Raw genomic sequence first — 115,343 nt, 5'->3', positions numbered from 1 at the left:
CAGCACCGGCGCGGCACGCTCGATCAGAGAGTTTGTGCGCAGGTAATCGAAAGACCGGTCCAGCACAGCCTTGCCCGGCAACAACCCGGCATTGTTGGGCGCGTGCTCAAGATAGCCAAGCGCCAGAAGAGTCTGCGCCACCCGTTGCGTCGCGCTTTTGTCTATGCCGGCGGCCTGTGCCAACTCGCGCAGGGACAACGGGCGGGGTTGGTCGCCGAAGACTTCAAGCACCTTAAACGCACGCGCAACCGAGCGCAAAAAAAGGCGACTATCGACCTCATTAGTAGCATCTGTGTTCACGGACATCTCCTTATTTCGCAATCTCCCCGGCGACAATTGACGGGTGAGAAATTTAACTCTAACGTATATATCAACACGACCGTATTGCAATGCAATACGGTTATAGCTTAGAAATGTGGAATTTTTCGTGATACAGTCTCGGCTTTTCAAAGGCGCGGATTCACCATTGGTGGCTTGGTCGTGAGCAGGCTGCTTCTTTCAATCGTGCTGCGCCTAGCCAAGGCTGTAGCGGTGATCTTGGCCATCGTGCTGCTGAACTTCATCCTTATCCGGCTGGCGCCAGGCGATCCGGCCAGTGTCATGGCCGGGCAAGCTGGCGCCGCGGACGAAAAGTTCATGCTGCAATTACGGTCACAGTTCGGGCTGGACCAGCCGCTGCCGGTGCAGGCGTGGGACTATATTGCGGGCATCTTTCAAGGAGACCTGGGCTATTCCTATCGCCAGGGCACGGCAGTGTCCGAACTGATCCTCGATCGGTTGCCGGCGACGTTACTGCTGACTGGAACCGCCTTTGCCATCGCCTTGCTTGGCGGGATCGCGATGGGCAGCCTCGCGGGGCTGAACGCCGGACGACCGATTGATTTCGTGATCTCAGTGGTCTCGCTAATCTTTTACGCTACGCCGCTGTTCTGGGTTGGGCTGATGTCAATCCTACTGTTCTCGGTTTATCTGGACTGGTTGCCAGCTTTCGGCATGACGCAGGTAGGGAGCCGCCTGACCAGCTGGGCCTATTTTCTTGACGTGGCCCGCCACCTGGTTCTGCCAGCAACTACGCTGGGTCTATTCTACATGGCGGTCTATGCCCGCATGACCCGCGCCTCGATTCTTGAGGTGCGCGATCAGGACTTCGTGCGCACCGCACGGGCGATGGGCTTGCCCCGCCGGCGCATAGTGCGCAGCCACATCCTGCGCAATGCGCTCTTGCCGATTATCACGCTCGCGGGGATTCAAGCCGGGCAGTTGGTGGGTGGGGCGATATTGACCGAAACTGTGTTCGGCTGGCCCGGCATTGGGCGGCTGGCCTTTGACGCGCTTTTGCAGCGCGACTACCAGGTTCTGCTTGGGGTGTTCTTCGTCACCTCGATCATGGTCGTCGCCTTCAACATTATCACCGATCTTCTCTACCGCGTCATCGATCCCCGGATTGGAGCCGAAGTATGACCCTGACCCTGCGCCGCTTGGCAACCGACCCCAAGGCTCTGATCGGCTTTACCATTCTGTTAATGGCAACGCTGGCAGCCATCTTCGCGCCGGTGCTGTTTCCGCGCGACCCTTGGATGATGGTCACACGTCCCTTCGTTCCACCGTTCGAGAACCCGCAGGTTTGGCTGGGTACAGATATGCTGGGACGTGACATCCTCGCGGGGCTTGCCTATGGCGCGCGGATGTCGCTGATCGTGGGGTTGTTCTCGACCGTAGCGGCGGTCAGCATCGGCGTCGTAATCGGCGCGATTTCGGGTTATTTCGCAGGCTGGGTGGATGACGTGCTGATGCGGATCACCGAGTTCTTCCAGACCATCCCGACCTTCGTCTTTGCGCTGCTGATGGTCGCGATTCTCGAGCCGTCGGTTACCTCGATCATTATAGCTATTTGCGTCGTTAGCTGGCCGCCCGTGGCCCGCTTGGTCCGTTCTGAATTTGCCAGCCTGCGCAGCCGCGACTTCGTGCGGGCGGCAACTGTACTGGGTGAAAGCCACACGCGCATCATCGTGTCGCAAATCCTGCCCAACACCCTCTCCCCGGTGATCGCGATGGCATCACTGATGGTGGCCACAGCGATCCTGACCGAGGCGGCAATCAGCTTCCTTGGTCTGGGCGCCCCCAACCGGATGAGTTGGGGCTATATGATTGGGGCTTCGCGGACAGTGATCCGCCAGGCTTGGTGGATGAGCTTCTTTCCCGGCGTCGTGATCCTGCTAGTGGTGCTGGCCCTCAATCTCGTGGGAGAGGCGCTGAACGATGCGTTCAACCCGCGTCTGGCCCGGAAGGGACGCCAATGACCGCCCCGCTGCTGAGCGTCGAGAAGCTGACCGTCGCGTTGCCGCAAGGGGGCGAGCGGGCCTTTGCTGTGCAGGATGTCAACCTGACCCTCGAACGGGGGGAAGTGCTGTGCATCGTGGGCGAGAGCGGGTCGGGCAAGTCGATCACCGCCTCAGCGATGATGAACCTGCTGCCCTCAGACTTGCTGACCATCCGGTCGGGGCGCATAGATTTCCAGGGCACCGACCTGTTGTCCCTGTCCGAGCGGCGGATGCGCGACATTCGCGGCAACCGGATATCGATGATCTTCCAAGAGCCCATGACCTCGCTGAACCCGGTGGCCCGGATCGGCGATCAGCTTGCGCAGGTGCTCGAGGCCCATGGCGTGGCCGCGCGCGACCGCCCCACTCGGGTGATGGAACTGGTGCGCGCGGTGGGCCTACCCGACCCCGAGGGTATCGTGAAACGATATCCGTTCCGCCTGTCGGGCGGTCAACGGCAGCGGGTGATGATCGCGATGGCGCTGGCGATGGAGCCCGACATCCTGATCGCGGACGAACCCACCACCGCGCTCGACGTGACCACTCAAGCGCAGATCCTGCGGCTGATCCGCGCGTTGCAACGTGATCGGGGCATGGGTGTGCTGTTTATCACCCATGATTTCGGAGTGGTGGCCGACATTGCCGACCGAGTGGCGGTGATGCAGAACGGCGAAGTGGTCGAACAAGGTCCGATCGACCGGGTTCTGAATGCCCCTGCGCATCCCTATACCCGCAAGCTGATCGCCGCCGTGCCGCGCTTTCGTGAAACCGCCGCCGCCGCGCGTGGCGAGACGCCGCTATTGTCGGTGCGAGATCTGACCAAGATCTACCGTTCGGGCGGTCCGATCCGCGGTGTCAAGGAAGTGCGCGCCGTCGATGGCGTCAGCTTCGACATCCGCCGTGGCGAAACGCTGGGGCTGGTGGGCGAAAGCGGTTCGGGAAAATCGACCATCGGCCAGTGCCTGATGCGCATCGCCTCGGTCGAGGGCGGGGAGATCCGCTTCGACGGGCGCGACATCTCGCATGTGCGCGGCGCCGATCTTCTGGCCTATCGCGCGCGGGCGCAGATGGTGTTCCAGGATCCGTTCGCCTCGCTCAACCCGCGGCATCGGATTGGCCGGTCGATCTTGTCGGGCCCGCTAGCCCACGGGGTTCCCCACTGCAAGGCCCAGGCTCGCATGGCCCGGCTCTTGGAACGCGTCGGACTGAACGCCGCCGCGGCCGAGCGCTACCCGCATGAATTCTCGGGCGGCCAGCGCCAGCGCATCGGCATTGCCCGGGCGCTGGCGGTCGAGCCCGACCTGCTGATCGCCGACGAGGCGGTGTCGGCATTGGACGTGAGCGTGCAGGCCCAGGTTCTCGACCTGCTGCGCGAGATCCGCGACGAGTTCGATCTGGCGATGCTGTTCATCACTCATGACCTGCGCGTCGCTTCGAATATCTGCGATCGGGTGGTTGTATTGCATCGCGGCCGCATCGTCGAACAGGGCCCCGTGACCCAGGTATTTTCGTCCCCGGGGGATGATTACACCAAGGAACTTCTGGGCGCTGTGCCGGGCCGGTCCTGGCACGGCGACCCGCAGCAAGGGGCCGCGGAGATCGGCCCTACTCATACCAGCAAGGAGTAACACCATGACCAGACTGACCAGACGAGGCCTGCTGCAAAGCAGTACCGCCGCAGTTGCTCTCGCCGGGCTCGTGCCCGGCGCTTTACGTGCCCAGAGCCAGAGCGGAAAGAGCATGAACATCATCGCCTTTCCCGAACCCCCGACCCTGTTTATCGGGCTGGATCAAAACGGCTCGACCCAGACTGTGGCGGGCAAGATCTATGAAAGCCTGCTGACCTTTGATTTCGACTTCAACCCGCAGCCCGGTCTGGCCGAAAGCTGGGAAATCAGCGACGACGGCCTGATCTATACGTTCAATCTGGTCGAAAACGCCACCTGGCACGATGGCAAGCCCTTCACCGCCCGAGACGTGGTCTTCACCTGCGGCGATTTTCTAATGGAGGTGCATCCGCGGGCCCGCGCGATCTTCGAGAATTGTGAGAGCATCAAAGCACTGGACGATCATCGCGTGCAGTTCACACTGAAACAGCCCTTTGGACCGTTTCTGATGGGCTTCGAGATGTCAACTGCGCCGATGATTCCGGCGCATCTCTATGAGGGCACCGATTACCGAACCAACCCCAATAACGAGTCCCCGATCGGCACCGGCCCCTTCAAGCTCGCCGAATGGCGGCGCGGCCAGTATATCCGGCTCGAGCGCAACCCCGACTACCACGGCGTGGGCCAGCCGCATCTGGACGAGTTGATTTTTCCGATTCTGCCCGATGCCGGCGCGCGCGCGGTAGCGCTGGAACAGGGGCAAGTGCAGCAATCGCAATTCTTCGACATTGAGCTGTTTGACGTGCCCCGTCTTTCGCAGATGTCGCACCTCGACCTGATTTCGCGCGGGTATGAATTCTATGCGCCGGTCGCACGGATTGAGTTCAATACCCGTGTGGCCCCGTTTAACGACGTGCGGTTCCGTAAGGCAATCAACCACGCGCTCGACCGGTCGTTGTTCTCGGACGCTATTTTTTTCGGGCTGGGCAAACCGGCCACCGGGCCGATCAGCAACCGAACCCGGTATTATACCGATGACGTCACCGTCTATGACCTGAACCTAGATCGCGCCCGCGCGCTGCTGGACGAGATGGGCCTGACGCCGGACGACGACGGCATCCGCACTACGGTTAAGTTTCTGCGCCTGCCCTGGGGCGAGACTTGGGCCCGCTTTGCCGAGATGGTCCAGCAGCAGTTGGCCGCGATCGGCGTCCGCGTCGAAATCGAGCCCTCGGACCCGGCTTCTTGGACACAACGCTATGCCAACTGGGAGTTCCAGATGACCTCGAACTATCCCTACCAGTTTGGCGATCCGGCACTGGGGGTGGCACGTTTTTTCGTGTCCTCGAACATCCGCAAAGGCGTCGCCTATTCCAACTGCACGGGATATTCCAACCCCGAGGTAGACGAACTCTTCGCTGAAGGCGCGCGGGGTGTCACCGACGAAGAGCGCCAAGCGGCCTATACCAAAGTGCAGCAGATCCTCACCGACGAGGTGCCGATGGCTTGGCTGGTCGAGGTTGATTTTCCGACCCTACTAGATACCCGTTATGAAGATACGGTGGTCTCGGCCATCGGCGTGAACGAGACTTATCGTAAAGCAAAGCTGGCCGACTGATCGGCCCCGCCCTCCCTCCGAGCTAGGCACGGAGGGGGGCAGATTGCACATACAACACAGGAGATATCACATGATATGGCCGAACGGGGCAAAAAGCGCCACCATGCTCACCTTCGATTTCGACGCCGAAACGCTGTGGCTCTCACGCGATCCGGCCAATGCGAAAAAACCTGGCGTGCTGTCCCAGGGCATCTATGGAGCGCAGCGCGGCGTGCCCGAAATCCTCAAGGTGCTCAAGGATCACGATCTTCCTGCGACCTTCTACACCCCCGGCTGGACCGCCGAGAAGTATCCCGACCGCATGCACGCCATTCTCGAGGCTGGACACGAAGTTGGGCATCACGGCTATTTGCACGAATGGATTGACCCGTCAAAACCAGAAGACGAGCGCGCGGCCTTCGAAAAGGGGTTAGAGGCGCTGAACCGGGTGGCCGGCATCACCCCCACCGGTTACCGATCGCCGGCCGGAGAGACCTCGCCCAATCTGATCTCGCTGATCGAGGAATTTGGACTGCTTTACGACAGTTCGCTGATGACCGATGTCACGCCTTATCGGCATACCCTGGAGGACGGTCGCCCCGGCCCGGTCGAGCTGCCATGGCATTGGTCGTCTGACGACGCGCCCTACATGATCTTCGCGATCCAGACCCCGCGCCCGATCCGGAGCAACGACGAGGTGTTCCAGATTTGGCGCGACGAGTTCGACGCAATTCACGAAATGGGAGGGTTGTTTAACCTGGTAATGCACCCGCAATTCACCGGACGCCCGTCTCGGCTGCGGCTGCTGCACCGAATGATCGAACATATTACCTCGCAAAGCGACGTGTGGATCGCTACCGGACACCAGGTCGCCAGCGCCTGGGACCAGGCAAACCCAAAATGACCAGCATGGCGGGGCGGCGGATCGCCATCACCGGTGCTGCCGGAGCGTTGGGGCGTGCCGCCGCCCATCGTCTTGCGGCGGCAGGGGCGGTGCCGGTACTGTTTGATCTCGACGGGGTAGCGGCGCGAGCGCTGGCGCAGGAAACCGGCGGCGCGGCGCAAGCGCTTGACATCACCGATAGCCAAGCCGTTGCTGCGGCTTTTGCCCGGATCGGCCCGCTGCACGGGCTGGTCAACAGTGCGGGCATCGAAGGTCCCACCGGATCGCTGGACGAGGTGGACCCCGCCTCTTTAGACCAGGTGATGGCGATCAACGTGCGCGGCTCACTCGCCTGCGCCCAGGCGGCGGTGCGCGCCATGCGTGCCACGTCCCGTGGCCATGGCGCTATCGTTAATATCGCCTCGACCGCCGGGCTGTTGGGCTCGGCGCATCTGGGAATTTATGCCATGTCTAAGACGGCGGTGATCTCGATGACCCGCTCGCTGTCGATAGCCCTCGCGGCCGAGGGCATCCGAGTGAACGCTGTCTGTCCCGGTTCGATCGACAGCAAGATGTTTGAGCGCAGTACCGCTGGGCCTGATGCCGCGGGTCGACGAGATCGTCTGATCGGGATGCACCCCATGTCCCGGCTCGGCCGCCCCGACGAGGTGGCCGAGGCCGTGCTCTGGCTGCTCTCAGACGCCGCGAGCTTCACCACGGGGGCTGTGCTGCCCGTTGATGGCGGACGACTGGCATGACCCGTCCTGTCGCCATCGTCACCGGTGCGGCCATCGGAATCGGTCAGGCCGTGGCTGCGCGCCTTCTGGCAGACGGCTTCTCGCTCGTGGCCTGCGATCTCCAAGATTTCGCGGACAGCGCCGAGCATCGCCACGACGTTGTGGCCGATGTCGCGGCCGCCGAGACCCCCGAGCGTCTTTGCCGCATCGCGGACGGTCTTGGCCCGCTGGCGGTGCTGGTAAACAACGCCGGGATCGGGGGAGCCCAATCGGTAAGCGAGACTGAGGACGACCGCTGGGCCCAGATCCTTGACGTCAATCTAGGTGCCGCCATGCGGTTGAGCCGCGCTGCCTTGCCCGCGATGATCTCCGAAGGTGAGGGCAGCATCGTGCACATGGCCTCGGTCTATGGCCAATTGGGCTTTCGCACCACTGCCGCCTATGCTGCTTCCAAGGCTGGGCTCGAAGGGCTGACTCGGCAGATGGCTGGAGATTACGGCCCGCATGGTATCCGCGTGAACGCTGTGGCGCCGGGGCTGATCAATACCGACCTGACCCGGGGTCTGCTCAAAGATCCTATCTATCGTCAATTGATGATCCACGGCACCCCACTGCCTGGTCCGGGCTTGCCCGAGGATGTGGCAGGCGCGGTGTCCTTCCTGTGCTCATCAGATGCCCGGTTCGTCAGCGGCATCACCCTGAACGTCGATGGCGGTTGGGCCACCACGCGCACCAACCACAGCCATCCCACCAGCAGAGGTTTTCCTAGATGACCGCCACCTTGTTTTCGCCCTATCGCCTCGCCGAGACCGAGCTTGCCAATCGTATCGTCGTGGCGCCGATGTGCCAGTATAGCGCCGCTGAAGGCGTGGCGGGGGATTGGCACTCGCTGCACTGGGGGCAGATGGCGCTGTCCCGCGCCGGGCTTCTGATGGTCGAGGCTACGGGCGTTTCACCCGAGGCGCGAATCACGCTGGGCTGCTTGGGCCTTTGGAACGACGCGCAGGAGGCCGCCATTGCCGAAAGGCTGTCCAGGACGCGGGCGGTGTCGGACTTAGTGATCGGCATCCAGCTCGGTCATGCTGGGCGCAAGGGCTCGACCTTGAAGCCGTGGGAGGGCGCGGGTCATGTCGGCGCCGAACAGGGCGGCTGGGAGGTTCCGGCACCATCGGCACTTCCATTTGCCGATGGTTGGCCGACACCACGCGCAATGATCGAGGCCGAGATCGCCGATGTGGTCGATGATTTCGCCGCCTCTGCCCGCCGCGCTGTACGCTTAGGGTTCCAAGTAATCGAAATCCATGCCGCGCATGGCTACCTACTGTCCTCGTTTCTGTCACCGTTAGCCAACCGGCGCGAGGATGGTTGGGGGGGAACCCTTGAGAACCGGATGCGGCTTCCTTTGACGGTGTTCGAAGCGGTGCGCGCGGTCGTCCCTGAAGCTATTCCCGTAGGCGTGCGCTTCAACAGTACCGACTGGACGCAAGATGGGATCACCCCGGACGAGGCGGTAGGTTTTGCACGCGCGTTGCGTGCGCGGGGCTGCGACTTCGTGGACATCTCCAGTGGGGGCAACACGATAACGAAGATTCCGGTTGGGCCGGGTTACCAGATAGCGACGGCCGATCGTATCCGCCGCGAGATCGGAATTTCGACGATGGCGGTGGGCATGATCCGTGCACCGCTGCACGCCGAGGCGATCATCGCCACGAAACAGGCCGACCTCGTGGCGATCGGGCGCGGCTTTCTCAACAATCCGCGCTGGCCTTGGCATGCCGCCGAGGAGCTGGGAGTCGACCTCGTCGTGGCGCCGCAATATCAATATGGCGCGACGACGGTCTATCGTCCCACCCGCGGACGCTGACATCTGCAGTGAGGACCGCCGACCCGATGGCGAGGCACGAGTGGATATCCCCACCGGGCCGAGGGGGCCCGTGCCAACCGTAGATGCACCCTGACCCCATAGAGCTATGGGGGCCAATATCTGGTAGGCCGCACTCCAAACGTGCAGAATATTCTACCGCTGGTGCATCATGCCGATGTTCTTCTCGTCGGCGTGACTGGCCTCATCCGCCACAAGTTGAATAATTACCGGTCGCCTTCTTGCGTGCAGTGTCCATGTACTAGGCCAGACGCTCATTGGCAGCCTGTACGCCCTTGTGAGTGAGTTCTTCGGCACCAGACGCATCGACGGAAGCAACCATTTTCAGACAGATCTTCGCGGAAGTCTTTCTTGACCTGAGACAACGCCATGAATGTAGCCAGCAAATCAGTCTGTCCTGTCTGCACCTGACAGCAACCGTTTCGACCAGAGAAAAATGCCCACTTATTGTTGTCTTGCGCCACGTCCAGAGCACCGTATCGAGGACAGAGCTGCTTTTATAGCCACTAAGACAGCCGCAAAATCCGCGACCTAAGGAGCAATAACTGTGTTGGGTTGTCGTTCCAAGGTTCGGGCGGGGTGATGGGGCTTGTCGGTAAACCGGGCGCGATGGTCCACGTGCAGGGCCATGCGAGCTTGATCGACGTTCGCGCAACCTTTGAAGAGCACTGGGTGCCGGAACTCGAGTATTGGTCTAAAGAAGGGATAGACACCCCGGGGATGATCATGATCCACGTCCATGCCGACCGGAGCCATTATTGGGACGGGATGGAGGCAGGAGAGGTCAGGCCGTAAGGCGCCAGCCGCCGCATTTCTTAGCCTGCATGGAGGCGTAGGGCGTGGCCTTCAAAATGGCCATTACAGGTGCTGGCAGCAGGCCCGCGCGCGAAAGATTGATGTCTCTTTGCAAAATACAGGACGCGCTAAGGGTCCCCAAGTTCATTCTTTAGCCGTACAAAAGGCTGGCATCGGGGGGCGATCTCGCTGTTGCGGAGGGGCGCGGGGTCTGACTTGCCACGCACGGCCACTTTGATGAACCCTCCTTCACCGGCAGTTTTGCGAAGACAAGAAGCACCGTCGCTCCCCCGCCTACGCCTCTGCAATGGTTGAGAAAGAAACTAATCTGAACGGGTTCTCCACAAACCGCGCGTCTCGAAGAGTTGGCAGTTATAACACCTTGGACTTTGCCCTCAAAATGATATGGTGGCGCAAAGGATTTGCTTGATGTCTGATGTTATTCGGTTTCCACGGTCTATTAGGTCGAGTGCTCTGGCCGTCTCTGGTCTGACTGAGGCCGAGGATGCGCCCGGCAGCTTCAAGATGTCAGACCTCTACGGCAGAGTACGAGAAGATGAGGCTATCGATGATGGCCACTCTGACGCTGACACCAACGTTTCCTTTCTCCAACAGCCCAGCAGCCTGCCTGCACCGGTCACAGGGTGGTCCAACCAGGAGTTGGCGGATCTTTACCGCACGCAACGGATCCTGGCCCTGGCCGGTGTGACGACCCAAGTGGATCGCGGGGTCACCGATGAAGGAGACCCGTGGTTTATCTTCATAGACAGCCAAGACGAGGTGCTGGTGCACTTCAGCCGTTTTGACGGGGCCTATATGGTCTCCAGTCAGATGCAGGACGCCCCCATCAAAGGCGACAGCTTGCAAGATCTGGTTGCTGAATTCTCACGCCGTGTGAAACCGGTGACGCAAGCCGGACAACCGGGGCAAAACGTTGTCTCGATCGCAAAGCGCAACCGCGATGTGGTCTTCATACACCCCGCAGCAGCTTTGGCAGCATTGGTGTGGTCGATCTATCTGATGTCAGATGAGCTCATTGCAGCCACCCCTATGATTGCTGCAGGAGAGGCTGAAGGCACAGGACCCACTTCCGTGGAAAAAAACGCAGTCGGCGACATCGACCCTGCGACAGATCACGCAGATGAGCTGCCGTACGTTGCTCAAAAAACGCCCCCGCTTCCCGCGGACCAGGACCTGACAAAACAGGGGGCAATCGCGTCCTCCAGCCGTGAAGGTTTGGCTCTTGGCTTCTCTGGACACGGCGCTAAAGTCGTAGGAGCCAGCTTGAGCCTTGTTGCTCTTGCCGCAGGCCTGCCCCTGCCTGCGAGCAATGCACTTGAAGTTGTAGATGAGAATGGCGCCTTGCAAAAGCTAAGCTTGGCAAGCCTGTCCGCAGCACTCACCCAAGTTAAAGAAAAAGAAGCTGCCCTTTTGATGGCCTCGGAGATCACCAAACTGCAGCAGCGACAGATCGATACGACGGCACCCTCTGATGAAGAAGGGCCAGCCGAGACGCCCACTATGGAGACGACCGCAGAGACGCCTGCGGCTTTTGAGATCGTACAACCAACGCATAGCGCTGAAATTGCAATTCTTTCCACTCATGTACCGGAGGCATCCCCGAGTTCTATGGCGCGCGATGACGTTTCAGAGAGCGCCAAGAAAGTAAAAGAGGCCCCACCGGCATCTTCTGCAGATGCCGCCTCTGAGACCGCTAAAGAAATCAGTTTTTTGCAGAGCTTTGACGCAGCATTCGGGAGCTTCGAAATCACCAGCCTCGACAAAATTGCTGAAACTGAACTCACTCAATTGTGGAACCTCGAAGACGCAAAGGATGTGCCAAATCCGCTAAGCCCGATCCAAGGCGTCCAGGGCCTTGAGACTTTTGATCAAGATGCGCGGGTTTTCCTGGATTTCTTGCTACACACCTATAGCAATATCAAAGTCGTCAACTTGGCCACAGAGATCATATTTATCCATATGGATGCCTTTGATGGAAACGACAGCGCGCATGAAATCTACGCCAAAAGCTGGTCGTTTGATGATGGCGGCACAATTTCCACCATCGGTTTCAAAAGTGACATGGCCCAATTTGATCTTATCGCCTGAGGGTCGCAGGTCCGCGGTTCCTGCCGAGTAAAGAGCAGGAAAGGGGCGCTGTCCCACGTTTCCGTTTCTTCTGGGCGGGCTCCGCCCACCTTGTTTACACGCCACCGCCCGCATCCCCTATGAGAGTGAGCAGGCGCGATGCAATCCTCTTCGGTTTAGAAATACATCGGGAAACTTAGCTCAAGGCTGCCGACACTCCGTTGTGCTGCGTGAATGCGGCTGACAGGTTCTCATCACAGTAAGTGCTTGATGTCGCCATAAAAAGGCTTCTTTTCCAGGGTCTTTTATTCATGAGATTCGATGAGTAAGGCAAAAAATGTACAGTCGCGACATATCGCCAATCCAGCTGAGAGCTTGCTCGCCGAACTATATCGAGACCGTCACACACAGCAGTTTCTTTGTACAATTGTAACCTCCGCAGAAGAGGAAACCCCATGGGGCGCAGTGCTATAAAAACATTGTTGGTCAAGAAACTAGATCAGTTCCGGAAGGAGGAGGACGGCGGCATGCTGGTCCTCATGATCATGCTTTTCCTAGTGATGACCGTGGGTGGCGGTCTTGCTGTCGATCTGGCCAATCACGAGCGCACACGGACCACGTTCCAGACCCATCTCGATAATGCTGTGCTTGCGGCTGCGAGCCTTTCACAGGAGTTAAACCCCGAAGATGTGGTGTACAGCTACCTGTCTGCTGCCGGTCTTGATACCTCGCGTGTCAGCGTAGACGCCCGCGAAGACAAGATCGGTGGCATCTTGGTTGGCCGAACGGTGGAAGCCTCAATCCTTGGCGGACTCAACACTTACTTCTTTCGGTTTTTCGACATCGAAAGGTTTAACATGGTGATCTCCTCTCAGGCGACCGAGCGGGTGGAAGATATCGAGATCTCGCTCGTGCTTGATGTATCAGGGTCTATGGCTTGGTCCGCACGGGGAGGCGGTGGCGCCAAAATTGACCTGCTTAAAGGTGCTGCAAGTGATTTCGTCGAGACGATCTTAAACGATTCCGAGGAAGATCGGGTTTCAATCTCGATCATCCCCTATTCGACAAAAGTGAATGCGGGAGAAGACTTGCTTGAGCAGTATACCGTGACCCAGGAGCATGACTACTCGCATTGTGTCGATTTTAATGCCGATGATTATACGGACTTGGCAATCAGCCCCAGGACCGAGCTCCAGCGCACAGGCCATTTCCAGTTTCAGCAGATGTCCACCAGCGATCCCCGCAGCGGGCAGTGGGTCTGTCGACATGATGGGGGTTTTTCGATCACACCTCTCTCCAAATCGGTTAGTGATCTTAAGAGACAGATCGCGGCGCTTACACCTGAAGGTTCAACGTCGATTGATATGGGGGCAAAATGGGGCTTGGCTCTGCTGGACCCTTCTGCCCGAGGCCCTGTCTCGGCGCTGATTGCATCAGGTCAGGTTGATGCTTCGTTCCGTGAGCGCCCTCACCCACATGACGCCGAGAACAGCATGAAGGTCTTGGTGCTGATGACGGATGGCAAAAACGACAATGAGTATCGCCTTCAGCCTGAGTATGCGTCGGGGGATGCAAAGGTCATTCGAACGACGTCTACCGCTTCACACCTCTTCTATACCGTTGATGCACCGGAAACGAACGGTACAAATGACGGGAGTTGGCCCAACAACGAGCGCTATTTCTACGCCACGCATCCTTTTGAAGAGGAGCGCATGTGGGATGAGCATACATTGCGCGACAACCCGAGACTGGAGCGCTATGCAAATCAACTAGAGGAAAAGCATCTGTCTTGGCCTGAAGTCTGGGCCGAAATGTCCCCAGAATATTATGGCTACAACCTGTATGGGCGGCAGGGCAACTCGTGGTGGTCATGGAATTCCCGTTTGCAGAGCTTCTGGCAGAACATGCATAGTACGATTGGCACAGACGAGAAGGATCGGCGCCTCCGTAACATCTGTGCTGCAGCGCAGAGAGCTGGTATTGTGATCTACGCGATCGGGATGGATGTCGACAGCCAGAACTCCCTCGACCTTCTGAAAGAATGTGCCTCTACCGAAGCTCATTACTTCGATGTCGATGGGCTGGAAATCCAAACTGCCTTTGACATGATCGCCGCGTCCATTTCCATGCTCAGGCTAACGAAATGACCTCATTGTTCAAAAGAAGCTCCTTCCGAGCGTCTGAAGAAGGCGGTGTAACCATTGAGTTCGTCCTATTGGTGCCGCTGGTACTCTACTTCTTCTTTTTGGCGCTCGAAACGGGCCTTTGGAGCGCCCGCGAAATCATGTTGCGCCGCGCAACCAATCTGGCCGTGAGGGATGTGCGTCTGTCCACGGCCAATCCCCCAGGCTATGAAGAGATGAAATCCCTGATCTGCGAGCGGTCTTCCTTTACTGCCGGGTGCCTGGACGGCATTCGGATTGAGATGCGTGCGCTGCCGGTGGCCGAATGGGATAACGTTTCCGGCCCGGCGCTCTGTGTTGATCGATCCGAGGATTATGACCCGGCAAACAACTTCACCGCCGGCCAGCAGAATAATATAATGCTGATGCGCGTTTGCCGTCTTTTTGAGCCTCTTCTTCCGGGCACCGGCCTGGGGCGTGAACTGCCGGCGGGCTCTGACGGCGCCTATGGCGTGCACATTACCACTGCTTTTGTAACGGAACCTCGCGGATGAAACGTGCGAACAAAACCATGTTCTCCTTTTTCAAGGACGAGAGCGGGAGCCAGACAATTGTCTTTGTCATTCTGTTGCCCCTCCTAGTTTGGTCAATTCTTGCGATGCTGGCCTTCACGGACATGTTTCGAGTCCGGGCGATCGCCACAGACGCAACTGCCGTCATTGCCGATAGCCTGTCGCGACAAACCATGCCCATTGATGCAGATCACCTCGAAGGCCTGCAGTCGATTGCAGGGCATCTGACGCGATATGGCGATGGTGTCTCGTTGCGAGTCACCCAGTTGCGCTGTGCGAGGAATTGCGAAAATCTCGCCCGCCGCGTGTTACGGGTTGATTTCTCGCAAGGCGTTGGAATGGCAGGTCTGCGCAACCGCGACTTTTCTGAGGGCGAGCAGCGCGCCCGTGTACCCTTGATGACTGGCGGCGACCGGGTGGTGCTGGTGGAGACGTCCTTCACCCACGAACCAATTGCAAACGTTGGGCTGAACCCCTCCGAGATCAATATGTCTCACGCCACCCGCATGCGCTTTGCACCGCAACTTTGTTGGGAAGAATGCACAATCGACAACGCCAGCTGATCCTTTCGGAGGAAGCCCTGCAGCTTCGCGCAAACTGGCCTGCCTTTATGAACTCAGGATGTTAAGCCAACTGCGACCCCTCGGCAGCGCCATAGGGCGCGACACAAAACGATGCTGCCTTAAATAGAGGGCGGGCCAAAGAACAGGGGCCAGGCGGGCCGGGCCTTCGAGGGAAAAGAAAAGCAGGACGGCGCTTACGGTTATACCGTGCACGCCCAGGCGGAACATTACAGCGTTGATATCGCTTTTCCGTTTCGGGTGCGCAGCGCATGATGTCCCTCTAAGGAGGGGCCCGCTTTTCTGAGGGCAGAGGGCATTTCGCAAGGAGAGTACCCCGTTTGCCGGGCGCCAAAGCCGCAGAAGCCGCTAGGGATGCAAGTGACGACTTATCTGAAACGCGGCGGTCGCCTCCACAATACTGCCCTTGAGCGTGCCCAAGATCAGCCTCACATTCCCATTAACGATCATAGCGATGAAGTGCATAGACAGTGGGTTTCCATAGGAGGGGGTCACGGTTTATCAGTTTCTCTCAAAGAGATGTAGAAAAGGCGCGCCCTCGCATGTCCAAGACTAAAATTGCCGTGGCCGGGATTGGCTATGTAGGACTGTCCAACGCCGTTTTGCTGGCCCAGCACAATGATGTAACGGCAGTGGATCTGAACCCGGATCGCGTAGCAGAAGTGAATGCGGGCCGTTCACCGATCGTGGATCCCGAGATTGAACGCTATCTGGCAGAAATACCCTTAAGCCTGCGCGCCACGACTGTTGCTGCAGAGGCTTACAGTGAGGCAGAGTTCGTCATCATCGCCACGCCTACGAACTACGATCCGCAGACGAACGTCTTTGATACGTCCAGTGTCGAAGCGGTGGTGCGCGAAGTCATGGTTCTCAACACGAAGGCAACCATTGTCATCAAATCCACCGTGCCGGTGGGCTATACTGCAGCCCTTTGCGCAAAGCTTCAGACCGACCAGCTGATCTTCAGCCCCGAGTTTCTGCGCGAGGGCCGTGCTCTATATGACAACCTGCACCCGTCGCGTATCGTGGTGGGCGAAGACAGTGTTCGAGCGCGCCGTTTTGCAGCGCTTCTGGCCGAAGCAGCGCGCACTTGCGATATCCCTATACTCTTCACCGGCGCGGCCGAAGCTGAGGCAGTAAAGCTTTTCGCCAATACTTTCCTCGCCATGCGCGTCGCCTATTTTAACGAGATGGACAGCTATGCGCTGTCCAATGGGCTCGATACACGCCAGATCATCGACGGCGCTTGTCTCGATCCGCGCATTGGCCAGCAATACAATAACCCTTCTTTTGGGTATGGGGGCTATTGCCTGCCCAAAGATACAAAGCAGTTGTTGGCCAATTATTCGGATATTCCGCAAAATCTGATCCACGCGATCGTGGAGGCCAATCGCACCCGCAAAGACTTCGTTGCCGAACGGATCCTTGCGTTAAGCCCGCGCAAAGTCGGCATCTACCGGCTGGTGATGAAAACCGGATCTGATAATTTCCGTCAAAGTTCGGTGCAAGGGATCATGAAGCGACTGAAAGCCAAGGGCCTCGAGGTTATCGTCTATGAACCAGCGCTGCAGGAAGACAGCTTCTTTGGGTCCGCCGTGATCGAAGATCTCGATGCATTCAAGATGCAGGCGGATGTGATCGTGGCAAACCGCCGTCATACCGATCTTGAAGATGTCAGCGAGAAGGTTTTTACCCGAGATCTGTTTGGTGCCGACTGATGTGCGAGGGCAGGGCGCCTTCGGATCAAATCGCCCGCTTTAGCCATTTTTCGCAGTCTTGTAGCGTAGTAGGGTAAGGCGCGTGCTTAATTTCGACCTAAGCGACCACCAAGATCAGTGGTCGTACGCCTGCAAACCTTTTCGATCAGTCTCACCCATTGTGTTTTGCTGAGCCCCGAGCGCTGACCCTCGGGAAGTTAGACAAAGTACGTTTCAACAAATTATATCAGTGCTGCATGAACGTGTGCTTTTTAACGACCCCAAAAAAGCTGCAGGTAGGGCCATTAAACTTGGAGCAATTCTGTTGAGGCATGATCTTTATCAGCCCCTGAGTTGAATCGCGTAGCACAAGCGCGCAGTGATTACCGTCTAGGTTTTGACTGAAGGTAAGTTGTCCGTCCGATAAGGGCCTCAATTCCCCTGCAACTTCGCCAGAGCACTCCTTCCCTTTAATACGCAGCACCGCCTGGCCCTGGAAAACCTTCAGCGTCCCTGTGCCGCCGTCCTGATCGGTTTCATAGCTGCCGTCGGAAAGTTCAAACGCCTGAAGGTCTTGGGGCGCGCTCAAAAATACGCAGGCTGCAGCCAGCAGCCCAATGTAGGAAGCTTTAATCTTCATGGTTCACCTTTGTTTATGTCCATTGAAGGGGTGAACCCCTTCAATGAATATCCTGCTGCTCTTTTATTAGGTGAGCGGCCTGCTAGGTCGTATCGGCCGCTTCACGGTTGGCCCCCATGTGGGTTTCAGGATGGTGGACAGGCCCGCGCTCTGACAAGCCCTACATAAACAAAATTTCCAAATGATCCGTTGAGCGAAGCGCCGAGGACACAGTTTTATCTTTCAAATTTTCAAGTTTTTCGCCCAGCATACGATCAAAAAATTCTTAGATTGGACCGAGATTTCGCATCTAAATTCAATGCGCTGTCGAGATGCCAGCGCTCAACCTGCCATCTCGACTAATTGGCTTTAGACGAAAACACCGTCAGAATAGGTGGTTCCGACCAACCCTGCGAACTCATCCGACTGCATCATATAGGCAAGGGCCTCATCGACCGTATCGGCAACCCCGTTTACATCGAGGTATTCTTTCCAGAATGTCAGACCTGCTGCATCCGCTTCTCGATCAAATAGGTTATTGTAGATAGATTGAACCAAGGCCTCAGCATTATTCAGCACTGCGCCATATTGTTGAGCAAAAGCATCTGTTTGCGTGAATGCATTTGTCAGAGCAAAGGTGTCGATTGCGCCTCCCTCATAGAGATTGAGCCAAAAGTCGAAACCAGCAGCATCCGGTTGGCTGTTGCCAAGCAGAGCATCATAGGCAGCTTTAACCAAGCCTGCGCCATCCTCGATATCCAAGAACAACGTGCCATCGGTAAACTCAAGGCGCTCCAAGCCTACAAGTTTCTGAGGCGCTTCACCCGGTAAGGTGATTGTGACACCGTCATCCTCAACCGATATTTGTGTCCCACTAAAGGGCAGTTTGAACGTTTGGATGTCATTTCCATTTTGATCTTGCGTGACTCCGACGCCATCGCCAGGTTCTGCCGTTCCAAACCCTTCGACGTCACTCAGCAAAGTTTCGTCCGGCAAGTTCTCAATTGCGCTCCGAAGTTCTTCAACTCCTGCCGAAACGAGAACCGGGTTGGCCTCAATCAAAGTCAGGGACTCATCAAGCTCTGGGGTAATTGTCACTCCAAGACTAATAAGAATTTCCCGCAGTTGAGAAGCAATGCCTTCAGAGTCGTCTAATAGGGGGCTGTTCGCCGCGAGCGTAAGTAGGGGGCGGATGTCCCCAACCGTAAGTTGGTCCATGTTGAAACTCCTAAATAGAATAACCTTATCAGGCAATTCTCGTGCAACCCACGCGGGAGAATCGCCACGTAATCAAAAGGATATGCCGGTAAAACAAAACTGGCTATAAAAATGACAACAATATGGCAACTCAGGGTTGGATCGCCCACTGGAATGCGGGGTCTGTAGCTTTCGGATCAACAAAGCAGCGTATGAAGCAGTTGTCGCCTAAAAGTGCGAGTGCCTTTGTCACTTCTCGCCAAAGAGCCTTAGCCCTATCCAGAAAGGTTGCTGACATCCGGTACGTTCATTTCGGGTCTGGAAACTGATATCGATTTATATGTTCCCGATCGGTACCATTTGCTCGCAAACCCAAGCGAGAACACTCCTAAGTAACCGATCGGGACCATCTCCTTTAAGGGCCGCCGATCATGCGGAGTTGCAGTGAGCAGCCGGCCCCCCAACGTCAAAACTTTTGGTCCCGGAGCTTATGGGGGTCGAGGAGGCCCGCCTTTATGGCGAAATGGTTCGTAGCCAACGCAAGGCGCTAGGTTTACGTTAGGAAGGTGTGGTTAACAGCACCGGAGTTTGTCGACGCTATGTCATCGAGACGGAAGGCGGCAAGCCCACCCTTCGGATCGGACCCGCGCTGAGGATTGCGCGCTTTCTGGGTATCGAACCTGTTATTGTGCAGGCGCAAAGCATAACGCCGAAAGAAGAACTCCCTGAAATAAATCCCGACGACCTTCCACCGTTGGAGGATTGAAGTGATGATCTTCTACGAGAGCCGGGAAGTGGCCGAAATCAAGCCAGATGAGACTGGAGCGACCCTGACCTATGCTAACGACTGGCAAAACCTCCGGGGCTTGCGGCGGGATGGGACGGGGATCATGTCAAAGGCCGGCATTGGCAGCGCGAAGCTGCGCTTGTCGGGCTAAATCCTAGCTTGATCCTCCGGCGGGTAGTGAAGCTTTGCCGAACGGCTCTCGCTCTGCTGCCTCAAGCCGCTGAAGAAATCATGGCGATGGATGACGGTGCGAAGCATTACATCCAAGACATGGAAAAATATATCGCAGAGCGCGCCAACTTTTTACTCAACGGCCTTGCCGAACAAGATCCAGATGCGATCAAGTGGGCGCGGGTGCGTGTCGACGCCGTCCCTTGAACAAGCTTTTGTCTACTTGTTCAGGAAACAGGGTCCAAGCCTGAAAATATGGCTAGTAAAGGGATGAAGACCCTCGCAGTCGCGAGGGCCAAAGCTTCATTAGTCTGCAATGCGCATTGTCTCAGGCGCGGTTCCTGCGGTAATCTGATCGCGGTACCAGTTGGGCTGCCGTCCTTTTCCAGTCCAAGTTTGCGTCTTATCGGCAGGATTGGAAAAGACGGGTTTCGACGGCTTTTTAGCAGCTTTTGCTTTGCGCTTTGTCTTCGCGGGCACCGGGCTTGCGAGTTCTGCAATTTCACCTAGCGAAAAGCCAAACTCAGCAGCTGCTTTGGAAGCAGCCTTCTTTGCCTCACGATGATCCTTCGCTATTGCAGATGCTAACGCTTTTTGGACATCATTCAAAAGCTTTTCGAGCTCTTTGCGAGACATTGTCTTCAGTTCACTTTTATCGATCATATATGGTTTCCATTTTTCTTTCGAGCTGAGCCTCTAATGGAGTTTAATATGCATGCGATATCATCTGTTCAAGTTATGTTAGTAGATTTAATGCTTTAGGTATCGCGTTTGTGATTTTCACAAGTACTGAAAGGGCAGGGCTTATGCTCGTTTTCAGTTCGCTAAGCACGCATCATATGCAAGATTGTTCGGGCAAAAAGCCTGAGGGATAAATATTGACATGAGACCATAAATCCGCTGAGCATAGCATTTACGGTTCCTTCTGTGGAAAGGGTTCTCCCATGTTTGGTCGAAGATCTTGGCTTGCTTGTTGTCTCATCGCGGCTCTTCCGGTCGGCGCGATGGCCGATCCTTTGCCTTACAAGGCACAGACCCCCGCACCCAGCCAAGTCATTGCAGCTTATATTGGCAAAACCGAACAATGGGACGCAGACTGTGACGGCGGCATTTATTTTGGTCCGAACAATCAAGCTCGGGCCTGGTGCGCGCAGAGCAGCGACAGCCTGGGCGCGGGCACATGGACCGTCGATAGCTACGGGCGCATGTGTCACAACCTTACATGGTACTGGCCCAATAACGGTCGCGCCGGCAGCTCTCCGGGAGAAAAAAGCTGCATCCAGCATGTGGTTGACCGTTTTGACCGCGTCTGGCGCAGCTATCCAGGACAGTCAGAATGGTGGCCCGTTAAGGGGGACGCAAGCTTAACCCGCGGCTACATATACCAAGATGAAGTCGCCGGGCTCAAAAAGAAGCTTGGAATATAAGGCCTCGGTGAGCGGTAGTCTTCTACTGTCGTCTTCGCGGGAAAAACTCGGGCACGGCTGGTGCAAGCGGGTTTGAAGTAATCCACATCGAGACCTAAAAAATTCAAGGCAGATCATTGTGGGCCCTGAAAAAGAGCGCCTACCTGAAAGAAATAAAAAAACGGCTACAACCGAAGTTGCAGCCGTTACTGGGCAACCGTGTGCTGTAGGGAACACGATTGATCCTATGTTGTTTCAAGAGGGTATTGTCGTCAAGGATTCTTAAATCTTGTGGCCAAAAATGAGCGGTCATCTGCCATAGGGAGGTGCGAATCGCCTGACTGCTAAACTTTTGGCTGGCCTACTTTTTAGTCTTCAAATGACCAATCCGGCTTTCTTTGCGTCAGCGTTCAATAAAGAGAAACAATAGATCAACCCAAGATTGCAAAATGGGCATAAATTGGGCAATGAGATGACATACTTCTGCCTTCATTTATAATCGACGCAGTATAGGCTTTGCAGCCACATAAAGTATTTGGATTTCGAACGGGTTCGTGCGCGCCGATGATATATAGGTGAGCGCAAGTTAATCAGGATAGCGCCTAACTCGGTTGTGCTTCTTTAACTTTTACACTCTGACCCGCCCGCTCCTGCTTTAGCGCCGGACTTCAGTGCTACGCCGCAAACGCTCCTATACGACAGGTTGTAGATGCGAAGGCGTAAATGCGTAATATTGGGCGGCCAAAGAAAAGCGCTGACAAAACAGCGGGGGGTGAGCGGGGGTACCATGCGCCTCGCACCAGCCGTGGGCTGTCAGATCGCGTCTTTCTGGACCCTAGCCGCCGAAGGAAAACGCGTGTTCTTTTATCTGTCGGGACTGTCGCCCTTGGCGCTATTGTTTGGCTGATGCTTTTTGCCATGACGGTGGGCTCGGATGGCGGCTTGGAAGCGGCACTGCCTGAACCTATCAGCGTGTTAAAAGAGCAAAGCATGCGGTCTAATCCGCGACGTCTCCCCATGCAGGAGGGCAATGAACTGCCAAACCTTGCAGCGATAGAGCTTTATGCGCGGCAAGAAGGTCTGAGATACCAATGTTTGACAGGTGATGCCCCGGCGCAAAGGCAAAAGGTTTATGCGGTTGTCCCTGCCAAGCTCCCTTGGGCGGCAAAATCTCTCCGACAAAGCTGTGATACCCTTCATGTGGTCTTGCCCACCTGGTTTCATATCACGGTGGCCGAGGGGGAGGCACAAGTTGTTGGCGTAAGCTCAGGCACCCGTGATCCGCTGCTGGAGTATGTTGAAAAGAGCCCCAGAGTGGGCATCATGCCTCTGCTTCAGCTGGACGCCACCGCAACAAGGTTTTTGACGGCCCCGAACGGGTCCACGCAAGTGGCAACGGTTCTGTCAGATTTCTTTGACCGCCCCTCTCAAGATGATGCCGTGACGGGGTATTGCCTAGACGCAAGCCCTTTGGTCCCTTTGACTATCGAAACCTTCAGCACCTTAGGTCGACAAGTAGCGACTGCATTAAGCACGCAGGGCCTTACATCTTGCGTGAAGCTTCCAAGCAGCACCCCGAACAGTCTTTTGGTCCTAGCGAACCGGTTCTTTGATACGGTCATCGTCAATGGCTACCAGGAGTATTGGATCGGCTCCGCACCTCAGCCACTGGCAGATAAGAAGTGGTTTGAAGCGCATGTGACGTCCCTCCAAGAGCATGTAGCACCTGAGAAGCTGGTCATTGAGTTGGGGACCCACACCGTCGATTGGGTCTCAGGCCAACCTCGGCCGGAAATCCAGTCCTTTGCGCAAACCATGTCTGCGCTCGCGGAAGAGGGAGGGAATACAGAGTTTACCCCTCAGGCCGGAAACACCCGGGCAAGCTATATAGATGCCAAGGGAATGCAGCACCGGGTTTGGATGCTTGACGCCGCTTCAACGCAAAATCAAATTCTCACGTTGCAAAATAAAGGTATTGCCGCAATCGGTCTCAGTGGGCTCGGGTATGAAGACCCAGGAATTTGGGCGGTTCTCGACCAGACCACGCGCGACACGGCACTCTCCGGCGAAAGCCTCAAAAACATCGTTCTATCAGACTACGTTGAGCTTTTCGGGGAAGGCCCCTTTGTCGCGCCGATTTCCATGCCACGTGTAGGCAAACGTACCGTGCTGATTGACCCCACCACCCATGAAGTCACTTCTGTAAGTTATAGCGAGTTGCCGCGGGCAGGGGCCGTGCGGCTTTACGGCGCTGGCGCGCTTAATAAGGTGGTTCTGACCTTTGATGATGGCCCCCATCCTCAGCACACCCCTGCCGCTTTGGATATTTTGCGCGAAACCCAAACGCCCGGCGCATTTTTTGTTTTGGGCAACAGCGCGATCGCCGCCCCGGATTTAATAAAACGCATTCTTGCGGAAGGCCATGAGCTGGGCTCGCATACCTATTCACACCCAAATATGGGAGAGGTCTCCGCCTCCCGGGCCCGGGTTGAAGTCAACTCTACGCAGTTGTTAATCAACGGCATAACTGGCAAAAACATGCGGCTCTATCGCGAACCCTATATGCGCAGCGGCGGCCCTATCACATCCAAGGAAGTCGCATCTCTTCTTCCCCTTGAGGATGCGGGATACATCATTGCCGGGATGGACGTCGTGCCGCGCGACTGGATCACTCAAACCGCCGATGAGCTGGCAGATGAGATCATCAGGCAGGTAGAGCTCAATGCCGGGGGCGTCGTGCTGCTCCATGATGGGGGCGGGGATCAGAGCCAGACCGTTGCGGCTCTCCCGCGGGTGATCTCTGAATTGCGGCTCAAAGGCTACACCTTTACCACCCTTGCTGACCTTCTAGGGGTTTCACCAGACATGCTGATGCCAGATGGAGATCGCGTGACATCCACCTTCGGCAGCATGTCCTTTCTGGCCGTGGGCAACAGCTGGTCTCTTCTCCAGATTGCTTTCTGGACCGTGTTCGCAATCGGCATTTGCCGCTCAATCAGTCTTCTTTTCTGGGCGGCAAGGCGCCGGCGCCATGCACCGCCCCTTTCAAAGCACGAGCCCTCGGTCACAATCGTGATCCCTGCCTACAATGAGGCGCGCGTGATTGAAAAATGCATCCGCAAAGCCCTCTACTCTGAGTATGGAGATTTTGATATCATCGTGGTGGACGACGGATCGACCGATGACACCTACGAGAAAGCGATCAGCTTTGCGTATCACCCGCTGGTGACCGTCCTCAGACAGCCCAACCGCGGCAAGGCTGCGGCGCTCAATGCCGCACTTGATGAAGCACAAAGTGAAATCTTGATCTGCATTGATGCAGATTCCCAAATTGCTCCTGACGCCGTGAGCCTGCTGGCCGCGCACTTCAAAGACCCCAAAGTAGGGGCCGTGGCCGGTCGGGTGGTTGTGGGCAATCGAGACAACCTTCTCACCCGCCTCCAAGCGCTTGAATATATCACGGCCCAAGCTGTTGAGCGCCGGGCCAAAGAATATCTTAATGCCATCACCGTTGTACCCGGAGCGATTGGGGCGTGGCGCACGACAGCTCTAATGGAAGCGGGCATTTTCTCCACTGAAACGCTTACAGAAGACGCCGACATGACGATGGCGATGATACGGTCAGACTATCAGGTAATCTATGAAGATCGCGCGGTTGCAACAACCGAAACGCCAAGGTCTCTCAGTGCATTGATGACGCAGCGGCTGCGCTGGTCGCTCGGTATGATGCAAGCTGGCTGGAAACATCTCGGTGCGACGGTTGAGCGTCGCAACTTAGGTCTCGTAGCCTTACCGGATTTGGTGGTTTTTGGGTATTTGATGCCGCTTATCGCGCCCTTGGCAGACCTGTTTCTGGTGCTCCTGGTGATAGAGTTTTTTACAAACATTGGCGCGACGGATCAGGATTTCGCAAGCGTCATAACCAATCCTTTAATCATCGCCTATCTGGCCCTGCCGGCATTGGAAATCGCGAGTGCCGTCATCGCCTTTCGATTGGACCCTACAGAGGATCGGCGCTTGTTGCTTTTGCTTCCGGTGCAGCGGATCTTCTACCGTCAGGTCTTGTATGTTTCAGTCATCCGGGCGCTCTGGCGGGCAGTAACGGGATCTTTGACCAATTGGGGGCGGATGACGCGCGTGGGCTTTCACTTTGATCAAGCAAAGCTGACATGATCGAGCGCCGAACTTTTTTAAGGTGGGGCACCGCAGCACCGCTTTTGCTTGCGCATCCGTCCCTAGGTCGTGGCGCGGCCGCCACCCCTCAAAACACCCTCGTCATAATCGACAATGTGGATACCACCACCGATCCTGAGCGCATCGCGATTGTTCTGGATGCCTTTGCCCGCAAAGGGTTGCCTGTGAGTTGTCTGGTTGACCTAGCCCCCCTCAACGCAGGGCCCTTGGAGCCAGGCAGTGCGCTTTCGCAAGCTCTAAGAACACGGCTGCAAAGAACACCCGGTTTGCTTCAGATCGTGCCCATGGTGAAAAACCTTGCGGGCATGACCCCCTATTTCCAAGCGCGTGCGGTTCACGACACGCGCCGCGCTTTGCACGCCGCTGTGTGGGGCACCACGGAACACCCCCCCTATGCAGACGAAAGCCAAACCATCGCCTGCGATATGATGCCCACAACTGTGGCTCCCTCGGGCGTTCGGGCTTCTGGCATTCGTAATGTCTTGATGCGCCCTCAGGTGAGCCGTGAAGTCAGGCCTGAGGCTTGGGATGACGGTGTTGTCAGACTGGTCGGTGGTCAGCGCGTACAACTGCAGCCTGCGCGGAAAGCCTATAGTTTCCCCCAGCCCCGGGCGGTGGAACGCGTCCTCTACCTTTCTGCGCAAGACTTCTTGACCATCCCCCTAGCAGGGCTTGGGTCCGCAGCCTCTGCATTTGCTGCCCACGTTTTGGCCCAGACGGGCGACCACTGGGTCAGCCCCATCCTTGCTTCCGATCTCCAGTTTCGGGACGCCTATGCCTATAAAAGACATGTAGCGCTGCATTTTGTCGTGGGGCGGAATGCGACAGCAGAAGACCAAGCCGCCTTAGCTAATTTCCAGCGCGAACTGGAGGCTGAAGGACTGCCCTCAAGCTCTGGGCCCGACGCAGCCTCAGACGCCGCTTTGGGGTACTGGATTTCTTTGAAGGAGGGAAAACCTTCCTCTGGATCCTTGGATGCTGTCGCGCTCTTCGACAAAGGGCAGCATTTGTCCTCTCAGGCTCCCGCCGATGACGGCTATGGAATCGCAGCTGAACTTACCGAGAAAACCAAGGCAGGGCTAAACTCAAAGAACATCTTGGGCCTGCCGACAGTGCGCCTTCAAGATGTCGGATCAGCAAAGGAAACCTTGGAAAGGTCCCTTGGAACGACGGACTGTGTCCTCGCTGTTTCCACGGAGCTTTTGCAGAATCAATCCTACAGGCGTGTTTTCAAAAACGCTCTATACGCGATCGAGAATGACGGCATTTCCCGGATCGTATCACTGCCAGACTATGTAAAGCGCCTCGTTCCCACGGGTCCCTACATCACGCATTTTCGCAGAGCGCAGACCTATCAGGCGCAACTATCAAAAACGCCCGTTGATCCAAGTGCCGAAAACCGCACCCAATTGCTGGCGGATGCCAAGGTTGCCTGGTCGTATTTCGACCGATGGACCAATCCGAAAACAGGCCTTTGCCCCGCCACCGTGAACTTTGCTGCTGGCCACCAAAGGTTGCATGAAACCGTGACAATGTGGGATGTGGGCAGCCATATCTTTGCACTCATAGCGGCGGTAGACCTTGAACTCATCTCGCCCCAGAAGTTCCAAAGGGCGATCGGGCGTATTTTGCCCAACATTGCTGGCCGACGCTCCCAAGGGCGGCTGTTGCCCCAAGGATGGATTGCAACTGACAAGTTCAAATGGGGCAACCGAAACTTTGATGGCTGTGATGCCGGACGGCTGCTGGCGGCTTTGTACAACCTCGATCTGCACCCTTTGGTAAAAGATCGCGCGGCGCCCACCGTGGCAAGTTGGGACCTGAAAGACATCGTTCAGAATGGAGTCGTCTACTCCGTAGAGGACGGCATACTCGAAACGACCTTTAGGTCACATTGCGCACATTATGCCGCCTGGGCCTTTCGGACCTGGGGGATTGAAGTGAAATCACCCTACGAAGTGTTCCAAGGCAAAAGCAGCCCTGATGGTCAGATGGCCTTGCTGGAAGTCTGCGGGCGCATTGGGCCTCTTGGGGCGGAACCTCTGCTGATGGAAGCGCTAGAGTTCGGCATGTCTCCTGAATCAGCGTATCTCGCTGATGTCTTGTTGGCCGCTCAAATCGAAGAGCATGAGGAAACCGGAAGGCTCATCTGCGTCTCAGAAGGGCCTATCAACAACGCACCCTGGTTCTTGTACCAAGGGTTGCAATTTGATGCGCAGGGGCGCGCTTGGGCCACTGACACAGTGGCAGGCTTAGACGCTCATCGCACGAAGGCCTTCCGTGATGAGCATCTCTCGATCAGCTCAAAAGCGGCCTACTTGTGGTCCGCGTATAAGGACCATCCGTTTTGCGACAGGCTGCTCACCGTCGTAAGAGACAAGGCCAAGACCTCTAATGGCTTTGCATCCAGCATCAACCAAAGGACCGGAGAGCCAAGCAAAACCTATAGCGATATCAATACAAACGCAGTCATCCTTCAATCTATCGCGCATATGCTGAAAGAGGATGACTGACCCGCATATGTCGCAAAGCGCAGTCCGCTTGTGCAAAGCTCTCCACCAGTTTGAGCGACGCATTCCGTGCAGTGGAAGACTTGAGCACACGGTTTCGCTGTGTTGTTTAGCAGATTTCTACATGGTAGCGCTCAATGTTTTTGCTCAGATGCCGCCACTTTTCCGTCTGCATTGCGTATGTAATACTCACGCGCTTCATCTATAAACCCGTATAGCTCAACATATTTTATCAGTGCTTTCTCAAGCAGCTTTATCCGTTCAGGATCGCTCATAGTCCTTTGCCTTTCTGTTCGCGTCCGTTCTTTTATCGTTACTAGGAATGGCATGTTTGGATAGAGCGCGCATAGCTGCGAATGCAAAGAAGCCCTTCTTTTGGAAGGACCACCTCACCGGTCTGCTTCCGCCGGCGCGCGCGCTGGCTTCGAAGCTTTGCTCCCGGTCACTGAGGCGGCCCGTCTTGAGGATCTCAACACGCCGGTGAGGCAACAGCGGCCCGTACTGCAGAGGTTTGTGACCGTGGCCCACCACCTTCACATCGCGATTACCTTCAACCAGACGATGTCCGCTCTGTAGTGCAGATCGGGGGACAGCGGCGTTTCATCCGGTCAGACAGCGCCGGTCCCAGCAACACCCAAGACACCGAGACACTCTCCGTGACTGGTTTTGCGCGCGCTTTGCGCGTTGCACGGTCACTGTTCGCGAAAGGCGCGGATCATACTGTCAGTAACAGGCTTCATGAGATACTGGATAAAGGTACGATCTTGCGTGGTGATCATGATCTCGGCCGGCATGCCTGGCGTCGGGGTAAAACCCCGAACACGGTCGAGCTCTCTGGGCGGCACCGACACACGCGCGACATAGATTTCTTGGGGAACGTCATTTGCCCGATCCAAGATAGCGTCGGCCGAGACATAGTAGACCTGACCTTCCAAGATCGGTGTGGTGCGTTGGTTTAGCGCTGTTAGACGCACTGTTGCCTCTTGGCCTTTGCGTACGACATCAATCTCAGCCCGCGGGATCTGAACTTCGATGATCAGCGGCTCGCCGGTCGGGAGGATCTCTAATATTGCCTTCCCGCTTTCAATAACGCCCCCAGCCGTATGATAGTGCATGCGCACCACGGTGCCCGACACGGGTGCCACTATTTCAGCCCGGTGCAGAATACCTTGAGCCTTGCGCGTTTGCTCTCGAATACTTTCCAGCTCTGATTGCACCACCTGAAGCTCATCGAGAGCCGCCGCTTGCCGCTCATCAATGGTCTGTTCTATTTGAGATTCATAGCGCATGGAAAGCGCTTGAGTTTCCTTGATTTCAGATTCGAGCCGCCCGATTTGGCCTGTGGCTTCCGCCATAGCACGTCGCAATGTGTTGTACTCCGTGCGCCGGATGAGGCCTTTATTCAAAAGGATCTCTTTAGCTTCAGAATCCTCGATCAGGATCTCAAGCTGTATCTTCGTCGCATTGAGCTGTTGCTCGTAGCCCTGCGCGCGTTCTTTCAGGCCATTTATGCTCTGTTGAAGCAGATTGACGTCATTTTGCAGCTGACGTGTGGCCGCATCAAATACAATTTCCTGTCCGTCAAGCATCGAGGCGATGTTGAAATCGCTCCGGAGTTTCTCGAGATGCAGAGGGTAGGCTAGCACGTCCTTTTGACTGTATTCAGCAAGAATGCGCGCTTCCATCGCCTCAAGCCGCACCTGGCGCAAAAACAGCTCTCTTTCCGTAGCCAAGGCAGACGTTTCATCCAAAAGCAGAAGGGGTTGGCCTGCTTCGACATCTTGACCTTCCTCAACGAGGATCTCCTTAATGATGCCCCCCTCCAAGTGCTGCACGATCTTGTTGCTTCCGGTAGCAACAAAGCTGCCTTGGGAAATAACAGCGGCCGCCAAAGGCGCCTTGAAGGCCCAGAGCCCAAATCCTCCGAAGGCAAAGACAAGCAGGCTAATCCCAAAGATTACCTGTCGCGTAATGGAGCGTGGTACCTCATCATACCATGCGGGTGGCTCTGAATAGACTACCAATTCACCCATTGTTCGGTCCTCCCTGATGGGGTGCTGGGGGATTGCCGTTGTTGCTCCGCTGGGACAGTTGCTGGAGCACCTGCTGGCGCTCGCCGAAAAGTGCAATATTGCCGTCAGCCAAAAGCATGATCTTGTCGACCACACTCAGCAAAGACGGCTTTTGCGTAATGACCACCACCGTAATACCTGCCTCGCCGGCGCGATGAATGGCATTGGCCAGTGCGCGGTCACCAGCAGTGTCGAGGTTGGAGTTGGGCTCATCCAGCACCAGAAAGCGTGGGTTCCCGTAGAAGGCACGCGCAAGAGCAATGCGTTGCTTTTGGCCTCCAGAGAGCGGAGAACCATCTGCTGCGACCATCGTCTCATAGCCGTGGGGAAGGGAAGCGATCATGTCATGCACATCTGCCAAGACGGCGGCGCGGTGGATGTCCTCGTCGCGCGCATCAGACCGCATCCGCGCAATGTTGTTTTTGATGGTGCCGGGAAACAGCTGCACGTCTTGGGGAAGGTATCCGAGGTTCTCGCCGAGCTGGCGGGTATCCCAGTTGCGCAGATCCATAAGGTCGAGCCGCACATTCCCAGATGTCGGCAAGATTGATCCAACCAACATCTTGCCCAAAGTAGTCTTGCCTGCCCCGGAGTTACCGATCACCGCCAGCGAGTCCCCAGGCTGCAAAGAAAAGGTAAGGCCATTAAGGACGACTTGCTTTGTGCCTGTAGGCACATAGAGCAGGCGCTCCACATTCAACCGGCCTTCCGGCTGCGGCAGGCGTAACTTTTCAAACTTCTGAACGGCCGTCATCATCAGGTTCTCCACCCGCTGATATGCAGAGCGTGATTGGGAAAAACCGTTCCACCCTTCAATGGAGCCTTCGATCGGTGAGAGCGCGCGCCCCGCGATGATGGAGGCCGCAATGACCATGCCCCCGGTAATTTCACCTTGAATGGCAAGGAAAGCGCCCCAACCCAGCATTGCGATCTGAGTAAGCAAGCGAGCCCCGCGGGACACTGCAGCCCACATGATATTGCGGTCCTGAGCGATAACCTGAGACCGAAGAGAGGTAGCCGTATCACGTCCCCAGAGCGTGACAGCCTCAGGAACCATGGCAAGGGCGTTAATAATCTGGCTGTTGCGGGACATGGAATCGAGATGCATGTTGGCGCGCGCTTGAGCCATATTGGCTTCAGCAAAAGGTTTGGATGTCGCCTTTTGGTTGATCAACGCGATCACCATCAAGACCATGGCCGTTGCCACCACGATCATACCTAGATGTGGGTGCACAAGAAAAATTGCGGCGATGAACAAAGGGGCAAAAGGAACGTCGAGAAACGAGATCAGCGTGCCGGAAACAAGAAAGCTGCGCAGCAATTGGAGATCCCCAAGGGTCTGATACTGCCGCCCATTATCATGCAGCGACGAATGGGCCGCGGCACTCAATACCGGCCCACCGAGACGTACCGCAACCTCTACGGCTGTGCGCATTAAAATGAAGCGACGTACCGCATCAAAAATAGACTGCAAAATCACGGCACCGGCGATGACCACCGTGAGCATGATTAAAGTATCAATAGAGCGGCTGGTCAGCACGCGGTCAGATATCTGAAACAGATAAATGGGGATCGACAGGACCAAGACGTTGGTCGCGCAAGTCAAGATCATCACGAAGCCCATATTGCGCCGGACGATCTGTTTGCCTTTGCTTAGTTGTGCGGCAAATTGATCGGGTGCGCCACGCTTGTGAAAAGTGGGCTTGCCCCCATTTCCGCCGCCGCCACCACCACCCCCGGTCCCACGGGGCGGCTTATTGCCATCACCGGACTTTAAGATCGGGCCGGTATCCCCTTCGATTTGGATGCCACCAAGTGTGGTTTTGCTTGGCTCTGCATGTTTGGCTTTTGCTTCGGTTGGCTGTTCGGGGGCAGCCTTTGCCTCCGTACTCTGCGTCTCTTGCTGAGACGCCCTGGGATGACTTTGGCTATGGTTTTGCGCGGAGCTTTGGCCGGCGGCGTCTTTTACGGGCGGGGCGTTTCCAGAACTCTGCAAAGCGTCGGGGAGGGCCTCCACCTGTGGTGCAGGCGAAGGAACTTCTGTTTTTGTCTGCGCGCCCGTCTGTTCCGGCGTGTCTTGCGCGCCTGCATGCGTCCTTTTGGCAGGCTCCGGCAGGGGACCCGCACATCGCATCCAAGGTGTCAAAAGAAATGCATTTCTGAACTCTTGCCCTGCAGGAAGTGCAGCCGAATAGCGCGAACGACTATTTGTTTTTAAAGTTTTGGAAGAGAAGGGGAGGACTGGAAAAGGATTGCGGTAATTCATATGCGCTCTGCTCTATCAGGCCAGCATTGTTTGCATCAGATCGGAGGATGCCATGCTTTCCGGTGAGGTTGGGACGATGCCGGGATCGTCCGATGAATGAGAGGGGTTGGTGATCATACCATCGGCGAGAAATAGGACCGCTTCATTTGCCAACGCCGGCATGTAGACCCCAGTGGGGTTAGAAGTCGTATCAATAAATTCTGCCTGATAGAGCAAGGCGTCGCTGTAAACATCACCCTGCACGCGCACTTCGGAATCAGCACCATAGACGTTTATCGCGGCAGAGTTGATTTCGGCATTCGACCCTGTGTGGAGTTTTGCCAGCATGCCAGTCTTCGCCGTAAAGGCATCAAGGGCCAGATGAACCTGATCACTGTCGCCCATAATATTGGTCTGCTCGACCCAGTTGATGGTTTTGAAATCACCAGCAATATAAAGCACGGTCAGCAGGTCATCGCCGGCAAATACACCGTCGTGGGCGACATCACGGTCAATGGTCTGCGCACCATTTGCAAAAGCCTTGCCCGCGGCCGCGAAGTTTTCGGTCATCGCCCCGTAAGTATTGATGCCCACCGTGGAGATAGAGGCGCCATTAAACAGCAAGTTACCACTTACTGAGATCCCGAACGGGGTGGCGCCTGCAGCGGTGATGCTGTCATAATCCAACATCACGTTCATCTGACTGATCTGGTTGACCGTAATCAGATTGCCGCCGATCATGATGAGATCATAGCCGTATCCGATCTCCGCAAGACTGGCCAAGTTGACGATGAGGTTCTCGCCCAGACTGATGTAGGTATTGGCGCCAGAAATCTGCACGTCCGCGCGATCATTGTCTGTCATGAAGCTGTATTGCTGCACCCAGTTTACAGTCAGCACATCGCCTTCAATTCGCGTAATCGCCCAGTTCTTGGGCAATTCAGTGTAGATGTCATCGTTGTTTTCACCTGCATTTTCGGACGCACCTTCGGAGGTCTCGGCGCCAGCAAACTGGGAGGTGTAGGACATCATCGCGATGTTGAATGTGGCTGAAAGACTGTCCTGTATCACACCGTTAAAAGTGGCATGTTCCGCGAGCACATTGACCTGGCTGATCAAGTTCAACTCTACAACATCTCCCATGACAGATATAACGGGAGCATCGAGCCAAGAGACATTCATGACCACTTCATTGAGCATCATATTGCCGCCGGTCACCACTTGGTGGCCGTCGTCGAGGCCAAAGAATTCAGCTTCACCGGAGGGTGCATTTAAACCCTCAAACGGGTCTTTATCTTGAATCCGCTCGCCATCATCTGGCGCTTGCGTATTCACTTCTGGGGGCAGATCGAGATCGCTTGTGCGAACATTCGATGAGGTACCGCTATCTTCATCCTCGGCATCATCATCGGCCTGTAAAAGCTCAGGCATAACGTCTTCCAGCAAAGGCAGGGCGTCGACGGGCTCCCCCCCGACGAACATGCCGTAGGCCTCCGATCCATGCAGCACCACCACTTTTTCCCCAAGGCGAGACGTGTCGTCCGTCTGCGCCATAAGACCATGCAATGTTATAAAGGACGCAGCGTCGCTGCCATTGAAATCCAAGGTCGCTTCTACTGTTAAAACACCCAAGAACTGTGCAGCTTCCTGAAGACCAGCCAAAGCGGCAATGTATACCGACGGATCTTTGAACTCGGCATAGACACTGTTCATCCGAAGAAGATCATTATCTTCCATCCAAGCGCTTTGCACGCTCACCGTGACCACGCTTCCTGGGGGCTCAAGGACCAGTAAAGGGCGTGCTGCGGGGAAGAAGGAAGAGTACCCCTGTTCGATATAGAGCTCAGGAAAGGCGTTCATCTGCCCGGCAACATACGGATCTTGCAGATTGATCGGGTCCGCATTTGCCTGCCAGATCTTGAACGGGGTTTCATAAGAAGGTGGAGTGTATTTTAACTCAGGATCAAAGTCCTTGAGCGTGTAGCGCAAATCAAAATGGATAGGTGAAGCCTCAAGGTCATCCAGTTCAGAGTGAAGCTGTTGATACTTAAAGTCTTCATAAGCGTCGCGCAATCTTTCCGCTTCGACAGTGGTATGGAAGATACCAATCAGATGAGAAATAATTTCGGTGAATTTGTCTAACATCCTGCCAGTTCCATTTCTGCCATGTAAACAGTTGCGACACTGGGTTCCTTGCTAGCGTGGCAAGATGACGGAATGCGCAGCCACCATCTTGAGATTAAAAAACCGGGGCCCAGCGAACGCTGAGCCCCGGAACCGTTATTTAAACCTATGCCCCATCGCCATCGTCGCCGATGTAGCTGGAGCTGAAGCCGCCGCCGACAACGGTCATATCGACAGTGTTGCCAAGCACGTTGGCACCCTGAACGATCGACATGTTGAAGGCTGTGGTGTCGATCTGCGAGGCAGCCGAGGCGAAGGATTCACCGCTGACGAAACCGTCGTCACCGTTACCTGAACCCCATTGGCCTGCGTTGCCACCAGCACCACCAGCACCGCTGTACGCGTTACCGCCAGCACCACCGGTGCCGCCACCGGCTTGAACGCCACCGACGATTGCTTGACCACCGAAGGCATCACCAGTGTCGCCACCCCAGGAGTGGCCACCGTAGCCATCACCGCCGTCACCGGCTCCCGCAATGTTCATGCCGCCATTGCCTTGAGCATTGTTCAATGCCGCAGACCATGCGCCTGCGTCACCACCGTCACCACCGTTGGCATTCCCACCGGCACCGTTACCGGTACCTTCACCGTTGGCGAGGCCTATTGAACCGGCGTCGCCGCCGTCCCCGCTATGACCAACGCCTAGACCAATGCCGCCTCCGAATGCATCCGCATCCGAATCTCCAGTGCTACCGCCACCGGCAATGGGAATACCAAAGAGGCTTCCGGCGGAGCCGCCATCAGCATCGCTGGAATCTGCACCAGCGCCTCCTAGGCCGACGCCAACGCCAATGCCGCCTGCATCACCGGAGTCACCTCCGTCAGCATCGGAGCCAGCACCAGCCAATCCAAGACCGAGGCCCGCGCCAATCGAGGTTGCAGCATCGCCGTCGCCGCCGTCAGCGTCAGCGTCTGAATCTGCACCACCCAGTCCCAGTCCGAGACCAACAGCTGCAGCATCACCACCATCGGCACCCGCACCACCGGCTGCGGAAGACGCACCGCCGGCTCCGCCTTGACCACCACCGGCAGTCGCCGCGCCTCCGATACCGAGACCACCCAGGGCTCCAGCGCCGTTTGCTGCGCCACCTTGACCACTATTGCCACCAGCAGCCCCTGCATCAATACCGTCGGCAGAAGTTGCTGTGCCGCCGGCTGAGTCATTGTCTTGGTTGATCGTACCGCTGTTGCTAACGTTGCTCAAAGTGTCGTTGTCATTGAGGTTGTTAGACTGGGCATTGACCGTACCCGCGTCATTCCCCGCACCATTCAGGGCGTCATTGAGAATATCATCTAGGTCAAGATCATTGCCTGGATTGTAGTCAATATCTCCCTTGGCCATGATGAAATCATTCGCCGACGCATCTTTCAGGTCGATGTCAGCAAAGTCGTCATCGTTGGGCATATACCCTTCCATGTTCATGCCAACCTCGACCCCAACAGTTGTATTGCTGTTGTTGGTCATACCAGTGTTATTGGTTGTCGCGCTATTGTTACTGGTCGAGCTATTGTTATTGGTATTGCTGGTGTTGCTCGTGTCGCTGTCGTTCGTCATCTTGTTGTCGGAATGATTACCATTGTGGTTTCCGTTCAGACCGAGATTGGCGTTTAGGTTGCCATTCCCATTCCCATTGCCATTCCAGTTCTCAGATGTCTGATCCTGCGTTGAAGTTTGATCTTGTTCCTGATCGGAATGCTGGCCTTGACCTTGTGCTTGTAGCTCAAGTTGCGCCTGACCTTGACCCTGGAATTGATCCTGGTCCTGTTCTTGATCACCATTTCCGAAGTGAAAAATCGGTGTGCGAGATGATGGCATTGTATTTCTCCTATGGGGCACATGCCGGATCGCTGCTCATTTCAAAAGCGACCATAAGGCTGTGCGTTTCTGTTGGATTGAAGTTTGAAGCGCGCAAAACACCCAAACAGGGGTTGTTAGAGCGCAGTTTTCTTTTGAGTTTTATTGATAATAGCGCCTCCCTTATTTGCTTTGATTACAAAATGACGGGAACGAGAGAAGCTCCAGAAGAGGAACTCCAGACCTTCAGAACCGCCAACGCACTCCGGCTGCAGAGCACGCCATCACGACAAGGTGACAAGCCTGAATATCTCGAAAATTGGCAGAAAAACCTATCTGACCATTAGGGCTAGGTAGCGCCAAAGACACTTAACTTATTGAAATGTATAGAAAATTAAAAACTCGAAAGTCAAAATAGGAAGACCTGCGTTATTTTTTGATCTATAGGTCTACACCTTTCGATCTAAGAAAGTAAAAAAATACCACCTAAAGTTGAAAGAGCGAGCTCTTGATAATATTATGGCAAAAAATGGGCCGTTTGTGTTATTATCTAGTCATAAAGGCGTAGAATCTCTACCCGTTAAAAACATCTTTTGTTAACAAAACAAATAAAAATTGCTGACTTATCACAGCACGAAATATACGCGATGAGGCAGACAGGCATAGAACGTTGTAGCCAAAGTTAGGGACAATGCTATGCACAAATATGAACATTTTAGCTCTGATAAAGTCTCCTGTTTTTTTGTAGGAAACTCTCATGACTTCTCGGACACATTGCTTAAATTGGCTCAAACGAGCTTTGAAAATATAGCCTTTTGTCGTTTGCCTTCTGTCGAATCCCTTCTCGATTTAACAGTCTGTCGCCCCGATAGAGTTCGAAGCATCATTTTAAATCAGTCTATGGCTGTTGGCTTAAAAACTGCGCTTCCGGTCTTGCTTGAGCAATTTTCCAATGCCACCGTAGCTTTATCTTACCGACAGCCGAAGCTGGTCCGAGATATCCTGAACGATATGAGGGCAACCCAACCCCCACTCAACTTAGCTTTCCTGCCAATGAACCGAGACGTAGATCGTTGGCTGACCCTCCTGCAGCTTTTGATCTGCGGGGAAAACTACATTCCCTCAGAGCTTTACACCTCTGCAGACACCCAAATACCAGAAACGATAGAGATTTGCGCTAAGCCAAAATCTTTGCTCGACCCCGCTGTGCAAGCTTCCTTAAGCTTGCATGATCCCGCCCTTAAAGTTGCCAAAGACGAGCTAACAAACCGAGAGATGCAGGTACTGACCTGTGTCGCTGAAGGTAAGCAGAACAAGGTTATTGCCAATAGCCTGGGCCTCTCTGAGCATACTGTAAAGCTGCACATCCACCACGTAATATCTAAGCTTGGCGTTAATAACCGTACAGAAGCAGCCGTTTGGTTTTTGGAAAAATCCAGAACAGAGATGAGGTCAGTATGAATGAGAATGCTGGCCGGCATCTGCAGTTTGATGATTTTCTCCTGCTCGTAGGCAAGCTCAACTATACCTGGACCAACACCGAAAGCCTGTTAATCCATTTCATTGCTGGCTTATCAGAAGTGGACAAAGAGACGGCAACTGTCATCTTCTTGACCTTAAACACCACGCGCGCACGGATCGACCTTGTTGAACGTCTGGCAAAGCTCGACAGGGTCCCATCAGATCAAAGAACCGCGATTCTCGACATCACAGGCCGCATTTTGGGACAAGCCAAGCTACGCAACCGCTACAATCACTGCATCTATGCTTTTGATGCGGATGGCGACAATCCCCGCACCATTCTGATGCGGATCGCCGACCGCAAGGACACGCTGAAGATGGGGCAATCGCACCCCCTCAACGATGCTGCGGCCGAAGATATTGAAGCAGCCATCAAAGCGTTGGCCCTTATCAACCATGCGATCTGGAAAATTATTCAGCAGTTCGACTTCCCGCGCTGACCGGCTCAAAGCTTAAGCTTGGTCAGGCTAACCCTATTGTTAGCTTCACAGGTAAGATTTTGATTTTAAACTAGTATCACAGACACATAGTCGGCGCTGAATTGTCGCGAGCTACACATTCGTCCCAGCACAGTTGGGACGCAGCCTCGATCGACATCCTTCGTTTCGCAGCCCGAGCTAATAGTCTGATACTGGAGGAAATCCTATGAATTTGCACATACCCAAATTGCACTCAGATCGGGCCAGCACATCTAGAAATACCGATGCTCGCCGCCGCATTTTGGTTGCAGGCGGCGCTGGCTTTCTCGGGAGCCATTTGTGCCATACGCTTTTGCATGACGAACATATCGTCATTTGCATGGATAACTTTGAAACTGGCAGGATGTCCAATATTGGGATCTTGCTCAGTGATCCCAATTTCATCTTGATGCGGCATGACATCATCAATCCCCTACCAGACATTGGCCCTGTCGATGAAATCTACAATCTTGCCTGCGCAGCCTCACCACAAAAGTACCAAATCGATCCCATTCATACACTCAAGAGCAACATGTGGGGCGCCCTAAACCTTCTGGAACTTGCGGTTTCTTGTGATGCGAAAATTTTGCAATCGTCCACCTCAGAGGTCTACGGCGATCCCGAAACTTCCCCTCAATCGGAAGACTACAGGGGCTGTGTGAATACGATGGGCCCTCGGGCCTGTTACGATGAAGGCAAGCGCGCCGCCGAAACCCTGTTTTACGACTACTATAAGACAAAGGGGGCTCGGATACGGGTCGCACGGATCTTTAACACTTATGGCCCTGCGATGTGCCCGGCCGATGGGCGGGTCATCTCAAACTTCATGGTGCAAGCCCTGTCCGGCGCGCCCCTTACGATCTACGGAGATGGCCGCCAAACCCGGTCATTTTGCTATGCTACCGACATGATCGCAGGTCTTATGGCTTTGATGGCGGCACCAGACAGCGCGGTTGGCCCCTACAACCTCGGCAACCCAGAAGAATTCACCATAGGTGCCCTTGCCCATAGCATCCTTGAGATCCTCGGCCTTCCTCCCATCATACACTATTTGGACCTGCCACAAGACGATCCCAGACAACGTTGCCCCAACATTACAAAAGCCAACAGGGACCTGAACTGGATGCCGTGCATTTCTTTGGCTGAAGGGCTGCGCCACACAATGCCCTATTTTGAGACTGAGCTGCGACAGATGAAACCTGCGCTGATCGCGGAATGAGCGCCTCGACTGGCATATGCGTGACAGGCGGCGCAGGCTATATCGGCAGCCACGCTTGCTATGCTCTTGGCGTTGAGGGGCGCCCCCCATTGGTTGTCGACAACTTGGTAACCGGTCATCGCGCCGCCGTTCGATGGGGGCCGCTTGCCCATATAGATCTGCGCGATACGACACAGCTCACACACGCGCTATGGCAGCATAAAACCAGAACTGTTCTGCATTTTGCCGCTTCAGCCTATGTGGGGGACTCGATGCAGGACCCGATCAGCTACTACGACAACAACGTCTGCGGGATGATTTCTCTGCTTCAGGCCTGCTTAGCTGCCGGCGTGCGCCACTTCATCCTATCCAGCAGCTGTGCCACCTATGGCATCCCACAAACCATTCCTATTACGGAAACAACCTCGCAACGTCCGATCAGCCCCTATGGACAGAGCAAGTTGATCTGCGAAAACATACTGCGCGATGCCGCAGGGCAGGCGGGCATGGACTTTGCAATACTGCGGTATTTTAACGCTGCCGGAGCGGACCCAAGCGGCGCTCTGTGCGAGGAACACTCCCCCGAAACCCATCTTATACCGCGGGCCCTCGCTGCCACGTGCCCGCAGGGGGAACCGCTGGCTCTGTTCGGGACAGATTACGACACAGCCGACGGCACCTGTGTGCGCGATTACATCCATGTGAGCGATCTGGTGCGTGGGCATCTTATGGCATTGGCACATTTGGAAAAATTCGGCGGCAGCTTGGTGTTGAACCTTGGCAGTGGAAGAGGCGTGTCGAACATGCAGATTATTCAGGTGGTCGAGGAGGTGACAGGCGCCGAAGTAAAGGTGCGTAAAGCGCCTCGGCGCCAGGGGGATCCGCCCAGTTTGATCGCCGACATCAACCAAGCCCGGGAAATTCTAGGCTTTGAGCCAAACCACTCCGACATCCATACCATCATAGCGGATGCGGCGCGCAGTTTTGGCCTATTGAAGGTACAAAATGCAAAATCTGCCTGATCACAAGCCGAAGCTTTTCCGCCAGCCTCTCCTGAAAGGGAAGGTGAAAAGGCGCTATGTTCTGTTGGCCAGCCTATGGCTGCTCACCGTCGCCTTCTTTTGGCACTGGTGGTTGCAGTCAGAGCACGCCACCGCTTGGTACCTCTATGTCCCGGTCACGCTTTGTGTCGCTTGGGTCTTTTTTGTCCAAGCCTATTTTCTTAACCTTTTCTTGCGGTCACATCATACGACCGGCACACTTGCTGAGCTGGGTCCATGCCGGGTCGCCATGGTGGTTACGAAAGCGCCGGCAGAACCCTTTGAAGTCGTTAAGGCAACGCTTAAGGCCATGCTGGCCCAAACAGTGGCCCATGATACTTGGCTGGCTGACGAAGACCCTGACCGTGAGACCCTAGACTGGTGCCACGCGCATGATGTTCATGTCTCCACGCGCAAAGGGGTCGCAGCATATCACAACAAAAGCTGGCCCCGCCGGACGCGGTGTAAAGAAGGTAACCTCGCCTATTTTTACGACCACTACGGCTATGAGCACTATGACATCGTGTCCCAGCTTGACGCTGACCATGTGCCCGAGCCCGACTATTTGCACGAGATGCTTCGCCCCTTCGCAGATCCGGATGTCGGCTATGTCACAGCACCAAGCATCTGTTCGCGCAACGCGCCCAACAGTTGGGCCGCAAGGAGCCGGCTGCATACAGAAGCCGTCTTTCACGGCGTCGTACAGGCGGGATATGCAAACGGCTGGGCGCCCATGTGTATTGGCTCCCATTATGCCGTACGAACGAAGGCGCTGCATGCCGTCGGAGGGCTCGGACCTGAGCTGGCCGAAGACCATTCAACCTCCATGATCCTCAACGCGGGAGGGTGGAAAGGTATGCATGCAATCGATGCTATTGCTGAGGGAGAAGGCCCCCCCACGGTGGCAGATCTGATCGTGCAGGAGTTTCAGTGGTCGCGAAGCCTAATGACCATTCTGCTCCAGCATACGCCGCGCTATCTTGCCGGTCTGTCACCAGGCCGTAAGTTGCAGTTTGTTTTCTGCCAATTATGGTATCCACTGCTGGCCGGCTTCATGGCCCTGATGTTCATATTGCCCATCGCCGCACTCATTTTCGACGTGCGCTATGCTAACCTTACCTTCCCCGCATTTCTGCTTCATGTTTGGCCCTCCATCGCTGTCATGATCATCCTTGTCTTATGTATGCGGACAGATGGGTTCTTCCGACCCCATGATGCCAAGGTGCTGGGATGGGAAAAAATGCTCTTTGCACTGGTGCAGTGGCCATGGGTGATCTTGGGAAGCCTCATGGCAGTGCGAGATACGCTCACAGGAAACTTTGTCGACTTTCGCGTGACGCCAAAAGGCCAACGGGACGTGCAGATGCTGGGATGGAAGGTCCTATCCCCCTACCTAGTCTTGGCGCTTTTTTCCCTCTTCCCAGTGCTATGGGTGGAACGGGCAGAGCAAGCTGCTGGTTTTTACATCTTCGCTCTCGTTAACGCTACACTCTACATTACGGTCTTCGTAGTTATTGTTGTCAAACATCTGAGCGAAAACCAATTGGGCGCTGCAGTATGGAAACCACGAACCGTCGCGCAATTTGCTTGTGTGGGATTATCGGCAGCCTGCATTGTTATCGCAGCAGGAGAGCGGGGCCATGCAGGCCTAGTCGCGCTTACCGAAACACGCAGCACAGTCCGCATCTTCATACCTACCTATGTTGTGACAGGCGCAGGGCAGGGCGGTGAAAGCTCCCCTTATGTCATGGTCTATAACCCCCACTGGTGGTCGCAGTGGCTCAATGCAGCCCCCCTGAAAGGAGGCACAAAATGAAACCCCTTCATATGTTCACCCCCAAGCGGACATTTGCGCCTGGAGCCGTATCGCTTCTTTGCGCTCTTGCCTTGGGAACTACATTGTCCGCACAATCCGTCCCTCCGGGGGACCTCCCGTTTGGCGTCTATGACCCAAATGGCGACTTTTCGGATTTGAAGGGGGTGTCGATTGAACATCTGTTCCTTCCTTGGGAAGATGTGCTGCTGCCCAGTTTGTTCGAGGCAGAAACCTACGCAAAAGAACGCAACCGGACTCTGTTGGTCACAATTGAGCCTTGGACATGGTCGCGCGACGACCGCAACAGCCCGACAGTTCTGCGCGAAGGCATCCAAAATGGTACCTACGATGCCACCATGCAGAACGTCTGCTCTGCCTTAGGTCAGCTTGATATCCCGATGACAATCCGTTGGGCACAGGAAATGGAAGACCCCAGTGGTCAGTTCATTTGGTCTAATTGGCGCCCGGAAGACTATATTTCCGCGTTCCGCCGGATGAACGCCATTTGCCGCAACAATGCGCCAACCGCACGCTACATGTGGTCCCCGCTCGGATATGAAAACCTCGCAGACTATTATCCCGGTGACGATGTCGTGGATGTCGTAGGGCTCTCCGTGTTCAGCTTCGAGCCCTGGGAAGAGGCAATACTCGACCAAGCACAGACCTTTGAGGGAATCTTCGGTCCTCGGTATGAGCGTGCTGTGACCTTTAACAAACCTATCGTGGTCGCAGAGCTTGGATTTTCGGGTGATGCTGAGCATGTCGCCCAGTGGAACGCCGATATCCGAACGATGAGTGCCTCTTATCCCGAACTCGAAGCGGTGGTCTATTTTGCGCAAAAGGAAGTTTATCCATGGCCAGACGGCTTTGGATATCCGAACTGGCGGCAAACCGCCCATGTTCTGCCTGATGCTCGCTAAGTGATTCAGGAAACACCCTTCTTATAGAGACTTGGTGGCATTTTCCGTGAAAGCCTAAGCCACCTGAAAGCTCATCTGGCACCCGTAAAATGGCCCACCTCAAGTATTTGAGGGATGGACTAGACGCACGGGTGCCTTGACCGTAAACGCCGTATTCGCATAGTTGCTCCACTGTCATCGAGGCAAGCCAACATCAGAAAGGCTTGCCCGAGTTTGAGGAGAGCAGTTGTGAACAAGAACCTGGCACGCCGGTCCCGGCGCGGTATTTTTGCATTTTCAGCGATGTTAACGGTCATCTTCGGCTTTGGTTTTGCCGAGCAGACAATGGCGCAGACAACCAAAACTGCGTCCGCTGGATCCGGTACGGGTGGCTATATTTGCACCCCTGCAGGTTTCGGTCAAAAATCGAAATGCTATCGCCGCTAGACGCTCCTGGATCAGGATACGCGGCTGATTAAACAAGGGCGCTGACCCTCATTTCTGAGGAGCGCTTAAGCTTTTTAGACTCTCCGCGTTTCTTCGCCGCAGTTGGCGGATTTTCCAATTGGCAAAGCCCTTGGGCAAGCCTGCGATGGCCTGTTCTACCAACCGGTAATGCCCCTTGGCGCTCGCACGCTCCATGAGACGGAACACATAAACGGGTGTGCTCATCCTCACACGCATCAGCTCATGGAACCGTTTATGGGTCATCGTTGCAGTCAATGTTTCTTTGGCTACAGGTCCCAAAATGCCTAACCGCCTTAGGGTCGGAGGGACCTTATGTGTCAGACCTGGCCAAGTCAGCTGAGAGACCTGCGGCCCAGTGAGGCGCTGCGCATGCATGAGATCCTCAGGTATGGTGGGATCATAAATCAAATAGGCTTTGCCTGCAGCTTTTATCCCCTGTGCTGCATCGCGCCACTCAGTTGAGTTCCAATCATAATTACGGCGCGCAAAACGATAGCGCTTTTCAAATGGCGCATCCTCAGCAGAAAGCGATGACTGGGGAGCGAATGCGACGACAGTACATCCTGGAGCGAGAGGAGCAAATAAGCAGGCTGCATATCCCCCCATGGAAGCTCCGTACATGGAAACTGCAGGGTAGCTTTCAAATAAACCCTGCGCACGTAACTCTGAGAGGTAGTTGGTGAGTTCTGTTGAACGGAACCAATCATTTTTCTTGGTCATCACCCCAAGCGACCCCCATCCATTCTTCTGGGCGATGTCCTGCCCCCAAGGCTTTCGAGGATGCTTTGATTTTAAGGAGGCCAGATTGTCAAAACTAACAAGAAGCCGCCGCTTTCCTGGGGTATAGGAGATAACGTGATGCTCAGTCTCGTGATAAAAACCACCTCCTTCGTTGACCTCTCGCTCGATCCTTTCAAAGTTCAAATTGTTTGGAATTACCGATTTGTCAGGGCGGGACTTCGACATGGTTCGCAAAAATTCCTTGTATCTAGTATGGGTCTCAGCCCCTCTAGGCCACACTCTGCGCGCGCCTCGCTGGTCTGTGCTCCAGCCTAAAAGCTGTTTTTTTGATAGGCTCTTTTAGACATTCGCGAATGTTCGCGCGCTGCTTTACTTATTTGACCTGACGCACCGGCCAGAAGGCTTTCGGTCATGCGTGAATGTATGAGGGCACCTAAAAACCATAGACACAAACCAAGTGGGAAGTTTCATCGAGTCTTGATCACCAGAAACTACAAGACGCGGGCCTGAGAAGGAAGCCCGCGCCATCTTTATTACTCGATTACTCGACGTGTGATCGGAGAGCAAACGAAAGAGTAATCAATGACCGAGTTTACGGATCAATTTTATTTCCAGAGGTATTTACGTTGGCCAAATTCTCAACCACGACATCTGCGAAAGTCGTTACCATTGCGGTATAAAAATCAGTTTCTGTAGGCAGCATGTTGATAAACCCTTCCGGAGGAATTGTATCTCCGGCGTAGGCCGATATTTTCACAGGAAAGCTCAATCCTGCATTTTCCCCCGACGGGCTAGTGATATCAACAACACCCTCTAGCTCATTGAATTCTCTGCTTTCGGGTAGCATAGTAGAACCATTCAGAGAAATCTTGCGAATGTCGATCCTAATTTCTGGATCAGCGCTATCGCTACTTAAAGGCACACGCTGAGCCAATTCTTCGCGCAGATCTTCCTCAATGTCGGGATAAAAATCCAACGCGTTGCTATCGGAGGCTGCATCAACAGATGCTTCAACATCGATCTTAGAAATACGAAGATCCTCTGAGGCATATGCCACCGCACTCAGTGCGAGAGTGCTAACGCTAGCTGCAAAGACAATCTTCTTAAGCTGGACAAACATGTTGTACTCCTCAGTCAGTATACTGCAGCAAGCCATTCTTGCGGCAATAGGTACTACTCTGAGAACCCCCTGACCCGTATGTAGTTCCCCTCAAGTGGCCCAAGACCTTCGTCCGTAGTCTGTTTATCTTGCCGAAGCTGTAGTTAACGAGAAGAGTTTTAGGTCAAATTCACCCAAAAGACGCCTTATCCCCGTCACCTATTTTTCTACCTCTAAGAAACCTATCGGACGTCGGTCTCTAGGCGCTGTCGGTGGGTAACCCAAAATGCTATCGGCTTGGCCGCGTTGTCGTGGCGGTGCCGCCCTTCGAACGGAAGGCAGCGAGCCAATCAATCCCAACCGGTCCGGCAATGGTATACTCGCCCGAGAGTCGCAAGCCGCCCTCCAGCAATTCTCGCGCCAACATCCTGTCAGGATTTTCCGGGAAACTGGCTATTGCAGCCTGATGAGCTGAGAGCATCAGTGGTTAATCTCCCAGACTATTGAGAAAACCGCAATTGAGGTAGTTTGAAAGGTCGAACTATCGAACCAGAGCGCAGTCATACTTTAGGAGCGGTCAAATTTCTAGACGGTCAAAATTGGTTTGCGCTCGTGCCAAACGGAGGCTTGTCATCAGGTGTTCAGCTCTCTCGTAATAATGGTTGTTTGTCCTCATCCAGGTTCGCCTAGATAGAGATCAAGCGAGGATCGGGGGAAGCGAACCATTCCACCATCAGAGGTACGCTGTCGGGTGAACCCGTGTCGATTGTAAAAAGCTTCTAGGTCGTCCATCCGCAGGCCTTCGTTGCCGAACGGCTCGTGGACAAGCTCGACGCTCAGGTCCACAGCATCCGAAGCTTTTACAAGTGCCCGCAGGATGGTGTGTGCTATTCCCTTCTCTCGATGGTGTGGCGCCACCCAAATACCGCCGAGAAAGAACCGTCTGTTTCTGAACGAATGCTCGATATAGGCGACATTGTCTTGCGCATTGCGGTAATAGGTGCGGTCTTCGGTATGGCCGGTCTCTCCTTGAAGGCCTGGAACCTGGTTTATCCGTGCGAGAACATCTGCATATTTCTTCCGTGCCCCAACTTGCGATTTATCCTGGGATGATCTGATATCGGCTGTGAGCACCGGGTGTCTGGTTTCACAATAGTCCTGCAAGCCGTGCTGCAGCGCCACTGAGACGAACGCGCGCAACTCGTGGTTCAGTCGTTCGTTTTCAGCTTGAAGGAATTCTGCTGCCTCCAATGTCATAGGCTCGGTGGGGCAACTGCTGCTCTGCTTTCCAATCATACTCGGAATTCCAATAGCGGTTCACATAGTGACGGACATGCTCGTCCGAATTCGTTTTTCGTTCAAGGGCCTTGATCGATGGGCCAACCCCGGTGTGAGCATAAACTACTGTTTTCTAACAAGAGTCGCACTTGAGGGTAGCGCGCGCCGCTGTGAACTCACGTTGAAGCGCAATTTCTGTTTGATCAGTTTATCAGGGTGACGTCACCCTTTCCATCAGGTTCAATCGGAAGACTTCAGCGGGCGTTTGATACCCCAGACACTTGCGCGGCGTATTGTTGAGACGGTCGCAGATCGACCTTAAATATCGATCTGTGAACACCGTGGGATCAGCCTTTCGCGGAAGGTAGCGGCGTAGACGGTTGTTGGTGTTTTCGACCGTACCCTTCTGCCAAGGCGATTTGGGGTCGCAGAACCAAGCGTCGACACCAAGCCCAGCTTTCAAATGCCGCCAGGCAGTGAACTCTGTGCCGCGATCAAATGTGATGCTGCGACGGGCTTCAGCGGGCAGGGGAGATAAGCTATCAATCAGGCCTTCCATTACCGGCTTTGACTGACGATCTGGGTTCTTTAAAACGACAGCGAACCGGCTCACGCGTTCGACCAACGAAGTCACATTCGCTTTCCCAAACTCCTTGCGGAACATCACCAGATCGCACTCCCAATGCCCGAACTGGCTACGTTCGGCTATCGCTTCGGGACGATGGGCTATGGCAAATTCATCAAGAAATCTGCGCCCATGATGCCTGCGGGTTCCGCGTGGCCTGCGGCGTCGGCGATGCTCTGGTAAATGGCGATAGAACTTCTCAGAACGGCCATCTTTGGAGTAAGCATAACGATAGATCGTCTCATGGCTGACGCGCATGGGATGGCACTCTTGCCGCATGCGTCCCGCGATCTGCTCAGGCGACCAACCCGCATCAAGTCCGTCGCGGACTGCCGCCATGATGTCAGGATATCGAATCAACTTACGATGCACCGCGCGGCGTTGTTCGTATCTGTCCTGCGCGTTCACTGCGTGGTAGCCGTTCAGCTGTGGCAGTTCTTCGTCATGATAGAAGTTCCGCCTGATCTCGCGGTAGATTGTTGAGGGCGCGCGACGCAAATTGTCGGCGATCTCTTTGATTGGTATCTTCGCATCAAGCCATTTGGCCAGCTTGCGGCGTTCTTCGAGGTTCAGGTGAGGGTAGCAGCGTCCCATTGATCAACTCCATGCAAGGTTCTGTTTTGATACAGAATTCGCACTTCATTTGTGAATCCACCCGCTACAAAGAGGTTTAGCCGATAATCAGTCTTATGGTACATAAAGCATCGCCGCAAAACCGCACAACACATCCAACAAGCCCGCCATATCCGCCACCCCCCGCGCGGGGATCAGCGCCCGAAACGCCGCCCCTGCGCAGACCAAAGGCCCGCTTCATTGCGCCTCGATCTCCGCTCAATAACCCAACCAGGTCAGCGAACGCCGACCCAGGCACCGCCATCAATTCCCGAACCCTGACAAGGCACCTTAAAAGTCTCGACTATTCTACACCAGGAAGGATATAGGAGCCCACCGCCATGCTAAGCACGAATGCGGTATTGAATATGACGTTAATTGTTACGCTGAGAAAGTCTTTTGTATGGTCCTAAGGCCCCTATGTTTCGCATGTTTTACATCTCTTGGAAGCACTCAGGCGGTGGCCGCCGACGAATGGGTATTTGGCGTTGGCGGCGCAGACCTGCTGGACAATGTCCGCAAAGAAGCCGTGGCCGTACTGCTCGAGTATCACTCCGACCCGTTCCATACGCAAAACTGGAGCCAGTTTTCCTGGATGGCAACTGCCAAGTTCGATACAACAAACAATCATTTTATCGGCTTTGGGGTGCATGCATTTGCACCATTAAACAACAAAAAAGCCTTCTTGGAAGCCAGCTTTGCGGTCGGCGGATACCACCAGGGGACGCTTCTTGGCAAAAAAGCTGACCCTGTCCTGTTTCGGTCCAGTCTCGGGGGTGGCGTCACGCTCAAAAACGGCAACCGCATTTCCTTAACAATAGACCACCTTCTGGATAGCGATCTGAAAAATGAGCGCCCCGGCAAAGAATCTATCATGCTCCGTTATGCGCGGAGCTTCTAAAGGACGCGAGAGTGCCCCAACAGGACGGTGCGGCAGGAACCCGCCCGCGAAGCGCCCCAACAGGAGGGTCGAGGTTGCTCTGGAACGATGCGATGGCAGTCGCGGCAGATTGAGCCGATCGCCGCAACGTATTCATGCATATCCTGTTGATCCGCTGGTCGAGAGCTTCATCCGGTGTTTTGCGCCCCAGAGTTTGACGTCGTCGCGCCTTCGAGGCACCGGCAACAGCGGTCAGCGCGCCAACGCCGTGTTGGTCGAGGCCCCACAACCGACACCCCCGGAACCGCGCTGTCGCTGATCTCTGCCGGGCAGTCGCGAAGCTCCAACGCGCCGGTGAGGCCCGGCGAACCGCAATTGCCCGTGTGTTTGCTCGGTCATTTGAGAGCACGACCGGTCCCATACACGCGGTGAACTTTCGTTTCAAAACGCTATGCTCTTGCCTGTAGAGAGGCTGGTAAACGGCTACGTGACGGATGCGCATTGGCGGCTTTATCGGCAAGCCCGCCTTTAAGCGCGGCGTGATTTGTTCCGGGCGCCTGCCAGAGCACTCGCGTCGGCTTTGCCGATGTACGCTCCACCGCCCTCTCCATCCCAAAATATTCAAAATACCTTCAGAGGGTGACGCGAAGCCAGTAGCTTGAACTGTTAAACTTGCCTTAGTACAGACCTTCTTAAACTGGTAAGGGCAACACATGCAGCAACCTATAGATTCCGACACCTCTTTCTTCCTTCTGCTCGACATCGGCCGCTTGTTACGCGCAGAGTTTGAGCACAGAGTAAGCGATGCCGCGCTAGGTATTACCCCAGGTGAGGCACGAACGTTGGCGAATATTGCGCGCTTTGGCCCTATGAGCCAGAACGATCTAGCCGACATCAGTGGCTTTGGCGCAATGAGCGTTACAAGGGTCCTGGGAAATCTTGAAGCAGCAGGGTTGGTATGTCGAAGTCCCAACCCAAATGACCGTCGCATCAGAATGGTCCAGGTCACCGAAAAGGCATCGCCGCTTCTCGCAAGGTTAGCGGACATCGGCGATGAGGTGAAAGCCGTTACCCGCGGAGGTATGTCTACCAATAATTGGCGCGCATTCGAAAGCATGTCGAAAATTGTACGCGACAACCATCTAACAGCTTATCGCGCAAGGCGTGCAACAGATATAGAGCCAGAATGAACACGTAGGGCTGTCCGGGAACTTGAACGCCAGATAGGACACAAGGCGCTGGAGATGCTGAAATCCGAAGCCAAACGTGGACGTCTAATCGCAGGGTCGCAGTCAAGCCTCGATGCAAAAGCGCGGCCTATCGAAATGTCCTTAAAACAGTTCGACCTCCGGTTCTTCCTCAGTCCGTTCTCAACACAGTCATCTGATCGAGGTCATGCATATGTCCGGGGCATGTTTGTCCCCGCAGTCAACACTTGGCTGCCGCATTTTATTTCCCTCTGGTGAAGCCCTCCCTTGTTCTGCAAGCAGCCTGTAATAGCTGCCACGTCGTTCGGATTGGCCTGACGTCCGTTCACGACAGGGACGCCTCCTCGCAAGCAACGAGGTCGCTGCCTCGTAGAAGAGCCCATGCAATTGCTCATCCCGCCTTGGGGAGATGTGGCCGGTACAATCCATCTTTCCCGATTGGAATTCGCGTGTGGAGAGCCGAAGCCATGCGTCGGCAGATCAAGGCTTCGGAAAATTCTTCGGGTCTTCGATGGTGGCCACGATCAGGAACGTGAAGCGCTCCGTCAGAAAGAACCGGCGGCGCACCGAGCAGCAGTCGAGCGATGCGCGATTGCGCACGGTGAAGTTCCACCGTGCCAGTAGACGACGCGCCACACATCCAATGCAGGTTAACCAGGTCCCACCCCCCGGCGGGGCTTATTGCGCACCCTAATCTTCTGCCATTCTCCGCCAGCATGGCGGCAGCCCGGAGGCCCCCGGCAAAGACCGCATTTGGCTGCAATACTGTGACACCGGCCTCGGCCAATAGGGCAAAGCGGTCTGCGTCCTGTTCCATCTGGCCGGCCCCGATGGGCATGATGTTGAGCGCCGCGAGTCGAGCAAGCACCAGCCGGTCATTGCCGCGTACCGGCTCTTCCAGCCAAGCAAGAGCAAGGTCAGCGGCGGTACGCATAAAGGCCCGGGCGGTCGCCTCATCCATGCCGCAGTTGGCGTCCGCGATCAGCTCGGCGCTTCCAATGGCCTCGCGCACCGCGCGCAGCCGCGCCACGTCCTCGGTCACAGGCCGCCCTTTTGCCGCGATCAAGACCTTCACCCCCTGCGCACCGGCGGCAACCTCACTCGCGCAGGTTGCAACAAGCGCGTCGGTTTCGAGGGCAGGAAAGCCGCAGGTCACATGCACAGGCGCGGCCGTGCGTGCGCCACCCAGCAGCCGCGCAACGCTAACCCCCTGTCGTTTGGCCTCAAGGTCAGTGAACGCGATCTCAAGCGCAGAGAGCGCGGAGACCACCACGCCGGTCATGTTGCGTGGGTTGAAACGCCGCATCAAAGCAGTGGGGTCGCACGGGGCCCCGGCAGAGAAAGCCTCGGCGACGCTGTTGTTGAGAAAATGCGCCACTTCCTGTGCAAGGAAGCGGCCAGTGAAACCTTCGCCGTGCAATCCGGTCTCGTCTCTGATGACGACTCGCACAAATGTAAAACTATCGGGCCCGGCATAGGGCAATGGGTCGCCGGGCATTGCCTCAGGACTATGTACCGTGGCCTGGATGCCCACCGAACCGCTCATTTCCGTTTGCCCCTGCGGGGGGTGGCCTTTGCCCCATCGCGGCCCTCGACCCCGCGGCCACGGCTTTTATCGTAATTGCTCGAATTTCCACGCTGTCCGCTACATCATGGCGCGCCCTGCCTGAAAGCTGATTACGAACCTGCCGGTCACGACCCATGCAGACGCTGTCCACAAGCTCGAATGATATGCGTTGCGATGGAACATCGAGACCTATTTCCGGACTCTGAAAGCCGGATGCCGAGCCGAAGAGCTGCGCGCGGCCACGGCTGATCGTCTGGCGAACTGCATTGCACTGTGCTACGTCCTTGTCTGGCGCGTATCTTGGCTTACGACGCTCAGCCGTGAGGCACCAAAGACATCGCCCAATGCGGTCCTTACTGAAGTCGAGTGTTGCCTGCTCGAACGGTCCACGTCAGTAAACAGACTGAAGGGTCCTCGTGATCTGGCTTTCTACGTCAGGGCGATCGCACGGCTCGTGAGAGTATCGCGATCGCGTCTCCGATGCACCACCAGGACGACAGTTATATGGCACGGCCTCTCTCGCTTCGCTGATATTGTCGAAGGTGCCCGCATCGCGGAAACACCAAAGCCGGAAACTTGTGGGTAACTGCAAGGCGATTGATACCGCCGAATTAAAAGCGATGATCGCGGCATTGCAGGCTGAAATCGCGGCGGAAAACGCCAAGATGTAAGCCACGCTGCGGGTCCATGATCAATTGGCGCAGGCGCTGCGCCTGCGGATCGTCAAATTGCAAAATCTGAAGCTTTGCAAATCCTCGGAGAAGGTCGAGCGCGAGATCGAGCAACTGGAACTGGCGTTGGAAGACCTGCTGGTTGCAGTGGCTGAGAAGGATGCACCTCTATCGAAGAAGGACTGGACGAGCCAGCTCCAGAGGAGGCGTCAGTCCCTGTTTCGCGCCGCCGCCCGCGTGTGTCTGATGCGACCCTCCAGGAACGCTATGAGCTTGACCTAGGTCGGACGTTTGCGTCCCGCGGCGACTTCATGCCTCCTGACAGATGGCCGCCCGGCACCGCAGCCCTTATAGGTAAATGCGGGTGGGTTTCTTTGTGGCTAAAAACCAGAAACTAAAAGATCGATGGCAGCGACGATTTCGTCACGCCATGCCGACGCATCGCCGACGACAGAACCGATTTGCGCGCCCGGAATAGCAACCAACTGCGACATGAATATGATGTGCTGGACGCCGTCCAAGTAAATAGGAATATGCAGTCTGGGTGTCAGAGCACCCCACTCGGAGCGCGGAAGGACCGGCGCATAAAGAATATAGGCCGTCTCAATCCCGATATCCGTTTGGACACGGCATACTAATTCGGTGCCATCGCGCATGCGATGGATGTTTCCTTGCATGATATCTTGCTCGCTTAGACCTGTCTAAAGCGAGCAAGACTGGACCCGTTCTGCTCCAGATGGCGGCTTTCATGTGCGATGCCTTCTTTAGCAGACGCGATCCAGGCGGCCCGGTCGCGTTCAGCTCTGGAGCGCGCAATGCCAGCATCAATCCAGTCCCGAACTACCTCAGCAATAGAATTTCCGGTTGCATTTGCCTCTTGCTCGAGGGCCACTTTGCGTTCCTGACCGATGTCACGAATATTCAATGATGAAGACATTGTAGCCTCTCTTCCACGCGGGTTGCCGTACATAGTGACGTACATATAGCAACACATCGTGTTGCACAAGTGCCGCGATGCGAATGTTCGATCCACGTTTGCCGGCAGAGACTGGCCCATGGACAAGCCCCCGTTTCACCGGACACCTAAGCGGTTTCGGTTTTGGCCTTGATGAACTCGCGAGGCGAGCGCCATTTTAGGCCGCTGTGTGGGTGGTTGTCATTATAGTCCTCGATCCGGCTCTGTTGCATTAGTCCGCGTTGTACAAGAAATTTGAGCCGGCCGCCTATCAAGCTGCCGCATCAAACAGGTTTGCGACGAAGGCGATCTCGTTCAAGATGCCAGCCTCATTGTTCGCAAAATGACCTTTCTTGATTGCGCGATGGGTTTCGATGCCTTTCAGCGTGTTCTTGGCGGCGGTGAGTTTTCTAAAGCTCCGTTTCGGCCTCAGGAGCTGTTTCAGCGCGGCATGATCAGCTTCGATCCGGTTGTTGAGGTATTTCCGATCAACGTGCCGGATCCTTTCATCCGGCCCGTTACCTAAGTTCATTTCCTCAATCACTTTTGCATAGCTGTGCGCCTTGTCCGTGACGATTGTCATGGGATAGTAGCACCGCGCTGTTTCACTTGCCTGGCGCATGAATGCCCTTGCTGCGTTGGCGTCTCTGCGAGCGGTGAGCCGAAAATCAATCAACTGCCCGCGTTGATCGACAGCCCGCCACAGGTAGCACCAACGGCCATTCACCCGCACGTAGGTCTCGTCCACATGCCACTGCAGCCCGCGCCAGGAACGATGCGCACCGTAGGCTCGTTTCCGGATCTCCGGTCCAAATTTCTGAACCAACGGTAGATCGTCGCCGCATCAGCCGTGATCCCGCGTTCGGCCAAAAGATCCCGCACATCACGGTACGACAGTGGGTATCGGCAGTACCAGCGAACCGCCAGGAGGATCACATCTCTAGGAAAGCGATGTTGTTTAAACGGATCTCGGCGCGACATGTGGCCTCCTCCTACATCAGTGCGGAACAGTGTTGCGCTTCGTAGAAGCTAATGCAACAGAGCCCTTATGGTAGAGTGGAGTTGCCAGACAAGGTGTCTTGGTCTTACGGCGCGCGTGCACTAAAGTCAGTATTTAGCTACCCTTCTATATATTCTAGAAAGGTGCGTAGCCCGATCAGCACCTGCGCGGTGTCGGGCTCATGCATGAACACTTAGGCCAAAGCATTTTTTAATGAACATTTCAAAGCCCAGGCAGGATAAAACCAAGAGCAATATTTATAGGCCGGATGTCGATGGACTTCGGGCGCTTGCGGTCACTGCAGTGATTGCGGGGCATACTTTTGAAAACTGGTTCCCCCGAGGCTATCTCGGTGTAGATGCTTTTTTTGTTATATCGGGTTTTGTTATCACCCTCTCGCTTGTTTCCAGGTCAGGCACGTCATTTGGATTGTTCTTGGCAGCCTTCTCCTTAAGGCGGATTAAGCGGCTTTTTCCTGCACTGTTGGTGTGTATCGGCCTGACCTGCGCCATTCTTTTGTTTGTCGATCCTGCACCCAAAAAATCTCTTCTAACGGGAGCCGCGGCTCTGTTTGGGGTTTCTAACTTTTCCTTGTATTTTCAGGAGCTTGACTACTTTTCTCCCTCAATAAGATACAACGGCTTTACGCATACTTGGTCTTTGGGGGTCGAAGAGCAGTTTTATCTTCTGTTCCCCCTTCTGTTCTGGGTTGCCTTTAAGCCCTCTCAAAGTCGGTCTTCGCGCCGGCTTCTTTGTGTTATCCTGCCCCTGTGCATGCTTTCGTTGCTGGGCTTTGTTTTTTTTCAAACCCGCGCGCCGATGGCTGCTTACTACCTGATGCCTTTGCGGTTCTGGGAATTGGGCCTTGGGGTTGCCTCTGCGGCGTTTCTCTATCACCGGCCTGATAGGTTTTACACCGTAGGGCGGTTCTTGCGGGCACCGCTTTTGATGGCTGCGATGACGGTGGTTTTCATCCTCCCCTATGGAAGCGCGGTCTTGGGTCATCTCCTGATCGTTGCCTTGACCACCGCACTGCTTTTTGCAGGAGGTAAAGAAACGGATCAAACCCAACTATTGACGAATAGACCGACGCGGTATGTGGGGAACATCTCTTATTCTTTGTATCTTTGGCACTGGCCCTTTTTGACATTTGGTCTGCTCGCGCCTTCCAGTATCTGGGCGAACCCACTGGTCAGCATAGGCAGTGCGCTTTTCGTGGCAATCCTGTCCTATCACTTCGTGGAGCAGCCCGTCCAAAGGATCAAGACGCCCCGGCCGAGGCTTTGGCATTTTGCCGGAGCCTTTGCATCTGTGTTCTGTGTGATTGCCGTTGTTGCTGCAGGGAACTCTTATCGAAAATCTGTATGGGTATCTCGCTTTGAAGCTGCGATGCACCCTGATTTTTCGCCGCTTCCAGGCAGTAACCTACCATTCTATCCAACATGCGTGGTGGGGGATAGCATTCCGCTCAAACCCGATACTTTTGACAAATGTACATTTGCGCCCCAGACGGACGGAGAGAGAACCTTCTGGGTGATGGGCGATAGCCATGCAGGTCATCTGCAGGGCACCTTTCTGAAAATGCGTGACGATCACGGCTATGGTTTTCATTTGGTGGAGACGCCTGGAATGAGTTTCCCCGTTGTCGAGACGGAAAGCTTCCCAGCCCGATCAACCCTTTTTCAGCAGGTGCGCGACCGCTGGAAGCCTGGTGATATTGTGGTTTTGTCGCGCTTGCATTTCACCCGCACTGACCCGCTGAGAGTTCGCGAGACTTTCAACAGATGGGTTAAGGAGGTTGATACTCTCGCTGATGAGCTTGCAGGATCTGGGATCGGCCTTTTCTTGGTGGGCCCACCTCCGATGTTTATGTTTGAAGATATACGTGCCTGTGCCCCGGACGATGAGCTTAGCTGCTCATTGCAACGCGGCAAATTGGAAGAGGTGGTCGATGTCGTGCATCGGGACCTCGGCCGCATTGCACGCAAGCATGAGAACACGGAGTTCATAGATTTGTTTTCGGAGCTTTGCGCCGAAACTTCAGATGTTTGTAGCCCGATTCAAGATGGCTATTTTTTGTTCCGAGACCGTGACCATCTGAACGTGGAAGGCGCGGCGCGGATGTCAGGGCGTTTTCAGGCTGCTGTAGAAGCCCTGAACTGACGTGATCACAGGGACCTGTTGGGGCGCCGGCTCACGACAGTGGCAATCTGTTTAAGGGGGGCGGTTGCGAAGCTTGTGGAATTGGGATGTAGCCGGACAGCGCTGACGGATAGCCTTAAGCACGTGTTTATGTCTGCTATCTCCAACACCGGTTTTAGCCTCCGATAGATGCCGGAGGTGTTGTCACGTTAACCCGCCGAGTTTGTCAGTTGGCATGCCGTTCGTTTGTGAGCGATACCCGAACCGCGACTCTTGTCGAGCTCAAGGTAGGGGCGTCATCGCATTTCCTCCAATATCTTTTCGCGAAAGACCTCGGCTGGCGTTTTCCATCCAAGGCACTTGCGCGGCGTGTTGTTGAGGCGATCACAGATCACCTTCATATCGTGATCTGTGCATTGCCGGATGTCGCGTTTGCGGGGTAGCCACCTTCGAAGGCGTCGGTTTGTGTTCTCGACTGTGCCTTTCTGCCAGGGGCTGGAGGGGTCGCAAAACCACGTCTTGGTTCCGATCTCGGCTTGGAGATGAGGCCAACTGACAAACTCGGTTCCGCGGTCAAAAGTGATGGACCGACGGGCGACGAGGGGGAGGTCTTTGATGGCACTCATGATCTTGCCCATAACCGGCTTGGTGCGCTTGTTGGGGTTCTTCAGGATCACGGTGAAGCGGCTGACGCGCTCAACCAGTGAGGTGACGTTGGTCTGGCCAAGCTTCTGTTTAAACAGCATCAAATCAGCTTCCCAGTGGCCAAACTGGCGGCGATGAGCCACATCATCCGGGCGAAATAAGATACTGACATCGCGGTGGAATTTGGGTTCTCTGCGCCTTCTGGTGCGACGTGGCCTGCGGGCGACACGGTGGGTCGGTAGATACCACCACAGGTCTTCGCGCTGACCTTCTTTGGAATAGATGTAGCGATAAATGGTTTCCTGGCAGATCCTGAGGGGAGCGCGCTCGTGGATCATACGGTTACTGATCTGCTCTGGTGTCCAACCGTTCTTGATACGCTCGATCACGCGCTTGCGAAGTTCAGGATGTTTGATCAGTTTGCGCTCTCGAGCACGACGTTCCGCTTGCGTGAGGTGAGCAGCGGCACCGTAATAGCCATCGCATCCAGGCATGTTTTCGTCCGAGAAACGGTTGCGCTTTAGCTCGCGAAATATCGTTGATCTGCAGCGCTTCAGCACGCGCGCCATCTCGTCAACTGGGACCTTCGCGTGTCTCCAGCGTTCTATCTTGCGTCGTTCTGTGATACTCAGTTCGTTGTAAACGGCTCCCATACCGATACCTCTCACTAGATAAACTACTGTTTTCTAACAAGAGTCGCACTTGAGGGTAGCGCGCGCCGCTACATACAGAATGTAAACACCATTCAGAAATGTCACCGATTGCGCAAAGCAGAAGTGTCACCACAGGTGCTGGCGTGAGCAAGGCTTAGCAGCCCGGAGACCTAAATATCGGAAGGCTGAAAAGCCTTGCGGGGGTCAGTGAAAGAGCTGGCGTTTCTCTTTCTTTGAAAGGAACGCAGTAAGGCCTTCCTCCTTCACAGTCTTCTCGAACTGTTGCCAGGCGAGGCCATCCGCGATGAACAGATTATCAAGCACCGTTGAGGTGCCAAACTCGTTGACGACCTCTAGGATCCAGCCTGGATCGATGTCTGTCTTGTAAATTTCAACCGTCAGAATGTGCCCGTCGATTTCTACGTCGGCGCACAGGTCTGAGAAGATCACTTCAACGTCGTCATCAGCATTCATAAGTTAGGCTTGGGCCTATTCCGCGGTCTGTGCAATCTTATTCTTGGCGTGCGATCCTGACGGGCGCCCTGGGTGGCGCCCATTGGGATTGTATCCCATTTTCTCTGAGTTCGTCCGGACCTTCGGTTTTGGCGGCGCGGCGTCCTGCATCTCTTTGATATGTTCCAGCACGGCGCTTAGACGTTTATGGTCGGTGATCGCCGCATGGGTGACGCGTTGATCCATATCGAAGACTTTGTAGGGCAGGGAGCGCCCCTTTGAACGCACCTCAAACCGGCCATCCACAAAGGCATAGGTGTCGACGTATTTGCCAACGAGGCCGCGCGTGGTCTCGTTCTCTTCAAGTATGATGCGCTTGCGGTCATAGGAAAACGTCAGCTGCTTGCCGACATAACGGTTCTCCCGCCAGCACAGCACATCGGCCAGCCGATGCGGCTCGACGTTGAGTGCGCGGTGCAAGTTGTCCGGCTTGGCCGGTGCCTTTGTGAATCTAGCGTTATGGCGCTCTTTAAAATCTTGCAGATAGGCGTTTCCCGCTTCCATGTCAGAGATGCCTGCGATCCGTAATTCTTTGACAAGACGGTCCTGAAGCGTGCGGTTGGCGCGCTCAACACGGCCCTTGGCCTGGCTCGAATTGGCGCAAAGGATCTCGATGTTCAACTCGCTCAGTGCGCGGCCAAACTGTGTGGTCCGCGCGCCGCCCGTGGCGTCTTCTTTGGCCACCCGAAACACCGAGTGCTTGTCGGAATAGAACGCGACGGGACGACCATGTTTGTGCAGATAGCCCTCCAAAGCCTCAAAATAGCTAAAGGTGCTTTCCGACTTCACAAACCGTAGCTCCATCAGCGAGCTGGTCGCGTCATCAATGAACACCAGCAGGGTGCAGGGCGCGGCGCGGTCTTCAAACCAACGGTGATCCGAGCCATCAATCTGGATCAGTTCTCCAAAGCATTCTCGACGCAAACGCGGTTGGTGAAACTGACGTCGCTGCTTGCGCGGTAGCCAGATCCCATCTTCTTGCATCCACTTGCGAACCGTCTCTCGCGAAACTCTGAACCCATGATGTTCGGCCAGCATCTCCGCCGCCAATGTCGGGCCGAAGTCGGGATACTGCTCCTTGATGACAGACAAAGCAAAGTCAGGCTTCGCGGAGTGGATTTGGTTGTTCGGCGCGCGTCCGCGAGACCCTTGTCGGATCGCCGACGCGCCATCCTTGCGATACCGCTTCAATAGCCTGAAGATTTGCCGCCGGGTCAGACCCAGCATGTGGGCCGCATTGTTAACGGTCAGCCGGTCATCATCGACCTGTGCCAAAACTTCCACGCGGTTCAACTCGCGCTCGCTCATCATCACCCATCCCATGTCCACGCATCCTCATCTCAAACCGAGGACAGAGTGACACTTCTGCTTTGCTAAAGGGTGACATTATCGCTTTGCGGTGTGAACTCACGTTGAAGCGCAATTTCTGTTTGATCAGTTTATCAGGGTGACGTCACCCTTTCCATCAGGTTCAATCGGAAGACTTCAGTGGGCGTTTGATACCCCAGACACTTGCGCGGCGTATTGTTGAGACGGTCGCAGATCGACCTTAAATATCGATCTGTGAACACCGTGGGATCAGCCTTTCGCGGAAGGTAGCGGCGTAGACGGTTGTTGGTGTTTTCGACCGTACCCTTCTGCCAAGGCGATTTGGGGTCGCAGAACCAAGCGTCGACACCAAGCCCAGCTTTCAAATGCCGCCAGGCAGTGAACTCTGTGCCGCGATCAAATGTGATGCTGCGACGGGCTTCAGCGGGCAGGGGAGATAAGCTATCAATCAGGCCTTCCATTACCGGCTTTGACTGACGATCTGGGTTCTTTAAAACGACAGCGAACCGGCTCACGCGTTCGACCAACGAAGTCACATTCGCTTTCCCAAACTCCTTGCGGAACATCACCAGATCGCACTCCCAATGCCCGAACTGGCTACGTTCGGCTATCGCTTCGGGACGATGGGCTATGGCAAATTCATCAAGAAATCTGCGCCCATGATGCCTGCGGGTTCCGCGTGGCCTGCGGCGTCGGCGATGCTCTGGTAAATGGCGATAGAACTTCTCAGAACGGCCATCTTTGGAGTAAGCATAACGATAGATCGTCTCATGGCTGACGCGCATGGGATGGCACTCTTGCCGCATGCGTCCCGCGATCTGCTCAGGCGACCAACCCGCATCAAGTCCGTCGCGGACTGCCGCCATGATGTCAGGATATCGAATCAACTTACGATGCACCGCGCGGCGTTGTTCGTATCTGTCCTGCGCGTTCACTGCGTGGTAGCCGTTCAGCTGTGGCAGTTCTTCGTCATGATAGAAGTTCCGCCTGATCTCGCGGTAGATTGTTGAGGGCGCGCGACGCAAATTGTCGGCGATCTCTTTGATTGGTATCTTCGCATCAAGCCATTTGGCCAGCTTGCGGCGTTCTTCGAGGTTCAGGTGAGGGTAGCAGCGTCCCATTGATCAACTCCATGCAAGGTTCTGTTTTGATACAGAATTCGCACTTCATTTGTGAATCCACCCGGCTACATAAAAAGTACCTATAGGGTTAATTATGGTAAATAATAGAGAATCCTGCCGCGCCGCTCACTCCCTCGTTTCGGAAGTTGGATTGTGAACTATGCAGTTCTTATCACGAAGTCTGTCACTCTATCTGCTTGGTAATTGGACAATGGAGCACGCATCCATTGCCGTTAGAATTTGCGCGTTCAGTGTCATAGGATCGAAAGGTTTTTCGATGACTTCCTTAGCGCCGATGCCAAAAAGATGTGCTCGGCTCGCTGCATTTACTCGAGCTGTCATAAAGATTGCGGGAACACTTTGGAGGCTCGGTATGTCCCAAAGTTTCTTTAGTAGATCTGGACCCGTTAACCCAGGCATCATGACGTCGAGTAGAAACACATCCGGCAGAAATTGTTCTACCGCAAAAAGTGCATCGGTTCCGGAGAGGCAGCCGACAACTTCGAAGTTCTCTGAGAACTCCAGCGAGATCTGAGTTAGTTCGAGGATATCGGCGTCGTCATCGACATGCAATAATTTGATCATAATACTGCCTGATCTGAAGCTATAGAGTACTTCCTGCGATTACCTGTGCTTGAGTCATGGCCTTTCAAGTTGGAAGGCATACCCGGTATGCCTCGAAAGCATAGCGCAAAGTGGGCTGGTCCAATTTGGAAAGTCGTTTAGACTTCAGATTGGCGTCCCGAGGAATAATTCGACATTTCGCCCCCTAGTCCTAGCGACCTGCACGGCGTAACTTTGCCCGGTCGTCCATGCGGTATTTCAACATGAAGAAAGGCATAAACCAAGGCTTCCCATTGTAGAAAGGAATGGCCGCAGGCGGTTGGAAATCAAAGGCAGAAGGCGCCTCATTGGTGTTTCCCAAAAGCTTCTGCGCCGCCTTACGCCCGATCCATGGTGCCCAGACAACTCCGGAGCCGCAGAATCCGGTCGCGTAAAGCAAACCCTTGTTTTCGAAAATACGTGGAATCATGTCGCGGTGCATGGCGACCTTGCCATACCAAGTATGCGATACACTATAGGGCTCAAGCTCCGGGAACAAATCGAGTAGATTACGACGCAGATAGGCGACCGGTTTGGTGGGGTCCTCAAGAGTAGTCCCATCTCGTCCGCCAAAAAGTATGCGCGTCCCATCTGGTGACGGTCGGAAGTAAAAACCGAGCGTGCGCGTATCATTCAACATCATGCGGCGCGGCATCAATTTGTCCATAAGATTGGACGGTAAAGGTTCGGTTGCAATGATCCGGCTGCGTACAGGCACAATGCGGCGGCGCAACCAGGGTGTAGCGCCATCTGTGTATCCGTTTGTACTAACGAGAACCTGTCGTGCTTGAACCTGCCCTCGCGAGGTACGTACCGTAAAGCCAGTTGCATCTTGGTCGATGCTCTCAACAGCTGTTTCAGAATGCACAATGACACCTGCAGCTTGGGCAACACGCAGCAGCTCGGCAATGAACTTAGCGGGATGTAGCCCGCCAATATCCATTCGCACACTCCCGCCCCGAAAGAAGTCTGTGCCGATATACTTGTGCTGTTCGGACTGAGGGACAGGGTAGGATTCAATCCCAAGGTTGCGCTCCAGATGCTCGGCGTGCCGCGCCATCCGCTCATAATCTTCGGTGCCGAGCGCGCCCCCGAAGCGACCGACCTTAGCGAAATCACAGTCGATACCTTCGGCTTCGATCATGTCATAAAGATGCTGGCGGGCATCCTTGCTTTCAAGCGTGATGGCATCGGCGCGCTCTTGGCCAAATTTCTTGACCAAGGTCGCATGGTCAATCCTGATATTGCCGCTGGTAATGCCACCGTTACGAGAGGATGCACCCTCCCCCGGGTGTTGTTTGTCATATATTGCCACCGATCGCCCGGCGCGAGCCAGTGTCAATCCAGCCGTCAACCCCGCATAGCCTGCGCCGATGATCGCAACATCAACACGTTTTTCCAGCGGTACCTTTGGAAGAGGGGAGACAGGTGCAGCTTCCCACCAGTAGGGCATGCATTTCAACACTGTGTGATCGGAGGACATCTTCGGGGCTCCTGCGGAGGTTATAAGTGACGATCAAATTGGACGGCGCCTATGACCCACAGAATGCGCGCCGGCGCGGCACTATCGTTCCTGAAGCCATGCTCCAGCGAACTGTCAAAGACGAAACTGTCGCCTTCCTTGAGCACAGCGCTCTGCCCGTTGACGAAAAGCGTCAGCTCGCCTTCAAGAACGAGCCCTCCCTTCTCAGCAGGATAGCTCAGCGCGGTGTTGCCAGACGTAGCCTCAGGCGCGATCGTCAAGATCATCATCTGCAAATGATGGTTGCCGCCTGACGTGAGTAATTCTTTTTGAAGCGACCCCAGATCGATATGCGGCCGGTCTGCCGCGCGACGGAGAAACGGAGGTTCTTCGTCCGTCCTATCTGGGCTATCGCTGAACATCTCTTGCATCGGCATATTAAGCGCGCGCCGCAATGCCGTGAGAACACGCATCGACGGATTGGCAATGTCGCGCTCAATTTGACTGATCATACCGACTGACACTCCCGATTCCCGAGCCAGCTCCTGAAGAGACATGCCTCTTTCATGCCGTTGGCGGCGGAAGGTTGCCCCAATCAAGGTTTCGGAGGCGGGCTTTGGTGTCATCATAAGGACCCGATGCAAAAGTGCGCAGGAACAGATGAATCCCGCTTGTTGCGTTCAATAATGAAAAGCAGAACGGATTATTGCAAGCAGATAAGTGAAAAAAATGAAAAAATGGACGTGACTAAACATTTTTTTCATTATAGCCATTGTTAAAATTTCATTACTGAAAACTACGTCAGGGACGGGCCGCAGTGTTAACACAAGGCAGAATCAGCAAAAAAAAGGCCGACTCGGAGATGTCAGACCCCGTGCTGTCGGTTCGCAACCTAACAGTTGATCTACCCAAGGGGATGGAGCGCAAACATGCTGTGCAGGATATTTCCTTTGACCTTCCTCGTGGTGAAATCCTTTGCGTTATCGGGGAATCCGGGTCTGGCAAATCGGTAACCGCCAACGCGCTGATGGGACTGCTGCCGCCTTTGATGCATGTCAGCTCCGGCGAGATTCTGTTTCAGGGTCAGAATCTCCTAAAGCTAGACGAGCCAGCTTTACGCAAGCTCCGGGGCCGGGTAGTTTCGATGATCTTTCAAGACCCTTTGTCGGCGCTCAATCCCCTGATGACCGTCGGCGACCAGGTTACCGAAGTGATGGCAGCACATGGGGAAGGAACAACCGAAACGCGAAGCGCGCGTGCGCTCGAATTGCTAACTGAGGTGGGTTTGCCTGATCCCGCGTTAATGCTTCATCAGTACCCGTTTCGTCTCTCCGGTGGGCAACGACAACGCGTGATGATCGCAATGGCCCTTGCTCTCGAACCTGACATTCTAATCGCCGACGAACCCACTACCGCCCTGGATGTCACGACCCAGGCGCAGATTCTCGATTTGATCCAGCAGATCCAGCGCAAGAAGGGTATGAGCGTATTGTTCATTACCCATGACTTCGGCGTGGTGTCCGAGATTGCCGATCGGGTGATCGTCATGGAGAAAGGCCATATGGTCGAACAGGGGGTTGCTGACACAGTGTTTGCTACACCCCAGCATCCCTACACAAAGCGCCTAATCGCCGCCGTGCCGCGCCTCAGAGAAGCAGATCGCCCCAGTGCGTCAAGCGGTGGCGATGGAACCAGTGAGTCTGTTTTGGTCGTCGAGGACCTAAATCTGGTCTACCGCAGTGGGGGCGGCTGGTTTAGCCGCCTGCGCGAAGTTAAAGCCGTGCAGGATGCAAGCTTCACCCTCCGCAGGGGTCGAACACTTGGTGTCGTGGGGGAGAGTGGCTCTGGCAAAACGTCTTTGGGCCGCTTGTTGATCAAGCTGCTAGACAGCGACAGCGGCCGAATTCTCTACAGAGGGCAGGACATTGCCTCAATGAAGGAAAGCGATTTCCGCGCGTTACGGCCAAAGATCCAGATGATCTTTCAAGACCCCTTCGCGTCTCTCAACCCGCGTTCCACGATCGGCCACATCGTAACGGTCGGCCCGATCGCTCAGGGCATGAGAAAAGCTGATGCCAGGGCCAAGGCGCTGCGGAACCTTGAAAAGGTGGGGTTAGATGCTGGGGCCTTCGGGCGGTACCCGCATGAGTTTTCGGGCGGTCAGCGTCAGCGCGTGGGTATCGCGCGGGCATTGATGTTTGATCCGGATGTGCTTGTGGCAGATGAAGCGGTTTCGGCACTTGATGTGTCAATCCAAGCTCAAATCTTGGAGCTCTTAGACAAAATCCAGCGCGAGACTCAAGTGGCCATGTTTTTCATCACCCACGATCTGCGCGTCGCCAGCCAAATCTGCGATGAACTGCTGGTAATGCAGAAAGGCCAGATTGTCGAAGCAGGCCCACCATCTCAAATCTTTTACGCCCCGAAAGACGCCTACACACGCGAGTTAGTCGCCGCCATCCCGGGTGCCGATCATGCTCTTCAGCAAGCGTGAAATAGAAAATCAAAGGAGGAGAAAGACCATGATAATTTCAAATATGAACCGCCGTAGGGCGCTAGCCATGTTGGGACTCACAGGTGCCGCTGGCGCAATCGCGCCAAACCTACTGGTTAGCCCGGCTTGGGCCGCGCAGCCGGATACACCAACCGGGCAAATCGTCGTTGGGGTTAGTCAAGAACCAACTGTGTTTAACCCGCTCATGCCTCGCATTGAGGTCGATGACGGCGTCCAGCTCTCTGTCTTTGACGGTCTGGTTCGGATCAGCCCGGATGGGGAATTTATACCTGCTCTGGCGGCCGAGGTTCCGACAATCGAAAACGGTGGTTTGTCCGAAGATGGGCTCAGCTGGCACTTCAAGCTTCGTGACGATGTGACATGGCATGATGGTGAACCCTTCACCGCCGAAGATGTGAAGTTTACCCTTGAGTTGATCATGGACCCGAACTTCCGCAGTTGGCGGACCACTGGCCATGAGCTGGTGCGCGATATCGAAATTGTCTCCCCCACCGAGATCAAATGGCGCATGGAGGAACCTTTCGCGCCATATATGTCGATCTTGGTTGAGACCATGATGGTGCCCAAACATATTCTTGGCCCCCTGGACGATCGCAATGAAGCGCCCTTCAATCAGGCGCCGATCGGCACCGGAGCGTTCAAATGGGGGAGCCGCAAGGCGGGCGACCATGTGGAGCTCGTGACCAACCCCGACTACTTCGGTGAGGGTCCCTTTGTTGAGCGTTTGATCTTCAAATACATTCCTGATCTGACCGTACTCTACACGCAGTTCAAAAGCGGCGACATTGATATCATTAGCAACCAATACATCACGCCCGATAACTATGCTGAAGCAAAGACACTGGCCGGGAAAGAAGTCAGCGTCGTTCCGTCGCCAACCGTTGAATCGGTTTTCCTAAACAACGAGAAGCCGCAGTTCCAAGACAAGGCTGTGCGCCAGGCAATCTATGCCGCGATCGACAAACAGACGATCATCGACGCGCTGTACTACGGGTTGCCGACCCCCAGCGAAAGCTATCTGCCGCAGCAGTCCTATTATTACAATTCCGATCTGCCCCAGCATGAATACAGCCCGGAAACGGCAAACAAGCTGCTGGATGAGGCAGGTTGGGAGCGCGGCGCCGACGGCATCCGGGCAAAGGAGGGGGTACGCCTGTCCTTCAGCAACTCGACAACCTCTGGCAACCATTTGCGTGAGCAGGCGCAGCAATTCATCCAGCAATCCCTCGGCGAGGTCGGGATTGAGATGACTATTGAAAACAAACCGCCAGCGGTCATGTGGGGCGAGTATTGGACCCAGTCGCAGTTTGATTCCGTGATCGTTGGCATTGTCTTCACCACCGGCGCGGACGCCGACGTCACGGTCCGTTTTGCCTCTGATGCCATTCCGGCACAAGGCGGCCGCGGCTCAAACACTGGCCAGTATCAAAACCCAGAGGTCGACAAGCTGCTTGAAGAGGCCGGGCGTATCTTTGACCAGGCAAAGCGCAAAGAGCTTTATGGCCAAGTCCAAGACATTATTCGGGAAGACCTCCCTTTGCTGCCTCTCTTCCAATATGCGACCGTGCGCGGTCACAAAGAGGGACTCAAAGGGATCGAAGCGAACATCAATACCCGCATCGATACTTGGAACGCGTCTCAATACTACTGGGACAAGTAATATTACACGGGGCGCTTGTTGCAGCGCCCCGTCGCTTCCACCCTGAGAAAAAGGCAAATCCAAAATGGCTGGTTATCTTGTAAGACGCCTTTGGCAGAGCATAGTGCTTTTGATCATCGTATCAATGATCGGCTTTGGCGTGCTTCATCTGACCCCGGGCGGCCCCTTATCGCAATATGCGTTGACCCCCGGCATGACCCAAGAAGCTATGGATCGGATCTCAGAGCAGATGGGTCTTAATCGACCTCTACCGGTTCAATACCTCGATTGGGCGTGGCGTTTGCTTCAGGGAGATTGGGGCACCTCTTACCGAGATCAGCAGCCCGTCTTGACCGTCATCGGGCGTCACCTCTTTGCCACCCTTTTGCTGATGGTCAGTTCCACAGTGATTTCAATCGCCCTTGGGACTTGGATCGGCATTCGAGGGGCGACACACCGCTATTCTAAGTTCGATTATGCCGCGACCGTCGGCGCAATGATTGCCCTGTCAATTCCGACTTTTTGGTTTGGTCTCGTTGGCATCTACGTCTTCTCACTTAAACTCGGATGGCTGCCGGCGGGGAATATGTACACGATCGGCGACGGCTCTCTGCTTGACTATCTGCATCACCTCATCCTCCCAAGCATCGTGCTCGCACTGGTCAATATTGCGATCTGGAGCCGCTATATGCGTACCGCCACCCTTGATGTGATCAATCAGGATTTCGTTAAGACCGCTCGGGCCAAAGGTGTCAGCGAACGGCGCGTGCTGATGAAACATGTAGTCGGCAACGCGCTTTTACCGATGATCACCCTTGCTGGAATGCAGCTACCAAACCTGCTGAGCGGCGCGCTGGTGACCGAAACGGTCTTCACATGGCCCGGCATGGGGCGCCTTTTTCTCGATAGCCTCGGATATAATGACTACCCCGTCGTTATGGGTCTGCTGATGTTTTCGGCCATTCTCGTTCTACTGGGCAATCTGATCGCCGACCTTGTTGCGGCCTCGATCGACCCGCGCATTCGCCTCGCCTAAGCTTGCGACCTACTCCGAAGGAGCACATCAAATGACAGCTGTTGAGATCCACGCAAATACGCATCGCTGGTGGCGTAGTCGCGGCGTTCAGCGTTTTGTCCAGCACCGGCTGGCGATGATTGGAATGGCGATGCTGTTCCTATTGACCCTGGCCTGTATCGTCGGCCCGTATTTGCTGCCCTATGATGAGCTCTACATTGATCTGCGCGCGCGTTTTTCACCTCCCCTGAGCGACGATCATTATTTGGGCACCGACCCATTGGGGCGAGACATCGCCGCACGCTTACTGATGGCCGGGCGGATCTCTCTGCTGGTCGGCTTTTTCGCAATGGTATTGTCGACCGCGATTGGTACGGTCATTGGTGTCGTCGCGGGTTACTACGGCGGTAAAGTAAACTCGATTCTCATGCGCTTTGTGGACGCCTTTCTCGCCTTCCCCTCCATCTTTCTGCTGCTAGCACTGGCTGCTTTCATCAATCCAAGTCCGGTGATGATCACAATCATTATCGCGGTCACCAGCTGGATGGAAATCGCGCGGATCGTCGAAGCTGAGGTAAAATCCCTGCGTGAACGTGACTTCGTCATGGCCGGACGGATGCTAGGCTTGCGCAATTCCCATATCATGTTTCGGGAGCTGTTGCCCAATATGGTGGGCCCCATCATCGTGGCAGCGACGCTGACCGTCGCCCGCGCGATCCTACTCGAAGCTTATATCAGCTTTCTTGGCTATGGCATCCAACCGCCGCTGCCAAGCTGGGGGAATATGCTCAATGGCGCGCAGCAATATCTCGCGACCGCCCCCTGGCTGGCCATCATCCCCGGCATCACGATCACCATCGCAGTCACCAGTTTCAACTTTATCGGCGACGGGCTGCGCGATGCCTTGGACGTGCGCAACGATCCTGCCTGACCAATTGGAGGCTCATTTGACCTTTCTTGCTAACCTGGATCGCTCCCGGGCTGAAATGCTGCGGGCGAAGTTTGCACAACAAATGCCTGAAGTCGCTGTTGCGATCGCAGATGAGCCTTATGATAAGGGCGCCGTACGCTACATGCTGACCTGGCAGGTGCCAAACGACATCAAGACAGCATATCCCAATCTCGAGTTGATTTTCTCGCTCGGCGCAGGCGCGGATCAATTTGTGATGTCCGAGGTGCCTGATGGCGTTCCTGTCGTACGATTGATCGATGACGGACTGACCTCAATGATGCAGGAATATGTGACAATGGCCGTTCTTGCCTTGCACAGAGATTTGCCGGGCTATCTTGACAATCAACGCAACCAGATTTGGGAAAGCGTCTCAGTCCCGCCATTGCCCAGTGATCGCCGCGTTGGTGTCATGGGATTGGGAGAGCTGGGCCGGGGCGCGCTTCGAGCTTTGAAACCATTCGGGTTCTCTCTTTCCGGTTGGGCGCGCAGCGCGCATCAAATTGAGGGTGTCGAGACATTCCACGGAGAAGGCGCTCTCCCTCGGTTTCTCGCACAGACCGATATTCTAGTGTGTTTGCTACCTTTGACCTGGGCGACCCGCAGCATTCTGAACAGCAACCTGTTCGCGCAGCTACCCGATGGTGCCTCGCTGGTGCATGTGGGGCGCGGCAAGCAATTGGATCACCACGCACTCACCAAAGCGCTCAACAATGGTAAATTACGGTCAGCGGTTATTGATGTCACCGCACCAGAACCTCTGCCCGAGGGCCACCCTTTCTGGGTTGATCCGCGTATCATCCTCACCCCGCACATCGCGTGCATCACGCGTTTGGAAACCAGCCTGCCCGGAATTTTCGACAATCTGAAGCGGCACCAAGTGGGTCAGCCATTGCGGGGCATCGTCGACAAGACACTGGGGTATTAAACCCTCTCAGCGCGATCTCTCACAAACCGAACAGAGCCTTCTCCATGCTACAAAAACATCTCTAGAGGCGCGGACCGGCAGACAAGGTCTCGTGGATAAACTGCTGATCCACGGCGCCGACACTGCCTATTGCGTGCCCGGCGAAAGCTACCTTGAGGTGCTGGATGCGCTGCATGACGTGCAGAACCGATTCAGCCTGATCAACGCAAGGCACGAAGCCGGGGCCGCGAATATGGCCGAGACCTATGGCAAGCTGACGGGCAAGCCCGGCATCTGCATGGACACCCGTGGCCCCGGTGCCTGCCACGCGGCCATCGGTGTGCATTTTGCGCAACAAGACAGCACGCCGATGATCCTGCTAGTGGGTCAGATCGCCCGCGACACGACAGACCTAGAAGCGTTTCAGGAAGTCGACTACCGCGCCATGTTCGGCCCGATCGCGAAATGTACCACCCAGATTGATGACCCGGCGCGCGTCCCGCTCGCCGAAGATCTGAGCAAGGCTATTGCTGCCATTCGTGAGAACGGCGCCTATGCCGAGATCAACGACACATCCTTCCCCTTCGACAACTACGGCAGTCGGCCCGAAGGCCAGTAACTCTGCGCCATGTGACATGCGTCAGGGCGGCCCCGCGCGGTCCTGACGATCCACTAAGGAACATGCGATGAACCTCCTTTTGGAATACCAATTGATCGATGGCACGATCATGACGTTCAAACTGACGATGACATCGCTGGTGATCGGCTTGTTCTTCGGGTTGCTCGGCGCATGGGCCAAACTTTCGCACAACCGTCTGGCCTAGCGACTGGCCGGCGCTTACCCCACCATCGTGCGCGGCCTGCCGGACTTGGTGCTGATCCTGCTGGTGTTCTTCGGCGGTCAGGTGACGCTCAACAACATCGGCGCGATGACGGGGCTTTGGGGCTATGTCGAGGTCAGCCAATTTGCAGCAGGTGCTGGAACGATAGGCGTGATTTTCGGCGCCTATTTTACAGAAACCTTCCGCGGCGCGATTATGGCAATCCCGCGCGGCCAGATCGAAGCCGGCCTCAGCTGCGGGATGCATAAGTCGCTGATCTTTCGCCATATCATTGGGCCGCAAATGATCCGCTTTGGCCTGCCGGGGTTTACCAACAACTGGCTGGTGCAGCTCAAGACCACGGCGCTGGTTTCGGTTATCGGGCTTCAGGACCTGGTCTATAACGCCTTCACTGCCTGGCGTTCGACGGGGCAGCTTTTCACCTTCATGGCGGCGGCGTTTGCTATCTACCTGCTGCTCACGGGCGTCTCCGACCTGCTGTTCCGCGCAGTGGAGCGGCGTTAAAACGCCTCCACACCAACCCACGTATGAGCAAAATCGTCAAACACCGCGGCGTTGTCTATCTCTGTGGACAGATTGGCGTCGGGACCACTGTGGCTGAGCAAACCAAAGTTTGCCTCGGCCGCGTCGAAAAGCTGCTGCACGAAGTAGGTTTTCGCGCGGGCATATGTTGCAGGCGGTGATCTGGCTGGCGGATATGGCAGACTTTGACGAGATGAATGACGTTTGGGACGCCTGGGTGCCTGAAGGCGCTGCCCCAACCCGCGCCTGTGGTGAGGCAAAGCTGGCCGATGCGAACCTTCGGGTGGAGATTATCGTGACGGCGGCTGTCGCGGAATAGGCCTGAGGCACTGCTTATCCGGCGCCATGATGCGCCGAGACATGTATAGGCTCGGCCACCCCCGCTATAAAGCTTGGCACATGTCAGCGGCCAGAACAGTCTTTTAGGGGAAGAGATGGCTTCCTTTAGCGCGTCGATTGACAGTTTAGTTATAAAGGATAGGCTTGCCACATGGTTACGCATGAGAATCATTTCCGGTTTCTGCTTCTGAACCGCCCCCGTCCCCGGGTGGCGGACGCTTAGGCGTACCTACAACCCCCGGGGCCATCTCAAACCTTTCATTGAGACTGCGATCCTTTCCTGGGGACCATCATGTACATCACCAATCCGACGCAAATGCTTACCGGCATTGCTTATCCACCATCTTTTAAATGCCCGCCGCTTAGAAGCAGGTTCCAATTAACCCGCGCCGATCGGATCGGCGTTGAACGCTTGTTGAGCCTTGGGCTCACAGCGGAATGCCCGAACCCGGCGCTGATCGAAGGTTTCCTGCATCATAAGCTGCGCTTGGCGCGCCCCGCGCCCGAACCCACGCCAGCCAACCTCGTTGTGGCGGGGCGACTCGTTTCCTTCATGACCCACGGCGGCAGGGCCCGAAGCGGCGTGCTGACCTTTGTGCCGGATAATGACGCGGGGTGCATCCCCGTGACGTCCTTCTTGGGCGCGACCATGTTGGGTATGCAAAAGCTGCAACGAGCCCCTCTGTTGCGCGAAGATGGCTGGATCGACACGCTTATCGTGCTGGATGTCTGCGGCGCTTGAACACGCGCCGCCCCGTCCGCCCCGAACCCACCAATTTCAAAGGAGTTTCTTATGTCCACCTCATCCAAACCCCGCCGATCCCCCCGCAAGCCCAAGATCGTACTCAGCAGCACCCGGTTGGCAGAGCTTGAAGCGCTGTCCGAAGGGATGATGCGCCGCAATCCGGAATTGGCTGAGCAGTTGGTCGAAGAACTAGGCCGCGCGCGCATTGTCACCCCGCAGCGGCTGCGCGCTGATGTTGTCGATCTGGGACGCGAGGTGACTTACCATGACGAGGCAACCGGCAAGGACCATACGGTCACATTGGTTCTGCCGCAGACCGCCGACATCTCCAACGGTCTCGTTTCGGTTATGACCCCGATCGGCGTCGCGCTTATTGGTCTGGCCGAAGGCGCTGTGTTCCATTGGGAAACGCGCGAAGGACAGCGGCGCGAGTTGAAAATTCTCAAGGTCGCTCCCTTTGAGGAAGAGACCTTGCAGAGTGCGTAATATGAGAGAGCCAAACATAAGGGCGCGCAAAAACCATGCGCGGCCCGGGGGGTGTCGACCAATGCTGTGAAACAGCATGGCGCACCGTCCGGGGAAATGAAACCGCCGTTCAATTGGCACAGCCTTCTTATCTCGGAAATACGCCATGACCATTCACTTGCCATCCAATTGTCCTTCTTGCGCCGCCGCGATCCCGCGCGCCGCAGCAGGGCGCTGTCCCAGTTGTCGCACCCAGTTCGCGCAGGGGCTGCCGAACAGATCAGTAAAATGTCGGCGCTGCGACGCCCTGATTCCACTGCAAGGAGCTGCAGCACTCACCTGTGCCAGCTGCCGCGTGCAACGCCCCTCCCGGCAAGCAGCCTAGAAGGTGGGCAACCTAACCTATCGACCGACGTAACAAAGGAAACGTCCCATGCGCTTTACCCTTACTGCCCTCACCTGTTCGGCACTGGCCCTGCCGGTTGCCGCGGAAACGACCGTTAATCTTTCCCACGGTGCCGTCGATAGTATCGAGACCCTGACCTATACCTGCGATGCAGCTGCGTCCCTGCGGGTGCAATATGTCAACGCGGGGGAGAACGCGCTGGCGCTAACTAACATCAACGGTACCCCACGGATTTTCGTTAACGTCGTGTCTGGTTCGGGCGCGCGCTATGTCTCGGACGCTGATACATTGTCGACCAAAGGCACGACTGCGCTTTTGGAGAACCAAATGGACGAGACCGAAGTTCTCTGTGAGCAATCTAGCGACATGCCGCAGGAATAGGCGCATTGGCTCTAGGGGCAGAATTGGGACAGAAGGTCGCAGGCCACCCCGAACGCTTGATAAGTCGCTCGGGCCGGCCCATGTCAGAGTTATGACGATGTTCGGAATTCATGCGAGGCTCCTGCTGAACGCAGGAAAAACACTGAACCGCCGGTAGCCCCGGGCGGAATGGTGCGGCAACGCTTGTTCCAGCCACGGGGCTCACTCGATCTCAGGATCAATCAACATGACGGACGTATGCGCCTCCGACGCCAATCGCTTTTATGCGCAGGGCCGAGCGAGAGGCTACCTCCGTCGCGGTTTAACCATCTCGTCATGGAGGGTGTCATGTACGCCTATTTCATCGCCAATTATTCACCATTCAAACCGGCTCCCCCCTCGCCAAAACCAGCGGGTTCTTCCGCGCAGCCGGGCGCTCTTCGCCGTCTGATGCGGTCTGCGGTTCTTGGCTGGCAGCGTCAAAGGACAATTGCCGCCTTGCAAGAGTTGGATGACTACGTCCTGCGCGACATCGGTCTTCACCGGGACGAAATCCCGCTGATCGTGAAACGCATGCAAGCCGATACCCTACCCAAGAACACGTCTCTCAAGCATCAACACGCGTGATTAAGGTTTCCGCGTGAGGCGCACGATGCAGAACCCCCAAAAAGCGGGGACGCTACGTTCGCGATATTTCAAAGCTACGAGAGGAACGAATAGATGATGCTTTGCAGAGCAGATTTTGAAGAGCTATTTCCGGAATTGTTTGAACCGCAGGTCAATGCCACGCCTGCTGCACCTTCAGACGACTGTGTTGCTCGCTGGGAGGACGATGGCGGTGCGCCGGCTCCGATTGTCTGGAAACGCACGAGATCATGGCAAGGGTACGCCGCTTCGCCCATGGTCGCAGCCCTTCTCGGGCTGGCCGCAGTACATTCCGCCATGCAGTTAGGCAAGGTAGCGATGCCGCCGGTCCGGCGCATACTGGATGTGGGGGAAATACGCTGACTGCGCAGTGAAATCTCTGGCAGCGATCCAGCAGGCGCTTCCGGTGGAAGGTCGCGAAAAATTTGTGCCGCTGCCGGATATTTCCCCGGTGGCCGTGGCGCTTGATCCGCGCACGCCAGAGGAAGAAGAAACGCCTGTGGCCGGTTAGGGCTGGCTCAGGCCACGGCCCGTTCATCCGCGCCTTGAAGCAGCAGCCGCATGATGTCTGTCCGCGTCAGAATGCCGACAAGCTGCGTGCCTCTCACGACGGGGATCACATCACTGCCCTGCTCAGCCAAGCGGTTCAGCAGGACCCCAACCGGCAGGTCATGCGGCACCGCCCTGTTTGCCGAATGCATGACGTCCTCCGCAGTCTGCCGTGCCTGCTGTTTGCGGGCCAAGGGGCGGCCTTGCGCGAATATCACGTCGAGCAGATCAGCCTGAAAGATCACCCCGCGCAGGCTATCCCCAGCGTCGACTACCGGCAGGCTCTTGATCCGATGCTTACGCAGTAATCGCGCCGCTTCCTTAAGGGATGTCTTAGGGCAAACTGTGATAAGATCGCTGGTCATAATATCTGCGCAGGTTGTGCCGTCAAAACGATGCTGCGCCGCTTCGGCCTCGGCGGCGGCAAGAAGGCGACCCAGATCGGCCACGCCGAGGTTCGTGGTCTGATTGTAGCGCTCCAGCAGTTCGCTAATCTTGTCCGTCGACAGCCCCAAACGCGGCGGCGCGTCATCCGGCTCTTCTTTTGGCAAGCGAAAGGGATATTTCCGCCCTGTCAGCCGGTTATAGACCGTGGCGCAGAGCACAAGCACCACCGTCGCCAACCCCAGCGGCACCAAGGCGAACCACGGTCCAGCTGCCAATGCCACCTCGGGGTTAAGCGCGGTCAGCAAAGCTACCGCCCCGCCCGGCGGATGCAAGGCGCGCAGAAACATCATAACGGTGATCGCGCCCCCCACCGCGATGCCAACCGACCAAGCACCGGGGATGTACCAAACCGTGATCAAAGCCACCAAAGCCGCGCTGATGTTGCCCATTACTGCCGACCAGGGCTGCGCCAGCGGCGAGTTTGGCACGCAAAACAGCAGCACCGCCGTCGCACCTAAAGGGGCCACAAGATAGAAGGATGTCTGCCCAAAGAGCGCACCGAGATAGGCCAGTCCCACACAAACGCTGATACCAATAAGCGCGCCAAGACCCGCCCGCAGCGGCTCGCCCCCGTGGAACCGGGGTAGCGCCGGTTCAAGGTGGTGCCGTATCCGCATGTTACCTTTTCTCCCGTCGACCTGCCGCCCGCGACGACATTGGGTATTCTTCTGCCTATGAAGGTTTATGTGCTGAAACTGAACAGGGCAGGACGTAAAAAGGTCAAGACTTCTAATATTCCGCGTGCCGGTGGAACAGGTTGCCTACACTTTTTGGTGAAAGGCGAATGGTCGGCTAGCGGCCTTTTACGGGTTCAGGCGCAATCGCTGCGACAATATCCTCGCGCCCGCGCTCGTTCCGCGGCAGTGATCTGCTGGTCCAACCGCTCGACGTCACTCTTGCGCAAGCGATTGACCACATCATCCGCATCGTCGTTCGCATAGCCCAAAGCGCGCAAAGTCAGCCCGTCAAGCGCCAGCGCTGAGAGCCAACTCTCCCGCAAGATCGCGTCGTTCGGCATACCTTCACCGGCAAGCCGCACCGAAAAGACCTTCGCGAGTTCCACCTGCCCTAGAAGGCCTTCCATAGCAGCGATGATCTGCGCGGCACGCTAATGACCTTTCTGCAAACCACCTATGAGGCCGCCGCAGAGACAGGCGACTGGTACAAGGACGCATTGGAATTTGGCTTGGTGCAACCAAGAGTGCCCCGTCCCATCGACCGAGGCTAATCTCTGGGGCTATCGTCCGCTTAACCGTCCTGCCTCAATCGCACTATTATACGTTCGGCAGTTTGCAGCAATGCCGCTTCCTCCGGCGAGGGCGGCAAGGTGAACGCCTCGGTCCCGTCCTCAAGATAGCGGGCCGAGGTGACATCGTGCTGGTGCAACATCGGCACAACATGGGCATGGGTATGGGCGACGTGAATACCGGTATAGAAGAACGCCACGCGCTCGACTTGCCATTCGTCCTTCATCGCCCGCGCCAACCGCTGCCCAACTGTCATGATCCGCGCTGCCACGGGTTCGGGCATGTCCTCAAACCACGGATAATGTTGCTTAGGAATGATTAGCGTATGACCCTCTCGGATCGGATGCAGATCAAGAAATGCGAGGATCAAATCGTCTTCAAACAACTTGAACGCAGGCAGTTCAGACCGCGCTATCCGACAAAAGATACACGTATCGTTCATTTTGCTTCCACCTCTAAGGGCTGCGGCTTGCTTTGATCTCTGCAATGGTTTGCCGATGAACGCGGCGACGTCCAGACTAGCTCGACGATTTTGCGAAAACCTTAGCGGTGTCATCCGCATTCAGAAGGCACCACGCAGCTGCCTGCAAATTGTCCGGCAATGTCAGATCGCCCAGAGCTTCGCGGTGCAGAGCCTCCACATGGTTGCCCACGGCGGCAAACATGCGCCGCACCTGGTGGTATCGGCCCTCGGTAATGTTCAACCGCGCCTCCGTGGGTGACAATACGCTGAGCTTGGCGGGGTGCAGCGGCTTTTTCTCTCCGCTCAACATCAATTCGCCCGATGCAAACACGTTCACCTCATGGCCCTCAAGGGGCCGCGCCAGACTGGCTCGGTAGGTCTTTTCGACAGCGAGGTTGGGGCTGGTGATCCGGTGCAACAGATCGCCATGATCGGTAAGCAACAGCAGACCAGAGGTCTCCTTGTCCAGCCGACCAACAGGCGAGAGCATGGGTTTGCGATGCCGCCAGCGGTCGGGCAAAAGATCATAGACCAGCGGCCCGCTGTCTTTGCGCGAACAGATGTATCCCGCCGGCTTATTCATCATGACCACCATCCCCAGCAAGGGGTCCAACGGCGCGCCGTGGACGGTCATCCGTTCGGTGAGATCCGGGGACATGGGAATGCGCTTAGCCACATTCGCGACCCTCGCACCATCCAGCACAATCCGCCGCGCTCGCGCGATCTGCGCAATCTCTCCGCGTGAGCCATAGCCCAAGGACCCCAGCAGCCTGTCAATTCGCGTGGTCGGAATTTTGGTCACCGGGTCAGACCTTTCTAAACCACATCGCATTAGCCTGTTGTGCTGCGCCATGTCAGCGAAAGCAAGCTACATGCACAAAACCGATCGCGTCATGCTGTACCGCCCCCCCCCGCAGCAGAGTGTTTGCCAAACCGTTTTTCGTGCTTGCTTCTGGTGAGTGTCAAAACTACCGATCCCTCTGCACAATCTCGCTTAGCAAGTGGGCGCGGCCCAAGAAGTCCTCTGAGCCAGATTGACGAAGCCCACGCCAGTGCTTAGGTTGTCTTGCATGTTGGAACACGTAGATCATTACCGATTTCTACTTCTGAACCGCCTGTATCCCCGGGCGGTCTAGGCGCGACTGCGCCTGACGTACTCCCCGGGGCCTCTTCACATTCTGAAAAACGTGAAAGCGGCGCCCTGCGCCCGAGGAGAGAACATGGCCACTGTCATTGCAACAGATCAGTCCCCGTCCACCAGCCGCAACGTCTTTCGTGCGCTCGGGAACACGCCAACGGTCCTTCCACAATCGGACTATCACAAACTCCAAGAACACCTTGAGGATTGCGATAATGTCACCCGGCCGGGGTCGACCCTTTTGGCCTATGTGCTTGCCAACAAACTGCTGAACGTGCGCCCCGTCGCTGACTTGCCCTATCTCGATCTTGTTTTGGGAGGCACCGAAGTGACCTATGTCATCGACGGCGCCGCGCCGAGTACAGGGCTGCTTGTGCATACGGCAAGACCGGGCGCGCCGGGAGGTGTGATCGCCGTGGCGTCCCTGCTTGGGGCCACGCTCATCGGTATGCGCGTCGGAGAGCGTGCGCCATTGCTGAACCAAGACGGCAGCATCGTCACCCTATCTGTGATCTCAGTTGTCCAGCCTTTCAGCACAGTACAGAAGAACGGAATGCACGCGCAGGAGTGCTTAAAATGACTGAAGCCATTCCGGTTGCAGACCACGTCACAAGCCGCAATCCGCATCTTATCTTGAACGCGGCCGATCTGGTTCACCTTGAAGAGCTGGCAGAGGGGATGATGCACCGCCACCCAACGCTGGCCGACCGCTTCTTCGAAGAGATCGGCCGGGCGCAGATCGTCGAGGATCAGCAAATGCCCGGCGATGTCGTCGGCATCGGCAGCAAGGTGACCTACCGCGATGAGACCACCGGACAGAACAAATCGGTCACGCTCGTCTATCCTGAGGATGCGGATATCACCCGTTCTCAGGTCTCGGTCATCACCCCCATTGGCGTGGCGCTTTTGGGCCTGCGCGAAGGGGCGAGCTTTTACTGGGACACGCGCCGGGAAAACCAGCGGCACATGTTGACGATCCTCAAGGTCGAACAGCGCTCTGACGACTGTCAGGGCTGATACTTAATTTAACTTTTCACATCCGCGGCTCTGCGCCGGGATCGTACAAAAGGCGGTTGAAATGAAAGTCGTTGTCATGGGTGCGGGCGTCATTGGCGTTACCACCGCGTATTATCTGGCAAAACAAGGCGCGGAGGTCGTGGTGATCGACCGGCAGTCCGGGCCAGGACAGGAAACCAGCTATGCCAATGCGGGCCAGCTCAGCTATGGCATGACCTCCCCCTGGGCGGCACCGGGCATCCCGATGAAAGCGGTCAAATGGATGTTCATGAAGCGGCGGCCCCTGTTCATCTGGCCGCTGATCAGCCCGACAATGTGGGCTTGGTGCGCGCGTATGGTCAGCAACTGCAACGAAGAAAGCTACCGCATCAACAAGGGCCGCATGGTCCGCGTTTCAAGCTATTCGCGCGATGTCATGCCTGAATTGATCGCCGAGACCGGCATTGCCTATGATGGGCGCGAACAAGGCACTTTGCAGCTGTTCCGAACCGCCAAACAGATGGCGGCGTCACAAGCGGATCAGGATATTCTGGCCGAATATGGGTCGCCCTACGATGTCTTGGACCGCAATAGCTGTATCGGCGCCGAACCCGCTTTGGCCGAGGTCCGGCATAAATTTGTTGGCGGTTTGCGGCTAACGGCCGACCGAACCGGCGATTGCCGGATGTTCACCGTAGGGCTGACCAAAAAATGCGTCGAAATGGGCGTAGTCTTTCACTATGGCCAAGTTATCAGCTCTGTCGCCGTTGAAAATGGCCGCATTGCTGGCATCGATACCGAGATTGGTGAACGCATTACCGGCGATGCCTATGTTTGCGCCATGGGCAGCTATGCGGTGCGCGTGCTCAATCCCATCGGGATCAAATTGCCAGTGTACCCGGTCAAAGGGTACTCGGTCACCTTGCCAGTGACGAACGATGAATACGCCCCGCAATCGACGGTCATGGATGAGACCCATAAGGTCGCGATCACCCGGCTGGGAGACCGCATTCGCGTGGCAGGCCAGGCTGAAATCGCAGGCTATTCCAACCGGCTCGGGCCTCATGCGGTCGATACGGTCAAACACGTCATCGGCGATCTTTTCCCGCAGGGCGGCGACATTTCCAAAGCCGAAGGCTGGACGGGCCTGCGCCCCATGACCCCGGACGGCACACCGGTTCTTGGAGCCACCCAATATGACAACCTGTTTCTCAACACCGGCCACGGAACGCTGGGTTGGACGATGGCCTGCGGCTCAGGCCGCGCGGTGGCCGATCTGGTCTTGGGAAAGCAGCCGGAAATTTTCATGGAGGGGCTGACAGCCGCGCGGTATTCTCGCTGATCCAGAGGCCATCCTAATTTCCCGCAAACAGAACGGCTACAGCAACCACTCAACCGGCAACCAACCGACGATCGTCAACGCCAGCCGTCTCAGCAGGCTCTTTCCCGGTTCCTCTGTGGTTACAGCCTCTGTTTGCGGGTCTCTCCAGATCAGGGCCTCTTCGTCCAACTCCACCCGCCATGCCAGCCCGCGCAGGTCCGCGTCAAAGGCGCCATGTAGCCCCTGCGCCATACTGTCACTGTCGATCAACAGACCCATCTCCGTGTTCAAAGTCGTTGATCGCGGATCAAAGTTAAACGAGCCCACGAAAATTCGGGCGCCGTCCACGGCAAAGGTCTTGGCATGAAGGCTCGCGCCCGACGTGCCGAAAGGACCGAGCCGGTCGGTCGGCGCACCCACCGCGGCTTGCTGGCGCAATTCGTAAAGCCGCACGCCGCTGCGCAGCATATCCTTGCGCCGTTTCGCATAGCCCGCGTGAACTGGCAGCACATCAGTCGCGTCGAGCGAATTGGTTAGCATCCGCACCTGCACCCCGCGTGCCGCCAGCTGCGCGAACGCCTCAACCCCGGCCTTGCCGGGTACGAAATAGGGCGAAACGCCGTCAAAGCGGGTCTCAATCTCTCCGACCGCATCCGCCAGCCGCGAGGCCAGCAAGTCTTCCCGAGCCACCGCGCCCTCGCCTTTGATCGGATCGTCGCTGACCAACTGTGCCGTGGTCCATTCAACGCCAAACTCCCCCGCTGCGAGGGAATTCACAATGTCCGAGCTTTGCAAAATCTGCCTGTACTCACCAAGCTGCGGGTTCGTCTCCAGCCCTGCCAGACGCGCGGCAAGCGGATCACCCTCCCGCGGCGCACCAACAATCGCCCCCGCAGGATGAACCGCCCCCGCACGCCAGTAGCGGTCAAAGTCTGCTGACACATCAGCCACCACCTGCCCCACGGCCAGAACGTCCAGATCGACATAAAGCGCGGTCGGGCCGGTGGCGAAATACTCATCCCCGATATTGCGCCCGCCGAGGATCGTTACATGGCCGTCCACGGTAAGGGATTTATTGTGCATACGACGGTTAAGGCGGAAAAAGTCGAAGCCATAGGACAGCATCTTGAGCCGGCGCAGGTTAAACGGGTTCCACAGACGCACCTCGATCATCGGATGGGCGTCGAGCGCGGCAAGCTCCGGGTCCAATCCCGTTGTCCCGTTGTCATCCAACAAAAGCCTCACCCGCACGCCTCGATCCGCCGCGCGGCGCAAGGCGCCAAGCAAGAGCGTGCCGGTTAGACCATCATGCCAAATGTAATATTGCGCATCGATGGAGGACATTGCCGCATCGGCCAAAAGGATACGCGCCGCAAAAGCATCCGCCCCCTTTTGCAAAGGCGCGACACCCGTTTGCCCCCCATGCGTTTTTTCTTGAGATGACAACGCCGCCGCCAGCGCCCCTTCCGTCGTTGGGGGGAGGGCCTAGGTATCCTGACGGTTCTCAATCTCGGGCAGTGAAAAAACCAGTCGGGCGATCAGGATCAAAACGCCGAGGGTTACGACAAGCCCGGCAAGAAATTTTGCAACTGCCGCAATCATTTCAACGCCCTCTAGTCTGCTGGAGGGTAAACTCGCATGTCTAATGCAAGGCGTCCAGCCGCTCAGAGGCGCGTATCAGAGTTGGATGGTCGACATACACTCTGATCCGTTCGCGCGAATGTCGCCGCCCACCTCAAGACAAAGCTTCCGGATCGCTTGGTTGGACTGCAGAAAATGCACATCAACGGTCTCCAACCGTCTGGCACGCGCCTCTGCCACCCCCCGGCGGAACAGCGCACGTCCAATGCCGCGCCCTTGGTAGGCGTCCTCGACAGACAGACCAATCTCAGCCCGTTCGGCGTCGATGATATAGAGCTCCAGAATACCCCGATACGCGCCGTCGCTCTCAACGCCAAAGGTAACATCCGGCGAAGAGGTATTGGCCGTTTTCGCCAGCACATTTTCCTTGACCTTGCCCATAAAGCGCAGTCTGCGAGATGTCTCACTCAGGCGGCGGTAGTGCCACAAAAGCGTCTCGCGCAACTTGGGAAGTGTGAAGATAAGGGGGTGTGGGCCTGTTGCCTGCATGATCTGTCCAATCTTCTCAATAGATGGGGACGAACAGGCAAATGAGCAGGGCCGCAACGGTCTTGCCGAGATGCGACGGGCGCATAACTGGGCGCATGGCAAGGGGCAACGGCAGCCCGGAAGCCAAGCGCATGTGTTTGCATATATCGTCTTCCGGTTTTCGATGATAAGCCCCTGTAAACCGCGAAAGGACTGTCCGATGACCGACCCAACCGCCGCCCTGCCCGACACCCCAGCTCTCCTGCTCGACGAAGCGCGTATGGAGCGCAATATTTCGCGGCTCGCCAGCCACGCGGATGCCTTGGGCGTGGCCCTGCGCCCGCATCTAAAAACCGCTAAATCTATTGACGTCGCCCGCCGCTTGGCCGGCGGAACACCGGGGCCCATCACCGTCTCAACCTTGGCCGAGGCCGAGGTATTCTTTGCCGCAGGCCACAGTGATATCCTCTATGCCGTGGGGATCGCGCCGCAAAAGCTGAAACGCATACAGGCCCTGCGCGAAAAGGGCTGCGATCTTGTGGTGATCCTCGACAACGAAGCACAGGCACAGGCCGCAGCAGAGGCCTCCGTCCCCGCGATGATCGAGATTGACAGCGATGGTCACCGGGGCGGCTTGCGAGCCGAAGACCCCGCGCTCCTGCAAGTCGGGCGTATTTTGCATGATGCGGAATGTCTGCGCGGTGTCATGACCCATGCGGGCGAAAGCTATACGGTCCGGGGCGCTGCCGCCCATGCAGACTTTGCCGAACAGGAGCGCAAAGCCGCTGTCACCGCCGCCGAAAACCTGCGCGGCGCGGGCCTCTCCTGCCCCGTGGTCAGCATAGGTTCGACCCCCACCGCCCATGCCGCGCGCGACCTGACAGGCGTGACAGAACTGCGCGCCGGCGTTTATATGTTCTTTGATCTGGTCATGGCCGGGATCGACGTCTGCACCCAAGATGACATTGCCCTAAGCGTGCTGACCACGGTCATCGGCCACCAACCCGCAAAGGGGTGGACCATGATCGACGCAGGCTGGATGGCAATGTCCCGCGACCGGGGCACGGCGGCGCAGGACGTGGACCAAGGCTACGGCCTGGTGTGCGACGAGACTGGTCAAATCCTGACCGACTATATCGTCGTCAGCGCCAATCAGGAACACGGGATCATCGCGCAGCGCGAGGGCGCAAACCCGACGCCGCTGGACCTTCCCGTCGGCACCCGCCTGCGAATCCTGCCCAACCACGCCTGTGCCACCGCCGCCCAGCACGACCGCTACCATCTAGTGCGGCAAGACGGCGGTCCGCTTGACGTTTGGCCGCGTTTTAACGGCTGGTAAGAAGCAGAGCATAGCTCGCAACAAAGCCCCAATCCACCGTAACCGGCACGCCCAAGCTTGTCTTTTCAATCTAGTACAGAGACTGCAGCCTATGCATATGAGCCATTACTGCCATGCTATACTGGAACCGCGTGTATCCGTTGGCCGTGGGGCAGAAATCTCAAAGCAACTTCACGAAAGTCTACGGTGCGTCCGCAATTTCTCGAATGATCTTTAATGTGCTCAGCCAACTCTTGTGGCAAGTTCCACCAAATAGATGCTTTCACTATTTTTAAGTCACGCCGGGATATATCAATATTTTTCTACCGATCAAAATTCTCGCAAAAAATTCCGTACGATTGAGGCTGTCTGAAAACCGCATGCAGAATGGCCTCTAAATTCAGTCTGAAACATTCAGCGGAGGATAGATCACGGTGCCGTCTGGACGAAGCTCGGCCGCTTCTGACGGTGTCGCCTTGGTGATTTTCTTTGCTGACATGATGTGCCCGACAGAATGACCATGCAGCAGCAAATAATCCGTGATGATCCGCCGGTGACAGCGCCACCAGACTGCCTCAGAGCACATCATTGCGACGATCTTGGTTCGCCCCAGATCGATTAACTCTGCGAAGGCTGTCTGGAACGCGTCCCCTAAGGCATAATCCGCGTAGTTTTGGAAACTGCGGACACGCCAGTTGGCGTTCAAATCGTCGTCCACTTCTTTCTGTTTTGGGCGCCGACCGCCGAGCGCCAGCATATGCTGGTAGCCAATCTGATATGGGGCGAGGGTTTGGGGGAATTGGTCATCGTTGAAAGCAGGATATCTGCGGGACTTCGGGAAAGATCGCACATCGATCAAAAGCTGGACCCCGGCAAACTGCAACATGTCGATCACCTCTTCCGGTGTTCGAGTGGAATGGCCAATAGAGTGAAATCGAAAGGTCATGATTTCAGCTTGGTGAGCGTATCTTCCTTATGAGCAGCGATGTGGTCAGTCTTGTCGCTTTCGATCTCATATTGCGGCTCATCTTTGGATGCGCGACGACGATGCCCTTTGTAGTCGAAGTCTGCCTCATGGACTTTTGTTATTTTGCCGCTGACCCGCCCAGCCTCCGAGTTCCAACTGACGTGATCGCCTTGTTTGAATTTTGGCATGATCTGAATCCTCCTTTGAAGGTAAAACAAGAATGCCGCAGCAAGTGTTCCTTATCCCTTTCGGTTAGTTTCACGATAACGGTACTTCGAAGCCTATCTGCAGACATGGACGACATCTTTGCAGAGAGGACCAGTCAGGGCCAGAGCGTCTCATGACATACTGGTCGAAATGGCTGGCCATCTAGGCGGCGGACGATCCGCAAAACAAATGCCTCGTCGTCAAGCTTGCCGCCGAGGTGTCCGATCTGTCGGAGGAAATGCGCACCATCCTTCTGGATGGAACCGCGCAGGTCACGGCCCGTCTGGCCGAGGCCATCGAGGCCGGTATCGCAGATGGTTCGCTTCGGATATCGGACGACCCGAGCCCACTTGCCACGCAGCAATACCAGATGTGGCTTGGGGCCAGCTTGATGGCAAAGGTCACCAAGGGCGACACACCTTTGCAGACCGCGATGGAGGTAACCAAACGCCAGCTCCTTTGACCGGAAAGCCGGTGCGCAGGAGAAGGATGCGTTTTCCGATCATAGACTTGGTAACCCGGTCTACTTTTGGGCGTCATATTGCTGAATGACGACTCCACGCCTGACAACATGACCCAATTCCGGGTCACCCGATACAACAATTCCGAAGTTGCCGGCCTCGTCACCCGCTGTCGCAGCGCGCCTTCTCGACACACTTGCGGCGCGGTAAGTAGCTTGATGACCGCCGACGTCTTAATGATCCGGTCACGGACAAGGGATGCGGCGGCCCCGTGAGTGCAGGAGGCTATAGTTTGGCGGCAGAGGACGACTGGCTCTCGCTTCCCGCCGCCAAACGTTCGGGCCTCGTGACGCAGTTCATGCAACTCACGCGCTGCGCCAGAGAGCCCATTCCGAATGGGAATGGAACCAGTCCGAACCATCATTGGGGTGTGGCGGGAAGAGGTGATAGTCGATCCGTGGCTCGATGTTCAACGGAGGCCCGACGCACTTGTCCCATCTCGACCCCAATGCGATCCGAACAATGTTTTCTCGCGCCATGTCCGCGCTTTACCGCGACGAGGTGCCCGCATACGGTACGCTTCTCGACCTCGTGCGAAAGGTGAATGACGCAACCTTACAGGCCAACCCAGCCGATCGTGTGCGCCTTGAGAAGCTGGGCGAGCTCGACCGCATCAGCGAGGAACGTCACGGAGCGATTCGGCTTGGGACTGCGCAGGAACTGGCGACCATGCGCCGCCTCTTCGCGATCATGGGCATGTATCCGGTCGGATACTACGACCTTTCCGTGGCAGGCGTCCCGGTTCATTCGACGGCCTTCCGCCCGCTGGATGACGCGGCGCTGAACGCCAACCCTTTCCGAGTCTTCACCTCGCTGCTGCGCCTTGATCTGATCGAAGATGCGAACCTGCGCGAAGAGGCTCAAGAGGTTCTCGCGGCCCGCCAGATATTTACCCTAGGATGTCTCGAAAAGATCAAGCTTGCAGAGACCCAGGGAGGCCTGACGGCCGAAGAGGCAGAGGTATTCGTGGCCGAGGCGCTGGAGACCTTCCGTTGGCATCCCGAGGCCAATGTCAGCTATCCCCTGTACGAACGTCTGCATGCGGCACATCGGCTTGTCGCCGACGTGGTTGCCTTCAAAGGTCCACACATCAATCACCTGACCCCGCGCACCCTTGATATCGATGCAGTGCAGCGCCTCATGCCGGAACAGAGCATCGCACCGAAGGCCGTGATCGAGGGCCCGCCGTCCCGCGCGGTTCCGATCCTTCTGCGCCAAACATCGTTCAAGGCACTGGAAGAGCCGGTGTCCTATAGCGACGGCACCATCACCATTGCCGGCAGCCACACCGCGCGGTTCGGAGAAATTGAGCAACGCGGCATCGCACTGACGCCCAAAGGCCAGGCGCTTTACGACAAGCTGCTTTCGCAAACGCGGGAAATCGTGCGCCCGGCGGCCGATGGCTCCAATGCCGCCGAGTACATGAAAACGCTCGCGCGGATCTTTGAAGAATTTCCGGATGACTTCGAGACAATCCGCACTCAGGGCCTAGGGTATTTCCGCTACAGCGCCACGGGCAAGGCGTCCTCGGATGCGGACCTGACACTGCCCCCTTCCGAGCTTGTCGCTAGGGGCCTTTTGCGCGCCGACCCCATAATCTATGAAGACTTCCTGCCGGTCTCGGCCGCCGGAATTTTCCAGTCCAACCTGGGTGACGACGCAGCCCACGCATTCGTGGCCAATCCGAACCGCGACCGTTTCGAGGCCGACCTCGGCGCGCCGGTCGTCGAACTGCACCAACGCTACGCCGAGGCCGAAGCGGCCTCGATCGCCCGTGCCCGCTCCGTTCTGGGCCGCGCGCACGCCTGACATAACGAAAGGACCTACGATGCTCACAAAAACCCTATCTGCAGTCACAGCAGACACCATGAAAGCCTGCGGTGTAACCGCCTCCCTCGATGTGTCGGGCGGCATGGCCGTGATCTCGCCCGTGACGGGCGAGATCGTTGCAACCCTGGCTGAACACAGCGTCTCGGATGCCGAGGCGGCCATCGCCAGGGCCAACGACGCGTTCCGCATCTGGCGCAATGTCCCCGCCCCCCGCCGCGGCGAACTGGTGCGTCTCTTTTCCGAGGAACTGCGCGCCTCCAAGGAAGAGCTGGGCCGCATGGTGTCGATCGAGGCCGGCAAGTCGCCGTCCGAAGGTCTGGGCGAAGTTCAGGAGATGATCGACATCTGTGACTTCGCGGTTGGCCTGTCGCGCCAACTGTACGGTCTGACCATCGCCACCGAACGCCCCGGCCACCGCATGATGGAAACCTGGCACCCGCTGGGCGTGGTGGGCATCATCACCGCGTTCAACTTTCCCTGCGCACCCTGGTGCTGGAACTCCGCGCTGGCGCTGGTCTGCGGCGATCCGGTGATCTGGAAACCGTCGGAAAAGACCCCGCTGACCGCGATGGCTTGTCAGGCAGTGTTCGAACGCGCTCTCGCCCGGTTCGGCGACGATGCACCCGAAGGCCTGAGCCAAGTGATAATCGGCGGCCCCGAGGTTGGTGCTACGCTGGTGGACAGCCAGAAGGTTGCACTCATCTCCGCCACCGGCTCGACCCGCATGGGTCGTATCGTCGGCCCGAAAGTGGCGGCCCGTTTCGGCAAATGTATCCTCGAACTGGGCGGCAACAATGCCGGAATCGTCTGCCCTTCCGCCGATATGGACATGGCCCTGCGCGCCGTCGCCTTCGGTGCCATGGGCACGGCAGGCCAGCGCTGTACCACCATGCGCCGCCTGTTCGTGCATGAGAGCGTCTATGATCAGATCGTACCGGCGCTGAAAAAGGCCTATGCCACTGTGTCTGTAGGCAACCCGCTTGAGACCCAGGCGCTGGTCGGTCCCCTGATCGACAAGAACGCCTTTGACTCGATGGGTGTCGCCCTGAAGGAAGCGGCCGAACTTGGCGGTGTCGTCCACGGCGGGGAACGCGAGCACGTCGGTCCCGATACCGGATATTACGTCCGACCCGCGCTAGTCGAGATGCCGCAGCAGGCAGGCCCGGTGCTGCGCGAGACCTTTGCGCCGATCCTCTACGTCATGAAGTACAGCGATTTCGACGAAGTTCTGGAACTGCACAACGATGTGGGAGGCGGCTTGTCGTCCTCGATCTTCACCACCGATCTGCGCGAGATGGAGACTTTCCTCTCGGCACGCGGCTCAGACTGCGGCATTGCCAACGTAAACATCGGTACCTCGGGTGCTGAAATCGGCGGAGCGTTCGGCGGCGAAAAGGAGACCGGCGGCGGTCGTGAAAGCGGTTCGGACGCGTGGCGTGCGTACATGCGCCGTGCCACCAACACCATCAACTACTCCCGTGAGCTGCCGCTTGCGCAAGGGGTCGTCTTCGATATTGACTAAGCAAGGCGGCGCAGCGTCTCAAGAGGCTCTGCGCCACCTCTTGAAAGCGAAGGGCTGCTGCAGTCGCATGACATGCGCAATGGACCGCCCTTTTCATTTCCTGCCGGCCTTGTCGGCAAAGCTTGGGCAGGGCGTGGCATTCCATCGGCATCCTCCCTGCGCAAACCTGCAGAATTTTGGTTATAATGAAGGCCAGAAGATACCGTGGCGACCGGTAGATCCGCGGTCTAACGAGCAGCTAAAACGCCTGAATCCTGAGCACAATCAGGTTTCACTTCAATTACGGAGTTGTTGGAACCGAACCTCGTTGCACCTCCTTATTTTGCCCTGAACGTCCTATGGAAGAGTTACACCTATGCGAAATTTTTCGACATTCCAGCGCGCCCAGAGAATCCAGTCCTTAGAGATCTCAGAAATCGTTCAGCTTTCCGAGAAAGCAGCGTCGCTGCGCGCCCAGGGGAAAGACATCGTCGCGCTTTCAACCGGGGAACCAGACTTCCCAACACCTGCCCATATCATCGAGGCGGCGCATGCGGCCGCCTTGGACGGAAAGACAAAGTATCCGCCAACCCTCGGGATTCCAGAATTGCGGGACGAGATCGCGCGCCGGGCGAAAGTAACCCGATCCGAGGTCATCGTCAGTACCGGCGCGAAACAGGTGCTCGCAAATGCCATGTTTGCATCGCTCGATCCGGGTGATGAAGTCATCATGCCCGCCCCGTTCTGGACCAGCTATTCGGACATTGTCCTGCTTGCCAGCGGCACCCCCGTCGTTCTGCCCTGCGCAATGGAAAACGGGTTTCGCGCGACCGCGCAGCAACTAGACGCCGCGATCACGCCTCGCACCCGCTGGGTCATGCTAAACTCTCCGTCCAATCCGACGGGTGCGATCTATACTGAGACCGAACTGCTTGGTTTGGCGCAGGTGCTGCGCCGGCATCAACATGTTCAGATCCTAATCGACGAAATCTACGATCAGCTTTCCTATGCGCCATTTACCTCTTTCGCGTCGGTGGCCCCGGACCTGTTCGATCGGATGCTGATCGTGAATGGCGTCAGCAAAGCCTACGCGATGACCGGCTGGCGCATCGGTTGGGGCATTGGGCCTGCTGCCATGATCTCAGCAATGGGCGCGGTTCAGGGTCAGATCACGTCGGCGGCCAGCTCGATCTCACAGGCAGCTGCGCTGGCTGCTCTGACCGGACCCGAGGATTTCCTCGAAAAGCGGCGCAAGATCTTCAAGGCCCGCAGGGACATGGTTGTTGATCGTCTCAATGCCCTGCCCGGCGTGACCTGTCCGCGCCCCGAAGGCGCCTTCTATGTCTTCCCCGATGTGCGCGGAGCGATGACGGCCAAGGGGTTTGATAACTGTGCAACATTCTGTGCGGCCCTGTTGGATCAGGTCGGGCTCGCACTGGTGCCGGGTCGGGCTTTCGGGCTGCCCGGACACCTGCGGCTGTCCTACGCCTATTCCGAAGCGGAACTTCAGGCCGGTCTCGACCGCCTCGAGGCGTTCATTACCGGCTCACGGCTTTCGGTTGCGGGCACGCCCGAAGCTTTCGAGGCAACTCAATGAGGGGCAATCTTTGGGCGCACACGAACTCGGAAGGCATCGAAAGCCAACGGCTCTCCTCGAACAAGGAAGCTGACTTGATCGTCATTGGCGCCGGTTTCACCGGATGCTCGGCTGCCCTCGAGGCCGCGCGCTCTGGCTCATCTGTTGTTGTGCTGGAAGCCGAGACCGTTTCCCACGGTGGCTCGGGCCGCAACGTGGGTCTGGTGAACGCCGGCCTCTGGCTGCCGCCTGACGATGTCGTGGCCATCATGGGTGAGAGCGCAGGCACCCGTCTGATCGAGGCGCTCGGAAAGGGACCGGACACCGTATTCTCATTGGTGAAAGAGTTCGGTATCGCATGCGAGGCGGTCCAGAACGGCACTTTGCACCTCGCGCATGCACCCAGTGGTTTCCAGGACCTGCGGGAACGGTACTGTCAAGGAAATCGCTTCGGCGCGCCCCTTCAATTGCTTGATCGCGACGAAACGATCCGTCGCACTGGCAGCGATCAGTTCCACGGCGCCCTGCTGGACCCGCGCGCAGGCACTGTGCAGCCGCGGGCCTATTGCTCGGGGCTGGCGCGGGCGGCGGTTGCCCTAGGTGCCCAGATTTATCAACAAAGCCCGGTGACGCGGGTCGAGCGCAAAAACGGGGCTTGGTGCGTCCACGCGAATGGCCACACCGTCACGGTCCCTCGCCTGCTGCTTGCAACCAACGCGTACCACCACCTCGCTGAGGGCGCCTATGCCCCGGAGTATGTGGTCGTTAGCTATTCTCAATTCGCGACCGCCCCCCTTACCCAGGCGCAGCGCAGCCGGATTCTTCCCGGCCGCGAAGGCTGCTGGGACACCGCCTTGGTGATGTCCTCGATCAGGACCGACGAGAAAGGGCGTTTGATCGTGGGCGGAATGGGAAATGGCGACGGTCCCGCCGCATCAATTCACGCCAATTGGGCACGGCGGAAGTTGCGCCGCCTCTACCCGGACTTGGGCGAGCTTCCCTTCGAGCACCAGTGGCAGGGCAAGATCGCCATGACGAAGGATCACATTCCTAAGGTCGTGGAGTTTGGTCCATCAGCCTATGCGGTTTTCGGCTATTCCGGCCGCGGCATCTCTCCTGGCACGGTGATCGGCGCAGCAGCGGCCAAAGCTCTTCTGGGTGCAGGCCCCGAGGTATTACCGCTGCCCGTTATCAAAAAGTACTCGGAACGTTTCAAAAAGGTGATGGGCGCCTATTATGAGTTTGGCGCCTCGTTGACACATGCGACGCGTCCGGGCCTTCTGGGTTGAAGCTTTCAATCCGCCCCCCCGAAGGATATCTTCATATCGACGACAGCTGCGGGGAGCGTCCCGCAGCTGCCTTTTCCAAACTGGGCGCAAATCCTAACGGTTTTCGGTGAATGGCAACTCAATCCCGACGTGATCTTCCTGATATGCGGCTTCTACAAACGTTCGAATCCGCTGCCCGGCACGGCAATTTTACCCGTGCAGGAGACGAGCTGGCCCTGACGCAAAGCGCCGTCAGTCGACAAGTACGCGACCTCGAGATCCAAATTGGGCACCCGCTTTTCGAACGCAACCGTGGGCGTGTCATCACGACCCCCAAGGGAGAAGCCTTCCTGCAGGAGGTCACACAGCTGTTGCGCATGGCCGAAGTGACCATGCGACATGCGAAAGCGGCCGAGGGCGACCACAAGCTTCTGACGATCAACACCCTGCCCACCTTCGCCCTGCGCTGGCTGGCACCACGCCTCGCAGGATACCTTGACAAGGACCCGAACACGACCTTCGACATCACGACCCGCAAGGGCGTGTTTGACCTAACAACGGAACAATGCGACCTGTCGATACATTTCGGTGACCCTCACTGGCCATCAGCAAGGTGCGTCTATCTCTGCAGCGAGATCGTCGTGCCGGTCGCGGGAGGCGCACTGCTAAGACACCCGGTGACTTGCCCCGAAGACCTGGTGGCAGCGCCCAAATTGGTCCTGTCCGAACGCGCCCACCTTTGGTCAGAATGGTTCGACCGCTGCGGGGTGACCACGCCGCTTAAACATCTGGTCCACTCGTTTGATCAATTCACGCTGACCATTGAGGCCGCAAAAAGTGGGCTGGGCTATGCGTTGCTGCCGCGCTACCTCGTCGAAAAGGAATTGGCCGCTGGCGATCTCGGGGTAGTCCTGGATGCACCTCATGCGACGCAAAAGGCGTATTACCTAGTCATTCCGGAAGGCCGTGAAGAAAAGGTAAAGCTTTTTTGCGACTGGATTCTCGAACAGGTAAAGTTTCGTCCGCTGGCAAAAACCGTGCAGTCCGGTTCCAGCTCGCCTTTATGAAGAAAGACATCCCCTGCGCCAGGCCTCAGACCCGGCGCGGCTTAGCCATTTGGGCCTGATGCAGTTCGATGACTTTGTATGATTGTTCTGTAGGAACAAGACCGAAAACTGCGGCTCGTTCAAGCGCCATCTCAGCCAACCCTAACGCCGCCCTAGAACAACAAGTTCGGCAGGAAAGTTACCAAGGGCGGTACAAAGGTCAGCAATAACAAAACCCCAATTAGGCTCGCAAGAAACGGCAGGAATTCTTTAGTAAATTCTTCAATTGAGCACCGGGTGATTGAACAGACCGTATAGAGAACCGTGCCGACCGGCGGAGTGATGGAGCCAATCGTCGTGTTAAACACGAGCACGATCCCGAAATGTACTGGATCGATGCCCAACGTCCGTGTGACTTCAATCAGGATCGGCACCAGGATCACCATAAGGGCCAGCCCTTCCAGCATCGTCCCGAGTACCAAAAGCAGGACATTGAGGATCAATAAGACCACATATTTATTGTCGGATAGGGTAAGCAGTCCGGATAGCAGGGCCTGTGGCACCTGTTCCAATGCCAGAACCAGAGAGAACACGGCAGCCGAGGCAACAATGAACAGGACATTCGCTGTGGTCAGAGCGGATTCGCGTAGTAGTTCATATGTTTCAGACACGCCAAAGCCGCGATAGATGAATATGCCTACGAGAAAGGCATAGAGTGCAGCGATGGCGCCAAGTTCGGTTGGGGTGAACCAGCCGCCGCGCAGGCCGACGATTAGCAGGACTGGCATGGCAAGGGCCCAAAGGGCTGCGCGCGCACGGGTTGCAATCTGGCGGGCAGGTAATCGTTCTTCGCGCTCAGGTTTATACCCACGTCGTTTCGCGACGTAACGAACAGTTAATAGAAGTGCTGCAGTGATAATCATGGCGGGAATAACGCCGCCGATGAACAGTCGGCCAATGGAAGTTTCCGTGAGCAGACCATAAACGATCAACCCAATTGAAGGAGGCATGATCGGCGCGATGGCGCCCGAGGCCGCGCTGACGACAGAGGCGAAGCCATTGGAATATCCTCGCTCGCGCATAATTGGTGCGATCGTGCGCGCGTCAATCGCTGCATCGGCGTTGGAAGAGCCAGACATCGCCCCCAAAAACAGCGAGTTCATAACGGCAACCTGTGCTAGCCCGCCGTGCCAGTGTCCGACCAACCCGTCTGCAAAATCATAGAGCCGCCGGGCGATCCCGCCTCGCGCCATGGCGGCTCCGGCAACGATAAAAAATGGGACAGCTAAAAGCGGAAAGCTTTCGAGGGAGGAAGCCATACGTTGAGCCACCGTGCTGGCCATCATCGGGTTCAAGGTAAAATAGAACACCGAAGCCCCAAGAATAACGAACGCGATCGGTAGGCCGAGCGCCAACAACAAGATAAAAACGATGCCGGAGATGATCATTCGCTGCGTCTCCGCCACAGAATAACGATATGTAGGAGCTGGGTCGCGATGATTGCCCCCATGGCAAAAGCAAGCCCAGCAGAAACGATCCACTTTGGCCAGCCGAGCGCCAAAAAGGTCGTGAAACGCGCAGTCGCGACCTGCGCTGTGGCTGCATGGAGTACAGCACTAGCTATTATGATTACCAATAGGTGCGATAGCATAAGCGCTGGACGCTCAAGCGCGCGCGGTAGACGAGAGATGAAGTAATCAACTCCGAACATTTGTTTGTTCAGCGCGGCGCCGATAATGCCGAAAAAGACCACGCCGGAAAAGCACACAATGGCAAGTTCATTGGCGGTTTGGAATCCTTCGCGCAGGATCGTGCGGGAAATGACGTTCGCGCTGACTACAATCAAAACCCCTGCAAGAAGCAAAGTGGGGATTATTTCGCCGATCAAACGCAGAAGGGCTCGGAGGACAGGTTCTATGGTGCTCACCTTTCAGACGGTTCTCCGGCACTAAAAGCGCCGGAGAATGGTTGCTCAACCTGCTGCCGCAGCGCGGATCTTGTCAAACAATCCCTCGGGCAGGCCTTCAAAGAAGCTTGCGGTGGCGGCCCGATAAGCCTCAAGGTCGGGATCATGGAAAGTAACGCCGGCGGCTTCAAATTCCTGTCGGATCTCATTCTCTTGCGCGATTGATTGTTCTGTGAGTTGTTGCCCGCCGCGCCGGAACTCCTCAATCATGATTGCACGATCACCTTCTGACAGAGCCTGAAATGCCTTTTCCGACGTTATCCATCCGAGGAACAGGTTGAAGTGACCCGTGAGGGTAATCTCTTTGACAACCTCATACCAACGGTTGGCACGCAGCCCTGTAAGGGGGGATTCCCCTGCGGTGACAACACCTTGAGACAGGGCGGAATAGGCCTCGGCGGCCTCAACGGTCGTCGCAACGACCCCCATAGGCTCGAAGGTGTTAAGCCAAGTTTCTAGGGGCGGTACGCGCATCTTAACGCCTTCGAGATCAGAAGGGCTGACATAAGGTTCTGTGCCAATCATATGGCGTGCGCCATCAAACCAGTTCAGTGCCAGCACGCGCAGACCGGCGGTTTGTGCCAGCTGCTCATAATAACCTTGCATTAAATCGGAATTTGCGAGGCGCTCTGCTTCTTCCGCACTGCCGACAATGAAAGGGCCTTCGACGGCGGCCAGTTCCGGCACGCCGAATTGAGACAAAAAGCTGGCCGAGGCGTAAGCGATGGTTGGCTGACCTTGGCTTGCCTGCTCAACAGTATCAGTGGTGGTACCTAGCTGAGCACTCGGAAACATCTGGAACGTTACGCGACCTTCGGTGCGTTCCTGAATGCGCTTTCCCGTCTCTTCTGCAAGTTTGTTTGATAAAGCTGTGGGGGCGTTCACCGAAGCGATACGGAAATTTGCGGCTTGGGCAAGAGCGGATGTAGCTGTCATACCAAGCGGCAAGCTAGCCAGCATCGCAAGAGCATGGCGGCGACTCAGAGAGTTCATTGGGGGTTTCATATTGTCCTCCTCCTCGTGGGTTGTTTTCCCGGGACGCTCTTATTGGCGTTGCGCTGCATAGCCCGGACCGCAAGTTTGACGGCGTGCGCATGGACGTTGGCGATTGGCATTGCGTCGGTGTCGCAGATCTCGATTGGTGCCGGATACCCGAACCCACCGTGTTGTTCGCAGGTTTCAGCCGCTGTTTGTGACGCGGCATTCATGAGAGTTTGAGGTGGCTCTTTGCGCAGAAGCCCAACCAGAACGCGCGCGATGAAGCTGTCGCCTGCGCCTAGCGTGTCAATCACGTTGGCAGCAATCGGTCGTACAAAGACCTCAGTCTCAGGGCCAAACAAGACAGCGCCCTTTTCGCCGCGCGTAATCAGGCACCATGTCGCGCCCAAATCACGGATCTGGGCTTGCAGAGAGCTTACTTCGGCATCGTCCAACTTACCGCCTGATACGCTGGCAAGGTAGCAATAAGGCGCCACCTGAGCGATATAGCCATGGCCTGTTTGATCTGCCAAGTCGAACGAAAGCAGACTGGATTCCGCGAAGGCAGGCAGGTGTGGCACAACATGAGATGATCGGCCGGTATGTACAACGTCGGCGCTTGCGATCATCTGCAAATCACCAGCGTCAGGTGCAATAATGGAGACGCCGAGATCGGCTGAGAGAAACTCTCGGTCGCCGGTAGGAGAGTTGCGGATGACGCAATGCGCACTGCGCCCAGTCACCGTCCGCAGGCGCGAGATATCGACACCCTCTGCGCATAGCGTTGCACGCATGTGGTCTCCTGCGGGATCCCTCCCCATCGCGCCAATGAACGCAGTATTAGCCCCAGCCCGGCGCGCGAAGACTGCTACATTCAGTGCATTGCCCCCGGGGTACATCATTCCAGTGGTCTCATAGCAGTCCACATCATTGTCGCCAAAAGCAATTATTCGAGGAGAGGTTGCGTTTTTAGTTTTCATGTGAGAACGTTCACACAATCTCAATCGCGCTGTCAAGAGATACACCAGACAATTTCAATTTTAGATAACGGAACCCTACCAAATGACCGAAACCTTCCTCACGCACCCCGACGTCGCCGCGGCCCTAAAAGCGCTTGAAGGTCGCAAGACGGACCATGTTTTCTTTGTGGCTTGCGGTGGCTCTCTCTCGATCATGTATCCGGCAAAATTCATGCTTGATCAGCTATCGAGTAGCTTGCCGTCGGACGTTTACAACGCGGCTGAGTTCACCCACCGCGCACCAAAGCGGCTGACCTCGGATTCGGTCGTGATCTTATGCTCAATGACGGGCACGACCGCAGAAACCGTCGCGGCGGCCGCGTTCGCCCGCCAGGCGGGCGCGATGACCATTTCACTAAGCGTTGAGCCCCAAAGCCCGCTGGGTCAAGGGAGTGACCATATAGTGCGCTTTGAGGCACCCTATACAACTGGCGTGCCAATTGACGCGAAAAACAGCAACTACGCGCGCATTTACCAGATCGTATTGGGCTTGGCGCAGCACTATGATGGCGTAGAGCACATGGGAACCTTGATGGATAGCCTTGGTGCGCTCCAGAGCGTTATCGACAAAGCCCAAGAAGCTCTAGCCGCTCGGTTTGATAAATACGCTCCGCATTTTGCCAAGCAGGAGGTTATCTACACGATGGCCAGCGGTGCGAGCTACGGTGCCGCATACTCTTACGCCAATTGTGTGTTGATGGAGATGCAGTGGATCAACAGCTACCCGATTCATGCCAATGAATTTTTCCACGGTGCTTTTGAAGTTCTCGACAAAAGCCGTTGCTATATCCTGATGAAAGGCTTGGATGATACCCGCCCTCTGGAAGACCGCGCAGAGGCATTTTTGCTGCGCTTTGGCGCCCCAGAGAACATCCTTGTGGTTGATGCGGCTGAGTTCGACTTTACTGGTGTTGATGAGATGTTTCGTGGCGCGTTAGCACCATTAGTGTTCTTCGATACGTTGTGGCGGTTTGCTTACCGTCTTGCCGAGCTGCGTGACCATGAGATGATGGCAGCGCGGCGCTATATGAAAAAACTTAACGACTATTAAGGAGAACCGGATGCACTTCGTTGATGCCGAAACGGTTCACCGTAATTTGGACTACCCCTATTTAATGGATGTTTTGCAAGCGGCGCATAGAGATGCGCCGCCCACAGCTGAACATATGGTTAGCGACGAGCCCGACGGAGGGGAAAACCTCTTCGTGACGCTTGTGGGTTGGAAACGCGCCGGGGGCGTCGCGGTGAAAATGGTTGGAGTGTTCCCCGAAAACCTGTCTCTCCAACCCCCGCAAGCTTCTGTTCAAGGACTTGTAGCACTATTTGATCCTTTCACAGGGGCCCCGCAGTTGGTCGCTGATGGAGAGGCAATGACCTTCCGCAAGACTGCGGCAGATTCAGGTTTGGGCGCGAGGCTACTTTCACGTGAAGACAGTGAAACACTGCTTGTGGTGGGAGCTGGTGGGCTCGCCGCCCACGTGGTGCAGGCGCATCTTGCTGCGCGTCCCTCACTACGTAGAATCAGGGTTTGGAACCGCACCCAAGAGCGCGCAGAAGCGCTGATAGCACGGCTTAATATCTCGCAAGTGGACGTGGCCGTGGCACGTGACCTAGATAGCGCCGTGGCAGATGCTGACATCATTTCTTGTGTGACCATGGCCCAAGAACCCCTAGTTAAGGGCGAGCTCTTAAAGCCCGGAGCGCACATTGATCTTATCGGCGCCTATCGACCCGATATGCGAGAGGCCGATGATGCTGTCATGGCAAGAGGAACCATCTTTGTCGATTGCCGAAACGGTATGAAAGGAATTGGTGAACTTTCACGGCCTGTAGATGGGGGAGTGATCAATTGGGAGGATATCAATGCTGATTTCTACGAACTAGTTCAGGGATCGCATCTTGGTAGGCAATCACGAGATGAGATCACAGTGTTCAAGAACGTCGGTGGAGGGCATCTTGATTTATTTACCGCGATCGCACTAAAGGATCGCTTAGCATAATATACTGACAAAGCGTGTGCATGTCCGCCATCTTGAGTCTAACTTGTCGCTATAGCGTAAAAAGTTGGACTATATGAAAGCTCGGAAAGTCACCATAGTCGAGGTCGCGAAAGGGGCTGGCGTTAGCACCGCGACCGCCAGTCGCGTACTCGGCAAGTACGGCTATGTTGGGAAGACAACCAAAGAACGTGTCCTCACCGTCGCGTCTAAACTTGGCTATCAGCCGAACAAAATCGCCCGGGGGCTGATCACAGGTCGGACCCGGACGATTGGGGTCATCGCAGGCGATATTGCTAGCCCATTTTATGCTGCCGTGCTGCGCGGGATTTCGGATGTGGTGGAAGGCCATGGCCTTGGCTTGCTGATCACCAACAGCGACGAAAGGCTTGATCGTGAAGTGGCAGCAACCAAGCTGCTTCGAGAAAATCAGGTAGATGGGCTGATCGTTTCGCCGTGCGATGTTGCCGACTCCCCGCATCTGCGTGAAGCCGTGAAGGCAGGTATGCCAATGGCTCTGATCGACCGAAAGGTGAGAGGTTTGCTCGTTGATACGGTGGCAGTGGAAAACATCCAGAGTTCGCGCGATGCTGTAATGCGACTCTTATTGGCAGGCCATCGCCGGGTGGGCGTTATCGCAGAATTGGGGCCCGATGAAACTCGGCTTGGGGACTTCTTAGCATCTACTGAAAACCAACTTCCTGAGGATCTTGCACTGCTCTCTACGAGCTGGCAGCGGCTTGCAGGGTATTTAGAAGCCCATCACGCATTCGGGTTAGAGATTGACCCCAAACTGATTCTTGCGGTGGCAGGTCACTCTGCGACCGCCGCGAAGAATGCTGCACTGGCAGCATTCAATCACACTGCGCGGCCCACAGCTTTGTTTTGCGCCGACGGCTTGATGTCAGTGGGAGCTATGGCTGCGATTTCCGCAAGGGGATTGGAAATCCCATCCGACCTATCACTGCTCTGTTTTGATGACCTTGACTGGATGACCTTTGTTGGCCCTGGCATTGATGCAATTGCCCAGCCACGCCGCAGACTAGGGCGTGCTGCTGCTCGTTTCTTGCTGGCGCGGATCGGTGAGGCAGAAGGTGCGCCGCGCGATATTCGGCTTGCACCTCGAATGATCGAAAGGGGATCGTTGCAGTCGATACGCTAGGTGTTTGATCCCACGGTTTGATGGTGCGATCCTTTCTCAGGCTTGGAAGGAAGCATTATGGGACAAGTTCGTCACGGGAGCGCCACGACAACGCACGCCGTCAGAGCTGCAATACAGCGATCGCAAGCTTCGCTCGCGCAGTTAAGTAAGGAGCTGGGCATCAACCCCAAGACCGTTGCGAAGTGGCGAAAGCGCGCGACTGTCGATGACTTGAAGACCGGGCCAAAGGAGCCGCGTTCAACCATTCTCACCGAAGCTGAGGAGGCAATGGTCGTCGCATTCCGACGACACACGCTGCTGCCGCTGGATGATTGCCTCTATGCTCTTCAGCCATCGCTTCCGCATCTAACCCGATCGGCACTGCATCGTTGCCTTCAGCGGCACGGGATCTCTCGCTTGCCGGATGTCGAGGGCGACAAGCCTAAGCGCCAGAAGTTCAAGCGTTACCCGGTCGGCTTCTTTCATATCGATATCGCGGAGGTTCAGACGGTGGAGGGCAAGCTTTATCTCTTTGTGGGCATTGACCGGACCAGCAAATTTGCAGTCACGCAACTCGTGGATAAGGCGGATCGGAAGACAGCATGGGAGTTCCTCGAGCGCCTGCTTCAGTCAGTCCCCTATCGCATCCACACGATTCTGACTGATAACGGCATCCAATTCGCCGAGCAGCCCCGCAACCGGAACACAGCATACTCGTGGCAAATGCGCTTCGACATGATCTGCGAAGCAAATGGGATTGAACACCGGCTGACCAAGCCAAACCATCCGTGGACCAATGGCCAGGTCGAGCGGATGAACCGAACGATCAAGGAGGCGACAGTGAAACGATACCATTACGACAGCCATGATCAGCTGCGCACGCACCTCGCCGACCTCATGGACGCATATAACTTCGCACGCAGGCTAAAAACCCTGAACGGCCTCACACCCTACGAATACATCTGCAAAATCTGGACTTCAGAGCCAGATCGATTCATCATAAATCCGATCCACCAGATGCCGGGACTGAACACCTAGGACAGGAAGCGACCATCGTTTGAATGGTCTGGCTCGGGCTGTAGTATTACTGCCTTGCCAACAGCGCAACTGAGATGGTCACCTGACCACGCGCCAAGCTGACGCCCGCGCGTTGTTCATGGTTTGCAAGGGCGTCGCAACTGTGGGCGGCTAAGCTACTACAGACATTGATAATGACCATTTGAAAAAGCCGCGATGGCCGTAATCATAGCCTCAGATGCCAAAACCCACAGCCGGCAAAACTGGCGACTTTGGCATAGTCGCTTTGGCGGTGTATCGTGATATGCTTTAAGCGCGAAGTAGGACCAAAGGGCGGAGTGGTCTTAAAGTGAGCATGGTTTTGGAAGTCAACAATCTGACAAAGAAGTTCCCATGACATATGCTGCAAAGTGCGGGGACCGGGACAACTCCGCAACAAGGTCCAAATCTTGCAGTTGATACATAGGTAAGGGTTCATGCATCTCACCAAGATCAAACCAGAGGCGAACTTGCGGCGGTTTTACTGTTTAGAGATCGTACCGGGCCTCTTTGGTGATTGGGGCTTGGTCTGAAACTGGGGGCGGATCGGAAGCTCAGGTCAGTTACGAACCTATTGGTTCGGGACCGAAGCAGAGGCGAAGGATGCGCGTCTTCAAATCCATATGAAGAAAGCGAAACGCGGCTACGAGTAAGTGTGGCCTTGGCCGCAAGCACCTTGGCCACCCAGATCGAAACGACATCGCCAAATTTCTCCATGACCGCGCTTTGGTCTGCCCTTGCGGCAGACCTCTGCGGCTTGCGCCATATCTGGATGTGGCGCGAGTCCAAACGGCGACGGTTGAATTGATAAGGCAGGCTGATTATCGTTGTAGCTTACGAAACGCAAGGTTCCGATGCATGCAACAACCGATAGACACCGATATCTCCTCCTTTTTACTTTTGGATATCGCGCGCTTGCTGCGCTTGGAATTCGAGCGGAGGGTGGGTGATGCGGCACTTGGCATCACGCCGGGTGAGGCGCGGACATTGGCGAATGTGGCGCGCTTTGGTCCTTTGCGACAGAATGATCTGGCCAATCTGACCGGGTTAGGCGCGATGAGCATTACGAGCGTTCTGGACAGTCTCGAAACGGCTGGGATGGTGCGTCGAAGCGTCGATCCGAAAGATCGCCGCGCCAAACTGGTGCGGGTAACAGATAAAGCCGCGCCGCTGTTGGCAGAGCTAAAAGCCATCGGGGACGATGTCAAAGCCGTGACGCGGGGGGATATATCCGCCGATGACTGGGGGGCATTTCGCCGAATGCTTAAAACTGCCCGCGACAATCACCTCGCTGCGCGCCGCAGCAAACGTGCAACGGGGGATGTTTGCGCATGAGTGATCTTGATCATCTGGCTGACGAAACCACAAAAAAAACACCCGTCCGAATGTCTGTGCGGCGGGTGAGTTTGCTTGGAGCGCTTTTCATCGCGACCGGGCCAATCGCCATGGCACTCTATACACCCGCAATGGCCGAGATCGTGTCGGCCTACGACACCACAAGCAGTTTGGTCAAAATGACCTTAACGCTCTACTTCGGAGGCTTTGCCACAGCACAGCTTATCGCGGGGCCGCTGTCGGACGCATTGGGCCGCCGTCCCGTGATTATCGGTTTCATGATGATCTTCGTTGCCGCCAGTTTGCTTTCCCTTGCGGCTCCTACGATTGAGTCCCTCATCGTCGCGCGATTTGTCCAGGGCATTGGCGCTAGCGCAGGTGTGGCGATCTCGCGGGCCTTGGTGCGAGACCTGTTCGAGGGCGACGAGTCTTCTCGTATTATGAACCTGATGGGGATAATTCTGGCCGTAGCGCCCGCCTTGGCACCTACTTTGGGTGGCGTCCTAGTGACCCACGCAGGATGGCAATCCGTGTTTGTGGCGATGATGTCCTTCGGTATTGCGGTGATTGCCGCCACTGTTTGGGGTCTGCGTGAAACTGTTGTTCCCGACCGCAGTCGGCTCAACCTGCGCCAGCTTGCCCAATCCTATGTGACACTTATGACGAACCGGCATTTTATGGCGACGTCACTTACCATAGCCGGGGCAATCGGGGCGATCTATGCGTTGGCGACGATCCTTCCCTTTATCCTCATGCAAGTCCTTGGTTTTACTCCGACCAAATTTGGGCTTGGGATGCTGATGCAATCGGGCAGCTTTTTCGCCGGTTCCTTGGTTGTTCGTCAGCTTATGAAACACCATAGCGCCTATCGACTGGTTGTCCCCGGTCTGGGGGTGATCCTTTTTGGCAGCGCGTTGATCCTGACACTGCTGGTGGGTCCGCCAAGTTTTCTAAGGGTGATGGTGCCGGTAGCCTTTTACACCTTCGGGATCGCATTCGTGATGCCCGCCATGTCCACCGCCGCACTGGCGCCTTTCCCAAATATTGCCGGCGCTGCGTCTTCGTTGATGGGCTTTTTGCAGATGGGCGCGGGGCTATTGATCGGCTCTTTGGCCGCCCTTTTCGACGATCCAGTGGTCGCTTTGGCGGTGCTGATCCCGATGATGGGCACGGTGGCAAGCCTGTCCTATGTTGTTTACCGTATGAACCCGCATTTGGCGGAGCCTGAACCGCGAAAAGAAGTCATCAGCGGCCCTCCGGCGGGGCGGACATGGCTGCCCTCGAAAAAGAAATAGCGCGCTTGTATGAGGCAAGACGCGGAAGGGCGGTCGAGGCCGCATTCAGTAACGTTGCTGCCGCAGGCACCAGCGTCTTTCACGGCTTCTGCCACGCCCCTCCCCCGGCGCCCCGCGGCTCATCGTAGAAATATCTTGGAACCCACCTCACTGGCGTACCGTTAACCCATCATAGTGCTCTTTTTCGTCAGCACTCTTGCGGCCACGCGCGGGTAGAGCCGCAGATCGAACTTCGGTACCTAGGGGGCTTCCATGAGTGAAATCACACGTCGCAATCTCTTGGCTATGATCGGAACTGCTGCGGGCAGTATCGCCATGTATCATGCCATGGCTTCAATGGGTTTCGCTGCCCCGTCGGACTATAGTGGTCCGATTAAGTTGGACGGCGATCCGCAGGGCGCAAAGGTGTTGATCCTTGGCGCCGGGCTTGCCGGGCTGACCGCTGCTTACGAAATGCGCGCGGCTGGCTATGAAGTCGAAGTGTTGGAGTTCCGCGAGAAGGCGGGCGGTCGATGCTGGACCCTGCGTTCGGGCGATAGCTACACAGAACTCGGCGGCGCCACGCAGAACGTCGATTTTGCTGAAGGCAACTACATCAACCCCGGCCCATGGCGGCTTCCACACAACCACCATGCTGTTCTGGATTATTGCAAGCGGCTCAAGGTGCCGCTGGAGCCATTTATCCAGTTGAACTACAACTCCTACCTTCACAAGGCGGATGCCTATGGCGGCAAGCCACAGCGTTTGAAGGACATCAAGACCGATTACCGCGGCCAGATTTCGGAATTGCTCGCCAAGGCCGTGAACCAAGGCAAACTGGACGAGCTGGTCACCGCAGAGGACCGGGAAGTCCTGTTGGAAAGCCTGCGTTCCTTCGGGGTGCTGAATGAGCAAAACGAATACATCAAGAGCTTGGAGACCAGCCACTACCGCGGCTACGCCAAACAGCCCGGCGGCGGTGTCGGCGCGGCACCTGAGGCATCGGACCTGCTGAACCCGCAGGAAGTCTTGCAGTCACGCCTGTGGGAATATCTTGCCACGCATGAGACTGTCGACCACCAAGCCCCCATGTTCCAGCCCGTCGGTGGGATGGACGGCATCGCCAAAGGGTTTGAGCGCGAGGTCGGAGATCTCATCACCTATAACGCCAAGGTCATCTCACTTCAGCAAGACGAGATTGGCGTGACTGTGACATGGGAAGACAGCGCCGGCGGCGGTCAAACGACGAGCAAGGCGGACTACTGCGTTTGTACCATCCCCTTCTCCATCCTCGGTCAGATTGACCATAATCTTTCGGGCGGTTTGGCGAATGCGATCAGTTCCATGTACTACAGTGGATCGACCAAATGGGGCCTCGAATTCAAGCGCCGTTTTTGGGAGGAAGACGAGGATATCTATGGCGGGATCAGCTATACCGATCTGGCCATCGGGCAGATCAGCTATCCTTCCACGGGTTATTTCTCAGATGGACCGGGTGTTCTTCTGGGCGGTTACACATGGCGCGGTGAAAACTCTTACAAGTTCAACGCGATGGAGCCTGATGAGCGGCTGGAATGGGCGCTGCGCCAAGGCGCCAAGATCCACCCGCAATACCGCGATGAGTTCAAAACCGGCGTGAGTGTTGTCTGGCACAAGGTGCCGTGGGTGCTGGGCTGCTCCGGCATCTGGGAAAACCGCGACGATTACGACGAAGCGATCAAGATCGACAATCGCGTGGTATGTGCGGGCGAGCATCTTTCCTATCTGCCAGCTTGGCAGGAAGGGGCCATCCTCTCCTCCCTCGATGCGATTTCGCGTCTCCATGACAAAGTAATCAACGGGTGAAGCCATGCGACAGACTTTTATCACAGCCGCGATCGTAGGTATGCTCGGCACGTTGCCGCTCTATGCCCAAGACGATGAAGTAGACACGCGCACCGCGCAAGAAACTGAATCGGGCGAGACCTCTTCCGAGGTCGAAGCACGGCCCCAAGAGCGTGAGATTACCGCCAAGGCAGATGGGGGTGAATGGGTTGAGGAATATGTCAGCGAGGATGGCGAGGAATTGTATCAATCGCTTTGCTCTGGCTGTCATATGGCCGATGGGTCAGGCGCAGTCGGGGCCGGGAAATACCCTGCGCTCAGCGGGAACCCGAACCTCGAATTCGCCGGTTACGCGACCTACATCATCATCAACGGTCAGGCTGCCATGCCCAGCTTCGGCCATTTCCTTAATGACAAGCAGGTGCTCGCGATTACCGACTATCTGCAAACTAACCTAGGCAATGACTATGAGGTCGATGGCACTCTTGATGCCGTGGCCGATGCCCGTCCCGCCGAACCAGTAGATCAGAATACGGAGGAACACGAATGATCCGCAAATTTATCGCCCCCCTCGCCGCGGCCACCGCGTTGACGGCCACCGCCACATTCGCACAAAGCTCAGAAGTTGTTCGCCATGGATTGCCGGATTCTGACTTTCCGATCCTGCAAGCGGTAGAGGTGCCAGCGGATGCCACTTCGGTTTATCTCAGCGGCACCGTGCCTGAGGTCGCTGATGAAACGGCAGAGAAAGGCTCGCCCGAATATTTCGGAGACACGGCAACCCAAACTGCCAGCGTGCTGGCGTCGATTGAGAAAAAGCTCGCCGGGATTGACCTTGATATGGGGGATGTCATCAAAATGCAGGCCTATCTCGTCGCTCCCGAAGGCAGCGATGGGATGGATTTTGAGGGCTTTATGAAGGGCTATACCCAATATTTCGGCACTGAGGAGCAACCTGAATTGCCAACCCGGTCGGTCTTTGAGGTTGCGGGATTGGCGAACCCGGCTTGGCTGGTTGAGATCGAAGTTGTGGCGGTCCGCTCCGGCTCGTAAGCCCGCACAGCAGGAGAACACCTGAATTTCGAAGCGGTGGCCCGAAGGGGCCACCGCTTTTGCGTTTAACCGTCGGTGCGATACCAATCGGCAACGTTCCACAGGTCACTGTCCCAAGCGTTCAGCTTTACGCCACCAAGGGTGTTGCCCTGTGCGGCAACCGCTGCGCGGTTGATTAGCGGCAACATGGATTTGCTTTCGGTGGTGATAATGTCGTTCAGACGTTTAACCAGACGCGCCCGCTCTTCGATCTTGCTGGTGCGAGATAGCTCATCGAGAAGCGTGTCATATTCCTCGTCGCAAAAGCGGTTAATATTCTCGCCCTGCCACTGTGTTGATGGTTTTGGCTCATTCCCACAACGGCGCTGCGCGAGATAGGCTTGCGGGTCGGTGCCGTCATAGAGGTTCGCATACATCTCGACATCGGCATAGAACTTGGGGAACGTGTCGGGGCTGCCGGGATCGCCGCCGAAAAAGACCGATGCGTCGATGTTGCGCAGTTCGACCTCAATACCAATCTGGTTCCACCAGTCTTTGATAAGCGCCTGAAAGTCTTGACGCACGGCGTTGGTAGAGGTCTGAAACACGATCGACAGTCGCATACCGCCTTTCTCGCGTACGCCGTCCCCGTCTTCGTCCTGCCAGCCTGCTTCATCCAAAAGTGCTTTCGCAGCGTCCAAATCCTGCGTCATACATTCGGTGTTGTCAGAGCTATAAATCGGCGGTGCGGGAACCAGATTGCAGGTTGGCCGACCTGCCTGACCGTAACCGATTTCGTTGAGCAAGCCGCGGTCGATTGCCATGCTCATGGCTTGCCGAACGCGCCGGTCTGTCAGGAACGGATGTGGCTCCTCAACCGTGGCTCGCGTTTCCGGCGGCAGGTCCGGGGAAGGGTTCGTCATGTTGATTTCGATCCGCTCGACAAGGGGACCGAACTCAAAGATAGGCTTTCCCGTACCGCCCTCTGCGATTGTTTGTAGCACGTCAGGTGCCATCAACAAATCCCATGCGTAATCAAACTCACCGGTTTCCATTACGGCGCGCGCGGCTGAAACGGCGTCTCCACCGCCTTTAAAGTTTAGCTTAGCAAAGGCGGGCTTGCTTGGATCACGATAATTGTCGTTTGCAACAAGCTGGATCGAGTCGTTGGGACGGAAGTCCGTCACCACAAAGGGGCCGCTGCCAATCGGGTTGAAGTTCTCCTCTGTGCAACTCGGCGCCTGCGCACCTGTGCAGTCCGCGAACTGGGCAGCCTGAAGGATGGGCGAGGCCGCCCCGACGAAAGGCAGATATGGGTAAGGTTTCGGTTCATCGAAATGGATTGTTATCGTGCGATCATCAATGACTTCGACATTCTTGACGTCATTGAACTTTGAAAGCTGAGCGCAGCCGCCTTCCGGGTTCATACAGTAATCTGCCGTGAATTTTACATCGTCGGCTGTTACAGGTGTTCCATCTGACCAAGTCACCCCTTCTTTCAGTTTCCAAGTAATGGCCGTTAAGTCTTCGGTCATGCCGCCGTTCTCGACCGTTGGGATTTCGACCGCCAGTTTCGGAACAAGCTCGCCCTTTTCGTCCGCGTTGGCCAAAGGCTCAAGCACCATGCTGGAAGCATCGCGCTCTTTCACACCGCCGGATAGATAGGGGTTCAAGATAGAGGGCGCTTGCCAGTAGATAATGTTGAGTTGATCATCGCGACCGCGCTCGCCCTCTTGGGCAAACGCCATAGATGATGACAGCAAGGTCATCGAGGTTGCTCCGAGTAAATGTGCTATGAACCGCATGGTCTATCCTCTGGTCTGTTCGTGTTTAACGCGAATAGTTACTTAACCAATCAAACAGATTCTTACCGATTTGCAAGCCGGATGAGCAGGCATCTTCCGGACAAAGCCGCACCATTACCGAGAACTATTTAAGCCCAAATCCAAGGACACCATGGGTTCCACTCTATATCACGGACCGTTTCGAACGCTATTCTGAGGGACAGGGAAAATGGGCAATCAAGCCTGCCTCCTAAGGTTTCGGTGATGGTGAACTGCGCGAAATATTCCCCGAAAAGCGGCCCTGATACCGAGCCGATGTCACCTCTAAATTGGTTGCCAGTCTCTACACGCACACCAAACGAGGCTATCATACTGGGGGTAAACTCACCCTGTGTACTTGTTTCGGCTCGCGCAGGCAGCGCAGTCTGCAGAAAAAGTGGCGACGACCCACCTGGGGTATAAGAGGGAAAGGGTCGCCGCAGTTATTCGGTGCTACAGGGAGGATGCACCGGCGTGAATGAACCACAACTGTCATCCACAAAATGCATATACGTGCGCTTTAGGAAAATGCAATTATGGTGGCAGGTTTTCACCGGTATGCCCAACCTGATACGCTTTGGGTGCGGGAAGAAAGGCGGCGACCCCCAAGCGCCAGGGATTGGACTGAAGGCCGCCGCAGTTTACTGAGGCCCATGAAGTTCAAGCCTCAGTAGAATGGGGCGTCACCTGACACCCTGAGATTGTTTTCAACTAAAAACCTTCACAAAGCAAATGGTTTGCAAAAAGGGTTTATATGTCAGCCTCGTCGCTATCTGCAGTGAAGCCCGCGTCTTCCAACTGTTCCTTGTCTGGCAGATCGCGCAAAGTCTCCAGATTAAATGCGACGAGGAACTGCTCTGTAGTCACGAAGGTATAAGGCGCGCCACGTTTCGGCGAGCGTGGTCCAGTACCGATCAGATCCCGCGCATGGAGCCGATCAATCAAATCGCGGCTGATCTCTTTCCCGACAATATCCCTCAGCCCGTCGCGGGTGATCGGCTGGTGATAGGCGATCGCAGCCAGCACCGCCACGTCGAATTCATTCAGGTCGAGCAGCTGATCCCCCACCTCAGCCGCCGCGCGGATTGCGGGGGCGTAGGCAGATCGCGTGCGCATTATCCAGCCACCCGCCACCTTAACGACTTCGAACGCGCGTCCGTTGAGATCGGTGGTAAGGTCCTCGATGAGCAGATCGACTGCCGCCTCCTGCCCTACCACCCGCGCCAAATCCTCGCGCGGCACAGGTGAAGCAGAGGCAAAAAGCACAGCTTCGATCCGTCGCATCCATTCACGCCAGCGCAGCTCTGGCGGAAGATCAGCAAGCTCGCAGTCAAGCTCTGACCCAGATCGATCCTTCGCCATACTATACTCCGTAGAGCCGGAACGTGTCGCGGCCAGTAAGTTCGCGGACAGTACCCAGCTCCACAAGCCGGTCGCAAAGCCGCCGCGCAGCGCGGGGCGGCAAGGGCAGCGCCGCTGCGGCGACGGCATCGCAGGTCAAAAAAATCTCGCCAGCTTTTCCTGCCCCCTTGGCGCGCAGCTTCGGCGCCACCGCTTTAACATGCTCTGTCCGCCGCGTGAGACTGGCAGTGATGCTTGCCGACTCGACCGCCGAAGCAATGAGGGCTCGATGACAGGCGAGGCGAAGGTCATCACCTTGTCTGCGCAGGTCCGCACGTTTTTGGCCCGGGGCCAGCAATGGGACGAGATGTTTCCACCCGAGCGACTGAGCGAGGAAAGCCTCCGCCAAGATCAGCGCCGGCACTTCTGCCTGCGGTGCCTCCATAAGAACCGTCTCCAGCACCATCGCCGCGCGGAAGACCGGCGCCCCCTGCCCCGCATTAAGCCATGTGGCAATCTGGCTCTGCTCCAGGATCGGTAGAGCGCGGCACAGAACGCTGACCGACACCGGCCGCCTCACCACGCTCCGCCAAGTCATAAAGACTTCCCCAGCCGGCCCAGGCTAGTCTCCAGGACGCAGGAAATGAACGGCATCGCGCAGCTCCCCTGCCCGTTCCGGCCGCCCTGAAAAAACCATGCAGCTTTCGGCCGCGCGCAAAGCGAAGCGCTCCCGCCACAAAGCCTGTGGCACATCCTTACGCTTTGATGTCAGATGGAGATGTGCCAGCACCGCACCTTACAAGAAAGACACATCTTCAATGTTTTCCGCTCGCCCAGAGGTGACCTAAGGCGGTATAAGCGGTAAATTTTTGAGACTCGCGCACGGCGCATCGGTGCCAATATCCATACGGTTAGCTTACATAGCAACGGCGCTTATGGCCAGTCGATCTTCGAATAACCGCCCCACCTTTCCGTCTCTGCTTATGTCCAATAAGTTTACATTATCGGGCATATTTTAAAAAGCCTAGTGCCATGACAGAAAACAAACGAAATCCGCATCCATTAGAATCAAACAGGGTGTGACCTGCTCTCCTGAAATGTCCGGCGTTTAGGGTTATTCTGTTCTCCAACTGAAGAAACAGACGATGAAGAGAAGCCGTTTCAGCGAAGAACAGATTATTGGGATATTGAAAGAGCATTAGGCGGGGCGTGGCGCAGAGGAGCTATGCCGCAAGCACGGTGTCAGCGATGCGACGTTTTATAAACGGCGGTCCAAGTAAGGCGGGATGGAAGTGTCGGACGCAAGAAAGCTGAAGAAGCTATTGGCCGAGCAGATGATGGATGTGTCCACGCTCAAGGGGATATTGAGAAAAAACTTTTGAGGCCCGGGGCGCGACGTAAAGCTGCGAGATAGGCCATGATAGAAAAGCAATACAATTAAAAACGGGCCCGCGCCTTGGCGGGTATCGATCCACGCGTTTATCGACGTGTGTCGAAGCGGCCTGCGGACACCGAACTGCGAGGCAGGCTGAAAGAACTGGTGTCTGAGTGGCGCGGGTTTCGTTATCGTCGATTGCACATCTTGCTTAAACGCGAGGGCTAGGATGTGAACTGGAAGAAGCTGTATCAGATCTACCGCGAAGAAGGGTTAACCGTTCGTAAGCGCAGCGGACGCAAGCGTGCAGTCGGCACCAGAGCGCCAATGGCACTCCCGCAGGGCTCAAATCAAAGATGGTCACTGGACTTCGTGTCTGACAGCCTGTCCTGCGGGCGCCGGTTCCGCGTGCAGAAGGTGATTGATGACTTCAGTCGCTAATGTCTGGCTGTGGTCGTCGATACGTCGCTGTCAGGCGAGCGAGTGGCCCGTGAGCTCGACAGAATTGCAGAGAATGAAATATCGTACATAGAGGCTCTGGCGTGCACCTATGGCATGACGTCGACCGTAGACAACACCGACAAGCTTTGTGCCAAAAACTGATTACGCATTGGGCTCTAATGCCATATTAGGCACACCCCTGCCCTATCGGTCAGCACCAACACGCGTCTTCTATCTTGTCTAGCTTAGAACGAAGCTTAAGGGGTTTCCCCTCTGATTGCAAAGACCACCACGTGGCGGTGTGTTGAGAAGGATCAAGTTGAGGATGCACGGCCGTCTGTGCTTAAGGCCGCTATCGTGGCCGCGGGTATCGCCTAAAGGCACACCTGATTCTGGCAACAGAATCAAGCTGATGTAGCAAGGTGTGTTGCTTACTTCAGTGCCAAAACTGGTTGGTGCGAGATCACGATCTGCCGGACCTACAAAAGAAAATTTGCCCGTACATCCTTTCGAATAATGGCTCGATTTCGCCAGAATTGATTTCAGTTCGGCACTTCGTTTGCACCCCAAATGGCCGCCGCATTCCCAGATGCCCCGCGTTGTAAGCGTGGCGTATATCAGATCGCCTCATGTCTGTGCAGCCTATGACTACATTTTGGGTCATAGGATTAGCCACCATTTATGCAGGGAACTCGCGGTCAACCTTCGTCGTCAAGCGCGGCTAAGAATGCCTCAATGCCTTTCTGAAGCCGCGCCCTTGGAATCGCCGAAAAGTCCCGCTCCAACCGCAATTCGAGTTTTCCGTCTGATGCCGTTACACGAGCTTGGCCTTCAGGTCGGCCCATTTTCAGTGACGTCTTGGAAACTGATTTGACCTCCCGCGCACCTGATTTCTTCTGCCCGGCAAGCGCATCGCGAAACACCCCCATCTCTGCGTCTTTGTCCCGATCAGGAACGGCAAGCAACCGTGCTGCAAGTTCCCTTGCCCTTCCGGGCTGCCCATCGATCAACTTATAAAGGTCAAGCCCTAACGCGCGGGGGATCACTTCAGGATAGCGCACCGTCCCTTCCAAAGCTTCCAGGATGCGGGCAAACTGCCGAATGTAGGTCCGCTTTTGTTTGAGCGCAGAGGCATAGAGCGTCGAGACCGCCTCCCCCACTTCGATCCCTTCGTCCCGCGAATAAGACAAGGCAAGTTGCGCCATTTCCCCAAAGGACAGGTCCTTTCGGATTAGGTTCTCATCCACCATTTTGCGATAGAGCCCAACCAACGGTTCCCCGCGGGGAACCATGGCTGCGGGAATACGGGTGTAGCGCGGATCACCGGTTTCTTCTGCTAACTGCCGAAAAGCCGAAAGCCTACGGAAGCCTTGAATAAGTTCAAAGCCACCATCGGTCTTCTCTACACGGATCGGATTCGAAAGCCCGACCGCCTTGATAGACTCTTTTAGCTCGTCAAGTTCAGGGTCCAGGTTGGCAGAACGGTCACGGGTCAGCTTGGATGTCATCACCTCAGAGGTCTGGATCAAATCAGTGATTAAACCTAACTTCTTGAGCCGCACGTGCTCATGGGCAAGGGCGTCATTCTCTGCACGGATTGCCGCTTCGGCGTTGTCGCGTTCACGGGTGGCATCGGCAGTTTCGGCAATCGCACTGGCCATAGGCCCCCGTCGCGGCGGGGCTGATTCGTGGTTTTGCAACGGATGGCCTGGAACGCTATAGGCCTTCGTCTCAAGCGCGCGCTGGTTCCCCGCGGGGAACTCCGCCGCCTCCTCTTCTGCGTCGAGTTCAAAGTTAATGTCAAAGACAGAGCGTTTCTTAGCCATTAATCAATCCTCCAGCTTTTCCCACGCATTGACGAGCGTGGATTGGAATTCGTCATAAGCGCGATCAAAGGATATCCGCGCCCGCCGCCATGTTTCCCGCGTCATCTGTCGGTAATCCATCTCATAAATTGACGACAGGAAGCGCCCCGATTGTTCAACCGCACGGGTCATCTCGATCGGATGCTCTGCCACATGCGACTTGAAAACCTGATGAAAGGCTGACTGCATCGCACGGTGCAGATCATTGTTCGGTTCAAAACGTGTCAGCAAGAAACGAAGATCCGCAAAGACCTTGTCGGGATTGGTGCCCGACGGAAGCCGCCCGCGGAACCGGCCCAAGTCTTCCAACGCTTCCGAGAGCTGACCTATGAAACTTGTGGTGCTGTCATACTCCCAATAGCCGGGACCGGAGGGGATATAGAGCACATCCGCCGCAAACACCGCGTTCATCGATTGGTATCCAATCGCGGGCGGGCAATCGAAAATGATAAGGTCGTAAGCGTCATCCGGCAGCTGGTCAAGGTAACGTGACACAGCCGCAAAGAAGGACCATTCGGGGTTCATATGCCGATACTGGGCGCTGGCGAATTCGACAAAAGCTGCGTTGGCACAGCTAGGGATAATGTCGATGGTAGGCCAGCTTGTCGGCTTGATGAAATCGGTGGCGCGCAGATCGTTTAATCCCATGCCAGTTACCGAAGGCGGCAGCCTGCGTTGGGGCAGGACGGCTCCGCTCTCGGCCCCGCCAGAAGTTGCGTTTATGCGCTCGGTCTCGCGGATCAGATCGCGGGCCATAATCCCCCAGACGGTAACCTCTTCAGAAACGTCAGAAAGGCCCATTGAATGGCTGAGCGTCGCTTGCGGATCAAAGTCCACCGCGAGCACGCGATAGCCATCAAGGGCGGCGGCATGGGCAAAGTGTAATGCGACGGTACTCTTGCCTGCACCTCCTTTAAAGTTCGCAATCGCAGCGCGGATTGCGCGTTTGCCAGCGGGGCGTGCTGGCATGAGGGAGCGGCCCTTTATCTTAAGTTTCCGCCGCAGCTCATTGATCTCTTCCAACGCGTACCAGCGCTGGCGGCCTTCTTCCTCTACTTGCCCCTCAGGCAGGGAAGGATCCGCCGCAAGGCGGCCGCGAAAGGTCGAGGGGTTTATCTTGAGAATCAACTCGGCGACCTCCCAACTTGAGAAGCGACGCAAAGTCTTCTCCATTTCGGGGGAATATGTCTGCTGCCGGATGAACCCTTGCATCTTAAGTGACTGGGCCTGCAATTTCGCCAAATCAGCGTGGGTGTACATGATTATCCCTCATTTCTGCGCCCGTGGCTGTTCCCCATGGTTCCCCGCGGGGAACAAATTGCGAAAGTACCGGAACGCTAATTACTTCTCGTCTCTGATTTACGCCGAAGTTGCCTTTGTTGAAAAGCCCTATAATCTAAAAGTAAGGAAATTCATATGCTATCAGAAACGGGGACCAGGTGTGTTTCCTTTGGGCCTACTGCTAGGACGTGCGTATGATTGGCGCGCCGGATATAGGGGGACAATAGAGCTCACCATGCTAGATATTGGGGGACATATTCCAGCAAATAGGTGACGCATTGGCTGACCCCAAATACCTATATACCCAAAAATCTATATTCTAAGATCAGGATTTGCGACGCGATGAAATCGGCCTCTTGACAGAATCGATGGTTTGGACGCAAATTAAGGAAGAAGTCGGAAAGGCGTTGTGTCTTTCATCGCAACCAGGGGTCCGGCAAGAGATCTAATCCGAGGTACAGAGCAACTGCGCGCCGCGCAGCCAGAGGGCATCCATGCAATTGGTCAAACCGGCAGGTCAACGCGACGCTGCCCGCAAATATGATATCATTACGGCATTAGGCGCATATGCACTGGCGCGCAATAAGCATGACCAGCGTTTGGTGCTCCGGTTGATCACTTTGATGACGGCGCGCTACAACTGGGCGCGCGATGAATTGGCCGTGGGGCAACGCGAGATTGCTCGGTTATGGGCAGTGGATGAGCGCACTGTGAAACGCGAGATGGCTAAGCTGCGGGGGCTTGGCTGGCTAGTGGTGAAGCGACAGGGCGCGCGGGGCAGAGTAACAGAATATGGGCTCGGCCTTGATCGCATGCTTGCCACGACCGAAACGGAATGGCCCAATGTGGGCCCCGATTTTGATCTGCGGATGAGCGGTAAGCCTGAGGAAAACCCTGTTGTGCCCTTGCCGGTAAAAGGCCACATACCACCGCCAGATGTAAGCGATGGTACGGAATGGGCGTTGGCCCAGGCAATTTTATTCAGCGAAGCCCCGGATGTTTACGGAAGTTGGCTTCGCAATCTTGTGCGGGTCGACAGGGCAGGAGGGCGTTTAACCCTCAGTGCGCCAAGTCGCTTTCATGGCAATTATGTACAGACACATCTGAACCGAAAGGTGCTCGCGGCCTGTCAATCGGTGGATGACGATGTGACCGAGATTGTGATCGTCGCATAG

The 115,343-nt window shown here is 56.1% G+C and carries 104 protein-coding genes and 7 pseudogenes (1 of these 111 running past the window's edge); 69 read left to right on the top strand and 42 right to left on the bottom strand.

The features are described from left to right. Nucleotides 1-306, bottom strand: partial view of an IclR family transcriptional regulator gene (locus DSM14862_RS17975; RefSeq protein ID WP_007120958.1) — the 5' portion only. 471 nt of this gene lie to the left of the window's left edge; the window shows 306 of its 777 coding nt (coding positions 1-306); it begins with the start codon at nt 304-306; its stop codon lies beyond the left edge, outside the window. 174 nt (nt 307-480) lie between these two features. Here DSM14862_RS17975 and DSM14862_RS17970 point away from each other — a divergent pair, with 174 nt between their 5' ends. From DSM14862_RS17970 to DSM14862_RS17905, 14 genes are all read left to right on the top strand, one after another. Beyond that, entirely contained in the window at nt 481-1,461 is a 981-nt protein-coding gene (locus DSM14862_RS17970) for an ABC transporter permease (RefSeq protein ID WP_279625051.1), read from the top strand. Then, entirely contained in the window at nt 1,458-2,300 is an 843-nt protein-coding gene (locus tag DSM14862_RS17965) for an ABC transporter permease (protein WP_007120960.1), read from the top strand. Before DSM14862_RS17970 ends, DSM14862_RS17965 begins: the two co-directional genes overlap by 4 nt. Further along, nucleotides 2,297-3,949 carry an ABC transporter ATP-binding protein gene (locus DSM14862_RS17960; RefSeq protein ID WP_007120961.1) on the top strand — a complete coding sequence of 551 codons (1,653 nt, stop codon included), beginning with the start codon at nt 2,297-2,299 and terminating at the stop codon, nt 3,947-3,949. The genes DSM14862_RS17965 and DSM14862_RS17960 overlap by 4 nt, the downstream gene beginning before the upstream one ends. Before the next feature lie 4 nt (nt 3,950-3,953). After that, entirely contained in the window at nt 3,954-5,546 is a 1,593-nt protein-coding gene (locus DSM14862_RS17955; protein ID WP_243254418.1) for an ABC transporter substrate-binding protein, read from the top strand. Nucleotides 5,547-5,616: 70 nt separating this feature from the next. After that, complete coding sequence (locus DSM14862_RS17950; protein WP_243254419.1) at nt 5,617-6,429, top strand: polysaccharide deacetylase family protein; 813 nt, start codon at nt 5,617-5,619, stop codon at nt 6,427-6,429. After that, entirely contained in the window at nt 6,426-7,166 is a 741-nt protein-coding gene (locus DSM14862_RS17945) for an SDR family NAD(P)-dependent oxidoreductase (protein WP_007121537.1), read from the top strand. The genes DSM14862_RS17950 and DSM14862_RS17945 overlap by 4 nt, the downstream gene beginning before the upstream one ends. Then, a complete protein-coding gene (locus DSM14862_RS17940; protein WP_007121538.1) occupies nt 7,163-7,918 on the top strand; it encodes an SDR family NAD(P)-dependent oxidoreductase in 756 nt (251 codons plus the stop codon). The genes DSM14862_RS17945 and DSM14862_RS17940 overlap by 4 nt, the downstream gene beginning before the upstream one ends. Then, nucleotides 7,915-9,009: an NADH:flavin oxidoreductase/NADH oxidase gene (locus tag DSM14862_RS17935; RefSeq protein ID WP_243254420.1), complete on the top strand. Its 1,095-nt coding sequence runs from the start codon at nt 7,915-7,917 to the stop codon at nt 9,007-9,009. The genes DSM14862_RS17940 and DSM14862_RS17935 overlap by 4 nt, the downstream gene beginning before the upstream one ends. 540 nt (nt 9,010-9,549) lie before the next feature. Continuing rightward, on the top strand, nt 9,550-9,822 hold the full coding sequence (locus DSM14862_RS17930; protein ID WP_322790853.1) for a pyridoxamine 5'-phosphate oxidase family protein: 273 nt from the start codon (nt 9,550-9,552) through the stop codon (nt 9,820-9,822). A gap of 525 nt (nt 9,823-10,347) precedes the next feature. Next, the gene (locus tag DSM14862_RS17925; RefSeq protein ID WP_243254421.1) at nt 10,348-11,931 is read left to right on the top strand and encodes a hypothetical protein; all 1,584 of its coding nucleotides are present in this window, start codon (nt 10,348-10,350) and stop codon (nt 11,929-11,931) included. A 434-nt stretch (nt 11,932-12,365) separates the two neighbouring features. Continuing rightward, nucleotides 12,366-14,057: a VWA domain-containing protein gene (locus DSM14862_RS17920; protein WP_243254422.1), complete on the top strand. Its 1,692-nt coding sequence runs from the start codon at nt 12,366-12,368 to the stop codon at nt 14,055-14,057. Continuing rightward, nucleotides 14,054-14,587, top strand: coding sequence for a TadE/TadG family type IV pilus assembly protein (locus tag DSM14862_RS17915; protein ID WP_007121541.1), 534 nt, complete (start codon nt 14,054-14,056; stop codon nt 14,585-14,587). The genes DSM14862_RS17920 and DSM14862_RS17915 overlap by 4 nt, the downstream gene beginning before the upstream one ends. After that, a complete protein-coding gene (locus DSM14862_RS17910) occupies nt 14,584-15,168 on the top strand; it encodes a TadE/TadG family type IV pilus assembly protein (RefSeq protein WP_243254423.1) in 585 nt (194 codons plus the stop codon). Before DSM14862_RS17915 ends, DSM14862_RS17910 begins: the two co-directional genes overlap by 4 nt. A gap of 560 nt (nt 15,169-15,728) precedes the next feature. Further along, a complete protein-coding gene (locus tag DSM14862_RS17905; protein WP_007121406.1) occupies nt 15,729-16,904 on the top strand; it encodes a nucleotide sugar dehydrogenase in 1,176 nt (391 codons plus the stop codon). 226 nt (nt 16,905-17,130) lie between these two features. Here DSM14862_RS17905 and DSM14862_RS17900 read toward each other — a convergent pair whose 3' ends face one another. Together DSM14862_RS17900 and DSM14862_RS17895 are read right to left on the bottom strand one after the other, a co-directional pair. Then, nucleotides 17,131-17,523: a hypothetical protein gene (locus DSM14862_RS17900; protein WP_007121407.1), complete on the bottom strand. Its 393-nt coding sequence runs from the start codon at nt 17,521-17,523 to the stop codon at nt 17,131-17,133. 348 nt (nt 17,524-17,871) lie between these two features. After that, nucleotides 17,872-18,720, bottom strand: a complete 849-nt coding sequence (locus tag DSM14862_RS17895) for a DUF4214 domain-containing protein (protein ID WP_040702063.1) — start codon at nt 18,718-18,720, stop codon at nt 17,872-17,874. A 749-nt stretch (nt 18,721-19,469) separates the two neighbouring features. Here DSM14862_RS17895 and DSM14862_RS17890 point away from each other — a divergent pair. Beyond that, nucleotides 19,470-19,637 (top strand): hypothetical protein, encoded by a 168-nt coding sequence (locus tag DSM14862_RS17890; RefSeq protein WP_007121410.1) that lies wholly within the window; start codon nt 19,470-19,472, stop codon nt 19,635-19,637. 80 nt (nt 19,638-19,717) lie between these two features. After that, on the top strand, nt 19,718-19,864 hold the full coding sequence (locus tag DSM14862_RS17885; protein WP_165481305.1) for a hypothetical protein: 147 nt from the start codon (nt 19,718-19,720) through the stop codon (nt 19,862-19,864). 99 nt (nt 19,865-19,963) lie between these two features. Here DSM14862_RS17885 and DSM14862_RS17880 read toward each other — a convergent pair whose 3' ends face one another. Beyond that, nucleotides 19,964-20,320 (bottom strand): H-NS histone family protein, encoded by a 357-nt coding sequence (locus DSM14862_RS17880; RefSeq protein WP_243254424.1) that lies wholly within the window; start codon nt 20,318-20,320, stop codon nt 19,964-19,966. A 281-nt stretch (nt 20,321-20,601) separates the two neighbouring features. Here DSM14862_RS17880 and DSM14862_RS17875 point away from each other — a divergent pair, with 281 nt between their 5' ends. The 3 genes from DSM14862_RS17875 (at nt 20,602) to DSM14862_RS17865 (ending at nt 27,770) form a co-directional block, all read left to right on the top strand. Then, the gene (locus DSM14862_RS17875) at nt 20,602-21,084 is read left to right on the top strand and encodes a DUF995 domain-containing protein (protein ID WP_007121070.1); all 483 of its coding nucleotides are present in this window, start codon (nt 20,602-20,604) and stop codon (nt 21,082-21,084) included. Nucleotides 21,085-21,969: 885 nt separating this feature from the next. Next, nucleotides 21,970-25,236, top strand: coding sequence for a glycosyltransferase (locus tag DSM14862_RS17870; protein ID WP_007121072.1), 3,267 nt, complete (start codon nt 21,970-21,972; stop codon nt 25,234-25,236). After that, on the top strand, nt 25,233-27,770 hold the full coding sequence (locus tag DSM14862_RS17865) for a DUF3131 domain-containing protein (RefSeq protein WP_007121073.1): 2,538 nt from the start codon (nt 25,233-25,235) through the stop codon (nt 27,768-27,770). The genes DSM14862_RS17870 and DSM14862_RS17865 overlap by 4 nt, the downstream gene beginning before the upstream one ends. A gap of 131 nt (nt 27,771-27,901) precedes the next feature. On the opposite strand, the gene DSM14862_RS17860 is transcribed toward DSM14862_RS17865, so the two are convergent. The 5 genes from DSM14862_RS17860 to DSM14862_RS17840 all read right to left on the bottom strand — a co-directional run bounded on the left by DSM14862_RS17860 (nt 27,902) and on the right by DSM14862_RS17840 (nt 36,084). Then, nucleotides 27,902-28,042 (bottom strand): hypothetical protein, encoded by a 141-nt coding sequence (locus DSM14862_RS17860; RefSeq protein WP_007121074.1) that lies wholly within the window; start codon nt 28,040-28,042, stop codon nt 27,902-27,904. A 417-nt stretch (nt 28,043-28,459) separates the two neighbouring features. Then, nucleotides 28,460-29,800 carry an HlyD family type I secretion periplasmic adaptor subunit gene (locus DSM14862_RS17855; RefSeq protein WP_007121076.1) on the bottom strand — a complete coding sequence of 447 codons (1,341 nt, stop codon included), beginning with the start codon at nt 29,798-29,800 and terminating at the stop codon, nt 28,460-28,462. Then, the gene (locus DSM14862_RS17850; protein WP_007121077.1) at nt 29,793-31,973 is read right to left on the bottom strand and encodes a type I secretion system permease/ATPase; all 2,181 of its coding nucleotides are present in this window, start codon (nt 31,971-31,973) and stop codon (nt 29,793-29,795) included. The genes DSM14862_RS17855 and DSM14862_RS17850 overlap by 8 nt, the downstream gene beginning before the upstream one ends. A 147-nt stretch (nt 31,974-32,120) precedes the next feature. Next, the gene (locus DSM14862_RS17845) at nt 32,121-34,229 is read right to left on the bottom strand and encodes a hypothetical protein (RefSeq protein WP_007121078.1); all 2,109 of its coding nucleotides are present in this window, start codon (nt 34,227-34,229) and stop codon (nt 32,121-32,123) included. A gap of 145 nt (nt 34,230-34,374) precedes the next feature. Then, a complete protein-coding gene (locus DSM14862_RS17840; protein ID WP_243254565.1) occupies nt 34,375-36,084 on the bottom strand; it encodes a hypothetical protein in 1,710 nt (569 codons plus the stop codon). Here DSM14862_RS17840 and DSM14862_RS17835 point away from each other — a divergent pair. The 8 genes from DSM14862_RS17835 to DSM14862_RS17800 all read left to right on the top strand — a co-directional run bounded on the left by DSM14862_RS17835 (nt 36,075) and on the right by DSM14862_RS17800 (nt 43,442). Then, nucleotides 36,075-36,410, top strand: coding sequence for a hypothetical protein (locus DSM14862_RS17835; protein WP_131541709.1), 336 nt, complete (start codon nt 36,075-36,077; stop codon nt 36,408-36,410). The genes DSM14862_RS17840 and DSM14862_RS17835 overlap by 10 nt on opposite strands. Before the next feature lie 349 nt (nt 36,411-36,759). Beyond that, on the top strand, nt 36,760-37,524 hold the full coding sequence (locus DSM14862_RS17830; protein WP_243254427.1) for a response regulator transcription factor: 765 nt from the start codon (nt 36,760-36,762) through the stop codon (nt 37,522-37,524). After that, nucleotides 37,521-38,024 carry a hypothetical protein gene (locus tag DSM14862_RS17825; RefSeq protein WP_007121081.1) on the top strand — a complete coding sequence of 168 codons (504 nt, stop codon included), beginning with the start codon at nt 37,521-37,523 and terminating at the stop codon, nt 38,022-38,024. Before DSM14862_RS17830 ends, DSM14862_RS17825 begins: the two co-directional genes overlap by 4 nt. 205 nt (nt 38,025-38,229) lie before the next feature. Next, a complete protein-coding gene (locus tag DSM14862_RS17820; protein ID WP_243254429.1) occupies nt 38,230-39,261 on the top strand; it encodes a UDP-glucuronic acid decarboxylase family protein in 1,032 nt (343 codons plus the stop codon). Continuing rightward, nucleotides 39,258-40,262, top strand: a complete 1,005-nt coding sequence (gene galE / locus DSM14862_RS17815; RefSeq protein ID WP_007121528.1) for a UDP-glucose 4-epimerase GalE — start codon at nt 39,258-39,260, stop codon at nt 40,260-40,262. The genes DSM14862_RS17820 and galE overlap by 4 nt, the downstream gene beginning before the upstream one ends. After that, nucleotides 40,246-42,096 carry a glycosyltransferase family 2 protein gene (locus DSM14862_RS17810; protein WP_243254430.1) on the top strand — a complete coding sequence of 617 codons (1,851 nt, stop codon included), beginning with the start codon at nt 40,246-40,248 and terminating at the stop codon, nt 42,094-42,096. The genes galE and DSM14862_RS17810 overlap by 17 nt, the downstream gene beginning before the upstream one ends. After that, a complete protein-coding gene (locus tag DSM14862_RS17805; RefSeq protein WP_007121577.1) occupies nt 42,093-43,016 on the top strand; it encodes a glycoside hydrolase family 26 protein in 924 nt (307 codons plus the stop codon). The genes DSM14862_RS17810 and DSM14862_RS17805 overlap by 4 nt, the downstream gene beginning before the upstream one ends. A 228-nt stretch (nt 43,017-43,244) precedes the next feature. After that, on the top strand, nt 43,245-43,442 hold the full coding sequence (locus tag DSM14862_RS17800) for a hypothetical protein (RefSeq protein WP_243254432.1): 198 nt from the start codon (nt 43,245-43,247) through the stop codon (nt 43,440-43,442). Nucleotides 43,443-43,490: 48 nt separating this feature from the next. On the opposite strand, the gene DSM14862_RS17795 is transcribed toward DSM14862_RS17800, so the two are convergent. The 4 genes from DSM14862_RS17795 to DSM14862_RS17780 all read right to left on the bottom strand — a co-directional run bounded on the left by DSM14862_RS17795 (nt 43,491) and on the right by DSM14862_RS17780 (nt 47,800). Further along, a complete protein-coding gene (locus tag DSM14862_RS17795) occupies nt 43,491-44,429 on the bottom strand; it encodes a hypothetical protein (protein WP_243254433.1) in 939 nt (312 codons plus the stop codon). 367 nt (nt 44,430-44,796) lie between these two features. Next, nucleotides 44,797-45,324 carry a hypothetical protein gene (locus DSM14862_RS17790; protein ID WP_243254434.1) on the bottom strand — a complete coding sequence of 176 codons (528 nt, stop codon included), beginning with the start codon at nt 45,322-45,324 and terminating at the stop codon, nt 44,797-44,799. Between the two features lie 651 nt (nt 45,325-45,975). Next, nucleotides 45,976-46,599 carry a GNAT family N-acetyltransferase gene (locus DSM14862_RS17785; RefSeq protein ID WP_113075777.1) on the bottom strand — a complete coding sequence of 208 codons (624 nt, stop codon included), beginning with the start codon at nt 46,597-46,599 and terminating at the stop codon, nt 45,976-45,978. Between the two features lie 193 nt (nt 46,600-46,792). After that, a complete protein-coding gene (locus DSM14862_RS17780) occupies nt 46,793-47,800 on the bottom strand; it encodes an IS30 family transposase (protein ID WP_243254435.1) in 1,008 nt (335 codons plus the stop codon). Between the two features lie 478 nt (nt 47,801-48,278). Here DSM14862_RS17780 and DSM14862_RS17775 point away from each other — a divergent pair, with 478 nt between their 5' ends. Beyond that, entirely contained in the window at nt 48,279-48,719 is a 441-nt protein-coding gene (locus tag DSM14862_RS17775) for an acyloxyacyl hydrolase (protein ID WP_007121571.1), read from the top strand. Nucleotides 48,720-49,411: 692 nt separating this feature from the next. Continuing rightward, nucleotides 49,412-49,888: a MarR family winged helix-turn-helix transcriptional regulator gene (locus DSM14862_RS17770; protein ID WP_243254595.1), complete on the top strand. Its 477-nt coding sequence runs from the start codon at nt 49,412-49,414 to the stop codon at nt 49,886-49,888. A gap of 189 nt (nt 49,889-50,077) precedes the next feature. Here the strand turns inward: DSM14862_RS17770 and DSM14862_RS17765 are convergent, their stop codons facing one another. Together DSM14862_RS17765 and DSM14862_RS17760 are read right to left on the bottom strand one after the other, a co-directional pair. Continuing rightward, the gene (locus DSM14862_RS17765; protein ID WP_083804622.1) at nt 50,078-50,335 is read right to left on the bottom strand and encodes a hypothetical protein; all 258 of its coding nucleotides are present in this window, start codon (nt 50,333-50,335) and stop codon (nt 50,078-50,080) included. Next, nucleotides 50,298-51,452: an enolase C-terminal domain-like protein gene (locus tag DSM14862_RS17760; protein WP_243254594.1), complete on the bottom strand. Its 1,155-nt coding sequence runs from the start codon at nt 51,450-51,452 to the stop codon at nt 50,298-50,300. Before DSM14862_RS17760 ends, DSM14862_RS17765 begins: the two co-directional genes overlap by 38 nt. Before the next feature lie 641 nt (nt 51,453-52,093). Between DSM14862_RS17760 and DSM14862_RS17755 the strand changes: the two are divergent. Continuing rightward, nucleotides 52,094-52,428: pseudogene (locus DSM14862_RS17755) on the top strand (IS66 family transposase); the annotation flags it as partial. Nucleotides 52,429-52,524: 96 nt separating this feature from the next. Here the strand turns inward: DSM14862_RS17755 and DSM14862_RS17750 are convergent. The 3 genes and pseudogenes from DSM14862_RS17750 to DSM14862_RS17740 all read right to left on the bottom strand — a co-directional run bounded on the left by DSM14862_RS17750 (nt 52,525) and on the right by DSM14862_RS17740 (nt 54,080). Next, on the bottom strand, nt 52,525-52,800 hold the full coding sequence (locus DSM14862_RS17750; RefSeq protein WP_007121179.1) for a CcdB family protein: 276 nt from the start codon (nt 52,798-52,800) through the stop codon (nt 52,525-52,527). A gap of 35 nt (nt 52,801-52,835) precedes the next feature. After that, a complete protein-coding gene (locus tag DSM14862_RS17745) occupies nt 52,836-53,081 on the bottom strand; it encodes a hypothetical protein (RefSeq protein WP_007121180.1) in 246 nt (81 codons plus the stop codon). Nucleotides 53,082-53,370: 289 nt separating this feature from the next. Continuing rightward, nucleotides 53,371-54,080: pseudogene (locus tag DSM14862_RS17740) on the bottom strand (IS6 family transposase). A gap of 232 nt (nt 54,081-54,312) precedes the next feature. Between DSM14862_RS17740 and DSM14862_RS17735 the strand changes: the two are divergent. Beyond that, complete coding sequence (locus DSM14862_RS17735) at nt 54,313-56,262, top strand: acyltransferase family protein (protein ID WP_007121182.1); 1,950 nt, start codon at nt 54,313-54,315, stop codon at nt 56,260-56,262. 275 nt (nt 56,263-56,537) lie between these two features. Here DSM14862_RS17735 and DSM14862_RS17730 read toward each other — a convergent pair whose 3' ends face one another. From DSM14862_RS17730 to DSM14862_RS17700, 7 genes are all read right to left on the bottom strand, one after another. Continuing rightward, on the bottom strand, nt 56,538-57,539 hold the full coding sequence (locus DSM14862_RS17730) for an IS30 family transposase (protein WP_040701992.1): 1,002 nt from the start codon (nt 57,537-57,539) through the stop codon (nt 56,538-56,540). A gap of 204 nt (nt 57,540-57,743) precedes the next feature. Next, the gene (locus DSM14862_RS17725) at nt 57,744-58,013 is read right to left on the bottom strand and encodes a hypothetical protein (RefSeq protein WP_007121184.1); all 270 of its coding nucleotides are present in this window, start codon (nt 58,011-58,013) and stop codon (nt 57,744-57,746) included. A 15-nt stretch (nt 58,014-58,028) separates the two neighbouring features. After that, nucleotides 58,029-59,375, bottom strand: a complete 1,347-nt coding sequence (locus tag DSM14862_RS17720) for an ISNCY family transposase (protein ID WP_007121185.1) — start codon at nt 59,373-59,375, stop codon at nt 58,029-58,031. 119 nt (nt 59,376-59,494) lie between these two features. Beyond that, on the bottom strand, nt 59,495-60,502 hold the full coding sequence (locus DSM14862_RS17715) for an IS30 family transposase (protein WP_007121186.1): 1,008 nt from the start codon (nt 60,500-60,502) through the stop codon (nt 59,495-59,497). A 189-nt stretch (nt 60,503-60,691) separates the two neighbouring features. After that, nucleotides 60,692-61,087: a response regulator gene (locus tag DSM14862_RS17710; protein ID WP_007121187.1), complete on the bottom strand. Its 396-nt coding sequence runs from the start codon at nt 61,085-61,087 to the stop codon at nt 60,692-60,694. Nucleotides 61,088-61,277: 190 nt separating this feature from the next. Next, nucleotides 61,278-62,588, bottom strand: coding sequence for an NAD(P)/FAD-dependent oxidoreductase (locus DSM14862_RS17705; RefSeq protein ID WP_243254592.1), 1,311 nt, complete (start codon nt 62,586-62,588; stop codon nt 61,278-61,280). Between the two features lie 20 nt (nt 62,589-62,608). Further along, nucleotides 62,609-63,196 (bottom strand): cupin domain-containing protein, encoded by a 588-nt coding sequence (locus DSM14862_RS17700; RefSeq protein WP_243254591.1) that lies wholly within the window; start codon nt 63,194-63,196, stop codon nt 62,609-62,611. A 233-nt stretch (nt 63,197-63,429) separates the two neighbouring features. Between DSM14862_RS17700 and DSM14862_RS17695 the strand changes: the two genes are divergently transcribed. The 15 genes and pseudogenes from DSM14862_RS17695 to DSM14862_RS17625 all read left to right on the top strand — a co-directional run bounded on the left by DSM14862_RS17695 (nt 63,430) and on the right by DSM14862_RS17625 (nt 74,427). Then, entirely contained in the window at nt 63,430-65,061 is a 1,632-nt protein-coding gene (locus tag DSM14862_RS17695) for an ABC transporter ATP-binding protein (protein WP_007121481.1), read from the top strand. A gap of 28 nt (nt 65,062-65,089) precedes the next feature. Next, nucleotides 65,090-66,742, top strand: coding sequence for an ABC transporter substrate-binding protein (locus DSM14862_RS17690; RefSeq protein ID WP_279291302.1), 1,653 nt, complete (start codon nt 65,090-65,092; stop codon nt 66,740-66,742). A gap of 64 nt (nt 66,743-66,806) precedes the next feature. Next, entirely contained in the window at nt 66,807-67,757 is a 951-nt protein-coding gene (locus DSM14862_RS17685) for an ABC transporter permease (RefSeq protein ID WP_007121301.1), read from the top strand. A 31-nt stretch (nt 67,758-67,788) separates the two neighbouring features. Then, nucleotides 67,789-68,667: an ABC transporter permease gene (locus DSM14862_RS17680; protein ID WP_007121302.1), complete on the top strand. Its 879-nt coding sequence runs from the start codon at nt 67,789-67,791 to the stop codon at nt 68,665-68,667. After that, the gene (locus DSM14862_RS17675) at nt 68,636-69,613 is read left to right on the top strand and encodes a 2-hydroxyacid dehydrogenase (protein ID WP_007121303.1); all 978 of its coding nucleotides are present in this window, start codon (nt 68,636-68,638) and stop codon (nt 69,611-69,613) included. The genes DSM14862_RS17680 and DSM14862_RS17675 overlap by 32 nt, the downstream gene beginning before the upstream one ends. Further along, nucleotides 69,609-70,094: pseudogene (locus tag DSM14862_RS17670) on the top strand (thiamine pyrophosphate-binding protein); the annotation flags it as partial. The gene DSM14862_RS17675 and the pseudogene DSM14862_RS17670, both read left to right, overlap by 5 nt. A 184-nt stretch (nt 70,095-70,278) precedes the next feature. Next, complete coding sequence (locus tag DSM14862_RS17665) at nt 70,279-70,416, top strand: hypothetical protein (RefSeq protein ID WP_007121305.1); 138 nt, start codon at nt 70,279-70,281, stop codon at nt 70,414-70,416. Nucleotides 70,417-70,464: 48 nt separating this feature from the next. Further along, nucleotides 70,465-70,938, top strand: coding sequence for an ABC transporter permease subunit (locus DSM14862_RS17660; RefSeq protein WP_243254598.1), 474 nt, complete (start codon nt 70,465-70,467; stop codon nt 70,936-70,938). Between the two features lie 23 nt (nt 70,939-70,961). Next, nucleotides 70,962-71,275 (top strand): annotated as a pseudogene (locus DSM14862_RS17655) (RidA family protein). Nucleotides 71,276-71,710: 435 nt separating this feature from the next. Then, nucleotides 71,711-72,037 (top strand): hypothetical protein, encoded by a 327-nt coding sequence (locus DSM14862_RS17650; protein WP_131541718.1) that lies wholly within the window; start codon nt 71,711-71,713, stop codon nt 72,035-72,037. Nucleotides 72,038-72,088: 51 nt separating this feature from the next. Beyond that, complete coding sequence (gene rnk, locus DSM14862_RS17645; RefSeq protein WP_007121310.1) at nt 72,089-72,526, top strand: nucleoside diphosphate kinase regulator; 438 nt, start codon at nt 72,089-72,091, stop codon at nt 72,524-72,526. 412 nt (nt 72,527-72,938) lie between these two features. Then, the gene (locus DSM14862_RS17640) at nt 72,939-73,292 is read left to right on the top strand and encodes an MliC family protein (RefSeq protein WP_007121311.1); all 354 of its coding nucleotides are present in this window, start codon (nt 72,939-72,941) and stop codon (nt 73,290-73,292) included. Between the two features lie 327 nt (nt 73,293-73,619). Further along, nucleotides 73,620-73,898, top strand: coding sequence for a DUF1127 domain-containing protein (locus tag DSM14862_RS17635; protein ID WP_243254589.1), 279 nt, complete (start codon nt 73,620-73,622; stop codon nt 73,896-73,898). A gap of 93 nt (nt 73,899-73,991) precedes the next feature. After that, the gene (locus tag DSM14862_RS17630) at nt 73,992-74,279 is read left to right on the top strand and encodes a hypothetical protein (RefSeq protein WP_007121215.1); all 288 of its coding nucleotides are present in this window, start codon (nt 73,992-73,994) and stop codon (nt 74,277-74,279) included. 7 nt (nt 74,280-74,286) lie between these two features. Then, nucleotides 74,287-74,427 (top strand): hypothetical protein, encoded by a 141-nt coding sequence (locus DSM14862_RS17625; protein WP_007121216.1) that lies wholly within the window; start codon nt 74,287-74,289, stop codon nt 74,425-74,427. Between the two features lie 7 nt (nt 74,428-74,434). Here the strand turns inward: DSM14862_RS17625 and DSM14862_RS17620 are convergent, their stop codons facing one another. Next, nucleotides 74,435-75,529, bottom strand: a complete 1,095-nt coding sequence (locus DSM14862_RS17620; protein ID WP_007121217.1) for an HPP family protein — start codon at nt 75,527-75,529, stop codon at nt 74,435-74,437. 194 nt (nt 75,530-75,723) lie between these two features. After that, nucleotides 75,724-75,996, bottom strand: coding sequence for a hypothetical protein (locus DSM14862_RS17615; protein ID WP_007121218.1), 273 nt, complete (start codon nt 75,994-75,996; stop codon nt 75,724-75,726). 27 nt (nt 75,997-76,023) lie between these two features. Between DSM14862_RS17615 and DSM14862_RS21885 the strand changes: the two genes are divergently transcribed. Continuing rightward, complete coding sequence (locus DSM14862_RS21885) at nt 76,024-76,140, top strand: hypothetical protein (protein ID WP_007121219.1); 117 nt, start codon at nt 76,024-76,026, stop codon at nt 76,138-76,140. A 20-nt stretch (nt 76,141-76,160) separates the two neighbouring features. On the opposite strand, the gene DSM14862_RS17610 is transcribed toward DSM14862_RS21885, so the two are convergent. Both DSM14862_RS17610 and DSM14862_RS17605 read right to left on the bottom strand, forming a co-directional pair. After that, nucleotides 76,161-76,601, bottom strand: coding sequence for an HIT family protein (locus DSM14862_RS17610; RefSeq protein WP_007121220.1), 441 nt, complete (start codon nt 76,599-76,601; stop codon nt 76,161-76,163). A 76-nt stretch (nt 76,602-76,677) separates the two neighbouring features. Further along, on the bottom strand, nt 76,678-77,424 hold the full coding sequence (locus DSM14862_RS17605) for a 16S rRNA pseudouridine(516) synthase (protein ID WP_007121221.1): 747 nt from the start codon (nt 77,422-77,424) through the stop codon (nt 76,678-76,680). 418 nt (nt 77,425-77,842) lie between these two features. On the opposite strand from DSM14862_RS17605, the gene DSM14862_RS17600 reads away from it, so the two are divergent. Genes DSM14862_RS17600 through DSM14862_RS17590 form a run of 3 tightly spaced genes read left to right on the top strand, consistent with a single transcriptional unit; the run spans nt 77,843 to nt 80,098 of the window. After that, nucleotides 77,843-78,340, top strand: a complete 498-nt coding sequence (locus DSM14862_RS17600) for a hypothetical protein (protein WP_007121222.1) — start codon at nt 77,843-77,845, stop codon at nt 78,338-78,340. Beyond that, entirely contained in the window at nt 78,337-78,777 is a 441-nt protein-coding gene (gene rnk / locus DSM14862_RS17595) for a nucleoside diphosphate kinase regulator (RefSeq protein WP_007121223.1), read from the top strand. Before DSM14862_RS17600 ends, rnk (DSM14862_RS17595) begins: the two co-directional genes overlap by 4 nt. A 40-nt stretch (nt 78,778-78,817) precedes the next feature. Then, on the top strand, nt 78,818-80,098 hold the full coding sequence (locus DSM14862_RS17590) for a D-amino acid dehydrogenase (protein WP_341868965.1): 1,281 nt from the start codon (nt 78,818-78,820) through the stop codon (nt 80,096-80,098). A 36-nt stretch (nt 80,099-80,134) separates the two neighbouring features. On the opposite strand, the gene DSM14862_RS17585 is transcribed toward DSM14862_RS17590, so the two are convergent. Both DSM14862_RS17585 and DSM14862_RS17580 read right to left on the bottom strand, forming a co-directional pair. Further along, a complete protein-coding gene (locus DSM14862_RS17585; protein WP_007121225.1) occupies nt 80,135-81,523 on the bottom strand; it encodes a phospholipase D family protein in 1,389 nt (462 codons plus the stop codon). Between the two features lie 231 nt (nt 81,524-81,754). Beyond that, complete coding sequence (locus DSM14862_RS17580) at nt 81,755-82,207, bottom strand: GNAT family N-acetyltransferase (protein WP_007121227.1); 453 nt, start codon at nt 82,205-82,207, stop codon at nt 81,755-81,757. Nucleotides 82,208-82,406: 199 nt separating this feature from the next. Here DSM14862_RS17580 and DSM14862_RS17575 point away from each other — a divergent pair, with 199 nt between their 5' ends. After that, nucleotides 82,407-83,525, top strand: coding sequence for a DSD1 family PLP-dependent enzyme (locus DSM14862_RS17575; protein WP_243254588.1), 1,119 nt, complete (start codon nt 82,407-82,409; stop codon nt 83,523-83,525). A 379-nt stretch (nt 83,526-83,904) separates the two neighbouring features. On the opposite strand, the gene DSM14862_RS17570 is transcribed toward DSM14862_RS17575, so the two are convergent. Beyond that, nucleotides 83,905-84,450 carry a DUF488 domain-containing protein gene (locus DSM14862_RS17570; protein WP_040702106.1) on the bottom strand — a complete coding sequence of 182 codons (546 nt, stop codon included), beginning with the start codon at nt 84,448-84,450 and terminating at the stop codon, nt 83,905-83,907. Next, the gene (locus DSM14862_RS17565; protein ID WP_243254587.1) at nt 84,447-84,659 is read right to left on the bottom strand and encodes a hypervirulence associated TUDOR domain-containing protein; all 213 of its coding nucleotides are present in this window, start codon (nt 84,657-84,659) and stop codon (nt 84,447-84,449) included. The genes DSM14862_RS17570 and DSM14862_RS17565 overlap by 4 nt, the downstream gene beginning before the upstream one ends. A gap of 221 nt (nt 84,660-84,880) precedes the next feature. Here DSM14862_RS17565 and DSM14862_RS17560 point away from each other — a divergent pair. From DSM14862_RS17560 to DSM14862_RS17535, 6 genes and pseudogenes are all read left to right on the top strand, one after another. Further along, a pseudogene (locus tag DSM14862_RS17560) lies at nt 84,881-85,141 on the top strand (TetR family transcriptional regulator C-terminal domain-containing protein); the annotation flags it as partial. A gap of 463 nt (nt 85,142-85,604) precedes the next feature. Continuing rightward, nucleotides 85,605-87,008: a 2-oxoadipate dioxygenase/decarboxylase HglS gene (hglS, locus tag DSM14862_RS17555; RefSeq protein WP_113075774.1), complete on the top strand. Its 1,404-nt coding sequence runs from the start codon at nt 85,605-85,607 to the stop codon at nt 87,006-87,008. A gap of 58 nt (nt 87,009-87,066) precedes the next feature. After that, the gene (amaB, locus tag DSM14862_RS17550) at nt 87,067-88,551 is read left to right on the top strand and encodes an L-piperidine-6-carboxylate dehydrogenase (protein WP_243254597.1); all 1,485 of its coding nucleotides are present in this window, start codon (nt 87,067-87,069) and stop codon (nt 88,549-88,551) included. Between the two features lie 355 nt (nt 88,552-88,906). Next, the gene (locus DSM14862_RS17545) at nt 88,907-90,127 is read left to right on the top strand and encodes a pyridoxal phosphate-dependent aminotransferase (RefSeq protein WP_007121466.1); all 1,221 of its coding nucleotides are present in this window, start codon (nt 88,907-88,909) and stop codon (nt 90,125-90,127) included. Continuing rightward, nucleotides 90,124-91,395, top strand: a complete 1,272-nt coding sequence (locus DSM14862_RS17540; RefSeq protein ID WP_243254585.1) for an NAD(P)/FAD-dependent oxidoreductase — start codon at nt 90,124-90,126, stop codon at nt 91,393-91,395. The genes DSM14862_RS17545 and DSM14862_RS17540 overlap by 4 nt, the downstream gene beginning before the upstream one ends. A 110-nt stretch (nt 91,396-91,505) precedes the next feature. After that, nucleotides 91,506-92,441 (top strand): LysR substrate-binding domain-containing protein, encoded by a 936-nt coding sequence (locus DSM14862_RS17535; RefSeq protein WP_243254584.1) that lies wholly within the window; start codon nt 91,506-91,508, stop codon nt 92,439-92,441. Between the two features lie 152 nt (nt 92,442-92,593). Here DSM14862_RS17535 and DSM14862_RS17530 read toward each other — a convergent pair whose 3' ends face one another. From DSM14862_RS17530 to DSM14862_RS17515, 4 genes are read right to left on the bottom strand one after another with little or no spacing between them, the layout of a single operon-like run. After that, entirely contained in the window at nt 92,594-93,868 is a 1,275-nt protein-coding gene (locus DSM14862_RS17530) for a TRAP transporter large permease (RefSeq protein WP_007121525.1), read from the bottom strand. Beyond that, the gene (locus DSM14862_RS17525) at nt 93,865-94,347 is read right to left on the bottom strand and encodes a TRAP transporter small permease (protein WP_243254583.1); all 483 of its coding nucleotides are present in this window, start codon (nt 94,345-94,347) and stop codon (nt 93,865-93,867) included. Before DSM14862_RS17525 ends, DSM14862_RS17530 begins: the two co-directional genes overlap by 4 nt. A 45-nt stretch (nt 94,348-94,392) precedes the next feature. Then, the gene (dctP, locus tag DSM14862_RS17520) at nt 94,393-95,391 is read right to left on the bottom strand and encodes a TRAP transporter substrate-binding protein DctP (RefSeq protein ID WP_243254582.1); all 999 of its coding nucleotides are present in this window, start codon (nt 95,389-95,391) and stop codon (nt 94,393-94,395) included. Continuing rightward, complete coding sequence (locus tag DSM14862_RS17515) at nt 95,388-96,344, bottom strand: PfkB family carbohydrate kinase (protein WP_243254596.1); 957 nt, start codon at nt 96,342-96,344, stop codon at nt 95,388-95,390. The genes dctP and DSM14862_RS17515 overlap by 4 nt, the downstream gene beginning before the upstream one ends. Before the next feature lie 82 nt (nt 96,345-96,426). Here DSM14862_RS17515 and DSM14862_RS17510 point away from each other — a divergent pair, with 82 nt between their 5' ends. The 10 genes from DSM14862_RS17510 (at nt 96,427) to DSM14862_RS17465 (ending at nt 106,063) form a co-directional block, all read left to right on the top strand. Further along, the gene (locus DSM14862_RS17510; RefSeq protein WP_243254581.1) at nt 96,427-97,434 is read left to right on the top strand and encodes an SIS domain-containing protein; all 1,008 of its coding nucleotides are present in this window, start codon (nt 96,427-96,429) and stop codon (nt 97,432-97,434) included. A gap of 10 nt (nt 97,435-97,444) precedes the next feature. After that, nucleotides 97,445-98,383 (top strand): ornithine cyclodeaminase family protein, encoded by a 939-nt coding sequence (locus DSM14862_RS17505; protein ID WP_007121204.1) that lies wholly within the window; start codon nt 97,445-97,447, stop codon nt 98,381-98,383. Nucleotides 98,384-98,456: 73 nt separating this feature from the next. Then, entirely contained in the window at nt 98,457-99,542 is a 1,086-nt protein-coding gene (locus DSM14862_RS17500) for a LacI family DNA-binding transcriptional regulator (RefSeq protein WP_007121205.1), read from the top strand. A gap of 57 nt (nt 99,543-99,599) precedes the next feature. Further along, a complete protein-coding gene (locus tag DSM14862_RS17495) occupies nt 99,600-100,559 on the top strand; it encodes an IS481 family transposase (protein ID WP_007121206.1) in 960 nt (319 codons plus the stop codon). 563 nt (nt 100,560-101,122) lie between these two features. Beyond that, nucleotides 101,123-101,230, top strand: coding sequence for a hypothetical protein (locus DSM14862_RS17490; protein WP_208855136.1), 108 nt, complete (start codon nt 101,123-101,125; stop codon nt 101,228-101,230). Nucleotides 101,231-101,435: 205 nt separating this feature from the next. Then, nucleotides 101,436-101,912, top strand: coding sequence for a MarR family winged helix-turn-helix transcriptional regulator (locus tag DSM14862_RS17485; RefSeq protein ID WP_007121208.1), 477 nt, complete (start codon nt 101,436-101,438; stop codon nt 101,910-101,912). Further along, the gene (locus DSM14862_RS17480) at nt 101,909-103,207 is read left to right on the top strand and encodes a multidrug effflux MFS transporter (protein WP_007121209.1); all 1,299 of its coding nucleotides are present in this window, start codon (nt 101,909-101,911) and stop codon (nt 103,205-103,207) included. Before DSM14862_RS17485 ends, DSM14862_RS17480 begins: the two co-directional genes overlap by 4 nt. 252 nt (nt 103,208-103,459) lie before the next feature. Continuing rightward, complete coding sequence (locus tag DSM14862_RS17475) at nt 103,460-105,031, top strand: flavin monoamine oxidase family protein (RefSeq protein ID WP_040702003.1); 1,572 nt, start codon at nt 103,460-103,462, stop codon at nt 105,029-105,031. 4 nt (nt 105,032-105,035) lie between these two features. Next, complete coding sequence (locus tag DSM14862_RS17470) at nt 105,036-105,560, top strand: c-type cytochrome (RefSeq protein WP_007121211.1); 525 nt, start codon at nt 105,036-105,038, stop codon at nt 105,558-105,560. After that, entirely contained in the window at nt 105,557-106,063 is a 507-nt protein-coding gene (locus DSM14862_RS17465) for a RidA family protein (protein ID WP_007121212.1), read from the top strand. Before DSM14862_RS17470 ends, DSM14862_RS17465 begins: the two co-directional genes overlap by 4 nt. Nucleotides 106,064-106,128: 65 nt before the next feature. Here DSM14862_RS17465 and DSM14862_RS17460 read toward each other — a convergent pair whose 3' ends face one another. From DSM14862_RS17460 to DSM14862_RS17450, 3 genes and pseudogenes are all read right to left on the bottom strand, one after another. Beyond that, the gene (locus DSM14862_RS17460) at nt 106,129-107,847 is read right to left on the bottom strand and encodes a peptide ABC transporter substrate-binding protein (RefSeq protein ID WP_243254580.1); all 1,719 of its coding nucleotides are present in this window, start codon (nt 107,845-107,847) and stop codon (nt 106,129-106,131) included. 768 nt (nt 107,848-108,615) lie between these two features. Then, on the bottom strand, nt 108,616-109,227 hold the full coding sequence (scpB, locus tag DSM14862_RS17455; RefSeq protein ID WP_007121313.1) for an SMC-Scp complex subunit ScpB: 612 nt from the start codon (nt 109,225-109,227) through the stop codon (nt 108,616-108,618). A gap of 1 nt (nt 109,228) precedes the next feature. Further along, nucleotides 109,229-110,026: pseudogene (locus tag DSM14862_RS17450) on the bottom strand (DUF1403 family protein). 325 nt (nt 110,027-110,351) lie between these two features. Here DSM14862_RS17450 and DSM14862_RS17445 point away from each other — a divergent pair. Continuing rightward, nucleotides 110,352-111,094 (top strand): annotated as a pseudogene (locus DSM14862_RS17445) (transposase); the annotation flags it as partial. 626 nt (nt 111,095-111,720) lie between these two features. On the opposite strand, the gene DSM14862_RS17440 reads toward DSM14862_RS17445, so the two are convergent. Both DSM14862_RS17440 and DSM14862_RS17435 read right to left on the bottom strand, forming a co-directional pair. Beyond that, the gene (locus tag DSM14862_RS17440; RefSeq protein ID WP_007121316.1) at nt 111,721-112,848 is read right to left on the bottom strand and encodes a ParB/RepB/Spo0J family partition protein; all 1,128 of its coding nucleotides are present in this window, start codon (nt 112,846-112,848) and stop codon (nt 111,721-111,723) included. 3 nt (nt 112,849-112,851) lie between these two features. Continuing rightward, nucleotides 112,852-114,147 (bottom strand): AAA family ATPase, encoded by a 1,296-nt coding sequence (locus DSM14862_RS17435; protein WP_243254579.1) that lies wholly within the window; start codon nt 114,145-114,147, stop codon nt 112,852-112,854. Nucleotides 114,148-114,662: 515 nt separating this feature from the next. Between DSM14862_RS17435 and DSM14862_RS17430 the strand changes: the two genes are divergently transcribed. Further along, a complete protein-coding gene (locus tag DSM14862_RS17430) occupies nt 114,663-115,343 on the top strand; it encodes a DnaA N-terminal domain-containing protein (protein WP_007121135.1) in 681 nt (226 codons plus the stop codon).

Origin of the sequence: Sulfitobacter indolifex (genome assembly GCF_022788655.1) — a bacterium.
Classification (GTDB): domain Bacteria; phylum Pseudomonadota; class Alphaproteobacteria; order Rhodobacterales; family Rhodobacteraceae; genus Sulfitobacter; species Sulfitobacter indolifex.
Note: the sequence above shows the minus strand (reverse complement) of the source record. Positions and strands in the feature narration are given on the sequence as shown.

Coding starts and splice junctions, on each gene's coding strand:
- DSM14862_RS17620 (WP_007121217.1), bottom strand. CDS start 75,529: ATGCGGATACGGCACCACCTTGAACCGGCGCTACCCCGGTTCCACGGG.
- DSM14862_RS17860 (WP_007121074.1), bottom strand. CDS start 28,042: ATGAGCGATCCTGAACGGATAAAGCTGCTTGAGAAAGCACTGATAAAA.
- DSM14862_RS17635 (WP_243254589.1), top strand. CDS start 73,620: ATGTACGCCTATTTCATCGCCAATTATTCACCATTCAAACCGGCTCCC.
- DSM14862_RS17935 (WP_243254420.1), top strand. CDS start 7,915: ATGACCGCCACCTTGTTTTCGCCCTATCGCCTCGCCGAGACCGAGCTT.
- DSM14862_RS17890 (WP_007121410.1), top strand. CDS start 19,470: ATGATCTTCTACGAGAGCCGGGAAGTGGCCGAAATCAAGCCAGATGAG.
- DSM14862_RS17785 (WP_113075777.1), bottom strand. CDS start 46,599: ATGATTGGAAAGCAGAGCAGCAGTTGCCCCACCGAGCCTATGACATTG.
- DSM14862_RS17730 (WP_040701992.1), bottom strand. CDS start 57,539: ATGGGAGCCGTTTACAACGAACTGAGTATCACAGAACGACGCAAGATA.
- DSM14862_RS17870 (WP_007121072.1), top strand. CDS start 21,970: ATGCTTTTTGCCATGACGGTGGGCTCGGATGGCGGCTTGGAAGCGGCA.
- DSM14862_RS17685 (WP_007121301.1), top strand. CDS start 66,807: ATGGCTGGTTATCTTGTAAGACGCCTTTGGCAGAGCATAGTGCTTTTG.
- DSM14862_RS17950 (WP_243254419.1), top strand. CDS start 5,617: ATGATATGGCCGAACGGGGCAAAAAGCGCCACCATGCTCACCTTCGAT.
- DSM14862_RS17485 (WP_007121208.1), top strand. CDS start 101,436: ATGCAACAACCGATAGACACCGATATCTCCTCCTTTTTACTTTTGGAT.
- DSM14862_RS17615 (WP_007121218.1), bottom strand. CDS start 75,996: ATGGAAGGCCTTCTAGGGCAGGTGGAACTCGCGAAGGTCTTTTCGGTG.
- DSM14862_RS17750 (WP_007121179.1), bottom strand. CDS start 52,800: ATGCGCGATGGCACCGAATTAGTATGCCGTGTCCAAACGGATATCGGG.
- DSM14862_RS17825 (WP_007121081.1), top strand. CDS start 37,521: ATGAATGAGAATGCTGGCCGGCATCTGCAGTTTGATGATTTTCTCCTG.
- DSM14862_RS17790 (WP_243254434.1), bottom strand. CDS start 45,324: ATGTTTGTCCAGCTTAAGAAGATTGTCTTTGCAGCTAGCGTTAGCACT.
- DSM14862_RS17540 (WP_243254585.1), top strand. CDS start 90,124: ATGAGGGGCAATCTTTGGGCGCACACGAACTCGGAAGGCATCGAAAGC.
- rnk (WP_007121310.1), top strand. CDS start 72,089: ATGTCCACCTCATCCAAACCCCGCCGATCCCCCCGCAAGCCCAAGATC.
- DSM14862_RS17850 (WP_007121077.1), bottom strand. CDS start 31,973: ATGCGATGTGCGGGTCCCCTGCCGGAGCCTGCCAAAAGGACGCATGCA.
- DSM14862_RS17840 (WP_243254565.1), bottom strand. CDS start 36,084: ATGCCATCATCTCGCACACCGATTTTTCACTTCGGAAATGGTGATCAA.
- DSM14862_RS17710 (WP_007121187.1), bottom strand. CDS start 61,087: ATGATCAAATTATTGCATGTCGATGACGACGCCGATATCCTCGAACTA.
- DSM14862_RS17610 (WP_007121220.1), bottom strand. CDS start 76,601: ATGAACGATACGTGTATCTTTTGTCGGATAGCGCGGTCTGAACTGCCT.
- DSM14862_RS17925 (WP_243254421.1), top strand. CDS start 10,348: ATGTCAGACCTCTACGGCAGAGTACGAGAAGATGAGGCTATCGATGAT.
- DSM14862_RS17565 (WP_243254587.1), bottom strand. CDS start 84,659: ATGCCAAAATTCAAACAAGGCGATCACGTCAGTTGGAACTCGGAGGCT.
- amaB (WP_243254597.1), top strand. CDS start 87,067: ATGAAAGCCTGCGGTGTAACCGCCTCCCTCGATGTGTCGGGCGGCATG.
- DSM14862_RS17865 (WP_007121073.1), top strand. CDS start 25,233: ATGATCGAGCGCCGAACTTTTTTAAGGTGGGGCACCGCAGCACCGCTT.
- dctP (WP_243254582.1), bottom strand. CDS start 95,391: ATGAAACCCCCAATGAACTCTCTGAGTCGCCGCCATGCTCTTGCGATG.
- DSM14862_RS17805 (WP_007121577.1), top strand. CDS start 42,093: ATGAAACCCCTTCATATGTTCACCCCCAAGCGGACATTTGCGCCTGGA.
- DSM14862_RS17880 (WP_243254424.1), bottom strand. CDS start 20,320: ATGATCGATAAAAGTGAACTGAAGACAATGTCTCGCAAAGAGCTCGAA.
- DSM14862_RS17630 (WP_007121215.1), top strand. CDS start 73,992: ATGATGCTTTGCAGAGCAGATTTTGAAGAGCTATTTCCGGAATTGTTT.
- DSM14862_RS17875 (WP_007121070.1), top strand. CDS start 20,602: ATGTTTGGTCGAAGATCTTGGCTTGCTTGTTGTCTCATCGCGGCTCTT.
- DSM14862_RS17900 (WP_007121407.1), bottom strand. CDS start 17,523: ATGAAGATTAAAGCTTCCTACATTGGGCTGCTGGCTGCAGCCTGCGTA.
- DSM14862_RS17500 (WP_007121205.1), top strand. CDS start 98,457: ATGAAAGCTCGGAAAGTCACCATAGTCGAGGTCGCGAAAGGGGCTGGC.
- DSM14862_RS17665 (WP_007121305.1), top strand. CDS start 70,279: ATGAACCTCCTTTTGGAATACCAATTGATCGATGGCACGATCATGACG.
- DSM14862_RS17470 (WP_007121211.1), top strand. CDS start 105,036: ATGCGACAGACTTTTATCACAGCCGCGATCGTAGGTATGCTCGGCACG.
- DSM14862_RS17965 (WP_007120960.1), top strand. CDS start 1,458: ATGACCCTGACCCTGCGCCGCTTGGCAACCGACCCCAAGGCTCTGATC.
- DSM14862_RS17640 (WP_007121311.1), top strand. CDS start 72,939: ATGCGCTTTACCCTTACTGCCCTCACCTGTTCGGCACTGGCCCTGCCG.
- DSM14862_RS17940 (WP_007121538.1), top strand. CDS start 7,163: ATGACCCGTCCTGTCGCCATCGTCACCGGTGCGGCCATCGGAATCGGT.
- DSM14862_RS17760 (WP_243254594.1), bottom strand. CDS start 51,452: ATGAGCGGTTCGGTGGGCATCCAGGCCACGGTACATAGTCCTGAGGCA.
- DSM14862_RS17855 (WP_007121076.1), bottom strand. CDS start 29,800: ATGGGTGAATTGGTAGTCTATTCAGAGCCACCCGCATGGTATGATGAG.
- DSM14862_RS17505 (WP_007121204.1), top strand. CDS start 97,445: ATGCACTTCGTTGATGCCGAAACGGTTCACCGTAATTTGGACTACCCC.
- DSM14862_RS17695 (WP_007121481.1), top strand. CDS start 63,430: ATGTCAGACCCCGTGCTGTCGGTTCGCAACCTAACAGTTGATCTACCC.
- DSM14862_RS17715 (WP_007121186.1), bottom strand. CDS start 60,502: ATGGGACGCTGCTACCCTCACCTGAACCTCGAAGAACGCCGCAAGCTG.
- DSM14862_RS17475 (WP_040702003.1), top strand. CDS start 103,460: ATGAGTGAAATCACACGTCGCAATCTCTTGGCTATGATCGGAACTGCT.
- DSM14862_RS17675 (WP_007121303.1), top strand. CDS start 68,636: ATGCCTTGGACGTGCGCAACGATCCTGCCTGACCAATTGGAGGCTCAT.
- DSM14862_RS17835 (WP_131541709.1), top strand. CDS start 36,075: ATGATGGCATTGTATTTCTCCTATGGGGCACATGCCGGATCGCTGCTC.
- DSM14862_RS17895 (WP_040702063.1), bottom strand. CDS start 18,720: ATGGACCAACTTACGGTTGGGGACATCCGCCCCCTACTTACGCTCGCG.
- DSM14862_RS17680 (WP_007121302.1), top strand. CDS start 67,789: ATGACAGCTGTTGAGATCCACGCAAATACGCATCGCTGGTGGCGTAGT.
- DSM14862_RS17955 (WP_243254418.1), top strand. CDS start 3,954: ATGACCAGACTGACCAGACGAGGCCTGCTGCAAAGCAGTACCGCCGCA.
- DSM14862_RS17910 (WP_243254423.1), top strand. CDS start 14,584: ATGAAACGTGCGAACAAAACCATGTTCTCCTTTTTCAAGGACGAGAGC.
- hglS (WP_113075774.1), top strand. CDS start 85,605: ATGTTCAACGGAGGCCCGACGCACTTGTCCCATCTCGACCCCAATGCG.
- DSM14862_RS17440 (WP_007121316.1), bottom strand. CDS start 112,848: ATGGCTAAGAAACGCTCTGTCTTTGACATTAACTTTGAACTCGACGCA.
- DSM14862_RS17705 (WP_243254592.1), bottom strand. CDS start 62,588: ATGTCCTCCGATCACACAGTGTTGAAATGCATGCCCTACTGGTGGGAA.
- DSM14862_RS17780 (WP_243254435.1), bottom strand. CDS start 47,800: ATGGGACGCTGCTACCCTCACCTGAACCTCGAAGAACGCCGCAAGCTG.
- DSM14862_RS17795 (WP_243254433.1), bottom strand. CDS start 44,429: ATGTCGAAGTCCCGCCCTGACAAATCGGTAATTCCAAACAATTTGAAC.
- DSM14862_RS17580 (WP_007121227.1), bottom strand. CDS start 82,207: ATGCAGGCAACAGGCCCACACCCCCTTATCTTCACACTTCCCAAGTTG.
- DSM14862_RS17735 (WP_007121182.1), top strand. CDS start 54,313: ATGAACATTTCAAAGCCCAGGCAGGATAAAACCAAGAGCAATATTTAT.
- DSM14862_RS17700 (WP_243254591.1), bottom strand. CDS start 63,196: ATGATGACACCAAAGCCCGCCTCCGAAACCTTGATTGGGGCAACCTTC.
- DSM14862_RS17575 (WP_243254588.1), top strand. CDS start 82,407: ATGACCGACCCAACCGCCGCCCTGCCCGACACCCCAGCTCTCCTGCTC.
- DSM14862_RS17745 (WP_007121180.1), bottom strand. CDS start 53,081: ATGTCTTCATCATTGAATATTCGTGACATCGGTCAGGAACGCAAAGTG.
- DSM14862_RS17480 (WP_007121209.1), top strand. CDS start 101,909: ATGAGTGATCTTGATCATCTGGCTGACGAAACCACAAAAAAAACACCC.
- DSM14862_RS17720 (WP_007121185.1), bottom strand. CDS start 59,375: ATGGGATGGGTGATGATGAGCGAGCGCGAGTTGAACCGCGTGGAAGTT.
- DSM14862_RS17845 (WP_007121078.1), bottom strand. CDS start 34,229: ATGTTAGACAAATTCACCGAAATTATTTCTCATCTGATTGGTATCTTC.
- scpB (WP_007121313.1), bottom strand. CDS start 109,227: ATGGCGAAGGATCGATCTGGGTCAGAGCTTGACTGCGAGCTTGCTGAT.
- DSM14862_RS17465 (WP_007121212.1), top strand. CDS start 105,557: ATGATCCGCAAATTTATCGCCCCCCTCGCCGCGGCCACCGCGTTGACG.
- DSM14862_RS17920 (WP_243254422.1), top strand. CDS start 12,366: ATGGGGCGCAGTGCTATAAAAACATTGTTGGTCAAGAAACTAGATCAG.
- DSM14862_RS17535 (WP_243254584.1), top strand. CDS start 91,506: ATGGCAACTCAATCCCGACGTGATCTTCCTGATATGCGGCTTCTACAA.
- DSM14862_RS17770 (WP_243254595.1), top strand. CDS start 49,412: ATGCAGCAACCTATAGATTCCGACACCTCTTTCTTCCTTCTGCTCGAC.
- DSM14862_RS17430 (WP_007121135.1), top strand. CDS start 114,663: ATGCAATTGGTCAAACCGGCAGGTCAACGCGACGCTGCCCGCAAATAT.
- DSM14862_RS17515 (WP_243254596.1), bottom strand. CDS start 96,344: ATGAAAACTAAAAACGCAACCTCTCCTCGAATAATTGCTTTTGGCGAC.
- DSM14862_RS17885 (WP_165481305.1), top strand. CDS start 19,718: ATGGCGATGGATGACGGTGCGAAGCATTACATCCAAGACATGGAAAAA.
- galE (WP_007121528.1), top strand. CDS start 39,258: ATGAGCGCCTCGACTGGCATATGCGTGACAGGCGGCGCAGGCTATATC.
- rnk (WP_007121223.1), top strand. CDS start 78,337: ATGACTGAAGCCATTCCGGTTGCAGACCACGTCACAAGCCGCAATCCG.
- DSM14862_RS17960 (WP_007120961.1), top strand. CDS start 2,297: ATGACCGCCCCGCTGCTGAGCGTCGAGAAGCTGACCGTCGCGTTGCCG.
- DSM14862_RS17570 (WP_040702106.1), bottom strand. CDS start 84,450: ATGACCTTTCGATTTCACTCTATTGGCCATTCCACTCGAACACCGGAA.
- DSM14862_RS17510 (WP_243254581.1), top strand. CDS start 96,427: ATGACCGAAACCTTCCTCACGCACCCCGACGTCGCCGCGGCCCTAAAA.
- DSM14862_RS17765 (WP_083804622.1), bottom strand. CDS start 50,335: ATGGATTGTACCGGCCACATCTCCCCAAGGCGGGATGAGCAATTGCAT.
- DSM14862_RS17820 (WP_243254429.1), top strand. CDS start 38,230: ATGAATTTGCACATACCCAAATTGCACTCAGATCGGGCCAGCACATCT.
- DSM14862_RS17905 (WP_007121406.1), top strand. CDS start 15,729: ATGTCCAAGACTAAAATTGCCGTGGCCGGGATTGGCTATGTAGGACTG.
- DSM14862_RS17530 (WP_007121525.1), bottom strand. CDS start 93,868: ATGATCATCTCCGGCATCGTTTTTATCTTGTTGTTGGCGCTCGGCCTA.
- DSM14862_RS17435 (WP_243254579.1), bottom strand. CDS start 114,147: ATGTACACCCACGCTGATTTGGCGAAATTGCAGGCCCAGTCACTTAAG.
- DSM14862_RS17545 (WP_007121466.1), top strand. CDS start 88,907: ATGCGAAATTTTTCGACATTCCAGCGCGCCCAGAGAATCCAGTCCTTA.
- DSM14862_RS17460 (WP_243254580.1), bottom strand. CDS start 107,847: ATGCGGTTCATAGCACATTTACTCGGAGCAACCTCGATGACCTTGCTG.
- DSM14862_RS17810 (WP_243254430.1), top strand. CDS start 40,246: ATGCAAAATCTGCCTGATCACAAGCCGAAGCTTTTCCGCCAGCCTCTC.
- DSM14862_RS17915 (WP_007121541.1), top strand. CDS start 14,054: ATGACCTCATTGTTCAAAAGAAGCTCCTTCCGAGCGTCTGAAGAAGGC.
- DSM14862_RS17495 (WP_007121206.1), top strand. CDS start 99,600: ATGGGACAAGTTCGTCACGGGAGCGCCACGACAACGCACGCCGTCAGA.
- DSM14862_RS17725 (WP_007121184.1), bottom strand. CDS start 58,013: ATGAATGCTGATGACGACGTTGAAGTGATCTTCTCAGACCTGTGCGCC.
- DSM14862_RS17600 (WP_007121222.1), top strand. CDS start 77,843: ATGGCCACTGTCATTGCAACAGATCAGTCCCCGTCCACCAGCCGCAAC.
- DSM14862_RS21885 (WP_007121219.1), top strand. CDS start 76,024: ATGACCTTTCTGCAAACCACCTATGAGGCCGCCGCAGAGACAGGCGAC.
- DSM14862_RS17690 (WP_279291302.1), top strand. CDS start 65,090: ATGATAATTTCAAATATGAACCGCCGTAGGGCGCTAGCCATGTTGGGA.
- DSM14862_RS17830 (WP_243254427.1), top strand. CDS start 36,760: ATGCACAAATATGAACATTTTAGCTCTGATAAAGTCTCCTGTTTTTTT.
- DSM14862_RS17945 (WP_007121537.1), top strand. CDS start 6,426: ATGACCAGCATGGCGGGGCGGCGGATCGCCATCACCGGTGCTGCCGGA.